Annotated in this window: 83 protein-coding genes and 1 tRNA gene; 46 read left to right on the top strand and 38 right to left on the bottom strand. The window is 71.6% G+C overall.

The window, feature by feature from the left end; genetic code table 11:
- A tRNA-Ala gene (locus tag EU555_RS26990) sits at positions 1-76 on the bottom strand.
- A gap of 109 nt (positions 77-185) precedes the next feature.
- On the opposite strand from EU555_RS26990, the gene EU555_RS26995 reads away from it, so the two are divergent.
- The 3 genes from EU555_RS26995 to EU555_RS27005 all read left to right on the top strand — a co-directional run bounded on the left by EU555_RS26995 (position 186) and on the right by EU555_RS27005 (position 1,996).
- On the top strand, positions 186-473 hold the full coding sequence (locus EU555_RS26995; RefSeq protein ID WP_135418485.1) for a YggT family protein: 288 nt from the start codon (positions 186-188) through the stop codon (positions 471-473).
- A gap of 8 nt (positions 474-481) precedes the next feature.
- A complete protein-coding gene (locus tag EU555_RS27000; RefSeq protein ID WP_135418486.1) occupies positions 482-814 on the top strand; it encodes a DUF167 family protein in 333 nt (110 codons plus the stop codon).
- A gap of 84 nt (positions 815-898) precedes the next feature.
- Positions 899-1,996: a MaoC family dehydratase gene (locus EU555_RS27005; protein WP_342636500.1), complete on the top strand. Its 1,098-nt coding sequence runs from the start codon at positions 899-901 to the stop codon at positions 1,994-1,996.
- 27 nt (positions 1,997-2,023) lie between these two features.
- Here the strand turns inward: EU555_RS27005 and mntR are convergent, their stop codons facing one another.
- Complete coding sequence (gene mntR / locus EU555_RS27010) at positions 2,024-2,473, bottom strand: manganese-binding transcriptional regulator MntR (protein ID WP_135418488.1); 450 nt, start codon at positions 2,471-2,473, stop codon at positions 2,024-2,026.
- A gap of 97 nt (positions 2,474-2,570) precedes the next feature.
- Positions 2,571-3,461 carry a LysR family transcriptional regulator gene (locus EU555_RS27015; protein ID WP_135418489.1) on the bottom strand — a complete coding sequence of 297 codons (891 nt, stop codon included), beginning with the start codon at positions 3,459-3,461 and terminating at the stop codon, positions 2,571-2,573.
- 297 nt (positions 3,462-3,758) lie between these two features.
- Between EU555_RS27015 and sdhC the strand changes: the two genes are divergently transcribed.
- The 7 genes from sdhC to EU555_RS27050 all read left to right on the top strand — a co-directional run bounded on the left by sdhC (position 3,759) and on the right by EU555_RS27050 (position 8,657).
- A complete protein-coding gene (sdhC, locus tag EU555_RS27020; RefSeq protein WP_135418490.1) occupies positions 3,759-4,178 on the top strand; it encodes a succinate dehydrogenase, cytochrome b556 subunit in 420 nt (139 codons plus the stop codon).
- Between the two features lie 13 nt (positions 4,179-4,191).
- Positions 4,192-4,605 carry a succinate dehydrogenase, hydrophobic membrane anchor protein gene (sdhD, locus tag EU555_RS27025; protein ID WP_135418491.1) on the top strand — a complete coding sequence of 138 codons (414 nt, stop codon included), beginning with the start codon at positions 4,192-4,194 and terminating at the stop codon, positions 4,603-4,605.
- A gap of 23 nt (positions 4,606-4,628) precedes the next feature.
- Positions 4,629-6,455, top strand: a complete 1,827-nt coding sequence (gene sdhA / locus EU555_RS27030; protein ID WP_135418492.1) for a succinate dehydrogenase flavoprotein subunit — start codon at positions 4,629-4,631, stop codon at positions 6,453-6,455.
- Between the two features lie 49 nt (positions 6,456-6,504).
- A complete protein-coding gene (locus tag EU555_RS27035) occupies positions 6,505-6,705 on the top strand; it encodes a hypothetical protein (protein WP_245524523.1) in 201 nt (66 codons plus the stop codon).
- 2 nt (positions 6,706-6,707) lie between these two features.
- Positions 6,708-6,941: a DUF433 domain-containing protein gene (locus EU555_RS27040; RefSeq protein ID WP_135418494.1), complete on the top strand. Its 234-nt coding sequence runs from the start codon at positions 6,708-6,710 to the stop codon at positions 6,939-6,941.
- A 119-nt stretch (positions 6,942-7,060) separates the two neighbouring features.
- Positions 7,061-7,843 carry a succinate dehydrogenase iron-sulfur subunit gene (locus tag EU555_RS27045; protein ID WP_135418495.1) on the top strand — a complete coding sequence of 261 codons (783 nt, stop codon included), beginning with the start codon at positions 7,061-7,063 and terminating at the stop codon, positions 7,841-7,843.
- A 196-nt stretch (positions 7,844-8,039) separates the two neighbouring features.
- Positions 8,040-8,657 carry an AprI/Inh family metalloprotease inhibitor gene (locus EU555_RS27050; RefSeq protein WP_135418496.1) on the top strand — a complete coding sequence of 206 codons (618 nt, stop codon included), beginning with the start codon at positions 8,040-8,042 and terminating at the stop codon, positions 8,655-8,657.
- A gap of 1 nt (position 8,658) precedes the next feature.
- Here the strand turns inward: EU555_RS27050 and EU555_RS27055 are convergent, their stop codons facing one another.
- From EU555_RS27055 to EU555_RS27070, 4 genes are all read right to left on the bottom strand, one after another.
- Positions 8,659-10,041 (bottom strand): TAXI family TRAP transporter solute-binding subunit, encoded by a 1,383-nt coding sequence (locus EU555_RS27055; protein WP_135418497.1) that lies wholly within the window; start codon positions 10,039-10,041, stop codon positions 8,659-8,661.
- 343 nt (positions 10,042-10,384) lie between these two features.
- Positions 10,385-10,876, bottom strand: a complete 492-nt coding sequence (rpsI, locus tag EU555_RS27060; RefSeq protein WP_135418498.1) for a 30S ribosomal protein S9 — start codon at positions 10,874-10,876, stop codon at positions 10,385-10,387.
- Position 10,877: 1 nt separating this feature from the next.
- Positions 10,878-11,339, bottom strand: coding sequence for a 50S ribosomal protein L13 (gene rplM / locus EU555_RS27065; RefSeq protein WP_135418499.1), 462 nt, complete (start codon positions 11,337-11,339; stop codon positions 10,878-10,880).
- 186 nt (positions 11,340-11,525) lie between these two features.
- Entirely contained in the window at positions 11,526-11,957 is a 432-nt protein-coding gene (locus tag EU555_RS27070; RefSeq protein ID WP_135418500.1) for a PaaI family thioesterase, read from the bottom strand.
- 97 nt (positions 11,958-12,054) lie between these two features.
- Here EU555_RS27070 and EU555_RS27075 point away from each other — a divergent pair, with 97 nt between their 5' ends.
- On the top strand, positions 12,055-12,840 hold the full coding sequence (locus EU555_RS27075; RefSeq protein WP_135418501.1) for an enoyl-CoA hydratase: 786 nt from the start codon (positions 12,055-12,057) through the stop codon (positions 12,838-12,840).
- Positions 12,837-13,376: a CoA-binding protein gene (locus EU555_RS27080; RefSeq protein WP_135418502.1), complete on the top strand. Its 540-nt coding sequence runs from the start codon at positions 12,837-12,839 to the stop codon at positions 13,374-13,376. Before EU555_RS27075 ends, EU555_RS27080 begins: the two co-directional genes overlap by 4 nt.
- A gap of 65 nt (positions 13,377-13,441) precedes the next feature.
- Here the strand turns inward: EU555_RS27080 and mgtE are convergent, their stop codons facing one another.
- On the bottom strand, positions 13,442-14,809 hold the full coding sequence (mgtE, locus tag EU555_RS27085; protein ID WP_135418503.1) for a magnesium transporter: 1,368 nt from the start codon (positions 14,807-14,809) through the stop codon (positions 13,442-13,444).
- 325 nt (positions 14,810-15,134) lie between these two features.
- Here mgtE and EU555_RS27090 point away from each other — a divergent pair, with 325 nt between their 5' ends.
- Positions 15,135-15,581, top strand: a complete 447-nt coding sequence (locus EU555_RS27090) for a low affinity iron permease family protein (RefSeq protein ID WP_135418504.1) — start codon at positions 15,135-15,137, stop codon at positions 15,579-15,581.
- Positions 15,582-15,588: 7 nt separating this feature from the next.
- Here EU555_RS27090 and EU555_RS27095 read toward each other — a convergent pair whose 3' ends face one another.
- Positions 15,589-16,017, bottom strand: coding sequence for a response regulator (locus EU555_RS27095; protein WP_425375159.1), 429 nt, complete (start codon positions 16,015-16,017; stop codon positions 15,589-15,591).
- A 392-nt stretch (positions 16,018-16,409) separates the two neighbouring features.
- Here EU555_RS27095 and pal point away from each other — a divergent pair, with 392 nt between their 5' ends.
- The 10 genes from pal to EU555_RS27145 all read left to right on the top strand — a co-directional run bounded on the left by pal (position 16,410) and on the right by EU555_RS27145 (position 28,815).
- The gene (pal, locus tag EU555_RS27100; RefSeq protein WP_135418505.1) at positions 16,410-16,925 is read left to right on the top strand and encodes a peptidoglycan-associated lipoprotein Pal; all 516 of its coding nucleotides are present in this window, start codon (positions 16,410-16,412) and stop codon (positions 16,923-16,925) included.
- Between the two features lie 118 nt (positions 16,926-17,043).
- Positions 17,044-18,009, top strand: coding sequence for a tol-pal system protein YbgF (ybgF, locus tag EU555_RS27105; RefSeq protein WP_135418506.1), 966 nt, complete (start codon positions 17,044-17,046; stop codon positions 18,007-18,009).
- Positions 18,006-19,163 (top strand): tRNA lysidine(34) synthetase TilS, encoded by a 1,158-nt coding sequence (gene tilS / locus EU555_RS27110; RefSeq protein WP_135418507.1) that lies wholly within the window; start codon positions 18,006-18,008, stop codon positions 19,161-19,163. Before ybgF ends, tilS begins: the two co-directional genes overlap by 4 nt.
- 146 nt (positions 19,164-19,309) lie before the next feature.
- Entirely contained in the window at positions 19,310-21,232 is a 1,923-nt protein-coding gene (ftsH, locus tag EU555_RS27115; protein ID WP_135418508.1) for an ATP-dependent zinc metalloprotease FtsH, read from the top strand.
- A 191-nt stretch (positions 21,233-21,423) separates the two neighbouring features.
- On the top strand, positions 21,424-22,767 hold the full coding sequence (glmM, locus tag EU555_RS27120; protein WP_135418558.1) for a phosphoglucosamine mutase: 1,344 nt from the start codon (positions 21,424-21,426) through the stop codon (positions 22,765-22,767).
- A gap of 274 nt (positions 22,768-23,041) precedes the next feature.
- Positions 23,042-23,971 (top strand): outer membrane protein, encoded by a 930-nt coding sequence (locus tag EU555_RS27125; protein WP_135418509.1) that lies wholly within the window; start codon positions 23,042-23,044, stop codon positions 23,969-23,971.
- A 163-nt stretch (positions 23,972-24,134) separates the two neighbouring features.
- Positions 24,135-24,974 (top strand): outer membrane protein, encoded by an 840-nt coding sequence (locus EU555_RS27130; protein ID WP_135418510.1) that lies wholly within the window; start codon positions 24,135-24,137, stop codon positions 24,972-24,974.
- A gap of 272 nt (positions 24,975-25,246) precedes the next feature.
- Positions 25,247-26,161, top strand: a complete 915-nt coding sequence (locus EU555_RS27135; RefSeq protein WP_167858670.1) for an omptin family outer membrane protease — start codon at positions 25,247-25,249, stop codon at positions 26,159-26,161.
- A 98-nt stretch (positions 26,162-26,259) separates the two neighbouring features.
- Positions 26,260-27,030, top strand: a complete 771-nt coding sequence (locus EU555_RS27140; RefSeq protein WP_135418512.1) for a glucose 1-dehydrogenase — start codon at positions 26,260-26,262, stop codon at positions 27,028-27,030.
- Positions 27,031-27,138: 108 nt separating this feature from the next.
- A complete protein-coding gene (locus tag EU555_RS27145; protein WP_135418513.1) occupies positions 27,139-28,815 on the top strand; it encodes an acyl-CoA dehydrogenase family protein in 1,677 nt (558 codons plus the stop codon).
- 84 nt (positions 28,816-28,899) lie between these two features.
- On the opposite strand, the gene EU555_RS27150 is transcribed toward EU555_RS27145, so the two are convergent.
- On the bottom strand, positions 28,900-29,079 hold the full coding sequence (locus EU555_RS27150; protein ID WP_135418514.1) for a hypothetical protein: 180 nt from the start codon (positions 29,077-29,079) through the stop codon (positions 28,900-28,902).
- Positions 29,080-29,475: 396 nt separating this feature from the next.
- On the opposite strand from EU555_RS27150, the gene EU555_RS27155 reads away from it, so the two are divergent.
- Positions 29,476-30,780, top strand: a complete 1,305-nt coding sequence (locus EU555_RS27155) for a glycosyltransferase family 4 protein (RefSeq protein ID WP_135418515.1) — start codon at positions 29,476-29,478, stop codon at positions 30,778-30,780.
- Positions 30,781-30,814: 34 nt separating this feature from the next.
- Positions 30,815-32,272: a DegQ family serine endoprotease gene (locus tag EU555_RS27160; protein WP_135418516.1), complete on the top strand. Its 1,458-nt coding sequence runs from the start codon at positions 30,815-30,817 to the stop codon at positions 32,270-32,272.
- Positions 32,273-32,434: 162 nt separating this feature from the next.
- Here the strand turns inward: EU555_RS27160 and EU555_RS27165 are convergent, their stop codons facing one another.
- The 17 genes from EU555_RS27165 to EU555_RS27245 all read right to left on the bottom strand — a co-directional run bounded on the left by EU555_RS27165 (position 32,435) and on the right by EU555_RS27245 (position 46,733).
- Positions 32,435-32,881, bottom strand: coding sequence for a hypothetical protein (locus tag EU555_RS27165; protein WP_135418517.1), 447 nt, complete (start codon positions 32,879-32,881; stop codon positions 32,435-32,437).
- Complete coding sequence (locus EU555_RS27170) at positions 32,878-33,228, bottom strand: flagellar protein FlgN (RefSeq protein WP_135418518.1); 351 nt, start codon at positions 33,226-33,228, stop codon at positions 32,878-32,880. Before EU555_RS27170 ends, EU555_RS27165 begins: the two co-directional genes overlap by 4 nt.
- Positions 33,229-33,233: 5 nt before the next feature.
- Entirely contained in the window at positions 33,234-33,707 is a 474-nt protein-coding gene (locus tag EU555_RS27175; protein WP_135418519.1) for a rod-binding protein, read from the bottom strand.
- Between the two features lie 48 nt (positions 33,708-33,755).
- Positions 33,756-34,172 carry a hypothetical protein gene (locus tag EU555_RS27180; RefSeq protein WP_135418520.1) on the bottom strand — a complete coding sequence of 139 codons (417 nt, stop codon included), beginning with the start codon at positions 34,170-34,172 and terminating at the stop codon, positions 33,756-33,758.
- Positions 34,172-34,927, bottom strand: a complete 756-nt coding sequence (gene fliR, locus EU555_RS27185; RefSeq protein ID WP_245524524.1) for a flagellar biosynthesis protein FliR — start codon at positions 34,925-34,927, stop codon at positions 34,172-34,174. Before fliR ends, EU555_RS27180 begins: the two co-directional genes overlap by 1 nt.
- Complete coding sequence (gene flhA / locus EU555_RS27190) at positions 34,924-37,011, bottom strand: flagellar biosynthesis protein FlhA (RefSeq protein WP_135418521.1); 2,088 nt, start codon at positions 37,009-37,011, stop codon at positions 34,924-34,926. Before flhA ends, fliR begins: the two co-directional genes overlap by 4 nt.
- Positions 37,012-37,082: 71 nt before the next feature.
- A complete protein-coding gene (locus EU555_RS27195; protein ID WP_109958366.1) occupies positions 37,083-37,349 on the bottom strand; it encodes a flagellar biosynthetic protein FliQ in 267 nt (88 codons plus the stop codon).
- Between the two features lie 25 nt (positions 37,350-37,374).
- The gene (gene flgD, locus EU555_RS27200; RefSeq protein ID WP_135418522.1) at positions 37,375-37,788 is read right to left on the bottom strand and encodes a flagellar hook assembly protein FlgD; all 414 of its coding nucleotides are present in this window, start codon (positions 37,786-37,788) and stop codon (positions 37,375-37,377) included.
- Complete coding sequence (gene flbT, locus EU555_RS27205; RefSeq protein WP_135418523.1) at positions 37,789-38,322, bottom strand: flagellar biosynthesis repressor FlbT; 534 nt, start codon at positions 38,320-38,322, stop codon at positions 37,789-37,791.
- Positions 38,323-38,330: 8 nt separating this feature from the next.
- Positions 38,331-38,678, bottom strand: a complete 348-nt coding sequence (flaF, locus tag EU555_RS27210) for a flagellar biosynthesis regulator FlaF (RefSeq protein WP_135418524.1) — start codon at positions 38,676-38,678, stop codon at positions 38,331-38,333.
- A gap of 71 nt (positions 38,679-38,749) precedes the next feature.
- Entirely contained in the window at positions 38,750-39,790 is a 1,041-nt protein-coding gene (locus tag EU555_RS27215) for a flagellar hook-associated family protein (protein WP_205821003.1), read from the bottom strand.
- A gap of 43 nt (positions 39,791-39,833) precedes the next feature.
- Complete coding sequence (flgK, locus tag EU555_RS27220; RefSeq protein ID WP_135418525.1) at positions 39,834-41,294, bottom strand: flagellar hook-associated protein FlgK; 1,461 nt, start codon at positions 41,292-41,294, stop codon at positions 39,834-39,836.
- 29 nt (positions 41,295-41,323) lie between these two features.
- Positions 41,324-42,598, bottom strand: coding sequence for a flagellar hook protein FlgE (locus EU555_RS27225; RefSeq protein ID WP_135418526.1), 1,275 nt, complete (start codon positions 42,596-42,598; stop codon positions 41,324-41,326).
- 148 nt (positions 42,599-42,746) lie between these two features.
- Positions 42,747-44,090, bottom strand: coding sequence for a flagellar protein export ATPase FliI (fliI, locus tag EU555_RS27230; protein WP_425375160.1), 1,344 nt, complete (start codon positions 44,088-44,090; stop codon positions 42,747-42,749).
- 1 nt (position 44,091) lies between these two features.
- Entirely contained in the window at positions 44,092-44,820 is a 729-nt protein-coding gene (gene flgF, locus EU555_RS27235; protein WP_135418527.1) for a flagellar basal-body rod protein FlgF, read from the bottom strand.
- Positions 44,821-44,827: 7 nt separating this feature from the next.
- Positions 44,828-46,054, bottom strand: a complete 1,227-nt coding sequence (locus EU555_RS27240; RefSeq protein ID WP_135418528.1) for a DUF1217 domain-containing protein — start codon at positions 46,052-46,054, stop codon at positions 44,828-44,830.
- A gap of 109 nt (positions 46,055-46,163) precedes the next feature.
- Positions 46,164-46,733, bottom strand: coding sequence for a hypothetical protein (locus EU555_RS27245; RefSeq protein WP_245524525.1), 570 nt, complete (start codon positions 46,731-46,733; stop codon positions 46,164-46,166).
- Positions 46,734-46,898: 165 nt separating this feature from the next.
- Between EU555_RS27245 and EU555_RS27250 the strand changes: the two genes are divergently transcribed.
- Positions 46,899-47,240, top strand: coding sequence for a PilZ domain-containing protein (locus tag EU555_RS27250; RefSeq protein WP_135418529.1), 342 nt, complete (start codon positions 46,899-46,901; stop codon positions 47,238-47,240).
- 93 nt (positions 47,241-47,333) lie between these two features.
- On the opposite strand, the gene EU555_RS27255 is transcribed toward EU555_RS27250, so the two are convergent.
- Complete coding sequence (locus tag EU555_RS27255; protein WP_135418563.1) at positions 47,334-48,182, bottom strand: FkbM family methyltransferase; 849 nt, start codon at positions 48,180-48,182, stop codon at positions 47,334-47,336.
- Between the two features lie 113 nt (positions 48,183-48,295).
- Complete coding sequence (locus EU555_RS27260) at positions 48,296-48,937, bottom strand: DedA family protein (protein ID WP_135418530.1); 642 nt, start codon at positions 48,935-48,937, stop codon at positions 48,296-48,298.
- A 317-nt stretch (positions 48,938-49,254) separates the two neighbouring features.
- Here EU555_RS27260 and EU555_RS27265 point away from each other — a divergent pair, with 317 nt between their 5' ends.
- From EU555_RS27265 to EU555_RS27295, 5 genes are all read left to right on the top strand, one after another.
- Positions 49,255-50,655, top strand: a complete 1,401-nt coding sequence (locus EU555_RS27265; protein WP_135418531.1) for an MdtA/MuxA family multidrug efflux RND transporter periplasmic adaptor subunit — start codon at positions 49,255-49,257, stop codon at positions 50,653-50,655.
- Between the two features lie 223 nt (positions 50,656-50,878).
- Positions 50,879-53,998, top strand: coding sequence for an MdtB/MuxB family multidrug efflux RND transporter permease subunit (locus EU555_RS27270; protein WP_135418532.1), 3,120 nt, complete (start codon positions 50,879-50,881; stop codon positions 53,996-53,998).
- 223 nt (positions 53,999-54,221) lie between these two features.
- Positions 54,222-57,509, top strand: coding sequence for an efflux RND transporter permease subunit (locus EU555_RS27280; protein ID WP_135418534.1), 3,288 nt, complete (start codon positions 54,222-54,224; stop codon positions 57,507-57,509).
- A gap of 368 nt (positions 57,510-57,877) precedes the next feature.
- Entirely contained in the window at positions 57,878-59,326 is a 1,449-nt protein-coding gene (locus EU555_RS27290) for an efflux transporter outer membrane subunit (protein WP_135418535.1), read from the top strand.
- Positions 59,327-59,484: 158 nt separating this feature from the next.
- The gene (locus tag EU555_RS27295) at positions 59,485-59,829 is read left to right on the top strand and encodes a hypothetical protein (protein ID WP_135418536.1); all 345 of its coding nucleotides are present in this window, start codon (positions 59,485-59,487) and stop codon (positions 59,827-59,829) included.
- Positions 59,830-60,228: 399 nt separating this feature from the next.
- On the opposite strand, the gene EU555_RS27300 is transcribed toward EU555_RS27295, so the two are convergent.
- The 3 genes from EU555_RS27300 to carB all read right to left on the bottom strand — a co-directional run bounded on the left by EU555_RS27300 (position 60,229) and on the right by carB (position 64,919).
- Positions 60,229-60,732, bottom strand: a complete 504-nt coding sequence (locus EU555_RS27300) for a hypothetical protein (protein ID WP_135418537.1) — start codon at positions 60,730-60,732, stop codon at positions 60,229-60,231.
- Between the two features lie 112 nt (positions 60,733-60,844).
- A complete protein-coding gene (gene greA / locus EU555_RS27305; RefSeq protein ID WP_135418538.1) occupies positions 60,845-61,321 on the bottom strand; it encodes a transcription elongation factor GreA in 477 nt (158 codons plus the stop codon).
- Positions 61,322-61,445: 124 nt separating this feature from the next.
- Positions 61,446-64,919, bottom strand: coding sequence for a carbamoyl-phosphate synthase large subunit (gene carB, locus EU555_RS27310; protein WP_135418539.1), 3,474 nt, complete (start codon positions 64,917-64,919; stop codon positions 61,446-61,448).
- Between the two features lie 149 nt (positions 64,920-65,068).
- Here carB and EU555_RS27315 point away from each other — a divergent pair, with 149 nt between their 5' ends.
- Together EU555_RS27315 and EU555_RS27320 are read left to right on the top strand one after the other, a co-directional pair.
- Positions 65,069-65,854 carry an SDR family NAD(P)-dependent oxidoreductase gene (locus EU555_RS27315; RefSeq protein ID WP_245524526.1) on the top strand — a complete coding sequence of 262 codons (786 nt, stop codon included), beginning with the start codon at positions 65,069-65,071 and terminating at the stop codon, positions 65,852-65,854.
- Positions 65,855-65,987: 133 nt separating this feature from the next.
- Positions 65,988-66,425 (top strand): GtrA family protein, encoded by a 438-nt coding sequence (locus tag EU555_RS27320; RefSeq protein ID WP_135418540.1) that lies wholly within the window; start codon positions 65,988-65,990, stop codon positions 66,423-66,425.
- A gap of 199 nt (positions 66,426-66,624) precedes the next feature.
- Here EU555_RS27320 and rplS read toward each other — a convergent pair whose 3' ends face one another.
- Entirely contained in the window at positions 66,625-67,017 is a 393-nt protein-coding gene (gene rplS / locus EU555_RS27325; protein WP_135418541.1) for a 50S ribosomal protein L19, read from the bottom strand.
- A gap of 272 nt (positions 67,018-67,289) precedes the next feature.
- Between rplS and EU555_RS27330 the strand changes: the two genes are divergently transcribed.
- Entirely contained in the window at positions 67,290-67,574 is a 285-nt protein-coding gene (locus EU555_RS27330) for a GCG_CRPN prefix-to-repeats domain-containing protein (RefSeq protein ID WP_205821004.1), read from the top strand.
- 45 nt (positions 67,575-67,619) lie between these two features.
- Here the strand turns inward: EU555_RS27330 and EU555_RS27335 are convergent, their stop codons facing one another.
- The 4 genes from EU555_RS27335 to EU555_RS27350 are packed head-to-tail and all read right to left on the bottom strand — an operon-like array spanning position 67,620 to position 71,180.
- Positions 67,620-69,317: a SpoIIE family protein phosphatase gene (locus EU555_RS27335; protein WP_205821005.1), complete on the bottom strand. Its 1,698-nt coding sequence runs from the start codon at positions 69,315-69,317 to the stop codon at positions 67,620-67,622.
- Positions 69,314-70,231, bottom strand: a complete 918-nt coding sequence (locus EU555_RS27340; RefSeq protein WP_135418542.1) for a GGDEF domain-containing protein — start codon at positions 70,229-70,231, stop codon at positions 69,314-69,316. Before EU555_RS27340 ends, EU555_RS27335 begins: the two co-directional genes overlap by 4 nt.
- Complete coding sequence (locus EU555_RS27345) at positions 70,228-70,614, bottom strand: DUF1987 domain-containing protein (protein ID WP_135418543.1); 387 nt, start codon at positions 70,612-70,614, stop codon at positions 70,228-70,230. The genes EU555_RS27340 and EU555_RS27345 overlap by 4 nt, the downstream gene beginning before the upstream one ends.
- A gap of 11 nt (positions 70,615-70,625) precedes the next feature.
- On the bottom strand, positions 70,626-71,180 hold the full coding sequence (locus EU555_RS27350) for a SiaB family protein kinase (protein ID WP_135418544.1): 555 nt from the start codon (positions 71,178-71,180) through the stop codon (positions 70,626-70,628).
- A gap of 439 nt (positions 71,181-71,619) precedes the next feature.
- Here EU555_RS27350 and EU555_RS27355 point away from each other — a divergent pair, with 439 nt between their 5' ends.
- The 12 genes from EU555_RS27355 (at position 71,620) to EU555_RS27410 (ending at position 83,020) form a co-directional block, all read left to right on the top strand.
- Positions 71,620-72,123: a universal stress protein gene (locus EU555_RS27355; protein WP_135418545.1), complete on the top strand. Its 504-nt coding sequence runs from the start codon at positions 71,620-71,622 to the stop codon at positions 72,121-72,123.
- 144 nt (positions 72,124-72,267) lie between these two features.
- The gene (locus tag EU555_RS27360) at positions 72,268-72,831 is read left to right on the top strand and encodes a NifU family protein (RefSeq protein ID WP_135418546.1); all 564 of its coding nucleotides are present in this window, start codon (positions 72,268-72,270) and stop codon (positions 72,829-72,831) included.
- Between the two features lie 247 nt (positions 72,832-73,078).
- Entirely contained in the window at positions 73,079-73,777 is a 699-nt protein-coding gene (gene tsaB / locus EU555_RS27365) for a tRNA (adenosine(37)-N6)-threonylcarbamoyltransferase complex dimerization subunit type 1 TsaB (protein WP_135418547.1), read from the top strand.
- 13 nt (positions 73,778-73,790) lie between these two features.
- Positions 73,791-74,273 carry a GNAT family N-acetyltransferase gene (locus tag EU555_RS27370; RefSeq protein ID WP_135418548.1) on the top strand — a complete coding sequence of 161 codons (483 nt, stop codon included), beginning with the start codon at positions 73,791-73,793 and terminating at the stop codon, positions 74,271-74,273.
- 156 nt (positions 74,274-74,429) lie between these two features.
- Entirely contained in the window at positions 74,430-75,329 is a 900-nt protein-coding gene (locus EU555_RS27375; protein WP_135418549.1) for a lysophospholipid acyltransferase family protein, read from the top strand.
- A 104-nt stretch (positions 75,330-75,433) separates the two neighbouring features.
- On the top strand, positions 75,434-76,780 hold the full coding sequence (miaB, locus tag EU555_RS27380; RefSeq protein WP_135418550.1) for a tRNA (N6-isopentenyl adenosine(37)-C2)-methylthiotransferase MiaB: 1,347 nt from the start codon (positions 75,434-75,436) through the stop codon (positions 76,778-76,780).
- 11 nt (positions 76,781-76,791) lie between these two features.
- Complete coding sequence (locus tag EU555_RS27385) at positions 76,792-77,922, top strand: PhoH family protein (RefSeq protein WP_135418551.1); 1,131 nt, start codon at positions 76,792-76,794, stop codon at positions 77,920-77,922.
- Positions 77,919-78,404 carry an rRNA maturation RNase YbeY gene (gene ybeY / locus EU555_RS27390; protein WP_135418552.1) on the top strand — a complete coding sequence of 162 codons (486 nt, stop codon included), beginning with the start codon at positions 77,919-77,921 and terminating at the stop codon, positions 78,402-78,404. The genes EU555_RS27385 and ybeY overlap by 4 nt, the downstream gene beginning before the upstream one ends.
- 33 nt (positions 78,405-78,437) lie before the next feature.
- The gene (locus tag EU555_RS27395) at positions 78,438-79,475 is read left to right on the top strand and encodes a hemolysin family protein (protein ID WP_135418553.1); all 1,038 of its coding nucleotides are present in this window, start codon (positions 78,438-78,440) and stop codon (positions 79,473-79,475) included.
- A 43-nt stretch (positions 79,476-79,518) separates the two neighbouring features.
- Positions 79,519-81,219: an apolipoprotein N-acyltransferase gene (gene lnt / locus EU555_RS27400; RefSeq protein ID WP_135418554.1), complete on the top strand. Its 1,701-nt coding sequence runs from the start codon at positions 79,519-79,521 to the stop codon at positions 81,217-81,219.
- Positions 81,216-81,638: a helix-turn-helix domain-containing protein gene (locus EU555_RS27405; protein WP_135418555.1), complete on the top strand. Its 423-nt coding sequence runs from the start codon at positions 81,216-81,218 to the stop codon at positions 81,636-81,638. Before lnt ends, EU555_RS27405 begins: the two co-directional genes overlap by 4 nt.
- A 161-nt stretch (positions 81,639-81,799) precedes the next feature.
- Positions 81,800-83,020, top strand: a complete 1,221-nt coding sequence (locus EU555_RS27410; protein ID WP_342636499.1) for a CynX/NimT family MFS transporter — start codon at positions 81,800-81,802, stop codon at positions 83,018-83,020.
- 43 nt (positions 83,021-83,063) lie between these two features.
- Here EU555_RS27410 and EU555_RS27415 read toward each other — a convergent pair whose 3' ends face one another.
- The gene (locus EU555_RS27415; protein WP_135418556.1) at positions 83,064-84,263 is read right to left on the bottom strand and encodes a lytic murein transglycosylase; all 1,200 of its coding nucleotides are present in this window, start codon (positions 84,261-84,263) and stop codon (positions 83,064-83,066) included.
- Positions 84,264-84,496: the final 233 nt, after the last annotated feature.

An 84,496-nucleotide genomic window follows, 5' to 3' on the forward strand; every position in this document is an offset into this window, starting at 1 on the left:
TGGTGGAGCTGAGGGGATTCGAACCCCTGACCTCCGCAGTGCGATTGCGGCGCTCTCCCATCTGAGCTACAGCCCCGTCCGAGGCGGGTGCCTTGTAGGCCGGCCCTTCTCAGCCTGTCAATTCCCTTGGTGGCCCCGCCGCGTCGCGACTGCGCGCGGGCGCCCCGGGCTCGCACGGACCCCGCATGCGCTCGCTCCTCTGGCTCATCGACAACATCATCACGCTCTACGTGTACCTGCTGATCGCCAGCGCCGTCCTGAGCTGGCTGGTGGCCTTCAACGTGGTCAACGTGCGCAACCCGATCGTGTCGCAGATCGGGGAGTTCCTGTACCGGGTGACCGAACCGGCCCTGCGGCCGATCCGGCGCATCCTGCCGAACCTCGGCGGAATCGACATCTCGCCGATCATCCTGGTCCTCGGCCTGTTCTTCCTGCGCAACCTGATGTTCGAGCTCTTCGCCAGCATGGCCTGAGCCGGGCCGTGACCGCGCCCTGGCGCGTCACCCCGGAGGGGGTCGAGGTCCGGGTGCGGGCCACCCCGCGGGGCGGGCGCGATGCCCTCGACGGCGTCGAGACCCGGGACGACGGCGCCGTCTGGCTCAAGGTGCGGGTGCGGGCAGCGCCCGAGGAGGGCGCCGCCAACGCGGCGATCCGGGACGTGCTGCGGCGCGCCCTCGGCCTGCCGGCCTCGGCGGTCACGCTCGCCACCGGCGCCACCGCCCGGGTCAAGCTGTTTCGCATCGCCGGCGACGGGCCGGCCCTGGCGCGGCGGCTCGCGGACCTGACGGCCCACGATCCCGCGGCCGGGGCTTGACCCTAGGGCGGGGCTGCCCCTCAGATCGCCGCACGACATCACCGGCCGGGAGCGGCCCTCCCGGCCGACCGAACCATCCAGAGCCTGCCGGGCGCCACCGGAGGCGCCCGGCAGGCTCTCGCACGAGAGGCGACGATGAAGACCAATCCGGGCCGTTTCTTCGAGGATTTCCGCCTCGGGGAGACCATCCGACACGCCACGCCGCGCACCGTCACCAGCGGCGACGTGGCGCTCTACACCGCGCTCTACGGCCCGCGCTTCGCGGTCCAGTCCTCCGATGCCTTCGCGGCGGCCTTCGGTTACGACCGGGCGCCGCTGGACGACCTGCTGGTCTTCCACGTGGTGTTCGGCAAGACGGTGCCGGACATCTCGCTCAACGCGGTCGCCAATCTCGGCTATGCCGAGGGGCGCTTCCTGCGGCCGGTCTACCCGGGCGAGACGCTGAATTCGGTCTCGGAGGTGATCGGCCTCAAGGAGAGCTCGAACCGGCAGACCGGCGTGGTCTATGTCCGCTCCACCGGCTACGATTCGGCGGGCGAGGCGGTGCTGAGCTACTGCCGCTGGGTGCTGGTGCGCAAGCGCGACCCGGAGGCCCGGATCGAGGCCGAGGCGGTGCCGAGCCTCGCCAAGGCGGTGGCGCCGGAGGACCTGGCCGCGGCCCTGCCGCCCTTGAAGCCGGAGGCCTACGATGCCGGCCTCGCCGGCAGCCCGCACCGCTTCGGTGACTATGCGGCGGGGGAGCGCATCGATCACGTCGACGGCATGACCGTCGAGGAGGCCGAGCACCAGATCGCCACGAGGTTGTTCCAGAACACCGCCAAGGTCCATTTCGACGGCTACGCCGCGAAGGACACCCGCTTCGGCAAGCGCCTGATCTATGGCGGCCACGTCATCTCGCTCGCCCGGGGCTTGAGCTTCAACGGCCTCGGCAACGCCTTCGCGATCGCCGGCATCAATGCCGGGCGCCATGTCGCGCCGCTGTTTGCCGGCGACACCGTCTATGCCTGGAGCGAGGTCCTGGCGGTCGCCGACCTGCCCGGGCGCAGCGACGTCGGAGCCCTGCGCCTGCGCACGGTCGCGACCAAGAACCAGCCCTGCGGCGCCCATCCGGACAAGGCCGGCGAGGGCTACGACCCGGCGGTGATCCTCGACCTCGACTACTGGGCGCTGATGCCGCGCTGATGCGGGATCAGGTTTGCTGATCCGGGATCAGGTTCTGGCGGCGGTGAAGCGCCGGAAGGCGTCGAGGGTCTCGCGGCTGACGTGGTGCTCGATGCCCTCCGCGTCGCAGCGCGCCACGTCCGGGCTGACGCCGAGCGCCAGCAGGAACGATTCGACGATCCGGTGGCGCTCCCGCGCCTCCACGGCGAGCGCCTGGCCGGCCTCGGTGAGGAAGACGCCCCGGTAGGGCCGCTGCTGCACCAGCCCGTCCTCGGCCAGGCGCTTGAGCATCTTGGCCACCGTCGGCTGGGCGACGCCGAGGCGGGCGGCGATGTCGACCTGCCGCGCCTCGCCGGCATCGCCGATCAGGTCGGCGATCAGCTCGACGTAATCCTCGACCAGCTCGAGCCGGCGCGCCTCGCGCACTTGCCGGAAGCCGGCGGAATGCGCCTCGGCGTCGACGAGAACGGGCTCGGGCGGGAGGTCGTGGTCCTGCATGGAGTTCGCTTCTGCCGCCTCGGACGATGTGGGCCGTCTTCGATCCCGCCTTCTTAGCCGAGGACGGGCCGGGTGTGCAGAGGGAGGGGCACCCGCGTCACGCCTCCGGCGCCCGCAGATGGGCGACGAAGTCCTGCGCGAAGGGGGGCAGGGCGGCGAGGTCGCGCAGGCAGATCGTCAGGTCGCGCACCGCCCACGGGTCCTCCAGCGCCACGGTGGCGATCGCCATGGTGCGGGCGGCCCGCCGCGCGGTCGTCTCCGGCACGATGCCGAGGCCGACCCGGCACTCGACCAGGCGGCAGACCGCGTCGAAGCCGCGCAATTGCACCCGCAGGCGCAGGGGCTGGCCGCTGCGCCCGGCCTTGCCGGCGAGGAAGCGGGTGAGCGCGCTCGCCCGGTCGAGCCCGACGAGGTCGTGGCCCAGCACCTCGGCGAAGGGCACCGAGTCGCGGGCGGCGAGGGGATGATCGGCCGCCACCACCAGCACGAAGCGGTCGCGGCGGAACGGATAGGTGGCGAGGCTGCCGGTCTCGACCGTGCCGGCGACGAGGCCGAGATCGGCCGCGCCCTCGGCCACGAGCCCGACGATCTCGTCCGACAACCGCTCCTCGATGTCGACGCTGACGCCCGGATGCTCCGCGAGGTAGGCCGAGAGCACCTCGGGCAGGAACTCGGTGAGCGCGTTGGTGTTCGACAGGACCCGGATCTGCCCGGCCGCCCCGCCGGCGAAGGCCGCCAGATCCCCCTGAAGCCGCTCGACCCCCGACAGAATCTGGCGCGCATGGGCGAGCAGCGTGCGCCCGGCCGGGGTCGGGGTGACGCCGAGGCGGGCCCTCGTGAGAAGGGCGGCGCCGAGCGAGGCCTCCATGCTGCGGATGCGGTGGCTCGCCGCGGCGAGGGCCAGGTTGGCGCGGTTGGCGCCGTGGGTGATCGAGCCGGCCTCGACCACGTGGCGGAACAGGCTGAGATCGACGAGATCGAAGTGCATCGGCGGCGCCTCCCGCGATCGCCCAAGGCCCGGAATCGCCCCGGCTTCCGGCGGATCGTTTCGCCGGCCGCGAAGGTAGATCGGGCGGTGGCGCCTTGACCAGGGGCGGGCTCGGCCTTCGCGGATGACGAAGCCTGGGTCAACGAGAACCGCATTGCGAACTGGACGCATTCCAGGGAGACAGAGCGGCACGTCTGTCACTCGGGCGGACCGACGGTCGCGTTGCGCTCCCGCGGCGGAGCCGGTAGGTGACCCAGTTTAGAGCCGGACCAGATCAGGGAACTCTCGAGGATCACGATGGCGGACACCGCAAGGCCCCAGAATCCCGCCGGCAGACCGGTCGTCCGACCGCTCTCGCCCCATCTCCAGATCTACCGCTGGACCTGGACCATGGCGATGTCGGTGGCCCACCGCATCACCGGGGTCGCGCTCTACGGCGGCACCGCGCTGCTGGCTCTCTGGCTGGTCGCGCTGGCCGCGGGTCCCGGCGCCTACGGCCCGGTGGCGTGGTTCTTCGGCTCGCTCCTCGGCCGGCTGATCCTGTTCGTCTACACCTGGATCCTCCTGCACCACATGCTCGGCGGCATCCGCCATCTGGTCTGGGATTTCGGCCACGGCATGGAACCCGGCACCCGCATCGCGATGGCCCGCTACACCCTGATCGGCTCGGCCGCCCTGACGGTGCTGATCTGGTTCGTCGCCCTGGTGGCCCGCTGAGAGGACGACTGAGATGGTCGACAACCGCCCTGACATCCGCCCCTCGATCCGCACCGCCCGCGCCCGCGTCAGCGGCCTGGGCGCCGCCCATCACGGCACCCGCGAGTGGTGGCTGCACCGCGTCACCGCGGTCTCGAACGTGCCCCTCGTCCTCGCCTTCGTGGTGATCGTCGCCCTGATGGCCGGCCGCCCCTACCCGGAGGCCGCCGCCCTGGTGTCGCACCCGCTGGTGGCGATCCTGCTGATCCTTGGCGTCCTCTCGGTCACCAACCACATGCGGATGGGCCTCCAGATCGTCATCGAGGACTACGTCCACGACAAGGGCCTGAAGATCGCCGCGGTGATCGCCAACACCTTCTACTGCGTCGTCGTCGCGGTCGCCTGCCTCTACGCCATCGTGCGCGTGAGCCTGCGGGCCCTCGCGTAACGCCAGCAACAGGAACACCGTCCATGGCCTCAACCGCTTCCGCCGCGCCGGCCCAGAACGGCAAGGCGTACACCATCATCGACCACACCTTCGACGTCGTCATCGTGGGCGCCGGCGGCGCGGGGCTGCGCGCCACCGTCGGGTGCTCGCAGGCCGGGCTGCGCACCGCCTGCATCACCAAGGTCTTCCCGACCCGCTCCCACACCGTCGCGGCGCAGGGCGGCATCTCGGCCTCGCTCGGCAACATGGGCCCGGACGACTGGCGCTGGCACATGTACGACACCGTGAAGGGGTCGGACTGGCTCGGCGACCAGGACGCGATCGAGTACCTGGTGCGCAACGCGCCGGCCGCGGTCTACGAGCTCGAGCACTGGGGCGTGCCGTTCTCGCGCACCGCCGAGGGCAAGATCTACCAGCGCCCGTTCGGCGGCATGACCACCGATTACGGCAAGGGCACCGCCCAGCGCACCTGCGCGGCGGCCGACCGCACCGGCCACGCCATGCTGCACACCCTCTACGGCCAGGCCGTGAAGGCGCAGACCAACTTCTTCATCGAGTACTTCGCCCTCGACCTGATCATGGACGAGGAGGGCCGCTGCCGCGGCGTGATCGCCATCGACCAGTCGACCGGCGAGATCCACCGCTTCCGCGCCGCCATGACGGTGCTGGCCACCGGTGGCTACGGCCGGGCCTACTTCTCGGCGACCTCGGCCCATACCTGCACCGGCGACGGCAACGCCATGGTGCTGCGGGCGGGCCTGGCGCTCGAGGACATGGAGTTCGTCCAGTTCCACCCGACCGGCATCTACGGCGCCGGCTGCCTCATCACCGAGGGCTCGCGCGGCGAGGGCGGCTACCTGACGAACTCCGAGGGTGAGCGCTTCATGGAGCGCTACGCCCCCTCGGCCAAGGACCTCGCCTCGCGCGACGTGGTCTCCCGCTCCATGACCATGGAGATCCGCGCCGGCCGCGGCGTCGGCAAGAACAAGGACCACATCTTCCTGCACCTCGACCACCTCGACCCGAAGATCCTGCACGAGCGCCTGCCCGGCATCTCGGAGAGCGCGAAGATCTTCGCCGGCGTCGACGTGACCAAGGAGCCGATCCCGGTCATCCCGACCGTGCACTACAACATGGGCGGCATCCCGACGAACTACCACGGCGAGGTGCTGACGCTGAAGAACGGCAACCCCGACCACGTGGTGCCGGGCCTGATGGCGATCGGCGAGGCGGCCTGCGTCTCGGTCCACGGTGCCAATCGCCTCGGCTCGAACTCGCTCATCGACCTCGTGGTGTTCGGCCGCGCCGCCGGCCTGCGCTGCGCCGAGACGGTGGAGAAGGGCGGCCGCCTGCCGGAGCTGCCGAAGGATTCCGCCGACAAGGCGCTGGGCCGCCTCGACCGCTTCCGCTACGCCAATGGCGGCACGCCGACGGCGGAGCTGCGCCTCGAGATGCAGAAGACGATGCAGAACAACTGCGCCGTGTTCCGCACCGGCGAGGTGCTGGAGGAGGGCAAGGGCCTGATCCACAAGGTCTGGGCCGGCGCCGAGGACGTGAAGGTGACCGACCGCTCGCTGGTCTGGAACACCGACCTCCTGGAAACCCTGGAATTCGACAACCTGATCGGCCAGGCGGTCGTCACCATGGAATCGGCGGCCAACCGGACCGAGTCCCGCGGCGCTCACGCTCGCGAGGACTTCCCGGACCGCGACGACAAGCAGTGGATGAAGCACACGCTTGCCTGGCTCGATCCCGATGCCCGCAAGGTCGCGATCGATTACCGGCCGGTCCACACCTACACGATGTCGAACGACATCGCGTATATCGAGCCGAAGGCCCGCGTGTACTGACGTCGGCCGACGCCGCCGCGAGGACGCGATGAGCGAGCCCGAGACCCCGATGCTGCAACTCCTGCGCCGGATCGACCAGAAGGTCGACCGGCTCGGGGAACGCGTCGACGACTTGACCGCGCGGATCGGGTCGGTGGAATCTCAGGTCGCCTCGCTCCGTGGCGACTTCGTCCGCCTCGAACACCGCCAGGACCGCTTCGACGAGCGGCCCCAGCGGATCGAGAAGCGGCTCGATCTGGTGGAGGCCTGACGGTGCCGCCGTTCCCCCGGATCACCCGCGACCCGGCCGTCATGGGCGGGAAGGCCTGCATCCGCGGCATGCGGGTGACGGTCGGGATGATCCTGGGAAATCTCGGCGAGGGGATCGGCATCGACGACCTGCTGGCAGCGTACCCTTACCTCGAGCGGGAGGACGTGCACGACGCCCTCCGCTACGCGGCTTTCCTGGCGCGGGAGCGCGAGCCCCCGCTCCTTCCGGCGGCCTAAGGCCATGGCTCTCGCGCCCATCCGGATCCGGCCCATCCCCGGACCTCTTCTCATCGTCGAAACGGGGCGGTCGCATATCCGTCCTTGCAGGTTCGACCGCACCGATCAGGCATAGACAGATGGCCCAGTTCAACCTCCCCAAAGGCTCCCAGTACACCGAGGGCAAGACCTGGCCGAAGCCGGCCGGCGCCAAGAACCTGCAGGAGTTCCGGATCTACCGCTGGAACCAGGATGACGGCGCCAACCCGCGGATCGACACCTACTACGTCGACCGCGACGATTGCGGCCCGATGGTCCTCGACGCCCTTCTCTGGATCAAGAACAAGGTCGACGCGACCCTGACCTTCCGGCGCTCGTGCCGCGAGGGCATCTGCGGCTCCTGCGCCATGAACATCATGGGGCAGAACACGCTCGCCTGCACGCTCGGCATCGACGACTGCCAGTCGGGCCAGATCAAGATCTATCCGCTGCCGCACATGCCGGTGCTGAAGGATCTGGTGCCGGACCTGACCTCGTTCTTCGCCCAGCATGCGGCGATCGAGCCCTGGCTGCAGACCGAGACGCCCTCGCCCGAGAAGGAGTGGCGCCAGACGCCCGAGGACCGCGCGCGGCTCGACGGGCTCTACGAGTGCATCCTGTGCGCCTGCTGCACCACGTCGTGCCCGAGCTACTGGTGGAACGGCGACCGCTTCCTCGGCCCGGCGGCCCTGCTCCAGGCCTATCGCTGGCTGATCGACAGCCGCGACGAGAATACCGGCGAGCGCCTCGACGGGCTGCACGACCCGTTCCGGCTCTACCGCTGCCACACCATCATGAACTGCGCCAACACCTGCCCGAAGGGCCTGAACCCGGCCAAGGCCATCGCCGAGATCAAGAAGATGATGGTGGCGCGCGAGGTCTGATCCTCTTCCAGAACCGCTCCGGTGCGGCCGACTGGGTCCTGTCGGCCACACCCTTTCGAAAAGGCGCCTGCGGGCGCCTTTGTCGTTGGGGAAACCTCTGCACGCGCCTTTGCGGGATCGTATTTCCCGCCGACGAACGATCTCCGGAACGTATGGCCGTCGCCGGCCCAGTCAGGACTCCTCGCAGGACCCCTCGATGTCGCGTCAGATCCTCTGCACCGTCGCCGCCCTGGCCCTCGCCGCGAGCGCCGGCGCCTGCTCCTCGTCGCGCTTCGACACCGGCGCCCTCGGGGCCCCGGCGCGCCCCGCGCCCCGCGCCGCCCGGCCGCTGCCGCCCGAGGAGCCGGATCTCGGCCCCGGCCTGTCCTCCGGCCCCGTGACCTCGGCGCCGCTCGCGCCGCCCCCGGGCGCCGCCGCCGCCCCCGGACCGGTCGTCGCCAACCCGTCCGGCCCGATCATGGCGGAGGCGAGCCCCCCGCCGGTGCAGCAGCAGGCCGCGATCGCGCCGCCCGCTCCTCCGGTGGTAGCGGGCGGCGGGCGCTCGGCCGTCGTCGGCGGCTGGACCGCCAAGGACGCCACCGGCGCGAGCTGCCGGGTGAACCTCGCGAGCACGCCGGCCCTCGACCTCTACAAGGCCTCGTCCACCGGCTGCGCCAACAAGGATCTCGCCAAGGTCACCGCCTGGGATTTCCGCGACGGCGAGGTCTACCTCTACCAGCCCGGCGGCACGGTCGCGGCGCGCCTGCGCCCGGCGGGCGGCGCCATGGACGGCGCCCTGTCGAAGTCCGGCGCGCCGCTGGCGATGGTGCGGTAAGCTACTCCGCGGCGCTGAGCCGGAACGCCTGGCGGCGCGGCGGTTCCGCCTCGCCGCCGATCCGGCGGCAATCCGCGATGGTGGAGCGCGCCGTCTCGATCGCGATCATCACCGCCGCCATGGTGCGGGTGTCGGTCTCGCGCTCGCGGGTGTAGCGCACCACGTCGGCGGCGAGCGCATCGACCTCGCCGGTCAGCGCGTCGAGGCCGGCGGCGTCCGCCCGGCGCGCCTCGGCCAGGATCTCGAGCAGCCGGTCCATCACCACGTCGATCCGCTCGCGCCGCAGGCGCCGCAGGCGCTGGCGCAGCCAGGCCAGCGCAGAGCCGAAGCCGCCGCCGAGCACCGCCAGCAGGTAGACCCAGTCGCCGTAGCGATCGATGAAGCCCTGCTGCTCGCGCTCGAAATAGTCGATGGCCCCGGGATGGATCGGCAGCCGCGCGCTCGTCGCCTCGGCGGTGGTCTCGTAGGCCGGCGCCGCGATGTAGTCCGCCGCCGGCGTCGCGTCCGAGAGGCGCGAGCGCAATTCGAACAGGTGCTGGGTGACGTCGGCCGCCACGGTGCGGCTCATCGAGGCCTTCGCCATCAGCCGGTAGGAGGCCCCGACGGTCTTCACCTCCTCCGCCGGCACCTTCGGGCTGCCGCCGAACAGGCCGGCCGGCACCGTCACCGCCTGGAGCCGGGGCAGGCGCTCGATGATCGCCGGCCCGTCCTCGACGCCGACGAAGTCGACCTTGCGGGTCCGGCTCGCCGCCTGGACGATGCCGACGAGGCGCAACGCCGTCGGCGCGGCGGGCGCGATCACCGCCACCATCGCGTCGATGCGCTTCTGCGCGAAGGCCTCGGCGAGGCCGTCCTCGTCCACCGCCACCAGGCGGACCTGGCCGGCGGGCACCGGGCCGGAGCCGCCGCCCTCCTGCAGGGTGAGGCCGTAATAGGCCATCAGGCTCTTGAGCAGCCACAGATCCGCGTCCCGGTGCGCCACGATGCCGAGGCGCTTGCGGGCGAGGCCCGGAAAGCTCGTGATGCCAGACGGCGCCGGCGAGGCGATCAGCATCGCCTGGTCGCGCAGGATCGCGAGCGTCAGGCCGTTCGCCGGCAGGTCGACGTCCGGCCGCACCACCGCGAGGTCGGCCTTCCCCTGCTCCAACGCCTTGGCGCTCTCGCGCACGTCGTCGAAGGGCAGGATCTTGAGCCGCACCCCCTTCTGGGCGCTCTTCAGCGCCTCCGCATAGGCGCGGATCAGCGCCGGCTCGGTCCCGTCCCGCGGCGCCACCGCGATGGTGAGGGTGGTTGCCTGCAGCACGTAGAGCGCGACCGCCGCCGCGACGGTCAGCACCAGGCTGGTGACCAGGAAGATGCGCTCGGGCCGGAACGCTGTCGTCATCGCGCGGACACGCACTCCCCAGAGAGGCACGGACTCGAGCGAGGCCTGGCGGCCCCTACGAGAGGCAACGGGGGGAGGGCGGCGCCGGTTGCGTGGCCCGCATGTCGCAGGGAAACCGGGACCGATCCGGCGTCGACGGCGATCCGTCGGGGCGCGGAGCCTCGGCCTCGTGGCCGGCCCGGCGCCGCTCGAACGCGGATCGTCCTCGCCTCGCGGGAGCCGCCCTGACGCCCCCATGCCATCGCAGCGAGCCGGAACCGCCGAGCCGGGCCAGTCTCACAAGCAAAGAGGGCGGGCCCTCGCGGACCCGCCCTCTTCTTCTCGCCATGACCGGAAGGTCGCCTTAGCGCTTCGAGAACTGGAAGCTGCGGCGGGCCTTCTTGCGGCCGTACTTCTTGCGCTCGACCACGCGCGGGTCGCGGGTCAGGAAGCCCTCGCGCTTCAGCGGGCTGCGCAGCTCGGGCTCGTAGTAGGTCAGGGCCTTCGACAGGCCGTGGCGCACCGCGCCGGCCTGGCCGGAGAGGCCGCCGCCGGCCACCGTGACGACGATGTCGTACTGGTCGACGCGGTTGGCGACCTGGAGCGGCTGCTGCAGGATCATGCGCAGCACCGGGCGGGCGAAGTAGGTGTCGACCGGGCGGTCGTTCACCGTGATCTTGCCGGCGCCGGGCTTGATCCAGACGCGGGCGATCGCATCCTTGCGCTTGCCGGTGGCGTAGGCGCGACCGAGGGAGTCCAGCTTCTGGACGTGGACCGGGGCCTCGTTCTCGCCCTGGGCGAGGTTCTGGGCCTTGTTGGCCTGGCCGAGATCGGCGAGGGACTGAAGGGTCGCCATCTTACGCGCTCACGTTCTTGCGGTTGAGAGCGGCGACGTCGAGCGTCTCCGGCTGCTGGGCGGTGTGGGGATGCTCGTTGCCCTTGTAGACCCGGAGGTTGCCCAGGATCTGCCGGAAGAGCGGGCCGCGCGGCAGCATGCGCTCCACGGCCTTCTCGACGACGCGCTCGGGGAAGCGGCCCTCGAGGATGAACTTGGCCGAGCGCTCCTTGATGCCGCCCGGGTAGCCAGTGTGGTGGTAGTACACCTTCTGGTTATATTTGCGGCCGGTGAACTTCACCTTCTCCGCGTTGATGACGATGACGTTATCGCCGCAATCGACGTGGGGCGTGTACTGGGGCTTGTGCTTGCCCCGCAGACGCATCGCGACGATCGACGCCAGGCGGCCGACCACGAGGCCCTCCGCGTCGATGATCACCCACTTCTTGTCGACGTCGGCGGGCTTCAGCGAAAAGGTCTTCATCGCGGATAGGTCCCGGAAGTCTTTGACGAAAAAAACAGGACGCCGCCGCGGTCAGGGATGAGCGCGCGGCGGCGATGGCCGGCTGAGTAACCGAGGACGCCGCCCGCGTCAAGCGATACGGGAATTCCCAGGAGCCGAAAAAGCGTGTTTTTCGAGCGGCTTCGGCATAGCGGTACTGTGATACCGCTAGCGCGGCGGGATCGCGTATGTGCCGGTGGCGTGGCAGACGAGGTCGTCCTGGCCGAGGCTGCGGATCAGCACCTCGCCCACGGCCAGCGAGCGACCGAGCTTGAGCAGGCGCGCCTCGGCGAGGAGATCGGCCTGCATGGGCTTCCTCATGAAGTTGAACGACAGGTTGGTGGTGACGGCGAGCGCCACCGGGCCGATCTGGGCCAGGATCGCGACGTAGAGCGCCACGTCGGCGAGCCCCATCATGGCGGGCCCCGAGATCGTGCCGCCGGGGCGCAGGTGGCGCTCGTGGTAGGGCAGGCGCATCACGGCGGACATCGGCCCGACGCTCTCGACCACCGGCCCCGGCCCGCCGTGATGGATCTGCGGGAAGACCTCGTCGAGGAAGGCCGCGACCGCGTCGCGGTCCATCATCAGGGCAGGGGGCATGCAGGGGACGTTTCCGGTTGTGGTTGTGCACGATCTTGCAGCACGGCCCCCGGCACCGGACAATAGGCCATCCGTTCCGTCCTCCTTACGAGACCGCATGTCCGACCCCGCACTCCTCCTTCGGCACGACCGCGACGGCGTCGCGACCCTGACCCTCAACCGGCCGCGGGCCCGCAACGCCCTGTCGCACGCCCTCCTCACCGCCCTGTCGGACGCGTTCGCGCGGCTGGCTGACGATACGAGCGTGCGCGCCGTGGTGCTGGCCGCCGAGGGGCCGGCCTTCTGCGCCGGCCACGACCTGAAGGAGATGACCGCCTACCGCCAGGACCCCGACCGGGGCGCGGCGCGGTTCGCCGCGCTGTTCGACCTCTGCTCGTCGGTGATGATGGCCATCCCCGCCCTGCCGCAGCCGGTGATCGCGGCGGTGGAGGGGATCGCGACGGCGGCCGGCTGCCAGCTCGTCGCCTCCTGCGACCTCGCGGTGGCGGGGGAGGAGGCCCGCTTCGCCACGCCCGGGGTGCAGATCGGCCTGTTCTGCTCGACCCCGATGGTGGCGCTCTCGCGCAACCTCTCGCGCAAGGCCGCGATGGCGATGCTGCTCACCGCCGAGATGGCGGAGCCCGGCGAGGCGAAGGATCTCGGCCTCGTCAACCGCGTCGTGCCCGCCGGCACGGCGCGCGACGCGGCGCAGGCGATGGCCGCCGGCATCGCGGCCCGTAGCGCCTATACGGTGCGGGTCGGCAAGCGCGCCTTCTACGAGCAGCTGGAGATGCCGTTGGCAGAGGCCTACGCCCATGCCGGCCGGGTGATGACCGAGAACATGCTGGCCCGCGCCGCCGAGGACGGCATCGCGGCCTTCCTCGACCGGAAGGCGGCCCGATGAGCGTCGATCCCGCCGCCCACGACCGCTACGACGACGAGGCCCTGCGGGCGATCCTGCGCCGCGTCCGCTCGATCGCCCTCGTCGGTGCCTCCGCCAACCCGGCCCGGCCGAGCTGGATCGTCACCAAGTACCTCCTCGAGCGCGGCTACCAGGTGATTCCGGTCAATCCGGGGCTGGCGGGGGGTGAGATCCTGGGCCGGCCGGTGGTGGCGCGGCTCGCCGACCTCGCGCAGCCCGTCGACATGGTCGAGATCTTCCGCAACTCCGAGGCGGCCGGACCGCTGGTCGACGAGGCGCTCGCCCTCGACCCGCTGCCTCAGGTGATCTGGATGCAGCTCGGGGTGCGCAACGACGACGGCGCGGCGCGGGCCGAGGCGCGGGGCGTCACCGTGGTGATGAACCGCTGCCCGAAGATCGAGTACGGCCGCCTCTCGGGCGAGATCGGCTGGACGGGCGTGAATTCCCGCATCCTCAGCGCCAAGCGGCCGAAGCTCGCCGCGAAGGGGTTCCAGAAGCTGACGATCGAGGAGCGGTGAGGGGCGTTACGTCAATAGGCCCAACCGCGACATCAGGATGAGGTCGCGGGTGGGAGGCGCTCCGCCTACAACAGCGTCCCCCTCAGGATCACCAGCGCCACCGTGAAGTAGATCACCAGCCCCGACACGTCGACGAGGGTGGCCACGAACGGCGCCGAGGCGGTGGCGGGGTCGAAGCCGACGCGCTGGAGGATGAAGGGCAGCATCGAGCCGGTGAGCGAGCCGAACAGCACGATCCCGACGAGCGCCGTGCCGACGGTGGCGGCGACCAGGAACCAGTGCTCGCCGTAATCGTAGAAGCCGAGCTTCTGCCACACCACGATCCGCGCCACGCCGATCGTGCCAAGGATCGCCCCGAGCGTCAGGCCGGCCGGAATCTCGCGCAAGGCGACCCGCCACCAGTCGGACAGGCGCACCTGGTGGAGCGCCAGCGCGCGGATCAGCAGCGAGGTCGCCTGCGAGCCCGAATTGCCCCCCGAGCTCATGATCAGCGGGATGAACAGGGTCAGCACCAGGGCCTTCTCGAGCTCGCCCTCGAAGCCCTGCATCGCGCTCGCCGTCAGCATCTCGGACAGGAACAGCACGCAGAGCCAGCCGGCGCGCTTGCGGATCATGGTGAGGAAGTCGATCGACATGTAGGGCTCGTCGAGCGCCTCCATGCCGCCGAAGCGCTGCACCTCCTCGGTCTGCTTCTGGATCATCGCATCGATCACGTCGTCGACCGTGACGATGCCGACGACATGGTTGGTGGCATCGACGACCGGGATCGCCAGGAGGTCGTATTTCGAGATCAGGCGCGCCGCCTCGTTGCGGCTGGCATCGGCCGAGACCACCACCGGGCGGCGGTTGGGTGCCACCGACAGGATGTTGTCCTGCGGGTTGCCGGAGATCAGCCGGCGCAGCGGCACCGCCTTGGCGAGCGCCCCGGTGCGCGGATCGAGCACGAAGATCGAGTAGACGGTCTCGCGGGTGCGCTCGACCTTGCGGATGTAGTCGAGGGTGAGCCCGACCGTCCAGGTCGTCGGCACGGAGACGAACTCGGTCGTCATGATCGAGCCGACGCTCTCCTCCGGGTAGGCGATCAGCGTGTCGACGGCGCCGCGGGTCTCGGCGTCGAGGCGGGTGCGCAGGTCGGAGCGCCCCGGCTCCTCGATCTCCCGGAACACGTCGGTGACCCGGTCGGCCGACATGCCCGACAGGAAGGACGCGACGCGGTCGCGCGGCAGCATCTCGATGATGTCGGGCGCGCAGTGGAGCTCGGGCTGGTCCAGCACCTCGACGGCGCGGTCGTGCGGGAGGCTCAGCAGGATGGCGGCGGCCACCTCCGGCGCCTCCCGGTTCAGGGCCTCGACGATGTCGGGGGCGCTCTCCTCGGCGAGGCGGGCGGCGAGGGAGGCGGGCTCGACGGGGGCGTCGATCACGGTGTCGATCATGGCTCACCTTCTCGGGCGTCTGGCGTCGGCCGGCCGTCCCCGGCCGGTCGCGGCGAGCCGCTGGAGGGCGAGCGCGCGGGACCTCAGGCCGGAGACGGCGAGAGCGGTCGACTGTGACTGTCGCTCGGCATGGGGTTGCGGTTGTCCGGATGTGCTTGCGGCGAAGGCGCCGCGGGCGGATCGTCACTGCGCCGCGCCCGAAGCGTCGTCAAGAGGGGAACCCTCGGGGCGAGGAAGGAATTCGTAAGCGGACGCTCGTCCGCCCGGAGCCCCTTGGAAACGTTGCGGAAATCTTCGGCGAGTCCGGGCCGCCGCGGGAGCCACGATGGCCACCACACGCCTTCGCACCTTCTCGGACTTCGCCGCCTCGGTCGCCCGGGCGGCGGGCCGTCCGGCCACCTTCGCGGCGAGCCTGCTGCTGATCGTGGTCTGGGCGCTGACGGGCCCGCTGTTCCACTACTCGGATACCTGGCAGCTCATCATCAACACCGGCACCACGATCGTGACGTTCCTGATGGTGTTCCTGATCCAGAACACCCAGAACCGCGACGGCGCGGCGATCCAGGCCAAGCTCGACGAGCTGATCCGGGCGAGCGCGGCCCAGAACGCCTATATCGGCATCGAGCACCTGACCGAGGAGGAACTCGACGTCCTGCGCGCCCGCTGCGAGGCGCGGGCGAAGGATTTCCGCCTCAGCGAGGTCGTGGAGGCCGCCGAGGCGACCGCCAACGCCAAGGCCGCGGCGGCGGCACGGGCGGCGACGGGCGCGTGACGTCGCCTTACGCGCAGAGCTGGCGCGACGCCTCGATCTCGTTCGCCATCATCCGGGCGAGCCGCAGGATGTCGGCGATCACGAAGGGCTTGGTCACGAAGATGCTGCCGGGCACCGCCGGGTGGTTCAGGTTGGCGGTGGTCGAGGAGTAGATCACCGGCCGGTGCGGCTGGATCTGCCGGTAGGCCTCGGCCACGCCCCAGCCGTCGACGAGGCCCGGGAGCCGGATGTCGGTGAGGAGCCAGTCGATCCGCGGGCCGTGCTCGCGCAGCAGGGTGAGCGCCGCCTCGCCGCTCGACGCGGTCAGCGTCTCGACCCCGTGCTGCTCGCACAGGGTCACCAGCAGCTCGAGCAGCATGTAGCTGTCCTCGACGATCAGCACGCAGGGCTTGGTGCCGCTCTGAGGCATCCGGGACGGGAGGTGTGGGGCGGGCATCGCGAGGTGGTCTCGATCATCGATCGGGTGACGGTCGGGCCTTTCGGTTAACGAAACGTCAACCTTGGCGGGCGACGCCTCGCTTCGGGCGATTCCAGCATGTTGCACCGCGGCAACACGCGAGAGCGATGGTGCTCCGCTCGGATGCGGCGCCGCAGCGTAGCCGTATTCTTCCTGTGTCTGCCCCTTGCCCGGTCGCCCTGCCGGGGATGGCCGGGGCGGGCCTGATGCGGGGCCGCGATGGGCCGTCAAGGTTGACGGAACCTTCGCTTAACCGGCCGGGCGTACGGACGATCGCATATCGTCTCTCGAGGGGTGTCGCCCGGGCTCTTGTGCGGCTCGCGGCGTCGCCGAGGGCGGTCCCCTGAAGCCGCCATGAGGAGTTCTGGTCGATGCCGCTGCCGCTCGCGCCCCTGCGCGCGCTCAAGATCACCGCCGCCCTCTCGCTCGCCCTGTCGATGGCGGCCTGCGCGAGCAACAACGACCTGGCGGACGCCTCCGCGGCCTACGGGGCCGGCGGCCGCGGCGCCGCGGCGCCGGGCAGCGCCCAGGACTTCGTGGTCAATGTCGGCGACCGGGTGTTCTTCGAGACCGACTCGACCGACCTGACCCCGAATGCCGTCGCGACCCTGGACAAGCAGGCCCAGTGGCTGTCGCGCTATTCGCGCTATACGTTCCTGATCGAGGGCCACGCCGACGAGCGCGGCACCCGCGAGTACAACTACTCGCTCGGCGCCCGCCGCTTCCAGGCGGTGCGCGACTACCTGATCTCGAAGGGCATCGCGGCAAGCCGCATGCGCACCGTGTCCTACGGCAAGGAGCGCCCGGTCGCGGTCTGCAACGACATCTCGTGCTGGTCGCAGAACCGCCGCGCCGTCACGGTGCTGGACGGCGGCGCCGGCTCCTGACCGGCCGGACGACGCGGGGCGGCGCCCGCCGCCCCTTTTGCCGGGAACCGCGGCATCTGCTAACCCGCGCTCCCGACAGCGGACCCGCCGCCTGACCCGAGCCGTGATGCGCCCCGCCATGCTTCGCCGCCTGCTCCTCGCCCCCGTTCTCGCCGTCTCCGGGCTGGCCCTCGCCGCCGCGTTCCCCGCCGCGGCCCAGGACGCGGCCGAGTTCGTGGTGCGCCTCAACCGGCTGGAGAACCAGTCGCGCCAGATGGCGGGCCAGATCGAGTCGCTCCAGTACGAGAACCGCCAGCTCAAGGAGCAGCTGCGCAAGTTCCAGGAAGACGTCGAGTACCGCTTCCAGGAAGGGAAGGGCGGGCAGCGCCCGGCGGCCGCGACCCCGCCGCCCAAGCCCCAGAAGCGCGGCGACGCCTTCGACCCGTCCCAGAACCCGGGCGCGCCGGGGGCACCTCAGCATCTGGGAGCAGCCCAGAATCTCGGCTCCGCGACCCCGCCGCAGGGACCCCGGGCGGCGGCCGCGCCCGCGACCCCGAGCGCCACCGCGGCGCTCGCGCCGCCCCGTGCCGCGATCGACGACGAGACGCCCGAATACGGCGAGCCCGTCGACCTGCGCCCGCCGTCCAACCCGGCTGCCGCTCCGCCGCCGGCCCCGGCGCCGCGGCCTTCCGCCAGCGTCGCCGCCACCGGCAGCGGCGACGCGAAGGCGGATTACGAGGCGGCCTACGCCTACGTGCTGCAGCGTCAGTACGAGCAGGCCGAGATGAGCCTGCGCCAGTTCATCCAGTCGCATCCCCGCGACGCCCTGGTGCCGGATGCGACCTACTGGCTCGGCGAGAGCTACCTGCAGCGCAACCGCACCCGCGAGGCGGCCGAGCAGTTCCTAAAGGTGTCGACCGACTACGCCCGCTCGCGCAAGGCGCCGGACGCGATGCTGAAGCTGGGCGCCTCGCTCAACGCGCTCGGCGCCCGCGAGCAGGCCTGCGCCACCCTGGCCGAGCTGGAGCGCAAGTTCCCCCAGGCCTCGGCGAGCGTGAGGCAGGGCGTCGACCGGGAGCAGAAGCGCGCGCGCTGCGCCGCGTGAGCGACCCGGGCGGGCCCGCGCGGTTCGACCGAACCGGCCGGGACGCGCCGGCCGATTCGACCGGACCGATCGGCCCGGCCGAGGGCGCCGCCCTGCTCGGGCCCTGGATCGGGCCGGGCGCCCGGCACGCAAGCGCGATCCTGGCGGTGTCCGGCGGGCCCGACTCGACCGCCCTGATGGGCTGCGCGGCACTCCTTCCCCGCGGCGTTCCGCTCGTCGTCGCGACCGTCGATCACGGCCTGCGGCCCGGCTCGGCGGCGGAAGCCGATTCGGTGGCCGGCCTCGCCGCCCGCCTGGGGCTGTCCCACCGCACCCTCGCCTGGACCGGACCGAAGCCGGCGGCGCGCCTCCAGGAGGCGGCGCGGGCGGCACGCTACCGCCTGCTCGCGGAGCTCGCCCGGGAGGTCGGCGCCGGCCTCGTCCTCACCGCCCACACCCTCGACGACCAGGCCGAGACCGTGCTGATGCGGCTCTGCGCCGGCTCCGGCCCCGCCGGCCTCGCCGGCATGGCGCCGTCCCGCGCCCTCGACGGGCTCACCCTGGGCAGGCCGTTCCTGAGCGTGCCGAAGGCACGGCTGGTCGCGACCTGCGAGGCGCGCGGCTGGCCGTTCCTGCGCGATCCCTCGAACACCGATCCGCGCTTCGGCCGCGCCCGCCTGCGCGGCCTGCTGCCGCTCCTCGCCGCGGAGGGGTTGACCGCCCCCCGCCTCGCGCGGCTCGCCGGGCGTCTGCGCCGCGACGAGGCCGCCCTGGCGGCGGCGGCCGAGACGGCCCTGCGGGATCTCCTGCGCGAATCGGGCGGGGAGGGGCGTCTCGTCCTCGACGGCCCAGGCCTGGCGGCGCTGCCGGAGGCAATGGTCCTGCGGGTCGTGGGCCTCGCCGCCGCGGCGGTGCTGCGCACCGCACCGGTGCTGCGCACCGCGCCGGAGCATCGCGGCGCGGACCTGCTGCCCGACGCGGCGGTCTATCCGCCGCGCCTCGAACGGCTGGAGCGGGTCGTCCTCGGCAAGGTTCTGCCGGCCCTGCGGGACGGCGCGCCCTGCAGGCGCACGGTCGCGGGCGTGCTCCTCGCGGCCGGGCGCGGCCGGCTGACCGTCACGCCCGAGCCGCCGCGGCGCGCGGGCAGACCCCGCGGCGGCCCCGGCACGGGATGACGTTTCGGCGAGGCGGCCGGTGCGCGGCGCCGCAGGCGCGGGCGATTACTTGGCAAGCCTCCGGCGGGTGCCTACATTGCGATCCGAGTGCCGGTGCCCATCCCAGCACGCCCGCAGCGCCGCGCTCCTCAGGGATTGACTCTTCGATGAACCCCAATTTCCGCAATTTCGCCCTGTGGGTCGTCATCTTCCTGCTGGTGCTGGCCCTGGTGACCCTGTTCCAGAACCCGGGTCACCGCTCGGGCGGCGGGGAGATCGCCTACAGCCAGCTCCTGAACGACGCCGAGGCGGGCCGCATCCAGAGCGTGGTCATCTCCGGGCAGGAGGTGAGCGGCACCTACACGAGCGGCGGCACGTTCACGACCTACGCGCCCAACGATCCCTCGCTGGTGACGAAGCTCCAGGGCAAGGGCGTGACCATCACGGCCCGGCCGCCCTCCGACAACACCCCGTGGTTCATCGCGCTGCTCGTCAACTGGCTGCCGATCCTGGTGTTCATCGGGGCCTGGATCTTCCTGTCGCGCCAGATGCAGTCCGGCGCCGGACGGGCGATGGGCTTCGGCAAGTCCAAGGCGAAGCTCCTGACCGAGGCTCACGGCCGCGTCACCTTCGAGGACGTGGCGGGCGTCGACGAGGCCAAGGAGGACCTGCAGGAGATCGTCGAGTTCCTGCGCGACCCGCAGAAGTTCCAGCGCCTCGGCGGCCGCATTCCCCGCGGCGTGCTGCTGGTCGGCCCCCCCGGTACCGGCAAGACGCTCATCGCCCGCGCCGTCGCGGGCGAGGCCAACGTGCCGTTCTTCACCATCTCGGGCTCGGACTTCGTCGAGATGTTCGTCGGCGTCGGCGCCAGCCGCGTCCGCGACATGTTCGACCAGGCGAAGAAGAACGCCCCCTGCATCATCTTCATCGACGAGATCGACGCCGTCGGCCGCCACCGCGGCGCGGGCTTGGGGGGCGGCAACGACGAGCGCGAGCAGACCCTCAACCAGCTCCTCGTCGAGATGGACGGCTTCGAGGCCAACGAGGGCATCATCATCATCGCGGCGACCAACCGCCCCGACGTGCTCGACCCGGCGCTCCTGCGCCCGGGCCGCTTCGACCGCCAGATCATCGTGCCGAACCCCGACGTGATCGGCCGCGAGCGCATCCTGCGCGTCCACGTCCGCAAGGTGCCGCTCTCGCCCGACGTCGACCTGAAGGTGATCGCCCGCGGCACCCCCGGCTTCTCGGGCGCCGACCTGATGAACCTCGTCAACGAGGCGGCCCTGCTGGCGGCCCGCCGCGGCAAGCGCATCGTCACGATGCACGAGTTCGAGGACGCCAAGGACAAGGTGATGATGGGCGCCGAGCGGCGCACCCTCGTCATGACCGAGGACGAGAAGCGGCTCACCGCCTATCACGAGGGCGGCCACGCCATCGTGGCCTTCAACGTCCCGGCGACCGATCCCGTCCACAAGGCGACGATCATCCCGCGCGGCCGGGCGCTGGGCATGGTCATGCAGCTGCCCGAGCGCGACAAGCTGTCGATGTCGTTCGAGCAGATGACCTCGCGCCTCGCCATCATGATGGGCGGCCGCGTCGCCGAGGAGATGATCTTCGGCCACGACAAGGTCACGTCGGGCGCCCAGTCGGACATCGAGCAGGCGACCCGTCTCGCCCGCATGATGGTGACCCGCTGGGGTTTCTCGCCCGAGCTCGGCACCGTGGCCTACGGTGAGAACAACGACGAGGTCTTCCTCGGCATGCAGGTCAACCGGCAGCAGAACGTGTCGGAGGCCACCGCCCAGAAGATCGACGCCGAGGTCCGCCGCCTGGTCGAGGCCGGCCTGCAGGATGCCCGCCGCATCCTCGACGAGCGCCGCGACGACCTCGAGGCCCTGGCCCGCGGCCTCCTCGAATACGAGACCCTGTCGGGCGACGAGATCCGCGACCTGATCAACGGGAAGCCTCCGGTGCGCGACGCGGGCGACTACCCGACGAGCCCGACCCGTGGATCGCCGGTTCCCTCCGCCGGCCGCGGCCGGCCGCGGGAGAACGACGGCGGCTACGAGCCCCAGCCGCAGGCCTGAGAGCGGACACGACCGGATGTCGGCGCGAGGGGGCGGCGGGAGGGATCCCGCCGCCCCTTCCGCGTTGCCGGCAAGCCTCAAAATAACCCAGACTGCGTGGGACCGCGTCCGGGGGACCGCGGCACCGGCCTTGCGCCGCGCCGCCCGCCGGCGGGCGCGATGGCCCGGAACGGGACAGGGAGATGACAGCCGTGCGCAAGTATTTCGGGACCGACGGCATCCGGGGCCGGGCGAACGGCGTGATCACGCCGGAACTCGCGCTCAAGGTGGGACAGGCCGCCGGGCTCGTGTTCCAGCGCGGGGAGCACCGCCACCGCGTCGTGATCGGCAAGGACACCCGCCTGTCGGGCTACATGATCGAGACCGCGATGGTGGCGGGCTTCACCTCGGTGGGCATGGACGTGCTGCTGCTCGGCCCGATGCCGACGCCGGCCGTCGCGATGCTGACCCGCTCGATGCGGGCCGATATCGGGGTGATGATCTCGGCCTCGCACAACCCGTTCGAGGATAACGGCATCAAGATCTTCGGCCCCGACGGCTTCAAGCTCTCCGACGAGGTCGAGCGCGAGATCGAGCGCCTGATCGACGCCGACCTGCAGAAGAAGCTCGCCGGATCCGGCGATCTCGGCCGGGCCAAGCGCATCGAGAGCGTGCACGCCCGCTACATCGAGTTCGCCAAGCGCACCCTGCCGCGCAATCTCACCCTCGACGGCCTGCGGGTGGTGGTCGACTGCGCCAACGGCGCCGCCTACCGGGTGGCCCCCGAGACCCTGTGGGAGCTCGGCGCCGAGGTGATCGCCATCGGCACCGAGCCGGACGGCTTCAACATCAACCGCGACGTCGGCTCGACGGCGCCGGAGGCCCTGGTCAGCAAGGTGCGCGAACTGCGCGCCGATATCGGCATCGCGCTGGACGGCGACGCCGACCGGGTGCTCGTCGTCGACGAGAAGGGCCACCGGGTCGACGGCGACCAGCTGATGGCGGTGGTCGCCCGCTCCTGGCAGGAGGATGCGCGCCTCTCGAAGAACGGCATCGTCGCCACCATCATGTCGAATCTCGGCCTCGAGCGCTATCTCGGGGGCCTCGGCCTCGGCATGGTCCGCACCGCCGTGGGCGACCGCTACGTGCTGGAGCACATGCGCGAGCACGGCTACAACCTCGGCGGCGAGCAATCCGGCCACATCATCATGTCGGACTACGCCACCACCGGCGACGGGCTGGTGGCGGCGCTCCAGCTCCTCTCGGTGGTGCAGCGCCAGCAGCGCCCGGTGAGCGAGGTCTGCCACTGCTTCGACCCGCTGCCCCAGGTGCTCAAGAATGTGCGCTACGGCGTCGGCGGCGAGCCCCTGCGCCAGGATGCGGTGGTGACCGCCATCGAGGGCGCGCGCCAGCGCCTCGGCGAGGGCGGGCGCCTCGTCATCCGGCCATCGGGCACCGAGCCGGTGATCCGGGTGATGGCCGAGGGCGACGACCGCGACCTCGTGGTGCGGGTGGTCGACGACGTGGTCGAGGCCCTGCGCAAGGTCGCGGCCTGAGGCCGGGCAGCCGCGTGACCGATCGGGCGGGCCGGAGAGAAGGGGTCCGCCCGGCCCGCGGCACGGCCTTGGCGCGCGGCGCATACCGATCCACCCGCAGGACTGACCCGACCGCCCACCGTGTCTAGGCGGGTGCAACCTGCGTCCGATGCAACACTTTCTCAGCCCTAACGCTTAACGTTAAGCGTCAGTTTACCGAACGCGGCGACAGTCGTGACGTCTTCCGGATCGGCCGCCTCACGTCCTCGGCGGCCCGTCGCAACAGGGAACCGTCATGGGCCGCAGCACGCCACTCGCGCTCGCGCGCATCGTCACGCTCGCGGCGAGCGTGGTCGCGCCGGGCCTCGTCCACGCCGCCGATCTCCTGCCGCCGCCGCCCCCGCCGCTGCCGCCCCCGCCGGTCGATTTCGCGGGCGGCTGGTACCTGCGCGGCGACGTCGGGGCGAGCATCTACAACACCCCGAAAGTGTCGACCGTGCCGGATCCGGACCCGGTGCACTATTACAACAGCGACCTCGGCGGCGGCGGCTTCGCCGGAGCGGGCGTCGGCTACCAGTTCAATTCGTGGTTCCGCGCCGACGTGACCGGCGAGTACCGCTTCTCGAGCGGCTTCCACACCAACGACCGGGTCAGTTCCAAGGCCGATTACTACAACGCCGACGGCCTGCGCACGGTCGCCGCCACCCAGCTCGACGAGTCGACCAACGGCAACTACTCGGCCGGGGTGGTGCTGGTGAACGGCTACGTCGAGAAGGAGCTGTGGGGCGGTCTCGGCGTCTTCGCCGGCGCCGGCGTCGGCGCGGCCTTCAACCGCTTCTCCGGCCTGTCCGAGGTCAGCATCAACGCCACCAAGGTGAGCTACCCGGACAACGCCGATCATCCCGGCCAGACGTTCGGCGGGACCAGCGGCGGCACCTACAAGAACCGCATCCGCACCAACTTCGCCTGGGCGCTGCATGCCGGTCTGTCCTACGCCGTCACGCCGAACCTGAAGCTCGAACTCGCCTACCGCTACCTCAACCTCGGCGAGGGCGCGACCGGGGTGCTGAACTGCTTCTGCGGCCAGACCTACCAGCCGTTCAAGGTCAAGGACATCGAGGCCCACGACGTCAAGCTCGGCATGCGCTGGATGTTCGGCGCGCCGGTCCTGGCCTCCTACGAGCCGCCGCCGCCCCCGATGGCGCCGCTGGTGCGTAAGTACTGAGACGCGCGTCACGCATCTCCGACGCTCGCGGCGTCGGAGGCCCGTTAGGGTTAAATGCGCGCTAACCTTCTGACATCATTTTTATTTATCGGGCCCCTGGGCCCGCCACCCGTCGCGTAGCACGCCCCGGCCGAGGAGCCGATGGGGCAGGAAAGGGCGCCCCATGGCACGGTTCGGTCACTGCTTCCCGGTCGCGGCCCTCGGGCTCGGCCTGCTCGGCGCGCCCGCCCTCGCCGCCGACCTGCTCCCCCCGCCGCCCCCGCCGCCGCCGCCCGCCGCGCCGGTGCAGATCGGCGGCGGCTGGTACCTGCGCGGCGACTACACGGCGAGCGACTTCCGCCACCCGAAGGACGACACCCTGCCGGGCACCGAGGGCGCCAAGCTGGTCGGCTTCCGCATGAGCGACACCGACGGCTACGGCGGTGGCGTCGGCTATCGCTTCAACAGCTTCCTGCGGGCCGACGTCACCATCGACGGGCGCACCCGCAGCCGTTTCCGCGATTATTCCTCGCGCACCAACTTCGTCGAGGGCTACAACACCGAGGCCGGCAAGATCGACATCCTCACCGGCCTGTTCAACGTCTATGTCGATCTCGGCACCTGGTGGGGCTTCACGCCCTATGTCGGAGCCGGCGTCGGCATGGCGAGCAAGCGCTTCCGCGATGCCTGGACCGGCACGACCTGCTTCACCACCGCCTGCGGCAGCGGCGTCGACGGCACCTACCGGATCGGCGCACAGGGCTTCGACGCCCGCGCCAACCACACAGCGGTCGGGCTCGCCTGGGCGGCGATGGCGGGCATCTCCTACGAGATCGGCGCCGGCGTAAGCATCGACGCCAGCTACCGCTACCTCGAGGTCGGCAAGGCCCGCTCCGGCTTCGACGCCTATCAGCAGAACACCCGCATCAAGGACATCGCCGCCAACGAGTTCCGGGTCGGCCTGCGCTGGGCCTTCGGCAACGGCCTCGCGCTGCCGGGACTGGGCGGGGACGGGCCGTACTGACGCGGTACGCCTGACCGGCAGGGGACGCCTCGCGCGAGCCCGCGTTCCGGCGACGTCCCGCGGACAGGGTGCGAGACGACAAGGTCCCGACGCGATCGACCCGGCGCAGCCTTGCGCCGGGTTTTTGCTTGCCGCCCGGGCGTCGTCCTGGAAACCAAATATTAGTGTAAACAACCTATTTCAAAAGTCGTACCCGGCCCGTGTCACTGAGGCCGGTCGATGAGGCCGAGATGCGTGCCGTACTGTTTGGTCTTTGTGCCGGTCTGACACTCGTGCAAGGTGTCGAGGCGGCCGACCTCTTCGCCGAGAATGCGGCCGAGCTGCTGCGCACCGATACCTTCTCGGGAGAGGTCTTCACCGGCTACCTGCACAGCCGGGTGCGGGAATACGTGAAGGACCCGGATACCGGCGCGCGGGTCAGCCAGCTCAACTGGAACACCCACGCCGCGGTCGTCGGCGGGCGGGTCGCCTTCCAGCCCCTCGACTGGCTCGCCTTCCGCGTCCGCGGCTGGGCCGCCGTGGCGTCCGGGGCCGACATGCGGGACTTCGACTGGCTCTACGGCTATGGCGGCCAGGACACCTGGTCGCACTACTCCCACAGCCCGAACACCCGGACGCCGAAGGCGTGGCAGGTCGACGTGAGCGCAGCCGCGACCTTCTACGACGAAGACGACCTGAAGGTGTACGCCATCGCCGGATACCGGGCGCTCACCTTGAAATCGAACGCGCGCGGCGGATCGTACGTCTACTCGAACCAGGCGTTCCGCGACACGATCGGGAGCTTTCCCGGCGACACGCTCGGGATCGCCTATCAGCAATGGTGGCAGACACCGTATCTCGGCGTCGGCGGCTCCTACGCGTTCGACGACTGGAGCGTGTCCGCCGAGCTGATCGGCAGCCCCTTCGCCATCGGCTACGACAAGGATCATCACAACCTGCGGAGCCTGGTGTTCAAGGAGGATTTCGGGACGACCGGGATGTACGGCGCCAACGCGTCGTTCGAGTACCGCTTCAGCCCGCTCCTCTCGGCCGTGGGCCGGCTGGAATACCAGCGCTACATGGAGGCCTACGGCAGCACGCGCATCTATTCGGGCGCGACCGGCACCGTCACCACCATCCCGGCCCCGTCGGGCGGCGGCAGCGCCGACACGCTGCTCCTCTCGGTCGGCATCAAGGCGAGGCTCTGAGGCCGTCCCGTCCGACCGCCTCATCGGCTGGCGCAATCCGGCGGGTCCGGCTAGCGTCGCACCAAGCCGTGCGACAAGCGGCGGGGAGGGACGACGTCATGCAGCGTCTGGCCGGCAAGGTCGCCCTGGTCACGGGCGGGGCGCGGGGAATCGGGCTCGCGATCGCGCGGCGCTTCGCCCGGGAGGGCGCGGCGGCGGTGATCCTCGCCGACATCGACGTGGCCGAGGCCGAGCGCGTCGCGCCGGAGAACCCGGCCTTCCATCCATGCGCCCTCGACGTGACCCGGGACGAGGACTGGGCCCAGGCGGTCGACCGCACGGTGGCGCGCCACGGCGGCCTCGACGTCCTCGTCAACAATGCCGGCATCGCGGTGGTGGGCACGATCGAGTCCGTCACCCTCGCGGAGTGGCGCCGCGTCCAGGACATCAACGTCGACGGCACGTTCCTGGGCTGCCGCCACGCCGTCCGGGCGATGAAGCCGCCGGCGGGCCGCGGCGGGGCGATCATCAATCTCTCGTCGGTCTCCGGCATCGTCGGCGGGCACAACCTCGCGGCCTACAACGCCTCGAAGGGGGCGGTGCGGCTCCTCACCAAGTCGGTCGCCCTGCACTGCGCCCGCCAGAAATACGGCGTGCGCTGCAACTCGATCCATCCGGGCTTCACCGAGACCGACATGCTGCGCGATCTGGCCAGCGGCAGCCGCTACAGCCCGGAGGAGCTGGCTGAGCGCCTGCGCGCCGCCGTGCCTCTCGGGCGCAACGCCGCCGCCGACGAGATCGCGGGGCTCGCCGCCTACCTCGCCTCCGACGAGGCCGGCTTCGTCACCGGGGCCGAGATGGTGATCGACGGCGGCGTCACGGCGCAATAATCCCCGCTCGCCAAAAAGTCGGATCCCAGCGGCAGGGTGGCCCCTCTACAGGTTGCCGTTTCGCGGCTATTTGTATGCGCCGCAGCAAGATCGACGGAGACCTGACCGATGTCCGCCCAGGCCGCCCCCGCCCCGACCGACCTCGTCACCCTCGCGCAGGAGGCGGGCCTTTCCGCGAAGGCGCTCGCCGCGGATGCCGCCCGCCGGGTGCGGGCCGGCCTCATCGGGGCCGACGGCAAGCTCTCGCCGGAGCGGCTCGAGAGCGAGCAGCACGCCGCCCACGGGCTGGCCTGGCTCTCGACCTACGCCGAGGCGATCACCCAGCTCGGCGCCTACGCGGCCCATCTCGCCGGCCAGGGTCGCCTGGGGGAGACCGAGACGCTCCTCGTGCGCATCGGCCTCGGCGAGTACCTGGAGCAGATCTTCGGCGGCATCCCGATGAGCCAGGGCGAGATGGTGCGCCCGACCTCCTCCCTCGGCCTGAAGGCCCAGGAGGTGGCGCGCCACCGCTCCGACGCCGTCGAGACGCTGATCGCCGAGGGCAACACCGCCCAGAACCGCGCCGCCCTGGTGCGGCTGATCCGCGACGGCCAGGGCTCCGCCACGATCGGCGAGACCGGCCTCGACGAGGACATGGAGGCGATCCGCACCGAGATGCGCCGCTTCGGCCAGGCCGAGGTCGCGCCCCACGCCCACGAATGGCACCAGCAGAACGCCTACATCCCGCTCGAGGTCATCGCCCAGATGGCCGAGCTCGGCGTGTTCGGGCTCACCATCCCGGAGGAATACGGCGGCATGGGCCTGCCGAAGATCTCGATGTGCGTGGTCTCGGAGGAGTTGTCGCGGGCCTATATCGGCGTCGGCTCGCTCGGCACCCGCTCGGAGATCGCCGCGGAACTCATCCTCGGCGGCGGCACCGAAGAGCAGAAGCAGCGATTCCTCCCCAGGATCGCCTCGGGCGAGGTCCTGCCGACCGCCGTCTTCACCGAGCCGAATACCGGCTCGGACCTCGCGTCGCTCCGCACCAAGGCGGTGAAGGAGGGCGACACCTGGCGGATCACCGGCAACAAGACCTGGATCACCCACCCGGTCCGGGCCGACCTGATGACCGTGCTGGTGCGCACCAAGCCCGAGGAGCCGGGCCACAAGGGCCTGTCGCTGCTGCTCGGCGAGAAGCCGCGGGGCACGGACGAGGATCCCTTCCCGGTCGAGGGCCTGTCGGGCGGCGAGATCGAGGTGCTCGGCTATCGCGGCATGAAGGAGTACGAGCTCGCCTTCGACGGGTTCGCGGTGCCGGAGGCCAACCTGCTGGGCGGCGTCGAGGGCAAGGGCTTCGCCCAGCTGATGCAGACCTTCGAATCGGCCCGCATCCAGACCGCGGCCCGCGCCGTCGGCGTCGCCCAGTCGGCCCTCGATGTCGGCCTGCGCTACGCCGAGGAGCGGGTGCAGTTCGGCAAGCCGCTGGTCTCCTTCCCGCGGGTCGCCGACAAGCTCGCCATGATGGCGGTGGAGATCACCATCGCCCGCCAGCTCACCTACTTCGCGGCCCACCAGAAGGACGCGGGCAAGCGCTGCGACCTCGAGGCCGGCATGGCGAAGCTGCTCGCCGCCCGCGTCGCCTGGGCGGCGGCCGACAACGCCCTGCAGATCCACGGCGGCAACGGCTTCGCCCTCGAATACCCGGTGAGCCGCCTCCTCTGCGACGCCCGCATCCTGTCGATCTTCGAGGGCGCGGCCGAGATCCAGGCCCAGGTCATCGCCCGGCGGCTGCTCGAGGTGCAGTGAGCCGCGGGGACGCCGAAGCCCGTTGACGAGAACGGCGCGCGGGTCGCCCCGCGCGCCGTTCTCGTGCGATCGATCGTGCCTTGGTTATTTGGTGATCTTCACCGAGACCGGATCGCTCGACGGAAAGGTCTCTTCCAGGCCCTCGTCGAGACGCTCGCTCAGCTTGCCCTGCTTGTTCTCGTGGAGCGCCTTGTCGTTCGGCTGGGCGCTGTCCTGGCGAAAGCCGGGCTTGTCCTGGCTCGGGGTCTTGCTGTCGTTGGCCATCAGGCTCTCCTCGTCGCGGCGATCCCCGTTCGGGGACGGTCTGCCCGGCTAACGCGCGGGCCCCGAGCCTGTTGCGTGCGCCAGGTGCTTAACGGGACGGTGGCGCCTCGTCGGGTAGGGTCGACCGCTGAGGCAGGATCGTCCGGGGGCAGGATATGGCGCATCTCCCCTCTCCCGTGTGGGAGAGGGGCCGGGGGTGAGGGTGACACGGTTCCGAGTGAAGCTCAGACCGTCGTGCTGGCAGCGGGACACTCGGAGCCAGTCTCAGGACCGTGTCACCCTCACGTGCGATCTTCGATCGCCATACCCCTCTCCCACACGGGAGAGGGGATCCCGCGCCTCTTCTTTCGCTCTTAGCTCCCGGACTGCCCTGCCGCCGACCGAAAGGGCCCGCCGATGCACGTCGCCATCCTGACGAACTTCGCCACGCCGAAAGGCGGCGCCGAGAAGGTCGCGATCGAATCCGCCCGCGGCCTCGCCGAGCGCGGCGTCGCCGTCACGCTCGTCCACGGGGTCGACGGGCCGGCCGACCCGATGCTCGACCATCCCGGCATCCGCCGGGTGGGCTTGAGCCTCACCGACGTGTGGGAGCGGCCGGCCTGGCGCGGTGCGGTCGAGGGGATCTGGAACCGCGAGGCGGGGCGGCGTCTGGAGGCTGCCCTGGCGGCCCTGCCGGACAAGCCCGACGTGCTGCACCTGCATCAGTGGACGCGCGCGCTCTCGCCGGCGATCTTTCCGGTTCTGGCGCGCAGCGGCCTTCCGGTGGCGATCACGCTGCACGATTACTTCCTGCTTTGCCCGAACGGCGTCTATTACCGCTTCGACAGGGCCGAGCCCTGCACCCTGCGCCCGTTCTCGCCACGCTGCCTTGCGGCATCGTGCGATCCGCAATCGCGGGTCCACAAGGCGGTGCGGGTGGCGCGATACTTCGCGCAATGGACGGCGCTCGCGCGCAACTTCGACCGGCTGTTGGCCGATCGCGCCCGCGTCTCCGATAGCAGCATCGATCCTCGGCCGATCGACATCGTCCACGTCTCCGATGGCAGCCGCGCGCGGGTCGAACGGTTCGTCAGAGGCGTGTCCTTCCTCCGTCACCATCGGATCGACAACCCGGTCCGGGTCGCGCACGCTGCCCCGGCCGATCCGGCCTCCGGCGATGCCGTCGCCTTCGTCGGCCGCTTCACCCGCGAGAAGGGCGCCGACCTCGTGGCGCAGGCGGCCCACCAGGCCGGCTTGCCGTCGCTGTTCATCGGCGACGGGCCGCTCGCCGACGACTTGCGCGCCGTACCGGGAGCCGAGGTGCTCGGCTGGCGTGCGCCGTCCGAGGTCGAGGCGCTGCTGCGCCGCCGGGCCCGCGCCGTGGTCGCACCCGCGCGCTGGCTCGAGACCGGCCCGCTGACGATCTACGAGGCGCTGGCCGCCGGCATCCCGGCGGTGGCCTCCGACCGGGCGGGCGCGGGCGAGAAAATCCGCCACGGCGAGACCGGGTTCCTCGCTGCACCCGAGGCCGGAGCGCTCGCCGCGATCTTCTCCCGGCTCAAGGACGACGCCCTGGTGCGAGACCTCGGCAAGGCCGCCCATGCCCGCTACTGGGAGGCCCCGATGACCCTCGACGCCCATGCCGCGGCGCTGTGTGCCCTCTATGCCGGCATGACGGGTGCGGCCGAGGCGCCATCTTTTCAGCGCAGTGCTGTCATGTGAGAGAGGGCGTCCACACCAAGGAGCCGATTTGCCGATGCGCCGCCCGACGACCTCCCTGCTGCTCGCCGCGCTCCTTGTCGGGGTCGCCCATTCGGCGACCGCGCAGGCCCCGTCGGCGCCGCCCTTCCGCGCCCTGCAGGACAACCGCGCCGTGCCCGAATCGAAGGCGCAGGTGCAGCTCTCCTTCGCGCCGCTGGTCAAGCGCGCGGCGCCCTCCGTGGTCAACGTCTACGGCACCCATGTCGAGAAGCGCGCCGCCAACCGCGGCGCGATGGACGAGTTCCTGCGCCGCTTCTTCGGGGATGCCGGCCCGAACCTGCCGCAGGAGCGGGCGCAGCGGTCCCTCGGCTCGGGGGTGATCGTCGACGCCTCCGGGCTCATCGTCACCAACAACCACGTCATCGAGAACATGAACGAGGTGAAGGTGGCGCTGAACGACCGGCGCGAGTTCGAGGCGCAGATCCTGCTGCGCGACCCCCGCACCGACCTCGCCATTCTCAAGATCAAGAGCCCGAACGGCGGTCTCACGGCGATGGAGATCGGCGATTCGGAAGGCTTGCAGGTCGGCGACTTCGTGATCGCCATCGGCAATCCGTTCGGCGTCGGCCAGACGGTGACTCAAGGGATCGTCTCGGCGCTCGCCCGCACCCAGGTCGGCTCGGCCGACTACCAGTTCTTCATCCAGACCGACGCGGCGATCAACCCGGGCAATTCGGGCGGCGCGCTCGTCGACCTCAATGGCGGCCTCGTCGGCATCAACACCGCGATCTACTCGCAGTCGGGCGGCAGCCACGGCATCGGCTTCGCCATTCCCGCCAGCATGGTCAAGGCGGTGGTCGAGACCGCCAAGGGCGGCGCCCGCACCGTGCGCCGGCCCTGGCTCGGCGCGCGCCTCCAGCACGTGACGCCGGACATCGCCGACAGCGTTGGCCTCGACCACCCGACCGGCGTGCTGGTCGCCTCGATGCAGCCCAAGAGCCCGGCCGAGGAAGCGGGCCTCAAGCGCGGCGACGTGATCCTGGCGGTGGACGGCCAGACCGTCGACGACCCCGAAGCCTTCGGCTACCGCTTCGCGCTGAAGGGCATCAAGGGCGAGACCAAGCTGACGGTGCTGCGTGGCGCGACCCGCACGACGCTGCCGGTGCGCCTGGGGCCCGCGCCGGAGACCCGCCCGCGCGACGCGCTGAAAGTGAAGACCCGCTCGCCCTTCCTCGGCGCCACCGCGGTCAACCTGTCGCCGGCCGTGGCGGAGGAGCTGCAACTCGACCTGCCGGCGCAGGCGCAAGCCGACGGCGTGATCATCGCCGAGGTCGAGGGCGGCACCATCGCCAACCGGGTCGGCCTGCAGAAGGGCGACGTCGTGGTGGCGGTGAACGGCGCACCGGTGGGCTCGACCAAGGATCTCGAGCGCGTCACCCGGAATACCGCCCCGACATGGGAAGTCACGATCAACCGCGGCGGTCAGCAGCTGACCTCGGTCTTCGGGGGGTAGGAGCGGTCGCGGGGCCCGCAGGATTCAGGCTCGTCCATTGTCGCGAGCCCAGGGTCATCCCGTCCTCGGCGTCATCCCGGGCTCCGCCGCGCGGCCCCGGGATGACGCTGTGAGGTTGGGAAACAGAGCGGGAATGCTGCTTCGACCATGGGACCGCGCGACCTACGACCGCACCTCGCGCTTCGCCACGAAGTTGATCTCGTCCACCAGCACGTCCTTGACGACGTCGCCGCCCAGCCGCTCGTTCACCTTCGCCCGCACCTCGGCCAAGCGCTTGGTGATGTCGTATTTCGCCAGTTTGCGGAAATCGAGGGCAGGATCCGCGTAGATCTGGCGGAAGGCCTCGTCGACCACGAAGGCGTTCGGCGGCACCGGCAGGGTGTGCATCAGCTTGGCGTCGGCGGTGAAGACCAGCACGGCGATGACGTAGCCCTGGACCTTGCCGTCGGCGATCATCGGGATGTTGATCGGGGCGAGCTTCTGGTACTGCAGCCCTTCGAGATAGGGCTCGGTCGTCTTGGTGAAGAGGCCGCCGCCGAAGGTCACCGCGCCGTAGCAGGACGCGATGGTGACGGCGCAGATCCACAGGCCGGTGATCAGGATCTTCATGACCGCAGGCTCGTCCGTGCGGAGTGGATGCTGGCCGAGTAGGTGCCGTCGGACTCGGCGGCGAGCGCCGCCTGGGCCAGGGTGTCGTCGATCTCCTCCAGCGCCCGCAGGTGCAGGGCCACGACCTCCTGGTTGCGGGCGAGCTTGTCGCGCAGGCGTGCGAGGTGGATGCCGAGGGTCGCGTCGAGGCTGGCGGGGTCGAGGCCGCGGGTGAGGCGGGTGAGCTCCAGCAGCCCCTGGCTCTTGCGGCGGTTGAGGCCGTCGAGGTCGACAGGCAGGCGGGCCTCCAGCGCCTCGGTCTCCTCCTCGATCAAGGCTTCGAGGCGCTTGACGCAGGCGAGCAGCATGACCGTTAGACCTTCGCCGCGGGATTCGCGGCCTCCGCCGGCGCGGCGGCGGGGGGGGCCGGGTGGGCGGCGTTCAGCATCTTGGCGATGCCGAGGCCGCCGGCCTTGGCGATCTGGGTGCCGATCTGCTCGGCCAGCATCGACTTCCAGATGCCGCCGGCATTGCCCTTGCCGTACACGGTCTCGGACTTTTCCGGCATCATCGCCTCGACGAATTGCTGCAGCACCAGCCCCTCGAACTTCTTGTAGGGGTCGCTGCCGGCCCCGGTGAGGGCGGTCTGGTTCTGCAGGCCGGTGAGGGAGCCGCGGGCATCGAGCGGCATGTGGGTCGAGAGGCCGACGTCGCGCGCCGCGTCCGCGAAGGCCGTGGCGGCGGGACTGCCGGGCTGCGAGAGCTTGGCGGCGGCCTCCTGGTAGCGCGCCGGATCGGCGGCCCGGGCCACGTCGAGCACGATGTCGGAGGGCGGGGAGATGCTCATCGGCAGATCCGGCAGTCTGAAGGTGAACGAAGCCTTAGCGCGCCTGGCTTACGGGAGGCTTGCGTCGCGGCGCCCGAGCCGGGCCGCGAGCCCGTCGAGGCGCTCCAGATCCTCGCGCTTGTCCGTCTCGCGGCGATGATCGTCGGCGCGGCGCTCGGACAGGGCCTCGGCGCGCTTCCGGGCGAGCCCGCGCTCGCGCACGGCTTGCGCCTGGGCGGCGGCCTCGGCCTCGATCGCGGTAGCCTCGGCCGCCAGCCCGCGCAGGCGCTTGGCCGTCGCTTCGAGGAGCATCGGGCCGTGATCGGACGAGGCCAGAGCCGCCAGCAGCCGCGCCCGGTCGGCCTCGAGCGCCGCCGCGCGCTCGCGGGTCGCCGCGAGCGCGATCTCGGCCGCGCGCCGCATCTGCTCCTGCACGCTGACGAGGCGCCTGGCGCGCTTCAGCCGGTCGCCGGTGCTCGAGGCCATCAGCCGCGCCGCAGCCAGGAGGCGTAGCCGAGGAGGAACTGCGTCATGAACTCGCCCGCCAGGTAGTAGAGCATGAGGAGGCCGCCGAACATCACGAAGGGCGTGGCGACGAAGTAGACGGGAATCGTCGGCGTGAGCTTGTTGACGAAGCCCGCCGCCAGGTTGACCAGGATCGCGTAGATCACGAACGGGGCGGTGATGCGCAATCCCAGCATGAAGGCCGCGGCGACCTGGTCGACGATCCGGGCCAGCATCGCCTGGGAGCCGACGCCCTCGCCGGGCGGGATCCGGGCGTAGGACTCGACGAGGCCGGAAAACAGCTCCCAGTGCAGGTCGGCGGCGAACAGGATCGCGGTGGCGGCGAGCAGGATCAGCCCCTCGACCGCCGGCACCGGGTCGGCGCCCTCGACCGGCGAGCCCGGCATGCCGCCGAAGCCGACCATCGTCGAGGTCGCGTTCATCACCGTCTCGAGGACCAGGATGAAGATCCGGCCGAGGAAGCCGATCATCAGCCCGGTCAGGGTCTCGCTGGCGATCCAGGCGAGCGTCTGGGTCGGGGCCTGGCCGGCGAGCCGCGGCTCGAAGAGCGGGACGATCAGGGGGGCGATGGCGAGCGAGACGGCGCCGGCGATCAGGAGCCGTACCTGCTGCGGCACCCGCGGGCTGGAGAAGCCCGGCACGACGAGGAGGCAGCCGCCGACCCGGCAGAAGATCAGGAAGACGGCCAGGAAGCTGTCGGGACCCAACCCCCTCACGAGATCGTCCCCAAGGACTTGATCTCGACGCCGCGGGCGATCTCGAGATGCGAGAGCACCGGCAGGGTCGGAAAGATGCGCTCGATGATCATCCGCACGTAGGGCCGGGCGTCCGGCGCGGTGACGAGGGCGAAGCCGTGCACCTCGCGCATCCGGGCGCGGATCGCCTCGGAGGCCTCGGTGCCGAACTGCTCGACGAGGCGCGGGTCGATGTCGAACTCCACCACCTCGCCCTTGGCGTCGCGCTTCAGGCTCTGGTGGAACGACAGGTCCCAGCTGGCCCCGAGGCGCAGCACGCTGAGCACGCCGTTCTCGGCGAGGTCGCCGCAGATCTGCGGCGCCATGCGCATCCGCACGTGCTCGGCGATCTGCTCGGCCCGGCGCGCATGCGGGGTGATCTCGGCCACCGCCTCCAGGATCAGGTGCAGGTTGCGGATCGAGACCCGCTCGGCGAGCAGCAGCTTCAGCACCGCCTGGAGGCCCGAGTAAGAAATCTGCGACGGGCAGATCTCGTCGAGCAGGCGCTTGTACTCGGGGTCGAGGCGGTCGAGCAGGCCCCGCATGTCCTTGTAGGAGAGGAATTGCGGCAGGTTGTTGCGGATCACCTCGGAGAGATGGGTGAGCAGCACCGAGGCGCCGTCGATCGGCTCGAAGCCGCCGCGGCGGACCTCGCCGGCGTAGGAATCCATCACCCAGAGCGCCTTCAGGCCGAAGGCGGGCTCGCGCACCTCGTCGCTCGGCACGTCGGGCTTGGGCCCGTCGCCCACCACCACCAGCATCTCGCCCGGGCGGATCTCCTGGGCGGCCGCGACGGTGCCGTGGATCAGGATCTGGTAGCTCTTGGGCGGCAGCGCGAGGTTGTCCGAGACCTTGATGTCCGGCACCACGAAGCCGTACTGGCGGGCGAACTTGCGCCGCATCTTGGCGACCCGGTGGCCGAGCTCGGCCTGGGAGGCCTGGATCTGCGAGGCGGCCTGGCGGCCGAGGCAGAGCTCGATCTCCGGGGTCTTGAGCGAGTCCTTGACCGAATCCTTGTCCTTCGCCTCGGCCTCCTTCACGGCCGCCTCGGCCCTGGCCTTCGCGTCGGCCGCGGCGGCCCGGGCCTTGAGGCGCCGCGGGATCGTGCGGGCGACGAAGAACAGGAGCCCGCTCAAGCCCACGAAGGGCAGGAAGGGCAGTCCCGGCACGAGCGCGAACACCCCCATCATCGCCGCCGCGACGAGCAGCGCCCGCGGATAGGCGCCGAGCTGGCCGATCACCGCCTGCTCGGCGGTGCCCCGGGTGCCGCCCTTCGAGACGAGGAGGCCGGCGGCGAGCGAGACGATGAGCGCCGGGATCTGCGACACCAGGCCGTCGCCGACGGACAGCTTGGTGAAGATGTCGGCGGCGGTCGAGAGCGGCAGGCCGTGCCGCGTCGTGCCGATGATGATGCCGCCGAAGACGTTGACCGCGATGATGATGAGCGAGGCCACCGCCTCGCCGCGCACGAACTTGGAGGCGCCGTCCATCGAGCCGAAGAAGGCGCTCTCCTCCTCCAGTTCGCGGCGCCGGCGCTGCGCCTCCTTGTCGTCGATGAGCCCCGCATTGAGATCGGCGTCGATCGCCATCTGCTTGCCGGGGATCGCGTCGAGGGTGAAGCGGGCGCCGACCTCGGCGATGCGGGTCGCGCCCTTGGTGATGACCAGGAAGTTGACCGTGATCAGGATCAGGAACACCACGATCCCGATCACGAAGTCGCCGCTCATCACGAACTGCGAGAAGCCCTGGATGACGTGGCCGGCGGCATCCACGCCCTTCTGGCCGTTGGCCAGGATCAGCCGCGTCGTCGCGATGCCGAGCGCCAGGCGCAGGAGCGTGGCGATCAGCAGCACGGTCGGGAAGGCGGAGAACTCGAGGGGCTTCTGGATCCAGAGCGCCACCATCAGGATCAGCACCGACAGGGCGATCGAGAAGGCGAGCCCGACATCGATGAGCACGGCCGGCACCGGCAGGAACAGCACCGCCAAGATCGCCACGATGCCGGCCGCGAAGCCGAAATCCCGCCGCGACTTGCGCTCGATTGCCAGCGCCGCGCCCACCGCCATGACGTCACCACCCTCCGCGAACGCTCACCGGGGAGGATGTGCCACCGCTAGCTTGCGCGGGGGTTGGGGCGTCAGAACCCCGTCGCGATCCGCCCGTAGGCGGCCTCCGCGAAGGCGTGGATCTGCCCGCCCACGAAGGTGCCGGTGACGAGCAGCACCAGCAGGATCACCACGATCTTCGGCACGAAGGTCAGGGTGACCTCCTGGATCTGGGTGAGCGCCTGCAGGAGCGCCACCGCGATGCCGACCAGCATCGCGGCGCCGACCGCCGGACCGGCGGCGACGATCACTGTCCAGATCGCGGCGCGGACGAGTTCGAGGGCGTCGACCTCGTTCATGCGAGTCTCCGAGGGAGCGGGCGCGCTACTGTATCACGACCCCGGAGGTGAGCAGCACGTCGGTGCCGCTCGTGAGCCGCGCCACCGCGCCGTCGCTCGTCACCTTCACCGACTTGACGGTCCCGGTCACGGTGCCGTCCGCCGAGGTGAGGGTGCGGCCGATGACCGAGTCGGCCTGCTCGAGGAAGCTCGAGGAGAGCAGCGAATCGAGCTTCTGGTTGGTCTTCGTCGCCTGCTCGACCTGCGAGAAGGTGGCGAGCTCGCTGACATACTCCGTCGAGTCCATCGGCTTCGTCGGGTCCTGGTTCTTGAGCTGCGCCATCAGGAGCGTCAGGAACGTGTCGGCGTTCATCGAGGCGGCGACGGAGCTGCCGGCCTTGGCGGCGGTGGCGGTCGCGGAACTGCCCGCGGTGGCGCCGGTGATGCTGTCGACGGTCATTCAGGCCTCCGGGTCGAGGGCGGTCAGGGATGAGGGGACGGGCCGCCGGCTCTTGGCCACGGGCCGACCGGTCGCGCGCTCCCGCGCCCGCTCGGCCCCGTGGGTGCGCCGGCCGAGGGCGGCGAGCGCCGGCACCGGCGCGGCCGGCATCGGGGCGCCCGCCATCAGGGCGGCCTCGAGCGGATAGAGCCCGCGGATCAGCTTCAGGGCCTCGAACAGGCGGCCGGCCTCGACGAGGGCGTGGGCGGCGGCGAGGCCCTCGTGCAGCTCCACCTCGCCGGTGGTCGCCAGCAGCCCGGACCGGAGGCCGTCGTACAGCGCCCGCGCCGCCCCGGCCTGGCCGGGATCGATCAGCATCGTCTGGGCCGCGAAGTAGAGCTGGCGCAGGGGCGTCGTCGCGTCCTCGGCCTGGAGCACGTGGCTCTCGAGCAGGAAGGTCGCGTCGTTGAGAAGCTCGATCGCCACCTTGCGGTCGACCCTCAGCACGGCGCCGTTGATGTAGATCCGCTCCCCGGCTCGCAGCGAGAGACGCATGGCGCGGCTCACCGCAGCCCGTCGCGGATCGAGGTGTTCACCTCGATCAGGGCGGCGAGGCTGCGCTCGGGGGAGCGCAGCACCTCGCCGGCCTCCTGCATGGTCCAGGCGCCGATCGACACGAGGTCGTCGCGCAAGGCGGGCGGCAGCGCGTTGTCGGGCCCCAGCAGGTCGGCGATCAGGACGTTCCAGAGATCCTGCACGAAGCCGACCGCCGCGGTGCGCTCCGGCCCTTCGAGGCCGCGGGCCTCCACGTCGCGCAGGAGGTCAAGCGCCCGGTCGAAGGCCGCGCGCTCGCGCTCGCGGCCAATCTCCGGGGCGTCCTCCAGGATCTCGGAATAGGAAAAGCGGTACATCGAGCCGATGCCTCGTCGGTCTGGTGTCTGCGCGTGTCGGGGTCGTGGCGCGATGCGCCCTCGGCCGGACGTCACGCGACGTATTTCAGGAGCGTCAGTTCCTGGAGCTGCGCGGTCAGCGAGTAGGACATCTGGAGCTGGGTCGTCGCGGCGTTCACCCGGGTCTTGGCCTCGGCCGGATCGACCGCTTCGAGGCGGGAGATCTCCTTGGTGATGAGGTTTGCTTGCGCATCGAGCCGGGTGTTGGCGTCGGTGATCCGGGACTGGCTGCGGCCGAGATCGGCCTGGAGCGAGACCAGCCCGGCGCTGGCCTTGCTCAGGAGGCCCATCACCCGGTCCGAGACCACCGCCTGCGCATCGCCCGAGAGGCCGGCGAGGCCGAGCCCCGCCACCACGGCGGCCTGGGCGAGCTGGCGGAACGGCGTCGCATCGGCGGTGACCGAGGTCGTGACGCTCTCGCTCAGCGAGATCCGGCTGGTCACCGGTGCGACGGAGGCCTGCGACCAGGCGGTGCCCCAGTTCGGGTCGGCGAACTGGGCCGCGAGCGTGCCGTCGAGGAAGCCCTGCACCTGCGACGCCGTCAGGGTGGCGGTCCGGGGGTCGTCGGGCGGGAAGCCGAAGGCGGTCTGGAAGGCCGAGGCTGCGGCGCTCCTGGCCGCCGCCGCCGCTCCGCCCCGGATCGGGTTCGTGCCGGTATTGGTCCCGCCGAACAGCGCCTGCCCGGCGCTCGTGCTGTTGAGGAGCCCGGTCAGCGACGCCAAGGCGTCGTCGGCCGAGGCCGCCATCGCGGCGATGCGCTTGTCGGCCGGGAGCCCGGTCAGGGTGGCAAGCGTCGCGTCGGCCGATTTCTGCATCTGCTGCAGCGCATTCTGGCTCGCGGCGAGGCGCAGGGCGGTCAGGCCGTTGCCGTCCTTCAGGGCGGCGATCTCCGCCGCGCTCTGGCGCAGGGTGAGGCTGCGGCTGACCTGGCCGCCGAGCGCCAGGCCGGTATCGGCGTGGCGCCCATCGGCGATCTCCTGGCTGGCCTTGGCGATCTCGGCCTGGAGCCGCGCGGCGCCGCTGCGGGACGCGTTCCACAGGCTGAGGCTGGAGATGTAGCTCGTGGTCATCATGGCTGGCGGGGCTCTGTCTCTGGGTGGCCGTTCCCGAATCGCCTCACCGGACCGCGTCCAGGAGGGTCTTGAGGAGGGCGTCCACCATGGTCAGGATCTTGGCCGAGGCGGTGTAGGAGCGTTCGAGCTGCAGGGTCAGGGCGGTCTCGTCGTCGCCGTTGACCCCGACGGCGTTCGACAGGGCGTCGCCGGCCCGGGCGAGCAGCGTCTTCTGGTAATCCGCGCCGCTCGAGGCGGCCTTGCGGGTCGCCTCGAGCCAGCCGGCGGAATCCGCCGCGAAGCCCGAGAGCGTCGCGGTCTCCCTGAGCGACGGGCCCGGGTCGAAGCTGCGCGCCGCGCCGAGCCGGCCGGTCAGGTCGCGCAGGCGGTCGGCATAGCCCGTGCCCGCGGTCGGGTTCGTCCGGTAGGCGCTGCCGTTCATGCCGCCGTCGCGCAGGGTCGCGACGTCGCCGCCCGCCTGCGGATCAACCGCGGCGTTGAGGGCGATGCGGCCGGCAAGCCCGAGGGAAGAGGCCGGCAGGGCGTTGCCGGCATCGGCCGTGAACAGGCCGGCGGCCGGGCCGCGGTAGAGCGGGTCGGCGGGGCTGCGCTGATCCGCCTCCTGGAAGGTGTCGATCAGGGCCCCGGCGATGGCGTCGAGCTGGTTCTCGTAGGCGATTGCGGTCTCGTCCCGGAGGGTGGCGAGACCGGCGAGGCGCCCGCCCGTGATCCGCATCGGCGAGGAGGCTCCGGTGACCGGCACGCCGTCGACCGTGACGGCCCCGCCCTGCGTGCCGGCGGCGTAGGCCGCCGTCGGGGTGAAGCCCACCGTCCGGGCGCCGCGGTCGTAGAGCGCCACGCCGCTGTCGGTGGTGATCGCCATGTCGCCGCCGGGGCGGTCGACGACCGTGATGCCGATCTCCTCGGAGAGCTGCGACAGGATGCGGTCGCGGTCGTCGAGGCTGTCGCTGACGTCCTGGCCGCTCGCGGTCCCCCGCATCACCGCCCGGTTGGCGCGCTCGAATTGGCCGAGCAGGTCGTTGATCCGGGCGACCGAGTCCGCCATCGCCTGGTCGGCCTGCGCGCGCACGTCGTGCACGGTGTCGGCCGCGCCGTTGAGGCTGGCGGCGAGGTCGCGGGCGCTCTCGACCGCGGCCCGGGCGAGGGCGGTGTCGTCCGGGCGGTTGGCGGCGGAGAGGAGCGCCGCGTTGAAGGCGCCGAGCCGGGCGGCCGGCGAGCCGGCCTCGGCGGTGTCGCCCACCGTCCGCGACAGGCTCGTGAGGCCGTCGAGCAGGGCCTGGCTCCCCGCCGAGGCGGAGGCGGCCGAGAGCTTGCGGGCGAACAGGGCGGCATCGCTCGCCCGCGCCACCACCACCGTGACGCCGCCGCCGCTCACCACGGTGGCGATCTTGCGCGAGTAGCCCGGATCGTTCGCCCCCGCGGTGTTGCGGGCGGAGGCGGCGATCTGGCTCGACGTGGCGAGCAATGCCGAGCGCGCGGTGTTGAGCGCGAGCGAGAGACCCATCTGTCAGCTCCCGGTGGCCGTCGTCGGGGCTACCGCTTCAGGTTCATCAGGGTGTCGAGCATCTCGTTGCCGGTCATGAACACCTTGGAATTGGCGGTGTAGACCGTCTGCGACTCGATCATCGAGGTGAGTTCGGTGCTGACGTCGACGTTCGACTGCTCGAGCGCGCCGGCCTTGAGCGTGCCGCGGCCGTTCTGGCTGGCGAAGCCGACCTGGATGTCGCCGGAATCGACGCTCACCCGGAAGACGTTGCCGGAGCGCGGCTCGAGGTTGTCCGGGCTCTCCACCGTGGCCAGCGGCACCTTGAAGGCCGCCATCCGGGTGCCGTCCGCGAAGGTGGCGTAGACGGTGCCGTCGCTGCCGAATTCCGAGCCGGTCACCGCCGCCGGCGCCGCGCCGTCGGCCTGGCCCTGCAGCCCGTAGCTTCCGGCGAGCTGCGTCAGGCCGGAGATGTCGATCGTCATCGGGTTGCCGTTGCCGCCCGGGACGGTGAGGCCGATCGACTTCGGCCCCGTATAGGCCACCGGCGGGCCGGCGACCTGGGTGCCGGCGATCCTGCCGTTGGCATCGAAGCCGACCGTGGTGCTGGCGAGCGCGGTGCCGGCCGGCAGGGTCGGGGTGGTGCCGGCGGGGGTGGGGTTGGCGGCGGCGTCGTAGATCGACATCGTCCAGGTGCCGCCGGTGTTCTTCGCCAGGTAGACGTCGAGGGTCTGGGCCTTGCCGAGCCGGTCGTAGGTCACGAGCGAGTACTTCTTGGCGTACTGGCCGGCGGGCGTCGTCGTGCCGTCGAGCGGCAGGTTGCCCGAGAGGGCGCCCTCGGCGGTGGGCTGGGCCCGGGCGCTCACCGACGACAGGTTGATCGGCACCATGTCGGTGACGCTGTTGAGCGTCGGGTTCGGGTCGCCGTTGAGCAGGCTGTAGCCCATCAGGGTCATGCCGGCGGCGTTGGTGAAGTTGCCCGTCACCCCGTCGACCACGAAGTTGCCGGCCCGGGTCAGGTAGGGCGCGTTGGTGGCATCCTTGACCACGAAGAAGCCGTTGCCGTCGATGGCGATGTCGGACTTCGAGGTGGTGGAGGCGATGTTGCCGCCCTCCGTCACCGCGCGGCGCACGACCGTCCCGACCGAGCCGGAATTGTAGTTGCCGCTCGCGCTCTCGGCGATCAGCAGCGAGGAGAACTCCGTCGAGCTGCGCTTGTAGCCCGTGGTGCCGGAATTCTGGATGTTTTCCGCCACCGTCGAGATGCGGTTCGACTGGGCGTTCATGCCCGAGACACCGGTGCGGAGCACGCCGATGAGACTCATTGCGGGACCTCGTTCGTCAGAATGCTTGAGTTGGACGCGGACAGGACAGGAACAGCGATGGTGACGCTCGGGGCGGAATAAACCCGACCAGGCTTGCGCGGGGCTTGGACGGGAGGGTCCGGGGAGCGGGCAGGGGGGATCATCCGGTTCAGCCCCGCAGGCTCTGGGCGAGTTCGAGGAAGGCGTCCCGGCTCGGCGGCTGCCCGGGATCCTGGCGCAGGGCGTCGTAGATCCGCGGCACCAGCCCGATGGCCTGGTCGAGCTCGGCATCGCTGCCGGCCCGGTAGCCGCCCATCAGGCGCAGGTCCCGGGTCTCCTCGAAGCGGGCCATCATCGCCCGGAGCTTGCGGATCAGGTCGCGCTGCTCGGGCGTCCAGACCTCGGTGGCGAGCCGCGAGATCGACCCGAGCAGGTCGACCGCCGGGTAGCGGCCCTGCTCGGCGATCGCCCGGTCGAGGACGACGTGGCCGTCGAGGGTGCCGCGGATCGAGTCGGCGACCGGGTCGTTGTGGTCGTCGCCGTCGACCAGCACCGAGAACACGCCCGTGATGCTGCCGCGGCCCTCGAGGCCGGGGCCCGCCCGCTCGAGCAGGCGCGGCAGGTCGGAGAAGACGCTCGGCGGGTAGCCGCGGGCCACCGCCGGCTCGCCGGCCGCCAGCGCCACGTCGCGGGCGGCATGGGCGTAGCGCGTCACCGAATCGACGATCAGCAGCACCGATTCGCCGCGGTCGCGAAACGCCTCGGCCACGGCGAGGGCCACCTTCGGCGCCTGGCGACGCATCATCGGGCTCTCGTCGCCGGTGGAGACCACCACCACGGCGCGCCCGCGGCTCGGGGCGAGCGGGCCTTCGAGGAACTCGCGCACCTCGCGCCCGCGCTCGCCGACGAGCGCCACCACGACGCTGTCGAAGCCCTCCGCCCCCGCCAGCATGGCAAGCAGCGTCGACTTGCCGACGCCCGATCCCGCGAAGACGCCGATGCGCTGCCCGGCGCAGAGCGGGGTGAACAGGTCGAGCACCCGCACCCCGGTGCGCAACGGCGCCCGCACCCGGGCCCGGCCGAGGGCCGCCGGCGGGTCGGCGTCGAGGGGGGCGGCGCGCTCGCCGGGGGTGAGCGGCGGCCCGCCATCGGCCGGGCGCCCGAGGGCGTCGATGACGCGGCCCTTCCAGCTCGGGTCCGGCCGCAGCTCCGCCGGCCCCAGGCGATGGACCAGCGTGCCGATCCCGGCCTCAACCCGGCTCTCGTAGGTCTTGAGCGTGGCGCCCTCGGCGTCGATCCGGACGATCTCGCCGACCTGGCTCCGCCCGGTCCCCGCGATGGCCATCCGGTCGCCGAGGCGCACGAAGGGCGCGACGCCGCCGATGCGGCAGGCGCTCGCGGTGACCTCGCGGATCGGCCCGCCGATCCGCACCAGGGCCCCGTCCTGCCGCGCCGCCGCCACGGCCTCGGTCAGGCGCGCGATCGGATCCGGCGCCATCTCCCGGCCCGTCATCTCACGATCCTTGCGGCGAGAGCGACTTCACGGCGCTCTGGAGCGAGGATTCGGCCTCCTGGCTCGCCGCGGCGGCGCTCTCGAAGGCGCGCTGGATCGTGATGAGCTTCGTCATCTCCATGATCGGGTTGACGTTCGAGCCCTCGACGTAGCCCTGGACCACGCCGATGCCGGTGAAGTCCTGCACGGGCCTGGCCGGCAGGCTCGGCGTCACGGCGTTGCCGGGCGCGCGGGCAAGCGTCGCCTTCTTGTCGAGGGTGAATACGCCTAACGCCCCGACCTGGTTGGTGCCCTGGTAGATGCTGCCGTCGCGCGCGATGGTCGGCGGGCCGGCCTGCGGGTCGAGGAGGAGGGGCGAGCCGCCCGGATCGAGGACTGCCTGCCCGGTGAGGGTGCGCAGCTGACCCGTCGCGTCCATCGTCAGGCGGCCGTCGCGGGTATAGGCCGGCCCGGACGTGCCGGCGATCCCGAGCCAGGCATCGCCCTGGATCGCGACGTCGAGGGGGGAATCGGTCTTGGCGATCGGGCCGGAGGCCCGCGTCAGGTAGGTGTCGCCCGAGTTCACGAAGGCCACCGCCCCCTTGGTCGCCTGGGCGAGCAGGGCCGAGAACTTCGTCTCCTCGGCGCGGAAGCCCGCCGTCGCCATGTTGGCGACGTTGTTGGCGGTGGTGGTCAGGCGCTTGTCGAGAGCGACCTGGGCCGAGAGGTTGACGTAGAGGCTGTTCTGCATCGCCGCCTCATGCCGCGTCGTTGCTGAACAGCGCCAGGATCGGGTCCGAGGCGGTGTTGTTCTGCGCGTCCCAGATCGCCGCGAAGCGCCGGGCGAAGGCCTCGACCTTGGCCGGGTCCTGGAAGCTCGCGAAATCGACCTTGCTGCCGATGAAGCTGGCGCGCTGCGCCAGGGCCTCGCTGGTGGTGGCGCCGCTCGTCGCGGGCAGGCCCAGCACCGTGTTGACGACCTGGGTCAGGGCGGTGTCGCCCAGGACGTCGTAGCCGCTGTTGAGCGTCGGGGCCTTGCGGGCGAAGTAGAGGGCGAGGCGGACGCCGGTATCCTCGGCGCCGGCATCCGATTCGAGGCTCTGCTGGAGATAGGCGTCGACCACGGCCTTGACGTTGACGTCGGGCGCGACGTCCGTCCCGTTGCCGATGTCGACGGCGGTCTGGCCGGGATCGGACAGGAGGGCGTTGCTCACCGTCAGCGTGCGGGTCTTGCCGCCGGCGAGGGTGACGGTGTCGGCGTTCGCGCCGTCGCCGCCGGCCTCGCCGTCGAGGCCGAGATCGGTGTAGCCGGTCGTTTCGAAGGACAGGCGGCCCTGCATGGTGACGCTGACCTCCACCTTGCCCATCAGACCGCCGGCGCCCGACGCCGCGATCTGGGCGTTGATCGCCGTGGCGATCTCGGCCTGGGTCACCTTGGCGAGGTCCGCGACCCTGCCGGCGAGGCTCGCCTTGTTGAGGACGATGGTGGCCGTCTTCGTCGTGGTCGCGTCGACCTGGGACGCGATCACGAAGCGCGCCTCGTTGGTGCCGCTGAAGTCGGTGGCCTCCGCGAGCGCTCCGGTGAGCGAGAGCTGCGCGCTGCCCGGCAGGGCATAGCCGCCGGCGGTGAGCGTCGGGTCGGTGCCGGTCGCGCTGGCCGCTTGCGAGAAGTCGAAGGCCTTCGCGAAGGCGACGTAGCGGTCATCCGCCAGGCGGTTGGCGAAGGCGGTGGAGTCGGCCGTGCCCTCGGTCAGGACCTTGCGCATGAACGCCTTGGCGTAGGTCATGTCCTCGAGGCCGAAGGCCTTCATGGCGTAGGCGTAGAGCCGCTGGTCGGCCATGAGGTCGTCGACCGACTTCACCTTGCCGATATTGGCCTGGTAGTAGGCCGTCTCGCGGGCCACGACCGCCTCGGCGCCCTTGCGCTGCAGCGAGGTCGCGAGGTTCCGCGACAGGAGCACGTAGCTCGTCAGGGTGCTGGTCACGGATCGATCTCCGGCCGGTCGGCGCGGTGGGTCGGGGCAGCCGGCGGCCGCCCACGGACGGGTCTCCGCTCTAGGCGGCCACCCTTGCTCGAGGCTTGCCGCATCGCGCTCACAGCGGGGTCGGCCCGATGATGGTCTCGGTGGTGATGACGATCCATCCGGCGCCGGTGCTGCGGATCGACAGCACCCGGCCGGCCCCCGGCAGGGTGGAGCCGACCCCGACCTCGTGCAGGCCGTCGCGGCCCTCGACGAGGGCCTGGCCGGCGGAGGCGCGCCGCAGGGCGAAGCCCGAGGGCGGCGTCGCCGGGCGCACCGGAAGGCCCTCGGCGGAGGCCGGCGCGGGCGCGGGCGGCGCCTCCGGCAGCGAGCCGGTGATCAGGGGATCGAGCTCGGCCTCGGGGGCCCGGTCGTCGGCGGGCGCGCGGCCCTGCGCGACGGTCCGCTTCCAGGCGAAGGGGCCGGCGGACGCCGGCAGCACTGCCCGCACGTCGTAGGGCCGCGCCGGCTGGGACAGGGTGTAGCCGGCAAAGCCCGTCGCCGTGAGCGCCAGCAGGATCGCGGCCCCGAACACGCCGCGCTCGGCCGCGGCCTCCCGGGCCCGGCGGCGGGTGATCAGGCCCGCGACCGGGCTCTCCGGGGGAAGGGAGGGGCGCTTCGTCGTGGCCGGATTTGCGGGCATGGCCGGGATCGGTCGGAACGTGGATGGCTAACGAGGCATGAAGGATCAGGCTTGACGGACGGTTAACGCGACCCGAGAGGCGCCCGCGAGGAGCGGCCGGGCGTTCCGCCGGCCCGGGAAATGCCGTAAGCGTTGCGCGACGGGCGCCAGGGGGCGGGGCAACGCATGACCGATCTGAGGCAGGCCGACGGCGCCGGGGACGGGGAGGGGCGCGAGCACGAGGCCGCCGGTCCGATCCCCCGCGCGGGCCGGCGGCTGCGCGTCGTCCAGCAGGGACGGATCGTGCTCGGCCCCGACCGCCTCGTGTCGTGCCAGGTCCTGGACGTCTCGGCGGGGGGCGCGCGGCTGCGCCTGCCGGCCCGCGTGACGCTGCCGGACGCGTTCACGCTCGTCATCGCGGCCCACGACCTGCGCACCGTCGCGGCGCGCCTGCGCTGGCGCCGGGGCGACTTCGCCGGGGTGACCTTCGGGACGGTGGGATCGCCGCCGGATCAGGCGCGAGCCTGAGCCGATCGCCCTCGGCCGGAGCCGGCAAGGGCGGCGAGGCTCACGACGAGCCGTCCGCCTGCCCGCACGGCCAGGCCTGGCCGTGAACCGCGTTCACCCCTCCCGCTCGAAGATCAGGTTCAGGCGGGTCTTGGCGGTGCGGCGGTAGCCGTGGCGGGTGAGGAGGGCGGTGAGGTCGGTCTGCCACAGGTCGGTGCCGTCCTCGACGATGAGGAGGGCCGGGTGGAGCGAGCGCGGCGCCTGGCGCAGGAACGGCTCGAGGATCAGGTCCTCGGCGCCCTCCACGTCGAGCTTGACCGCGTCGATCCGGGTCAGGCCCTCGCCGCGCACGAGATCGAGGAGCGAGACCGCCGGCACCCGGATCGCCGCGCCCTCGTTGGTGCCCACGACCTTGAGGCTCGACTCGCCGCGGTTGCGGGGATCGACGAACAGGGTCATCTCCCCGGCCTTGTCGGCCACCGCGCAGGCCACCGCCTTGACGGTGCCGAACGGGTTCTGGGCGATGTTGAAGGCGAGCCTGTCGAACACGTCCGGCTGCGGCTCGACCGCCAGGATCCGGGCGCCGGGGCCGGCCTGCGCCGCCACGAACAGCGCGTAGGCGCCGACATTCGCCCCGATGTCGAGGAAGACGCAGTCCGGCCGCGCCCGGCCGGCCAGGACCTTCTCGACCAGGATCCTGCGCTCGGCCGGGTCGAAGAACTGCGGGGTGAAGAGCACCTTCTTCTCGCAGTTGTTGTTGTAGGGGTGCAGGCGCATCCGCGCCCCGTAGCGCTCGACGTCGAGGGGCCGGCCGCGCAGCATCTGGATGGCGCAGCGGCGCAGGAGCAGGGCGAGGCGCCGCGCCCGCCAGTTCTCGTCGGGCAGGCGCTCGGTGCGCGAGACGATCCAGCGCACGAGCCCGGCGGGCGCGTAGGTGCCGAAGGGATGGAGAGTCTGTGTCATCATGCCGGTTCGAAGCCGCAGGCCGCCGCGGCCGTCCCGCGCGGGCGCGGGGCGGGTGGGAATCTCGTGGCGCGCCTCATGCCACCCCGGCGGGCGGGCGGCAACGGGCGGCCTCAGGCGAGGGGACCCGGGATCGCCTGCTCGGCCTCGTGGGTCAGCCGCGCCTCGTGCCGGCGCACGAACAGCCACAGGGCGATCCCGCCGAACACCACGATGGCGAGGAGCCCGAGCCCGATCGGCCCGACGACGTGCTCGATCGAGCGGCCGCACAGATAGGCGCCGAAGCCCATCAGCGAGGCCCAGGCGAGGCCGCCGGCGGCGTTGAACAGGAAGAAGCGGCGGGCGTCGAACTGGTTCACTCCCGCGAGCAGCGCCGCATAGGCCCGCAGCATCGCGGTGAAGCGGCCGAAGAACACGATCTTGCCGCCGTGGCGGCGAAACAGGTACTGGCCGAGCTTGAGCCGGCGATGGTCGAGGGCGATCTTGCCCCCGTGCTTGAGGAGCAGCGGCATGCCCCAGCGCCGGCCGACCCAGTAGCCGAGATTGTCGCCGATGATCGCCGCCGCCGCGGCCGCCAGCACCACGAGGCCGATGCGCAGCTGGCCGGTCGAGCCGGCATAGACGGCGGCCGAGATCAGCGCGGTCTCGCCGGGCATCGGCACGCCGGCGCTCTCGAGGGTGATCACCAGGAAGATCGCCCAGTAACCGTAATGCGAGATCAGGTCGGCGACCGGCAGGTCGTGGAGGAAATGCATGCGGGGTCCGCGGACAGTCGACGCCCGGCGGCGCCGTGTCGCGCCCGGGTGTCCTGAGAGGTGTCCTGAGATAAGGGATCCGATCGTGGCTCTTCCAGGGCAACGCTCGGGTGGCGTTCAGCAATCGTGAGGCAACATCGTCGTCGCACTGGCGACGCATTGCCGTGCGGAATGGCCGGGGTGGCGCCGGGGGGACGGCCACTGGCGGCGGCGTATCGGGGCGATGGGCCGCAGGCGCCATCCGCGCTGACGGTACGACATGTATGGGCGTCGCGGGGGCGCGAGGTCGGTTTTCTAAGTCCGGGTTGTCCAGGTCGATGAACGAATTGTCTCCCATCCGGACCGACGACGCGGTCGAGACGCCGCGCCGCCGGCGCGGCCGCGGCCCGGTCTGGCTCATCCTGCTGCTGGCGCTCGCCGCCGGCGGCATCTGGGCCTACCGCACCTACCTCCCCGACGGGTTCAGGAAGCCCGAGACGCAGCAGGCCAGCACCGGCCGCCGGGGCGGCGGGCGCCGCGGCGGCGGGGGTGAGGGGCCGCAGGCGGTCGGCGTCGCCGCCGTCCAGAAGGGCGACATGCCGGTGGTGCTCTCCGGCCTCGGCACCGTGACGCCGCTCGCCACCGTGACGGTGCGCTCGCAGGTGAGCGGCTACCTCACCCAGATCGGCTTTCGCGAGGGCCAGACCGTCAAGGCCGGCGACTTCCTGGCCCAGATCGACGTGCGGCCCTACGAGGCTTTGCTCGCCCAGTACCAGGGCCAGCTCCTGCGCGACCAGGCGCTGCTGCAGAACGCGCGCCTCGACCTCGCCCGATACCAGACGCTCAACCGGCAGGACTCGATCTCGAAGCAGAACGTCGACACCCAGGCCGCCACGGTCAAGCAGTACGAGGGCGTCGTCGCCTCCGACCAGGCGCAGATCGACCAGCAGAAGCTCAACATCAGCTACGGCCGCATCACCGCCCCGGTCGAGGGCCGGGTGGGCCTGCGCCAGCTCGACCAGGGCAACTACGTCACCGCCGCGTCGACCAGCATCGTGGTGGTGACGCAGCTCCACCCGATCTCGGTGCTGTTCACCCTGCCCGAGACCGTGCTGACGCGGGTGATGGACCGGCTGCGCGCCGGCGCCACCCTGCCGGTGCGGGTCTTCGACCGCTCGGACACCACCGAGATCGCCCGCGGCACCCTCGACACCGTCGACAACCAGATCGACGTCACCACCGGCACGGTGAAGCTGCGCGCCCTGTTCCCGAACAAGGACGACCGGCTCTTCCCCAACCAGTTCGTCAACGCCCGCCTCGACGTCGACACCGTGCGCGACGCGGCGCTGGTGCCGGCCGCCGCCGTGCTGCGCGGCACGCCCGGCACCTACGTCTACCTGATGACCGGCGACGACAAGGTCGCGGTGCGCCCGATCGAGATCGGCGAGAGCGACGGCGTGCGCACCGTTGTGACGAAGGGTCTCGCGGTCGGCGACCGGGTGGTGGTCGACGGGACCGACCGGCTGAAGGACGGGGCGCAGGTGCGCGTCACCGGCGGGCGGCCCGAGAAGGCGGCCGGGCCGGAGGCGGAGGCGAAGCCGGCAGCGCCGGCGGACGGGGAGGGCGCGGCGGCCCAGCCGCGGCCGGAGGGCCAGCGGCAGGAGGGGCAACGCCAGGATGGCCAGCGTCCCGAGGGCGAGCGCCCGCATCGCCGCCGCCAGCAGAGCCAGAACCCGTGACCATGACGAGGCGCACCGGCCATAACCCTCCCCCCTCTGCGGGGGAGGGTGCCCCACGGAGTGGGGCGGGAGAGGGGAACCACGCTTCCGGAGAGGTCGCGCGCGTCATGAAGGACGCCACATCCGGCACCGTCGCGCTGCCCCTCTCCCGGCCTGCTCCGCTGGCCACCCTCCCCCGCAGAAGGGGGAGGGTTGAGCGTGCGCGTCTCACGAGGGCCGCCCGATGAACCCCTCCCGCCTGTTCATCCTGCGCCCGGTCGCCACCACGCTCCTGATGCTGGCGATCCTGCTCACGGGCATGATCTCCTACTTCAACCTGCCGCTCTCGGCGCTGCCCTCGGTCGACTACCCGACGATCCAGGTGCAGACCTTCTATCCGGGCGCGAGCCCCGAGGTGATGACCTCGGCGGTGACGGCGCCGCTCGAGCGGCAGTTCGGGCAGCTCGCCAACCTCAACCAGATGACGTCGCAGTCGTCCGCCGGCGCCTCCGTCATCACGCTCCAGTTCAGCCTCGACCTCGGGATCGACATCGCCACGCAGGAGGTCCAGGCCGCGATCAACGCCGCCGGCAACCTCCTGCCGAGCGACCTGCCGGCGCCGCCGGTCTACGCCAAGGTCAACCCGGCCGACGCGCCGATCCTGACGCTCGCGCTCACCTCCAAGACCCTGGCGCTGACGCAGGTCCGCGACCTCGCCGAGACGCGGCTCGCCCAGAAGATCAGCCAGGTCTCCGGCGTCGGCCTCGTCTCGATGGCGGGCGGGCAGCGGCCGGCGGTGCGGGTGCGGTTCAACGCCTCGGCGCTCGCCGCCTACGGCCTCAACATCGACGACCTGCGCACCACCATCAACAACCTGAACGTCAACACCCCGAAGGGCTCGATCGACGGGCCGACCCAGTCCTTCACCATCAACGCCAACGACCAGATCCGCGATCCGGCCTCCTATCGCGACGCGGTGATCGCCTACCGCAACGGCGCGCCGGTGCGGCTCTCGGCGGTGGCCGAGGTGGTGGAGGGGGCCGAGAACACCCAGCTCGGCGCCTGGATGGACACCACGCCGGCGGTGATCCTCAACATCCAGCGCCAGCCCGGCGCCAACGTCATCGCGGTGGTCGACCGGATCAAGGCGCTGCTGCCCCAGCTCCAGGCGACGTTGCCGGCGGCGATCCAGGTGACCCCGCTCACCGACCGCACGGTGACGATCCGGGCCTCGGTCGAGGACGTGCAGTTCGAGCTGCTGCTCGCCATCGCCCTCGTGGTGCTGGTGATCTTCCTGTTCCTGCGCTCGCTGCCCGCCACCCTGATCCCGAGCCTGTCGGTACCGCTCTCGCTCGTCGGCGCGCTCGCGGTCATGGACCTGTGGGGCTTCTCCCTCGACAACCTGTCGCTGATGGCGCTCACCATCGCGACCGGCTTCGTCGTCGACGACGCCATCGTGGTGATCGAGAACATCGCCCGCCACGTCGAGGAGGGCGACAGCCCGATGGAGGCGGCGCTCAAGGGCTCGCGCGAGATCGGCTTCACCATCATCTCGCTCACCGTCTCGCTGCTCGCGGTGCTGATCCCGCTCCTGTTCATGGGCGAGGTGGTCGGCCGGCTCTTCCACGAATTCGCCATCACCCTCGCCGCCACGATCGTGATCTCCGGCATCGTCTCCCTGACGCTGGTGCCGATGCTCTGCGCGCGCCTGCTGCGGCACCAGCCGCCCCAGGCCCGCGCCGCCGGGCGGATCGCCAGCGCCGGGCGCCGGCTGATGGAGGGCAGCATCGCGTTCTACGGCCGGACGTTGCGCGGCGTGCTGGCCTGGCAGGGCCTGACGCTGCTCGTGGCCCTCGGCACGCTCGCTCTCACGGTCTACCTCTACGTCGTGATCCCGAAGGGCTTCTTCCCGGTCCAGGACACCGGGCTCATCCAGGGCATCACCCAGGCCGACCAGACGGTCTCCTACAGCGCCATGGCCGAGCGCCAGCAGCGCCTGGCGGAAGAAGTCCTGAAGGACCCGGACGTGGTCAGCCTGTCGTCCTTCATCGGCGTCGACGGCCAGAACGTGACGCTCAATTCCGGCCGCTTCCTCATCAACCTGCGCCCGCGCGAGGAGCGGGCGGAGAACGCGAGCGCGATCATCCGGCGCATCAACGCCCGGGTCGCGAACGTGCCGGGCATCGCGCTGTTCATGCAGCCGGTGCAGGACCTCACCATCGACACGGCGGTGAGCGCCACCCAGTACCAGTTCATCCTGGAGAACCCGGATCTCGCCGCCTTCGACACCTGGGTGCCGCGGCTCGTCGAGCGCCTGAAGCAGATCCCCGACCTCGCGGACGTCGCGAGCGACCGGCAGGCGAGCGGGCTCGCCGCCTACGTCACCATCGACCGGGCCACGGCCGGGCGCTACGGCATCACCCCGGCCTCGGTCGACAACGCGCTCTACGACGCCTTCGGCCAGCGCATCATCTCGACGATCTTCACCCAGTCGAACCAGTACCGGGTGATCCTGGAGGCCGATCCCGACCTGCACCGGACGCTCGAATCGCTGTCGCGGATCTACCTGCCGTCCTCCACCGCCACCAACGGCCAGGTGCCGCTCACCGCGATCGCGCAGGTGAGCGAGCGCCGCGCGCCGCTCCTCATCAGCCATCTCGGCCAGTTCCCGGCGACCACGATCTCGTTCAACCTCGCGCCCGGCGCCTCCCTCGGGCCGGCGGTGGCGGCGATCAGGGCGGCGGAACAAGAGCTCGGCATGCCCGACAGCTTCCGGCTGATCTTCCAGGGCTCGGCGCTCGCCTTCCAGGCCTCGCTCGACAACACCCTGTTCCTGGTGCTCGCCGCCATCGTCACGGTCTACATCGTGCTGGGCGTCCTCTACGAGAGCTTCGTCCACCCGATCACGATCCTGTCGACCCTGCCCTCGGCCGGCATCGGGGCGCTCGCCGGCCTGATGCTGTTTGACCACGACCTCGACATCATCGGCATCATCGGCATCGTGCTGCTGATCGGCATCGTGAAGAAGAACGCGATCATGATGATCGACTTCGCGCTCCAGGCCGAGCGCGAGGAGGGCATGACCCCGCGGGACGCGATCTACGAGGCCTGCATCCTGCGCTTCCGCCCGATCATGATGACGACCTTCGCGGCGCTCTTCGCGGCGGTGCCGCTGATCCTCGGGACCGGCACCGGCTCGGAGCTGCGCCAGCCCCTCGGCATCTCGATCGCCGGCGGGCTGATCGTGAGCCAGGTGCTGACACTGTACACCACGCCGGTGATCTACCTCGCCTTCGACCGCCTGGGCCGGTGGTTCTCCGGCCGGCGCCGGAGCGGGCTGGCGCCCGGGGAGGCGGTGCCGTGAGAAACGCGACGCCTGAGCGCATGAACCCTCCCCCCTCTGCGGGGGAGGGTGCCCCGCGAAGCGGGGCGGGAGAGGGGCAGCGCGACGGTGCCGGATGTGGCGCCTGTCATGACGACGTCGACCTCTCAGGAAGCGTGGTTCCCCTCTCCCGGCCTGCTTCGCAGGCCACCCTCCCCCGCAGAGGGGGGAGGGTTCAGGGCGGCGCCCCCGGGGCCCACCACCCGTGAACCTCTCCGCCCCCTTCATCCTGCGCCCGGTCGCCACCACGCTGCTTACCCTCGGCGTGCTGCTGGCCGGCCTGTTCGCCTTCGTGCGGCTGCCGGTGGCCCCGCTGCCGCAGATCGACTTCCCGACCATCCTGGTCCAGGCGCAGATGCCCGGCGCCAGCCCCGACACCATGGCGACGACGGTGGCCGCGCCCCTGGAGCGGCGCCTCGGCCAGATCGCCGATGTCGACCAGATGACCTCGACGAGCTCGGTCGGGCAGACCCGGATCGTGCTGCAATTCGGGCTCGACCGGGACATCAACGGCGGCGCCCGCGACGTGCAGGCGGCGATCAACGCGGCCCGGGCCGACCTGCCGACGGCACTCCGCCAGAATCCCACCTACCGCAAGTTCAACCCGGCCGACGCGCCGATCCTGATCCTCGGCCTCACTTCGAAGACCCTGAGCCCCGGCACGCTCTACGATTCCGCCGCCACGGTGCTGGCCCAGAAGCTGTCGCAGTTGGAGGGCATCGGCAACGTCGATATCGGCGGCTCGTCGCTGCCGGCGGTGCGGGTCGAGCTCGACCCGCACGCCCTGTTCAACTACGGCATCGGCCTCGAGGGCATCCGCGCTGCGCTCGCCAGCGCCAACGCCAACTCGCCCAAAGGCGCGATCGAGGCCGGCGAGCGGCGCTACCAGCTCTACGCCAACGACCAGGGCCGCAAGGCCGCCGATTACCAGGACATCGTGGTGGCCTACCGCAACGGCGCCGGCGTGCGCCTGCGCGACGTCGGCCAGGTCGTCGACGGCGTCGAGGACCGGCGCAACCTCGGCCTCGTCAACGGCCAGCGCGGCGTGCTCTTGATCGTCTACAAGCAGCCCGGCGGCAACGTCGTCGAGACGATCGACCGGCTGAAGGAGGCGCTGCCGCAGCTCAAGGCGGCGCTGCCGGGCGACACCGAGCTCGTCGTCACCGGCGACCGCTCGCTCACCATCCGGGCGTCCCTCGCGGAGGCCGAGCGCACGCTGATCATCTCGGTCGGCCTCGTCATCCTCGTCGTCTTCGCCTTCCTGCGCTCCGCCCGCGCCACGCTGATCCCGGCGGTGGCGGTGCCGATCTCCCTCGTCGGCACCTTCGCGGCGATGTGGCTGTGCGACTACAGCATCGACAACATCTCGCTGATGGCGCTCATCATCGCGGCGGGCTTCGTGGTCGACGACGCGATCGTGGTCCTGGAGAACATCCAGCGCCACATCGAGGACGGGCGCTCGCGGGTCGAGGCGGCGCTCCTCGGCGCCCGCGAGGTCGGGTTCACGGTGCTGTCGATGAGCCTGTCGCTCATCGCGGTCTTCCTGCCGATCCTGCTCGCCGGCGGCATCATCGGGCGCTTCTTCCAGGAATTCGCCGTCGTCCTGTCGCTGGCGATCCTGATCTCGCTCGTCGTCTCGCTCACCACGACGCCGATGATGTGCGCCCGCTTCCTCAAGCCCGAGGTCCACGGCGCCCGGCCGGGCCCGGTGGCGCGGATCCTGGAGGGGGCGTTCACGGGCCTCCTGTCGGGCTACCGCGTCACTCTCGACTGGGCCTTGCGCCACGGCGTGACCGTGATGCTGGTCCTGCTCGCGGCGGTGGTGCTCAACGTCTATCTCTACGTCATCGTGCCGAAGGGGTTCTTCCCCCAGCAGGACAGCGGCCAGATGATCGGCGGCATCCAGGCCGACCAGCGCATCTCGTTCCAGGCGATGAGCGCCAAGCTCCGCCGCGCCGCCGCGATCGTGCAGGCGGATCCGGCGGTGGAGAGCGTCGTCGGCTTCACCGGCGGGCGCGGCACCAACTCGGCCAACGTGTTCGTCGGCCTCAAGCCGCTGGGGCAGCGCGACCCGATCAGCGACGTGATGACCCGCCTGCGGCCGAAACTCTCGGGGATCCCGGGGGCCCGGCTCTACCTCTTCCCGCGCCAGGACTTCATGGTCGGCGGGCGCCAGAGCTTCTCGCAGTACCAGTACACCCTCCAGGGCGACACTAGCGAGGAGCTCTACGCCTGGACCCCGAAGCTCCTGGAAGCGATGCAGAAGGACCCGACCTTCACCGACGTCACCTCCGACCAGCAGCAGGGTGGGCTGGAGACGCGCCTCGTCATCGACCGTCCGACCGCCTTCCGCTACGGCCTGACCCCGGACCAGATCGACAACACCCTCTACGACGCCTTCGGCCAGCGCCAGGTCTCGACGATCTACAACCCGTTGAACCAGTACCACGTCGTGATGGAGATCGCGCCGCGCTACCTCGACAATCCCGAGACCCTGAAGCTCATCTACGTCTCGACCTCGGGCGCGCGGGCGCGGGGCTCGGCCACCACCAATGCGGTCGCCGGCACGGTCGCGAGCGCCGCCACCGCCACGACCGACGCCAGCACGGCGGCGGCCGCGGTCGCGACCGACTCGGCCCGCAACGCCGCCACCAACTCGATCGCCTCGGCCGGGCGGTCCAGCGCCTCGTCGAGCGCGGCGGTCAGCAGCGCCAAGGAGACGATGGTGCCGCTCTCGGCCTTCGCCAGCTTCGAGGCCGGCTCGACCCCGGTCCAGGTCAGCCACCAGGGCCTGTTCGTGGCGACCACGCTCTCCTTCAACCTGGCGCCCGGCAAGAGCCTGAGCGACGCGACCGCCGCGATCGATGCCCATATGCGCGACCTGCGGATGCCGGCGACGATCCACGGCGAGTTCGCGGGCGCGGCGAAGAGCTTCCAGACCTCGTCCTCGCGCCAGCCGCTCCTGATCCTGGCGGCCCTGCTCGCCGTCTACGGCGTGCTCGGCATCCTGTACGAGAGCTGGGTCCACCCGCTCACCATCCTGTCGACCCTGCCCTCCGCCGGCATCGGGGCGATCCTGGCCCTGATGATGGCGGGCGAGGAGTTCGGGGTGATCGCGCTGATCGCGGTGATCCTGCTCATCGGCATCGTGAAGAAGAACGCGATCATGATGATCGACTTCGCGCTCGACGCCGAGCGCACGCGCTCCTTGAGCCCGCGGGAGTCGATCCGCGAGGCCTGCCTCTTGCGCTTCCGCCCGATCATGATGACAACCCTGGCCGCGCTGCTCGGCGCGCTGCCGCTGATTCTCGACGGCGGCGAGGGCTCGGAGCTGCGCCGTCCCCTCGGCATCGCCATCGTGGGCGGCCTCATCGTGAGTCAGGTCCTGACCCTCTACACCACCCCCGTCGTCTACCTGTACCTCGACCGGTTCCGGCTCTGGGTCGGGCGCCGCCGCGGGGGCTCCGCCACCCAGGCGCTGCCGGCCGAATGACACTCTCTGACAATCGAACCGTGGTGGATGCGCGCGTGCCGCTGAGCCTCATCTCCGTGGGTTCATGGTTTCCCGCATCAGGTTGCGCGCATCCCCTCTCCCCGCGGGCGGGGAGAGGGTTTCGCCCCCCTTGTCGGGGGCGAAACGAGGCGGCGCATCGATCCCGTCGGGATCGACCCGAAGGTGAGGGGGTGTTTCCGGAGGAGCCACATCTGGCGCTAGCCCCTCACCCTCGCTCCGGCTTTGCCTGCGCTTCCTTCACCCCCGACAAGGGGGGTGAAGGCCTCTCCCCGCCCGCGGGGAGAGGCGAAGTCCCGCGCCTTGTCCGGCAGCGCGGAGCCGCGCCGCTCCGCCTCGCCGCCTCGGCGATGCTCCCCCTCTTCCTCGCCGGCTGCCTCGTCGGCCCCGACTATTCCCGTCCCACCGTCGAGACGCCGCCCGCCTTCAAGGAGGGCGGCGCGCGGCCGATGCCGCCGCGCAACTGGCGGCCGGTGCGGCCGCGCGACGAGGCGGACCGCGGCGACTGGTGGCGGGTCTTCCGCGATCCGACCCTCGACCGGCTGATCCGCCTGATCGACGTCGACAACCAGAACCTGCGCGCCTCCGTCGCCGCCTACCGGCAGGCCCGCGCCCTGGTGCAGGAGGCCCGCGCCCAGCTCTTCCCGACCGCCCTCGGCGCGCCCTCGATCAGCCGGTCGAGCACCGGCGGGGTCGAGCGCACCACCCTGACGCTCCAGGGCAACGCGACCTGGGAGCTCGACCTGTTCGGGCGCATCCGCCGCCTGATCGAGAGCGACGCCGCCGCCGCGCAGGCCAGCGCCGCCGACCTCGCGGCGGTGCGCCTCGCCAACCAGACGCAGCTCGCCAGCGCCTACTACCAGCTGCGCTACCAGGAATCGCTCCAGAGCCTGCTCGAGCGCACCGCCCGGGCCTACCAGCGCTCGCTGGAGATCACCCAGAACCAGTACAATGCCGGCGTCGCCGCCCGCTCCGACGTCATCACGGCCCAGACCCAGCTCCAGACCACCCAGGCCAACGCCATCGCGGTCGGGCTGCAGCGGGCGAACCTGGAGCACGCCATCGCGACGCTGATCGGCCGCCCGCCCTCCGAGCTGTCGCTCGCCCGCGGCAGCCTGCCGGCGCGCCCGCCGAGCGTCCCGGTGAGCCTGCCCTCCGACCTCCTGGAGCGCCGCCCCGACATCGCGGCGGCCGAGCGCACCGTGCAATCCCAGAGCGCCCAGATCGGCGTCGCCGTGGCGGCGTTCTTCCCGACCGTCACCCTGTCGGCGAATGGCGGCATCGGGGGCGATCCGGCGCGCAACTTCTTCTCCGCCGCGAACTCGTTCTGGTCGGTGGCGGCCTCCGGCAGCCAGGTGCTGTTCGACGGCGGCGCCCGCACCGCCGCCCTCCAGGCCGTCGAGGCGGCCTACGACGCCGCCGTCGCCAACTATCGCCAGACGGTGCTCACCGCCTTCCAAGAGGTCGAGAACGGGCTCGCCGGCCAGCGCATCCTCGCCCGTCAGCAGGCGGCGCAGGAACTGGCGGTACAGTCCTCCCGCCGGGCGGTCGAGATCGCGCTCAACGAGTACCGGGCCGGCACCCAGAACTACACCACCGTCGTCACCGCCCAGGCGCTGGAGCTCAACAACGAGGTCACGGAGTTGCAGGTCCGGCTCAACCGCTTCACCAACGCGGTGTCGCTGATCGGCGCGATCGGCGGCGGCTGGGACACGCGCAGCCTGCCGAGCGGCGAGGAGCTGAAAGCTTTCAAGCCCCTGCCGATCGACCTCGGCCAGGCGCCGCGGGTGGATGAGTGAGGGCGCGCGGGGCAACTCGTCCGCGGCTCTGGTTATCCCGGCCAGTCGCCTTGCCGTAATGCGACGCTTATACTTGGCCGTGACGTGTAATCAGGAACGGCCGAAGCCGAACGGAGTTGATCTCGACCTGTCTGCCACCTGAGCTGAAAGGGCGATCGATGGGCTTCGTGCTTTTCCTGATCCTCGCATGCGGGCTCCCCGGGCTGATGCTGCTGTCCATCCGACGGCAAGTGCCGGACCGGGCATGGGCGGGATTCGCGAGGACGCCTGCGCATCACGCCCCGCCCGTCGAGCCCGGTGGGCGGCACCCGGGTTACGTCGGCGGCGCCACGGATGACGGGTCCAGCGCGCGACGGCCGAACGACGACCTGTCCCGACAAGGCGCGGACATCGAACACGGTCTGACCAGGAACGATGGTCCTGTTGCCGGAAAGGACCCGGCGACAGGCGGTGTCATTCCCGACGGCAATGCCCCCGACTATGCCCGTGGCACCGATCGGTGAGGGAATGGACCCTCGCGTGGCTCCGTCCTGAACGGCCCGGACTTGGCCCCCGGACTTGGCCCATGCACCGCACCGGCGGTCGCGAAGCGAGAAATGCCGAGGCTGCTCGACCGGGTCTTCCCCGCCATCATGAGGCCGGTTCCTGACCATGCCTGTGCCGGGATTGGCGCAGGGCAAGCTGATGCCGGCTGACGATGCGCGCGTGAGACGAGTGGGTCTCTGCCCCGAGCAGCGCGTTGCAGGGATGAGCTGATTGGACGTGATCCTTGCGACACCGCGGGCGCTGTCGGCGAGGCCTCGATGAGCCCGATGGTAGGCCCACCGTCAGGCAGGGTCGCCACGAGGCACAAGCCCCGGACAGGACTCACATTGTCCTGCCGTCACGGCCTCGGTCGAACCTCACTCCAGCCCCAGCCCGCGCCGCAGCCACGCCGCGTAGTGCTCGGCGATGTAGGTGACGCGCCGGCGCTCCGAGGCCGGGTCGTACCAGGCCCCGCCCGAGCTGGCTTTGGTCGCGGAGAGCTGGGGATGGCGCAGCAGCACCGTGCCGCGCCGGTCGACCACCAGGGCCTCGCCCTCGAGGTAGTCGGTGTTGGTGGCGTTGCCGCCGCCGAAGCGGGTCTCGCTGCCGGCATAGGGATTGAGCGAGATTCCGGTCACCCGCACCACCAGGGTCGGGCCGGGGCCGCCGACCCGGTCGGCGAAGGACCGGGCGAGCGCCGCCTGCAACTCGCCCCGCACCCCCTCCGCGTAGGGACCGAGTCCGCGGGCAAGGAGCGGCCGGACATCGACCTGGATGGCGGAGAAGCGCGTCGCCGGCGACAGGGCGGCGTCCTGCGCGCTCGCCGGCAGGGCGGCCGCCGTCACGGCGGCCGCGACCAGGGATCTGAACCAGCGCAGCATCCGCGTCATCTCCCGGGCACCCGAAGGGGCACCTCGCGACTGCCGAGATAGCCCCGGCACGCCGTTGCGGCAACGCTTCCGCGGCGATCCGCCGGACGCATCGTCGACGCGCTCAGACGCCGAACTGGATGCCGACGATCTCGTAGGACTTGCCGCCGCCCGGGGTGACGACCTCGACGGTGTCGCCGACGCCCTTGCCGATCAGCGCGCGGGCGATCGGCGAGGTGATCGAGACGCGGCCGGCGCGCACGTCGGCCTCCGGCTCGCCGACGATCTGGTAGGTCTTCTCCTCCTCGGTGTCCTCGTCGATCAGCTTGACGGTGGCGCCGAACTTGATCTTCGTCCCGGAGAGCTTCGCGACGTCGATGACCTCGGCCCGGGAGATCAGGCTCTCGAGCTCCAGCACCCGGCCCTCGTTGAGGGACTGCGCCTCCTTGGCAGCGTGGTACTCGGCATTCTCCGACAGGTCGCCGAGCGCGCGGGCCTCCGCGATCGCCTGGATGATCCGCGGGCGCTCCTCCTGCTGGCGGCGCTTCAGCTCCGCCTCGAGATCCGCGAATCCCCGTACCGTGATCGGAACCTTGTCCATCGTCGTCGTCTCGCGTCACAAATAATCGGCCCGGCGAGAGGGCTGCACTCTCGACCGGGCCTGTTTCCGATTGTCTCCCGCGGGTGCGAGAGGATGAGGTGAGGTCTACCCGCGACCGAACGTACTAGGCCGCGAAATATTCCTGCAGGGCCCGCACCTCGAGATCGTCCTCGAGATAGGCCTTGATCCCCTCCGCCGCCGCCATGGCTCCGGCGAGAGTGGTGTAGTACGGCACTTTATGCAAGAGGGCGGCCCGGCGCAGAGAGCGGGAGTCCGACAGGGCGCCGGCGCCCTCCGTGGTGTTGAACACCAGGTGGATGTCGCCGTTCTTGATCGCGTCGACCACGTGCGGCCGGCCTTCCAGCACCTTGTTGATGCGGGCCGCCGGGACGCCGTTCTCGACGAGGTAGCGCTGCGTGCCGGTGGTCGCCACCACCGCGAAGCCGACCTCGGCGAGGAGCTTGATCGCCGGCAGGATGCGGGCCTTGTCGTCGTCGCGCACCGAGACGAAGACCGTCCCGCTGCGCGGCACCTGGGTGCCGGAGCCGAGCTGGCTCTTGGCGAAGGCGACGCCGAAGCCGCGGTCGAGGCCGATGACCTCGCCGGTCGAGCGCATCTCCGGCCCGAGAAGCACGTCGACCCCGGGGAAGCGGGCGAAGGGGAAGACCGCCTCCTTGACGGCGATGTGGGCCAAGGTCTTGGGCTTGAGGCCGAACGAGGCGAGGGGCTCGCCGGCCATGATCCGGGCGGCGATCTTGGCGATGGGCTCGCCGATCACCTTGGCGACGAACGGCACCGTGCGCGAGGCGCGCGGGTTGACCTCCAGCACGTAGATCTCGCCGTCCTTGATCGCGTACTGCACGTTCATCAGGCCGCCGACTTCGAGGGCCAACGCCAGGCCGCGGGTCTGGCGCTCCAGTTCGGCGATGGTCTCAGGGGACAGCGAGCGCGGCGGCAGCGAGCAGGCCGAGTCGCCGGAGTGGATGCCCGCCTCCTCGATGTGCTCCATGATGCCGGCGATGAACACATCCTTCCCGTCCGAGACAGCGTCGACGTCGACCTCGATCGCATCCGACAGGTAGCGGTCGAACAGGAGCGGGTTCTTGCCCAGCACCGTGTTGATCTGGCCGGTCTTGTCGTTGGGGTAGCGCGCCTTGACGTCCGACGGGATCAGGCTCGGCAGGGTGTCGAGCAGGTAGTCGGCGAACTGGGTCTCGTCGCGGATGATCGCCATCGCGCGCCCGCCGAGCACGTAGGAGGGCCGTACCACGAAGGGCAGGCCGAGATCGGCGGCGATCAGCCGGCTCTGCTCGACCGAGTAGGCGATGCCGTTCTTGGGCTGCTTGAGGTGCAGCTTGTCGAGCAGGCGCTTGAAGCGGTCGCGGTCCTCGGCGAGGTCGATCGCGTCCGGCGAGGTGCCGAGGATCGGCACGCCGGCCTCCTCAAGCGCCCGGGCGAGCTTCAGCGGGGTCTGGCCGCCGAACTGCACGATGACGCCGTGCAGCGTGCCGGCCTGCCGCTCGGTCTCGATGATCTCGAGCACGTCCTCGGCGGTCAGCGGCTCGAAGTAGAGCCGGTCCGAGGTGTCGTAGTCGGTCGAGACCGTCTCCGGGTTGCAGTTGACCATGATGGTCTCGTAGCCGGCATCCGACAGCGCGAAGCAGGCGTGGCAGCAGCAATAGTCGAACTCGATGCCCTGGCCGATCCGGTTCGGGCCGCCGCCGAGGATGATCACCTTCTTCTCGCCCGAGGGCTCGGCCTCGTCCGCCACCGCGCCGGCGAAGGGCGCGACGTAGGTCGAGTACATGTAGGCGGTCGGCGACTTGAACTCCGCCGCGCAGGTGTCGATGCGCTTGAAGACCGGGCGCACCGCGAGCGCCCGGCGGGCGGCGCGCACCGCGCCCTCGTCGGTCCCGGCGAGCACCGCGAGGCGCGCGTCGGAGAATCCCGCCGCCTTGAGCTGGCGGAAGGCGCCGGCGGTCTTCGGCAGGCCGAAGCGCTTCACCTTGGTCTCGAGGTCGATGATGCCCTGGAGCTGCTCCAGGAACCACGGGTCGATCCTGCACGAGGCGTGGACCTCCTCGTGGCTGACGCCGAGGCGCAGCGCCTGCGCCACCTTGAGCAGCCGGTCCGGGGTCGGCGTGCCGATCGCCGCCTTGATGGCGTTGCGGTCGTCGCCCTTGCCGAGGCCCTCGATCTCGATGTCGTCGAGGCCGGTCAAGCCGGTCTCGAGGGAGCGCAGGGCCTTCTGGAGCGACTCCGCAAAGGTGCGGCCGATCGCCATCGCCTCGCCGACCGACTTCATGGCGGTGGTCAGGGTCGGCTCGGCACCCGGGAACTTCTCGAAGGCGAAGCGCGGGATCTTGGTGACGACGTAGTCGATCGTCGGCTCGAACGAGGCCGGGGTGGCCCCGCCGGTGATGTCGTTGGCGATCTCGTCGAGGGTGTAGCCGACCGCAAGCTTGGCCGCGACCTTGGCGATCGGGAAGCCGGTCGCCTTCGAGGCGAGCGCCGAGGAGCGCGAGACGCGCGGGTTCATCTCGATCACGATCATCCGGCCGGTGGCCGGGTCGATGGCGAACTGCACGTTCGAGCCGCCGGTCTCGACGCCGATCTCGCGCAGGACCGCGAGCGAGGCGTCGCGCATGCGCTGGTATTCCTTGTCGGTCAGCGTCAGGGCCGGCGCGACGGTGATCGAGTCGCCGGTATGCACCCCCATCGGGTCGACGTTCTCGATCGAGCAGACGATGATGCAGTTGTCCGCACGATCGCGGACGACCTCCATCTCGTACTCCTTCCAGCCGAGCACCGATTCCTCGATCAGGACCTCGTTGGTCGGCGAGGCGTCGATACCGCGCTCGACGATGTCGAGGAACTCCTCGCGGTTGTAGGCGATGCCGCCGCCCGTGCCGCCCAGCGTGAACGAGGGCCGGATGATCGCCGGCAGGCCGACCTCGGCCAGCGCCACCAGCGCCTGGCCGATCGCGTGCTCGCCGTAGCGCTTGCGCCGGTCGTTCTCGCCCGAGGCCCACTTGCGCTCGAAGGCGGCGAGCGCGCTCCTGCGGGCGGCGGGATCGCTCTCGGCGGCCTCGATGCGGGCCACCTCGGCGAGGTACTTCTCCCGGTCGGCCTTCTTGACCGCGGAGGCGTTGGCGAGCGCCGATTTCGGCGTCTCGAGCCCGATCTTGGTCATCGCGTCGCGGAAGAGGCTGCGATCCTCCGCCTTGTCGATCGCCTCCGCGGTGGCGCCGATCATCTGGACGCCGAACTTCTCCAGCACGCCCATGCGCTTGAGCGAGAGGGCGCAGTTCAGCGCGGTCTGGCCGCCCATGGTCGGGAGCAGCGCGTCGGGCCGCTCCTTCTCGATGATGCGGGCGACGATCTCCGGGGTGATCGGCTCGACGTAGGTGGCGTCGGCGAGATCCGGATCGGTCATGATCGTCGCCGGATTCGAGTTGACCAGGATGATCCGGTAGCCTTCCTCGCGCAGGGCCTTGCAGGCCTGCGTTCCGGAATAGTCGAACTCGCATGCCTGCCCGATGACGATCGGGCCCGCGCCGATGATGAGGATGGAGGAGAGATCGGTGCGCTTGGGCATCGGACGCTTCAGACTCGTGCGGCGCGCTGCCCCGTCCCTCGGCCCCGTCTCGGGGCCCGGGAAGGCGTCGAGGCGGGGGCGGAACGTCCGGGAGCGGCGGGGATTGCGTTGGGCGCCCTTAGCATAGGCGTGCAGATCAGGGGAAGGGTGTGGCCGGGAGCGTGAACACCGGGGGAGATGCGCGCTGGACGCTGGTCACCGGCGCGTCGAGCGGAATCGGGGCCGAGATCGCCCGCGCCTTCGCGGGCCACGGCCGGCCGCTGGTGCTGAGCGCCCGGCGCACGGAGCGGCTCGAGGCGCTGGCGGCGGAGCTGGCGGTCCCGGTCGCGGTGGTGCCGGCCGACCTCGCGGCGCCGGGCGGCGCCGAGGGCCTGATCGCCGCCGTCGCGGCGAAGGGCATCGTCCTGCACACCCTCGTCAACAATGCCGGCTTCGGCCTGCGCGGCCGCTTCGCTGCCCTGCCGGCCCGCGACCAGGCCGAGATGGTGGCGGTCAACGTCACGGCGCCGACGATCCTCTGCCGCCTGGTGCTGCCCGGCCTGATCGCCCGGCGCGCGGGCGGCATCCTCAACGTCGCCTCGGTGGTGGGCTACCTCCCCGGGCCGAACATGGCCGCCTACTACGCCAGCAAGGCCTACCTGCTGTCGCTCTCGGAAGCCCTCTACGAGGAAGCCCGGCCCCACGGGGTCACCGTCACGGCGATCTGTCCCGGCGCCACCGCGACGGAGTTCTCGGCGCGGGCCGATGTCGGCGGCACCAAGCGCGTCACCGGCACCGTGATGACGCCGGGAGCGGTCGCGCGCGCCGCGGTCGCCGGCCACCTCGCCGGCCGGGCGGTGGTGATCCCGGGGGCGGCGAACCGGGCGGCTGTGCTCGGTGCGCGCCTGATGCCGCGCTGGCTCAGCCGAAAGGTGGCGGCTCGCCTGCAGGGATGATCCCGACTTCGCCGGTTTCAGGTCATCTTCGGTTCAGTGCCGGGCGCTAGACCAGAGCGGGGCGGCACGGGCCGCCGGGCTTCTTCCGGGTTGCGTCGTGGCGAGCGAACCGAATTCGAAACCCCGCGCGACGATGCGCGGCGACGCCCTCGCGGCCCTGGCCCGGCAATTCGTGTCGTATCTCGGGGTAGGACTCGCGGCGCTCGCGGTCCATTACGGGGTGCTGATCGGCCTCGTCGAGACCGGCCGGGCCGATTCGGTGCGGGCGGCGCTCGCCGGCTACCTCGCCGGAGCGATCGTTTCCTACGGCCTCAACCGCCGCCTCACCTTCGGCAGCGCACGCCCCCATGCCGAGGCGACCTGGCGCTTCGGCGTCGTGGCGGCGATCGGCTTCGGGCTCACCTGGCTGATCATGGCCGCCCTCACGCGCGGGCTCGGCCTGCCCTACCTCGCCGCCCAGGTGCTGGCGACGGGGGCGGTGGTGGTGTGGAATTTCCTCGGCCACCGGGTCTGGACCTTCGCGACGCGGCCGGCGGCGATGCTGCGGGAGGGGGCGTCGGGGGTGCGGTGAGGCCGGAGCCTCGTGGGACGGTCTCGGCACCGCACACAGTCAGCTCAAGGTTTCCCCCCTCTCGGCGTCACCCCGGGGCCGCGCAGCGGAACCCAGAATGCCAGCAACAATCATCGACTCCCGTCGTCCGGACGCGAAAAGGCCGCCTCGACCCGTCGGGGAGGCGGCCTCTTCGATCTTCTCGGATTGAGGGAAACCCTTACTCCGCGGCGGCGGGCTTCTTGCCCTTCTCGGCGCCGCGCTCGGCGCGCTCGGCGATGCGGGCCGACTTGCCGCGGCGATCGCGCAGGTAATACAGCTTGGCGCGGCGGACCTTGCCGCGGCGGCTCACCTTGATCGAGTCGATCAGCGGCGAGTAGATCGGGAAGACGCGCTCGACGCCCTCGCCGTAGGAGATCTTGCGGACGGTGAAGCTCTCGTTGATGCCGCCGCCGGAGCGGGCGATCACCACGCCCTCGTAGGCCTGGACGCGGGTGCGCTCGCCTTCCTTCACCTTGACGTTCACGATCACCGTGTCGCCGGGCTCGAAGTCGGGGATCGTCTTGCCGAGCTGGGCGATCTGCTCCTGCTCGAGCTGCTGGATGATGTTCATGTCAAACTCCTGCCGTCGCCGCCGCGCCCCGGGATGGGATCCGGCGTCAGGATTTCGGCGTCCTGTTGTGAGTTGCCGGCTCCTTACAGGAACGCTTGCGGCTTGTCGACACGGTCGGCCGTGACTTTTCAGCCACGCGCCGGCTCGATTTGACGCAGCGGCAGGGATTCGCGGAACCGGTCCAGGCGGTCGGGGTTGGGCGGCTCGGAGGGGCGCCTGCCGGCGCGCCCCCGGGACCAAGCGGTCCCGCACCAGACGGAGGACCAACCGCCATGCTGACGCGCTGGACGATCGCCGGCCTTGCCGCCCTTGCCTTCGGCGGCCTCGCCGCGCCCGCGAGCGCCGCCCCGGCCGGACCGGGCCTCGCCGGCCTGCTCGCCCCCGAGGCGCCGGTGACGCAGGTCGCCGAGGGCTGCGGCCCCGGCTTCGCCCGCGGGCCCTACGGCCGCTGCCGGCCGATCTACGGCCGCCGCTTCTACGGCCCGCCGCCCGGCTACGGCCGCCGCTGCTTCATCCGCCCGACGCCGTATGGGCCGCGCCGGATCTGCCGTTTCTGAGCGGCTGCCCCTGAGACCGGGGCGGGGACCAAAGCCCCGTCCCGCTCACCGGCCCCGCGGCCGGAAGGCCACGAGCGTCATGTCGTCCCGCCGCGGCTCCGGCCCGCGATGGGCGGCGAGCGCCGCCTCCAGGGCCGCGACCTGCCCGTCGAGGGGCAGGTCGCGGTGCCGGTCGAGGATCGCGGCCACGCCCTTGTGCCCGAGGAGCCGCCGGGACGCGCCGCCCATCTGGTCGCTGACGCCGTCCGTCATCAGGAAGAAGGTCTGCCCGTCGGAGAGCGGGAGGATGGTGGCGGCGAGCGCCTCCTCCCGCCCGGTGCGCCGGTAGCCGAGGCCGTGGCGCCGGCCCTTGATCCGCGTGACCTCGGTCTCCGTCACGACCGTGAGGGCGAGTCCGGCGCCGGCGAAGTGCAGGCTGCGGGTCGCTCGGTCGAGGATGCAGACGCCGCAATCGAATCCGTCATCCGATCCGGCGGACCCGCCCGTCCCCGGTCCCGGCCCGTCCTGTCCCTTCGTCTCCTGGCGCAGCCGCGCCCGCACCACGCCGTCGAGGGCGGCCAGGATCGCGTCGGGCCGGCGCAGGCCCTGGTCGTGCAGGATCCGGTCGAGGGCCGTCGCCACGATCAGGGTCAGGAAGGCGCCGGGCACGCCGTGGCCGGTGCAGTCCGCCACCACCACCACGCTGAGGCCGTCGATCTCCTCGATCCAGAAATAGTCGCCGCCGACGACGTGCAGCGGCTCCCAGAGCACCGCGGCCTCGAGCCCGGCTCCCCGGAGGGCTTGCGGTCCCGGCAGCACCGCCTGCTGGATGCGGCGGGCGTAGCCCAGGCTCTCCATCACCAGGCCGTTCGCCTCCGCCAGCCGAGCATGGGTACGCTCGAGCTCGGCGAGCAGGTGGCGGGCCTCGTCGCCGCTGCGCAGGCCCTCGACCATCCGGTTGAAGGCCTGCGAGATGTCGGCGATCTCCCGGCTCGGCCGCCGGCTCCCGGCGAGGTCGACGGTGACCCAGTCCTTGCGCTCGACGCGGCCCATGGCCGACAGAAGCCGCGCCAGGGGCGCCAGAACGTGGCGCCGGACCGCGAGCCGCAAGGTGAGCCCGAAGGCCAGCATCAGCGCCAGGCTGGCGGCGAGCACCATCACGAACTGCTTCTCGGCATTGGCCCGCAGGGCCTCGGCCGACAGGACCAGGGTCAGGCTTCCGGCGGGCTGGGCGGCCGGGCCGGCCTCGATCTCCGCCGCGACCTGGATGCGCTCGAAGCTGCGGCCCCGGGGCTCGTCGCCGAGGCGCCCGACCACCGCGCCGGCGGCGTCGCGCAGCACCGCGGAGCGGAAGGCCGGGTCGAGGGCGAGGGCCTGGAGCTGCGGGCCATGGGCATGGGTCCAGCCCGGCCGGGCGAGGGCGCGGGCCGTCATGTCCGCCATCATCTGCGCGCGCTCGCCGTAGAGGCGGATCTGGTCGGCGTAGTTGACCCAGGCGATCACCACCTGGGTCGCCAGCACCACCGCGGCGATCACCGGGAAGAGGCGCAGGAACAGCGCATGGGCGAGGCCGTCGAGGTTGCGGCCGCGGGCGGCGCCCCGCAGGGCGCCCGGGCGCATCGTGTCGGCGCCGCCATCCTGGGTCGTCGGCACCTCGGTGAAGCCGAGATCGGCGAGCGTGTCGCCCCGGCGCAGGGGGCCGGCGCCGCGCAGGGATCCGCCGCGGCGGGAGAGCGGGGCCGGCGCCAGGCTCTCGCCGCTCAAGGCGCGCTCCCGGTGCCGGCGGGCGCCCGGTGCACGCGGTTGCGGCCGCCGCGCTTGGCGGCGTAGAGCGCCGCGTCGGCCCGGCGCATCGCCGCCTCCAGGCTCTCCTCCGGCTCGGCCGCCGCCAGCCCGATGCTGACCGTGATGCCGATCGGCCCGGCCTCGGTGCCGACCGGGCTTCCCGCCACGGCGGCGCGGATGCGCTCGGCGATCATCGCACCGTCCTCGGGTCCGGTCTCGACCAGGAGCACGGCGAATTCCTCGCCCCCGAGCCGCCCGACGGCGTCGAGGGGGCGCAGGGCCCGGCGGCAGGCGGCCACGAAGGCGACCAGCGCCGCGTCGCCGGCGGCGTGGCCGTGGCTGTCGTTGACGAGCTTGAACCGGTCGATGTCGAGCATCAGGAGGCAGGCCGGCCGGTCGCTCCGGCGCGGCCAGTCCCGGGCGCAGACCTCGAGGAAGCGCCGGCGGGCGAGCGCCCCGGTCAGCGGGTCGGTGTCGGCGAGGCGCCGCAGCTCCGCCTCCAGGCGGGCGCTGGTCTCGATCTCGCCCGAGAGGGCGGCGTTGAGCGATTGCAGGTCGCGCTGCTGCTCGGCGAGGCGCTTGTTGGCCTTCTGCAGGTCGGCCTGCATGCGGTCGCTCAGGCGCACCAGCCGGCGCTGCTCGCGGTAGCCGCGGCGATAGGCCTCCGCCAGCACCTTCACGCCGTCCGCTACCGCGGCGAGCTGGGTCAGCATGATCTCGGTCCGGTCGAGGACGGCCTCCTCGTTGTCGAACAGGCTGAACACGTTGCCGGCGCCCGTGTGGCCGGCACCTCTGCGCCCCTCGCCGGCCTTGGGCCCGTGCGCGCCCTCGCGCTCCCCGGGAGGCTCGCCATCCGTCACCGCCGCGCGCTCCGGGGCTGCCCTCGTCGTCATGCCGCCGTCTCCTGGACCATCTCGAACCGGGCATGCGAGAAGTCGGCGGCGAAATCCTCGCCGGCCTCCGCGATGGTGTCGTCGCCTTCCGCGTAGAGCCAGCGGATCGTCACCGGGCGGCCCTCCTGGGCGGCGTCCTCCAGGGGCATGAACAGGTTCATCAAGGCCTTGGCGCTCGACGAGTTGAAGTAGGAGAGGGCCACGTCGAAGGTCAGCGGCGTCGCCCCGTCCTCCAGGTAGGCGCGCAGGGACCGGAGCAGCGGGCCGTAGAAGGCGGCGGCGTCCTCGGGGTAGGATTCGCCGCGCAGGAGCAGGTGCCCGGCGGCGAAGTCGAAATCGACCAGCGGCGAGCGGCTGGTGGCGGGGATCTGGATCCGGTCCATCGTCGCGCGCCTCAGATGAAGGCCTTGAGGCAGAAGAAGCAGCGGTCGTCGCCGCGCGCCTGGAAGTCGTACTCGACCGGGGCGCTGGCGCGCCGGGCGATCTCGATCAGCCCGATGCTGCCGCCGAGGCTGCCCTCGTCGGCGGGCTGGCGCAGCCGCTCGCGGTAGTACTTCCTGAGCTCGTCGCCCGACAGGCCGGCGATGTGGTCGAGCCGGGCCCGCAAGCCCGTGACGTGCTCGCCCGGCACCTCGTTGCCGCAGGCCACGAAGAAGCGCCCGCCCTCGACCCCGACCACGATCAGGCCGGCGCTCACCAGGCCGCCCGCCGGGCTGCCGGGCGGCACCAGCTTGTCGGCGGAGTAGCGGATGATGTTCTGCGCCTGCTCGACGAAGACCGAGAAGACGCGCTTCGACACCGCGGCGTCGGTGGCGCCCTGCTGCATCCGCAGCTTCAGGACCTCGCCGAGGGAGAACAGGACGTTCTCCGAGAGGTCGCCGCCGAACGACAGGATGATCCCGTTGCGCCGGGACGCCTCGTGGAACGCCATGAAGTCCGTTGCGAGCACCGATCTCTCCCGCCTGGGGCCCGCGCTTGGGGCAAGGCCGGCCTCGGGTCTGTCCATCCGAGCCGCCCGAGGTCGTGGCCCGGACGGCATGATAGGATGCCGGGCCTCACCAGACTGTTACTCCTTCGAAAAACAGAAGTCCCTCGCCGATGTGAGGAAAAATTCGCCCGCTCGTCGTGGACAGACGATTTGTCATCCGAAGCATGCTCAAAATCTCTGCGACATGCTTCTTGATTGTGCAGCGACCATCATTTTCGCCACCTGTGTTCGTTCTTGGACAATGGGTCCCGGCTGCAGGAGAGCGCGCCGGCGAATCGGCCGGTCGCGCGAGATCCCGGTGATTCGCCCGGGCGGATCCGCAGGGTTCCCGCGCCGGACGCCCCTTGCGGGCGGCGGATCGGGCGGGCAGCATCCGCCGGGCGGCGGAGCGCGTCCGGGCATGGTCGAGATCAAGCGGCGGCGGTCCTTCGAGGCCGGGCATCGGCTCAAGTTCATGGTGCTCGTCGACGAGACGCCGGAATGCGACCGCGCGGTGCATTTCGCGGTGCGCCGGGCGGCGCGGCTCGGCGCCCGGGTGGTGATGCTGGCGGTGGCCGAGCCGCCCGAGACGATGGAGTGGCTCGGCGTCGGCGACGCGATGCGGGCCGAGGCCGAGGCCGAGACGCAGGTGCGCCTGGAGACCCTCGCGGCGGCGGCGCGCCAGGCCGCCGGGGTCGATCCGGAGCTCGTGGTGCGCACCGGCGAGCGCGCCGACGCGATCCTGCGCCTGATCGAGGAGGACGAGGACATCGCCTTCCTGGTGCTCGGCGCCGCCACCGGCAGCGACGGGCCGGGCCCCCTCGTCTCCTCGATCGCCGGACGCGCCGCAGGCAGCTTCCCGGTGCCGGTGGTGATCGTGCCGGGCGCCCTGAGCGAGGCGGAGATCACGGCGCTCGCCGGTTGACGCGAGAGCGACATCCGGGATGCGGCCTCCATTGAGCTTTGGCGCGTTCGGGTCCACATCTCACCCCGGGCGCGCCCGCCTGCACGGGCGCGCCGTTCCCGGCCGGCCCTTGAACCGGCGCAGAGAACCTGTCGAGGATCACCGATGTTCATCCAGACCGAAGCCACGCCGAACCCCGCCACCCTGAAGTTCCTGCCCGGCAAGGTCGTGCTGCCCGACGGCACCTTCGAGGCGCGGGACGAAGGCGCCGCCGCGCGCTCCCCGCTCGCCCGCGCGCTGTTCGGGGTGCAGGGCGTCTCGGGCGTCTATCTCGGCCACGACTTCATCTCGGTGACCAAGGCCGAGGGCGAGCCCGGCTGGCCGCAGGTCAAGCCCGCGGTGCTCGGCGCCATCATGGAGCACTTCATGTCGGGCGCCCCGGTCCTCGAGGCCGGCCACGCCCCCGAGGAGCCGGCGGAGGAGTTCTACGAGGAGGCCGACGCCGACACCGTCGCGACGATCAAGGACCTGCTCGAGACCCGGGTGCGCCCCGCGGTGGCGGGCGACGGCGGCGACATCACCTTCCGGGGTTTTCGCGATGGCGTCGTGTTCCTGGAGATGAAGGGCGCCTGCTCGGGCTGCCCGTCCTCCACCGCCACCCTGCGCCAGGGCGTGCAGAACCTCTTCCGCCACTTCCTGCCGGACGTGCGCGAGGTCCAGGCCGTCTGACGACCGCTCGCAGCCGTCCGAGCGATCCCCTGACCGCCCCGAAAGGTTTCCTCGCCGGCGCGGGATGATCTAAAGGCTGAATCGAACCGGGCCGCCCTGCACCTGCGGGGCGGTCCGTCTTGTGTTAACCTGTCCGTGCCAGGCTGGGAGAGTAGCGGCAGGCCGAGATGCGGCCCGGCGCGGCCGGCGGCACGGACCCGGCCGCGGCGACGAATCCGCGGACGCGAGAGGGCGGAGCCTGACGGCAGTGCGTATCCTGGCCATCGACACGGCGCTCGAGCGCTGCGCGGCCTGCATCATGGCGGACGACGCGCCCGAGCCCCTGGCCCAGGAGAGCATGGACCTGTCGCGCGGCCACGCCGAGGCGCTCCTGCCCCTCGTCGAGCGGGTGGTGGCCCGGGTCGAGGGCGGGTTCGAGAGCCTGGACCGGGTCGCCGTCACGGTCGGCCCCGGCAGCTATACCGGCCTGCGGGTCGGCCTCTCCGCCGCCCGCGCGGTGGGGCTGGCCTGCGGCATCCCGGTCGTCGGCGTCACCACCCTGTCGGCGCTGCTGGCGCCGCTGCTCGCCGCCGACGAGGATTTCCTCGGCCAGGGCTATCTCCTCGCCGCCGCGATCGATGCCCGCCACGGCCACGTCTATTTCCAGGCCCTGAGCCAGGACGGCGGCATCGCGGTGCCGCCGGTGCTGCTGCCGCTGCCGGAGGCGGTGCGGCTCCTCGGCGGGGGCCCCGCGGCGCTCGCGGGCTCCGCCGCCCCGGCGGTCGCCGCGGCGGCCGCCCCCCAGGGCCTGCGCGCCGTGGTGCCGGAGGGGCATATCGCCCCGCAGATCGCCTGGGTGGCCTCCCTCGGCCTCGTCGCCGACCCGGCCCACGCCCTTGCCCGCCCTCTCTACCTGCGCGGGCCGGACGCCCAGCCGCAGGACCACGCGCGGCTCGCCCGCCGCTGACGGAGCCTCCCCGATGAAGTGGATGCCGTTCCGCTCCCCCCCCGTCGCCCACGTCGCGCCGCTGACCTCGGCCGACCGGGCCGGCGAGCTCGCGGCGCTCCACGCCACCGCCTTCGCGCGGCCCTGGGAGGCGGACGAGTTCGAGCGCATGCTGTGCGAGCGCGGCCACGCCGCCCACGCCCTGATGATCGGCTCGCTTCTCGGCGGCTTCGTGCTCTCGCGCCAGGTGCTCGACGAGGCCGAGATCCTGACCATCGTGCTCGGGCCCGCCTCCCGCGGCGCCGGCCTGAGCCGCCAGCTGCTCTCGGCCCACCTCGCGGCGCTCGCGGCCCAGGGCGTGCGCCGGGTCCATCTCGAGGTCGACGACGGCAACGCCCCGGCGCTCGCCCTCTACCGCCGCCACGGCTTTTCCGAGACCGGCCGGCGGGCGAGCTACTACGCGCGGCCGGACGGCAGCCGCGCCAACGCGATCATGATGCAGGCAGCCGTGGGGTGAGGCGCCGGCGCAAGGCGCGTCGCGGTCCGGCGCCGCCCGGCCTCGCGCTGGCGCCCTGACGCGGTGGACGGCCCCGGCCGGACTTGTTATGCGGCGTCAGGAGCGCGGCCGGGCCGCGCGGCCCGCAATTTCGAGCCCACGCCCGCCGTCCGAACCATGACGCACCTCGTCGCCGGCCTGCGGCTCCTCGTCTACGCCCTGACCTTCGCGCTCCTCGCCGGGCCGCACTGGCTCGCCCTGAAGCTCGGGCGCGGCTCCGCCGCCGGCCGCGCGCCGGTCTGGCTGCATCGGGTCTTCCTGCGCCTGTTCAAGGTGCGGGTCACCGTCCGGGGCGTCCCGCCGGGCGAAGGGGAGGCGGCGCTCGTCCTCGCCAACCACATCTCCTGGCTCGACATCCCGGTCCTCGGCGCCGTCCGGCCGCTCTCCTTCGTGGCGAAGTCCGAGATCGCCGGCTGGCCGGTGATCGGCACGCTCGCCCGGCTCCAGCGCACGGTCTTCATCGACCGGGCGCGCAAGCGCCACACCGCCGTGGTCAATACCGAGATGAGCCGGCGCCTGCGCGACGGGGAGCTGATCGTGCTGTTCGCGGAGGGCACGACCGGCGACGGCAACCGGCTCCTGCCGTTCCGCACCTCCCTCGTCGGCGCCGCCCGCGCCGCGATCACCGAGGGCGGGCTCGACCGGGTGCGGCTGCAGCCGCTCTGCATCGCCTATATACGCCGGCACGGCCTGCCGCTGACCCGGGCCGAGCGCCCGGACATCGCCTGGTACGGCGACATGGAGCTGGCGCCGAGCGTGATGACCTTCCTCGAGCGCGGGCCGATCGACGTCGTGGTGACCTGGGGCGAGCCGATCGTCTTCGCGGCCGGAACCGACCGCAAGGCCGCGACGGCGCTGGCCGAGGCGTCGGTGCGCCGGGCCCTGCAGGAGGCGGTGACCGGCCGCCCGCCGGCCCCCGCCCCGGACGTCCATGCGCCGGAGGAGACCGCGCCCGAGGCGGAGGCGCGGCCCGCCGCCCCGGCGCCGGCTATTCTCATTCCGGCCGCGACGGCCTAAATGAAGAGGCCCGTCCGCGGGCGGGCGGCAGCCCGCCGCGCCGGCGGGCAGCGGCCCGTCGCCGGACGGGCGGTCTCCGATCATCTCCGCACAGGGCCGGTTCGTTGAAGAAAGCGTTCGTCAAATCCTACGGCTGCCAGATGAACGTCTACGACGCGTCGCGCATGGTCGACCTGCTCGGCCGCGAGGGCTTCGTCGAGACCGGCGCCGTGGAGGAGGCCGACGTCGTCGTCCTCAACACCTGCCACATCCGCGAGAAGGCGGCGGAGAAGGTCTATTCCGAGCTCGGCCGCCTGCGGGTTCTGAAGGGCGAGCGGGCGGAGGCCGGCCATGACACCACGGTGGTGGTGGCGGGCTGCGTCGCGCAGGCCGAGGGCCGCGAGATCCTCAACCGCGCGCCGGGCGTCGACGTGGTGGTGGGGCCGCAGAGCTATCACCGCCTGCCGCAGCTGCTCGCCGCCTCCAAGGACGGGCGCGTCGTCGACACCGATTTCCCGGTCGAGGACAAGTTCGACCACCTCCCGGCGCGCCGCACCCCGGGCGTCTCGGCCTTCCTCACCGTGCAGGAGGGCTGCGACAAGTTCTGCGCCTTCTGCGTCGTGCCCTATACCCGCGGCGCCGAGGTCTCGCGGTCGGTCGAGAAGATCGTGGCGGAAGCCGAGCGCCTGGCTCAGGCCGGCGCCCGCGAGCTGACGCTGATCGGCCAGAACGTCAATGCCTTCCACGGCGCCGGCCCGGACGGGCGCGACTGGAGCCTGGGAGAGCTCCTGCATCGCGTCGCCGCGGTGCCGGGCATCGTTCGCCTGCGCTACACCACCAGCCACCCGCGCGACATGGACGAGGCGCTGATCGCGGCCCATCGCGACCTGCCGGCCCTGATGCCCTACCTGCACCTGCCGGTGCAGTCGGGCTCGGACCGGATCCTCCACGCGATGAACCGGAAGCACGACGCCGACACCTACCGGCGCCTGATCGACCGGGTGCGGGCGGCGCGGCCCGACATCGCGCTGTCCTCCGACTTCATCGTCGGCTTCCCGGGCGAGTCTGAGGCCGACCACGCCGAGACGTTGCGGCTGATCGCCGATATCGGCTTTGCCAGCGCCTTCTCGTTCAAGTACAGCCCGCGCCCCGGCACCCCGGCGGCGGAGAGCGCGGACGCGGTGCCGGAGGCGGTCAAGAGCGAGAGGCTCGCCGAGCTGCAGGCGCTGCTCGAGCGCCAGCGCCAGGACTTCAACCATGCCACGGTCGGGCGCGAGGTGCCGGTGCTGATCGAGAAGGCCGGGCGCCATCCGGGCCAGGTCGCCGGCAAGTCGCCCTACCTTCAGGCGGTGCAGATCGAGGCGGACGTCGCGACGATCGGCTCGGTCGTGCCGGTGCGGATCACCCGCGCGGGCTCGAACAGCCTGTTCGGCGAGGCGGTCGGGGCGGCGGTTCCGTCCGTGGCGGCGTGAGGAACGACAGGATGCCACCAGGAGAGGCCCGCGGGCCGAGAGGGCGCGAGCCCACGCGTGAGCCCGCGCGCGAGATCGCCCCGCGGGCGGTCGCGGGCCTGAGCGAGGCGGCCGAGGTCGCGCTCACCTTCGACGACAACCGCCTGGCGAGCCTGGTCTTCGGCCAGTACGACCAGAACGTCGCCCATCTCGAGCGGCGCCTCGGCATCGTGGCGACCGCGCTCGGCAACCACGTCGTGGTCAAGGGCCCGCCCGATTCGACCGAGCGGGCGCGCCGGGTGCTGGAATTGCTCTACGCCCGCGTCCGCGACGGGGGAGGGACGCCGCTCACCCTCGGCGACGTCGACGGGGTGATCCAGGAATCGTCGCTCCAGGGCAACCTCTTCTCGCAGGCCGAGGCGCCGGCGAACGGCGAGCGGCCGTCCTTCGACCAGATCGCGACCCGCCGCCGCGGCGCCGTCAGGGCCCGCAACGCGGCGCAGGACGCCTACATCAAGGCTTTGCGCGCCCACGAGCTCGTCTTCGCGGAAGGTCCCGCCGGCACCGGCAAGACCTGGCTCGCCGTCGGCCACGCCGTCTCGCTCCTCGAGCAGGGCCATGCCGAGCGGCTGATCCTGTCGCGCCCGGCGGTCGAGGCCGGCGAGCGCCTCGGCTTCCTGCCCGGCGACATGCGCGAGAAGGTCGATCCGTATCTCCGACCGATCTACGACGCCCTCTACGACTTCATGGAGGCGCGCCACGTCGACCGCGGCCTGCAGACCGGCATGATCGAGATCGCGCCGCTCGCCTTCATGCGCGGGCGCACGCTCACCAACGCCGTCGTGCTCCTCGACGAGGCGCAGAACACCACCTCGATGCAGATGAAGATGTTCCTGACGCGGCTCGGCGAGAACTCGCGCATGATCATCACCGGCGATCCGAGCCAGATCGACCTGCCGCCGGGCCAGAAATCCGGCCTCGTCGAGGCGGTGCGGATCCTCGACGGCGTCGAGGGCATCGGGCGCGTCACCTTCCGGGACGTCGACGTGGTGCGCCACGACCTCGTGCGCCGGATCGTCACGGCCTACGAGGCGGACGCACAGGAGAACCGTGACGAGCCGCCCCAGCGCCCGACTCCGTCCCGCCGCGGGCCGCTGCCGTGAACGAGGTCAACGAGATCGATGTCGCGATCGAGGATCCGCGCTGGGAGGGCGTCGCGCCCGACCTCGAGGCCTTCGTGGCACGGGCCGTCGAGGCGGCGCTCGCGATCGTTCCGCCCGGCGGACCGATCGAGATCAGCGTCGTGCTGACCGACGATCCCGCCGTCCAGGAGCTGAACCGCGCCTGGCGCGGCAAGGACAAGCCCACCAACGTGCTGTCGTTTCCCAACGAGCAGCCCCATGGCGGCGGCCCGCGCCCGCTCGGCGACGTGGTTCTTGCCTATGACACACTCCTGCGCGAGAGTGGGGAGCAGTCCAAGCCCCTCGGCCACCATCTCGCTCACCTCGTGGTTCATGGCACGCTGCACCTCCTCGGTCACGACCACGAGCTCGGCGACGCCGAGGCCGACGCCATGGAGGCGTTGGAGGTCGCGGCCCTGCGGCGCCTCGGCGTGCCGGACCCGTACGGCGAGACGGCCGGGTGAGCCGCCGACGCCACCACCCCAGACGCGAGAGACATGAGCAACGATCGAAGTCGCAGCGCCGCCGCGACCGCGCAGGCGATCCCGGAGGACGACAGTCCGGGGCGCGAACCCTGGTATGATCGCCTCCTCAACATCTTCCACCTGAAGCCGCGCGACGCCCAGCGCGACGGCCTCTCGGACGCCCTCGCCGAGGTGCAGAACGGCGACCATCCGGTCTCGCCGGTCGAGCAGGCGATGCTCAAGAACGTGCTGAGCCTCCACCGGGTGCGGGTCGACGACGTGATGATCCCCCGGGCCGACGTCGTGGCGGTGTCGATCGACACCGCGCTCGGCGACCTGCTCAAGGTCTTCCGCTCCGCCGGCCATTCCCGCCTGCCGGTCTACGGCGAGAGCCTCGACGACCCGCGCGGCATGGTCCACATCCGCGACTTCGTCGACTACATGGCGAGCCGGGCCGAGGCCGGCGGCGACCGCCTGCCCGACCTCGCCGAGGTGGACCTCACGGCGACGCTCGCCACCACCCGCATCCTGCGCCCGGTCCTGTTCGTGCCGCCCTCGATGCCGGCGATCGACCTGCTCGCCCGGATGCAGGCGAGCCGCACCCACATGGCCCTCGTCATCGACGAGTACGGCGGCACCGACGGCCTGATCTCGATCGAGGACCTGATCGAGGTCGTGGTCGGCGACATCGAGGACGAGCACGACGTCGCCGAGGGCCACCGCGTCCTCAAGGTCGACGGCGAGAGCGAGATCTTCGTCGCCGACGCCCGCGCCAGCCTCGACGACGTCGCCGAGGCGACCGGCGTCGACCTCGTGGCGGCGGTCGGGGAGGCGGCCGAGGAGGTCGATACGCTCGGCGGCCTGATCGTCACCATCGCGGGCCGGGTGCCGGCGCGGGGCGAGGTCATCGCGGTGCCGGGCGACTTCGAGGTCGAGGTGCTGGACGCCGATCCGCGGCGGATCAAGCGCCTGCGCATGCATCGCGGGCTCGCCCGGCTCGAAGGGCCGGAGACGCCGCTCGCCCTTCCGCCCCCCGACAGCGAGGCCGTGCGGGCCGATTCCGCCGCCTGACCTGTGATTCGCGGCGCTCGCGCGCCGCCCCGCGAGCCCGCCCATGCACGACACTCGAACCAGCGGGGCGGCGCTCGCCGCTCCGGCAGCGTCCTTCGGCCTCGCGCCGCTGGCCCACCGCGTCGCCCTCACCGCAGGCTGGACCAGGCTGGCCCTGGCCTGGCTCGCCGGGGCCTGCGGGGCGCTCAGCATGCCACCCTTCGGGTTCCTGCCGGCGCTCTGCGCCGCCCTGGTGCCGGCGGTCTGGCTCCTCGACGGGGCCGCCACCGCCTCCTCGCGCCTCGGCCGGCGGGCCGGCACCGCCCTCGCCGCCGGCCTGATCGGCTGGGCCTGGGGCTTCGGCTACCTCACGGCCGGCCTGTGGTGGCTCGGCGCCGCCTTCCTGGTCGAGGCCGACCAGTTCGCCTACCTGATGCCGCTCGGCGTGCTCGGCCTGCCGGCCATCCTCGGGCTGTTCTACGGCTTCGGGTTCGCCGTCGCCCGTCTGCTCTGGTCGCCGGGTCCCGGCCGCATCGCCGCCCTGGCCTTCGGGATCGGCGCCGCCGAGTGGCTGCGCGGCCACCTGTTCACGGGCTTTCCGTGGAACGCCCTCGGCATGGCGCTCGGCCAGAACCTCTGGCTGATGCAGGCCGCCGCGGTGGTCGGTCTCCACGGCCTGACCGTGGTGGCGGTGCTGGCTTGCGCCGCCCCCGCCACCCTCGCCGATGCGGGTGGCGCGAGGCGGCGGCTCGGGCCCCTGCTCGCCGCGCTCGTCGTCCTCGCGGGCCTCGGGGCGGGGGGAGCCCTGCGGGTCCCGGCGGGGCCGGTGCCGGAGGTGCCCGGCGTGCGGCTGCGCCTCGTCCAGGCCAACATCCCGCAGGACGCCCGCTTCAACCCACGCAACCGCGAGGGGATCCTCGAGCGCTACCTGGGCCTGAGCGACAGCGCCACCGCGCCGGACAGGAGCGGGCTCCAGGAAGTCACCCACCTGATCTGGCCGGAATCCTCGTTTCCGTTCCTGATCCAGCGCGATCCCCAGGCGCTGCGGCGGATCGGCTCCGCCCTGCCGCCCGGCACGGTGCTGGTCACCGGCGCGGCACGGGCCGACGAGCCGCTGCCGGGCGAGCGCCTGCGATTCTACAACTCGATTCTGATGATCGGGCAGGACGGCCTCGTCGGCGGGCGCTACGACAAGCTCCATCTCGTGCCTTTCGGCGAGTACCTGCCGGGGCCGGTCGATCAACTGCTGCGGACGCTCGGCCTCAAGCAGTTCGTGGCGGTACCGGGGGGCTTCACCCCGGGCGAGGGGCAGGAGCGGCCCCCGCTCACCGTGCCGGGCCTGCCGCCGGTGGCGCCCTCGATCTGCTACGAGGCGATCTTCCCGGGGGCCGTGGCGTCGCGCCGGGAGCGTCCGGGCCTCCTCCTCAACGTCACCAACGACGGCTGGTTCGGCGACACGCCGGGCCCACGTCAGCACTTCGCCCAGGCGCGATTGCGGGCGGTGGAGGAAGGTAGTCCTCTGGTGCGGGCCGCCAACACCGGCATCAGCGCGGTCGTTGACCCGTACGGCCGGGTGACCGGCATGTTGTCCGTCGGCACCGAGGGCGTGCTCGACCGCAATTTGCCAAAGAACCTTAGGGAAAGCACGCCGTACGTACGATTCGGCGATGTTTTTTTCATCGTCATGCTTCTAGGGTGCGGGCTGCTGTCCCTCGGCGCGCGCCTTCGCCGCGCGCCGTCCCCGCCCCGCGGAGCGTCGATGTGAAGAAGGCACCGGATCCGGTTGATCGTCATGTCGGGCACCGCGTGCGCGTCCGACGGCTTCTCGTCGGCGTGAGCCAGGAGAAGCTCGGGGACGCCCTCGGCGTGACGTTCCAGCAGATCCAGAAATACGAGAAGGGGACGAACCGGATCAGCGCCAGCCGGCTGCGCCAGATCGCCGACATGCTGGGCGTCCCGGTGAGCTTCTTCTACGAGGGGGCGCCGCGCCAGGACGGCACGCGCAGCGACGATCTCCCGGTCGAGCCCGCCTCCGACACCGCCGCCCTCGACGTGTTCTGGACCAGCCAGGACCTGCAGCTCGTGCGCGCCTTCCAGCGCATCAACGACAACCAGCTGCGCCGCCGGATCATCAGCCTGGTCGAGGCGATCGGTGCCGCCAACCCGGTCGACGGCGCCGGGTGACCGCCTGCCGCCTTGCGGGGTTGCAGCATTCTCGGTCCTCACACCCGCCGCATGGCGGTATGACGCCCTCCGAACGCGCGTGACGCGACGAACCCGCGCGACGCGCGACGGGATCGCGCGGAGCGCGACGAACTCGCGCGAAGCGCGACAGGGAGGGATTGGTGCGGACCATCGAACGGGAGACGGATGCCGGAGCCGCGCGACCGGGGAGGGCGGAGCCGGGCTTCCATCCCGTCCTGATCGGCCTCGGGCTGATGCTGGTCGCCTTCAATCTCAGGCCGGCCCTGTCGAGCGTCGGCCCGCTCCTGCCGGGAATCCGGGCGGAGACCGGGCTGTCGGGCGCGCTCGCGGGCGCCCTCGTCACCTTGCCGGTCCTGTGTCTCGGGGTGTTCGGCCGTCTCGCGCCCGTGCTGGTGCGGCGCCTCGGGCCCGACGCGGGCGTGCTGGCGGGCCTCGTGATGCTGGCCCTCGGCCTCGGCCTGCGCGGGCTCGGCGGGGTGCCGCCGCTGTTCCTCGGCTCGGTGGTCGCCGCCGCGGCGATCGGGATCGTCGGGGTGATCCTGCCCGGCATCGTCAAGCGCGACTTTCCCGACCAGGCCGGGCTGATGACCGGCCTCTACACCGCCCTCCTGTGCCTGGGTGCCGCCGCCGGAGCGGGCTTCACGGTGCCTGTGCGCAACGCCCTCGGGCTCGGCTGGGAGGGCGCCCTGATGCTGTGGGCGGCGCCGGCCCTCGTCGCGGTCGCGGCCTGGCTGCCCTTCGTGCGCGGGCGCCCGCTGCCGTCCGGCGCCGGCACGCGCCCGAGCGGCCGGCTGTGGCGCGACCCGCTGGCCTGGCAGGTCACCGCCTTCATGGGCCTGCAATCGTCGCTCGCCTACATCGTGTTCGGCTGGCTGCCCGCCGCCCTGGCCGACCGGGGCTTCGACATCGTGGCGGCCGGCCTCGTCGCCTCGGTCTCGGCGCTGGCGCAGGGCGTCCTCGCCCTGGTGGTGCCCACGCTGGCGGCGCGCCGGCCGGACCAGCGGCCCTGGGTGGTGCTGGTCACCGGCCTGCCGCTCGTCGGCTTCACCGGGCTGCTGCTCGGGCCGGTGGGACTGGCCTGGGGCTTCGCGCTCCTGCTCGGCCTCGGCCTCGGCGGCTGCTTCGGCCTTGCCCTGACGCTGATCGTCCTGCGGGCCGGCGATCCCCGCGCCGCGGCCGAGCTCTCCGCCATGGCGCAGGGGGTCGGCTATTGCGGGGCCGCCCTCGGTCCGTTCCTGGTCGGGCTTGTGCACGAATGGAGCGGCGGCTGGATCGTGCCGGCGGCGCTCTATGCCGGAATCTGCCTCGCGGCGGCGAGCTTCGGCCTGCTCGCCGCCCGCAACCGGACGGTGCGGACCTGATCCGCCGGGCCCTCGCCGCGGAGCGGGCGAGGGCGGACCGCCGTCAGTTGCTGCGCAGCAGGGCTTCCAGCACCTTGCCGCCGGGCCGGCCGGTCTGCGGCATGCCGAGGCGGCGCTCGATGTCCTTGATCGCCTCGCGGGTCTTGGCGCCGACCCGGCCGTCCGGCTCGCCGACGTCGTAGCCGCGGGCGGCGAGCGCGCTCTGCAGGCTGCGGCGCTCGGCCCGCGACAGCGGCGGGTCGTCGGTCGGCCAGGCGGTCTGGACGCCGCCCTTGCCGCGCAGGCGGTCGGACAGCACCGCGATGGCGAGGCCGTAGGACTCGGCGGCGTTGTAGGAATAGATCGCGTCGAAGTTCCTGGTCACCAGGAAGGCCGGCCCGTTCGCGCCGGCCGGCGCCAGGATGCCGACCGGCCCCTCGCCCGAGAGCGGCCGCCCGTCGATCCGGGTCACCCCGAGGGAGGCCCAGTGCGCCACCGGCTTCTTGTTCTTGCGCCCGGCCGCCGACACGTTGAAGCCGGAGGGCAGCCGCACCTCGTAGCCCCAGGGCTGGCCGTTGTGCCACTTGGCGGCGCGCAGGAAGTTGGCGGTGGAGCCGACCGCGTCCGGCACCGAATCGACCACGTCGCGCCGCCCGTCGCCGTCGAGGTCGACGGCGAGGCGGTGATAGGTGGTCGGCATGAACTGGGTCTGCCCGAAGGCGCCGGCCCAGGACCCGGTCAGGCGCTCGGGCGCGATGTCGCCCCGGTCGATGATCTTGAGGGTGGCGATCAATTCGCCCTTGAAGAAGTCGCGCCGCCGCGTGCCGCCGCAGGCGAGCGTGGCCAGCGACTGCACCAGCGGCATCTTGCCGAGGTTCTTGCCGAAATTCGACTCGACGCCCCACACGGCCGCGATCGTGTAGCGGTCGACGCCGTAGCGTGCCTCGGCCTGGGCGAGGGCGTTCCCGTGTTGCCGCATGGCGGCGCGGCCGTCCTCGACCCGCTCGTCGTCGACGAGGGCGGCCATGTAGTCCCAGATCGGCGTCTTGAACTCGGGCTGGGCCTGGGACAGCTCGATCACCTTGTCGTCGAAGCTGATCCCGGCCGTGGCGGCCTGGAACGCCGCCGGCGACACGCCGGCCGCCGCCGCCTCCTGGCCGATGCCGGCGAGGCAGGAGCGGAAATCCGCCAGCGCCGCCTGCGGCAGGCCGATCCCGGCGAGGCAGAGCAGGGTGGCGGCCTGAAGGGTCGCGCGCGGCGTCATGTGCAGAGGTCTCTCCCGTTTGCCCGATCCTGAGCCCCGAATGGGGCGTCATCAGGGTTAAGAAAGTCCTGATGGAATCGGGGACGGGCGGACGCTTCGCCGCGGCGAAGCGCCCGCAGGCACCGGGGGATGATGGGTCGCCGGTGGCCGTGTCACAGCCTGTTTGACGTGTCTGGACAATTTTTCCCACCCTCGACCTCATCCTGAGGTGTCAGTCGATTGAAGATCGACTG

Origin of the sequence: Methylobacterium nonmethylotrophicum, assembly GCF_004745635.1 — a bacterium.
Classification (GTDB): Bacteria; Pseudomonadota; Alphaproteobacteria; order Rhizobiales; family Beijerinckiaceae; genus Methylobacterium; species Methylobacterium nonmethylotrophicum.

What these genes read in the sequence shown, in the direction of transcription:
- EU555_RS26995 (WP_135418485.1), top strand. Translation starts at nt 186, where the DNA reads ATGCGCTCGCTCCTCTGGCTCATCGACAACATCATCACGCTCTACGTG.
- mntR (WP_135418488.1), bottom strand. Translation starts at nt 2,473, where the DNA reads ATGCAGGACCACGACCTCCCGCCCGAGCCCGTTCTCGTCGACGCCGAG.
- EU555_RS27015 (WP_135418489.1), bottom strand. Translation starts at nt 3,461, where the DNA reads ATGCACTTCGATCTCGTCGATCTCAGCCTGTTCCGCCACGTGGTCGAG.
- sdhC (WP_135418490.1), top strand. Translation starts at nt 3,759, where the DNA reads ATGGCGGACACCGCAAGGCCCCAGAATCCCGCCGGCAGACCGGTCGTC.
- sdhD (WP_135418491.1), top strand. Translation starts at nt 4,192, where the DNA reads ATGGTCGACAACCGCCCTGACATCCGCCCCTCGATCCGCACCGCCCGC.
- sdhA (WP_135418492.1), top strand. Translation starts at nt 4,629, where the DNA reads ATGGCCTCAACCGCTTCCGCCGCGCCGGCCCAGAACGGCAAGGCGTAC.
- EU555_RS27035 (WP_245524523.1), top strand. Translation starts at nt 6,505, where the DNA reads ATGCTGCAACTCCTGCGCCGGATCGACCAGAAGGTCGACCGGCTCGGG.
- EU555_RS27045 (WP_135418495.1), top strand. Translation starts at nt 7,061, where the DNA reads ATGGCCCAGTTCAACCTCCCCAAAGGCTCCCAGTACACCGAGGGCAAG.
- EU555_RS27050 (WP_135418496.1), top strand. Translation starts at nt 8,040, where the DNA reads ATGTCGCGTCAGATCCTCTGCACCGTCGCCGCCCTGGCCCTCGCCGCG.
- EU555_RS27055 (WP_135418497.1), bottom strand. Translation starts at nt 10,041, where the DNA reads ATGACGACAGCGTTCCGGCCCGAGCGCATCTTCCTGGTCACCAGCCTG.
- rpsI (WP_135418498.1), bottom strand. Translation starts at nt 10,876, where the DNA reads ATGGCGACCCTTCAGTCCCTCGCCGATCTCGGCCAGGCCAACAAGGCC.
- rplM (WP_135418499.1), bottom strand. Translation starts at nt 11,339, where the DNA reads ATGAAGACCTTTTCGCTGAAGCCCGCCGACGTCGACAAGAAGTGGGTG.
- EU555_RS27070 (WP_135418500.1), bottom strand. Translation starts at nt 11,957, where the DNA reads ATGCCCCCTGCCCTGATGATGGACCGCGACGCGGTCGCGGCCTTCCTC.
- EU555_RS27075 (WP_135418501.1), top strand. Translation starts at nt 12,055, where the DNA reads ATGTCCGACCCCGCACTCCTCCTTCGGCACGACCGCGACGGCGTCGCG.
- EU555_RS27080 (WP_135418502.1), top strand. Translation starts at nt 12,837, where the DNA reads ATGAGCGTCGATCCCGCCGCCCACGACCGCTACGACGACGAGGCCCTG.
- mgtE (WP_135418503.1), bottom strand. Translation starts at nt 14,809, where the DNA reads ATGATCGACACCGTGATCGACGCCCCCGTCGAGCCCGCCTCCCTCGCC.
- EU555_RS27090 (WP_135418504.1), top strand. Translation starts at nt 15,135, where the DNA reads ATGGCCACCACACGCCTTCGCACCTTCTCGGACTTCGCCGCCTCGGTC.
- EU555_RS27095 (WP_425375159.1), bottom strand. Translation starts at nt 16,017, where the DNA reads ATGCCCGCCCCACACCTCCCGTCCCGGATGCCTCAGAGCGGCACCAAG.
- pal (WP_135418505.1), top strand. Translation starts at nt 16,410, where the DNA reads ATGCCGCTGCCGCTCGCGCCCCTGCGCGCGCTCAAGATCACCGCCGCC.
- ybgF (WP_135418506.1), top strand. Translation starts at nt 17,044, where the DNA reads ATGCTTCGCCGCCTGCTCCTCGCCCCCGTTCTCGCCGTCTCCGGGCTG.
- ftsH (WP_135418508.1), top strand. Translation starts at nt 19,310, where the DNA reads ATGAACCCCAATTTCCGCAATTTCGCCCTGTGGGTCGTCATCTTCCTG.
- EU555_RS27125 (WP_135418509.1), top strand. Translation starts at nt 23,042, where the DNA reads ATGGGCCGCAGCACGCCACTCGCGCTCGCGCGCATCGTCACGCTCGCG.
- EU555_RS27130 (WP_135418510.1), top strand. Translation starts at nt 24,135, where the DNA reads ATGGCACGGTTCGGTCACTGCTTCCCGGTCGCGGCCCTCGGGCTCGGC.
- EU555_RS27140 (WP_135418512.1), top strand. Translation starts at nt 26,260, where the DNA reads ATGCAGCGTCTGGCCGGCAAGGTCGCCCTGGTCACGGGCGGGGCGCGG.
- EU555_RS27145 (WP_135418513.1), top strand. Translation starts at nt 27,139, where the DNA reads ATGTCCGCCCAGGCCGCCCCCGCCCCGACCGACCTCGTCACCCTCGCG.
- EU555_RS27150 (WP_135418514.1), bottom strand. Translation starts at nt 29,079, where the DNA reads ATGGCCAACGACAGCAAGACCCCGAGCCAGGACAAGCCCGGCTTTCGC.
- EU555_RS27155 (WP_135418515.1), top strand. Translation starts at nt 29,476, where the DNA reads ATGCACGTCGCCATCCTGACGAACTTCGCCACGCCGAAAGGCGGCGCC.
- EU555_RS27160 (WP_135418516.1), top strand. Translation starts at nt 30,815, where the DNA reads ATGCGCCGCCCGACGACCTCCCTGCTGCTCGCCGCGCTCCTTGTCGGG.
- EU555_RS27165 (WP_135418517.1), bottom strand. Translation starts at nt 32,881, where the DNA reads ATGAAGATCCTGATCACCGGCCTGTGGATCTGCGCCGTCACCATCGCG.
- EU555_RS27170 (WP_135418518.1), bottom strand. Translation starts at nt 33,228, where the DNA reads ATGCTGCTCGCCTGCGTCAAGCGCCTCGAAGCCTTGATCGAGGAGGAG.
- EU555_RS27175 (WP_135418519.1), bottom strand. Translation starts at nt 33,707, where the DNA reads ATGAGCATCTCCCCGCCCTCCGACATCGTGCTCGACGTGGCCCGGGCC.
- EU555_RS27180 (WP_135418520.1), bottom strand. Translation starts at nt 34,172, where the DNA reads ATGGCCTCGAGCACCGGCGACCGGCTGAAGCGCGCCAGGCGCCTCGTC.
- flhA (WP_135418521.1), bottom strand. Translation starts at nt 37,011, where the DNA reads ATGGCGGTGGGCGCGGCGCTGGCAATCGAGCGCAAGTCGCGGCGGGAT.
- EU555_RS27195 (WP_109958366.1), bottom strand. Translation starts at nt 37,349, where the DNA reads ATGAACGAGGTCGACGCCCTCGAACTCGTCCGCGCCGCGATCTGGACA.
- flgD (WP_135418522.1), bottom strand. Translation starts at nt 37,788, where the DNA reads ATGACCGTCGACAGCATCACCGGCGCCACCGCGGGCAGTTCCGCGACC.
- flbT (WP_135418523.1), bottom strand. Translation starts at nt 38,322, where the DNA reads ATGCGTCTCTCGCTGCGAGCCGGGGAGCGGATCTACATCAACGGCGCC.
- flaF (WP_135418524.1), bottom strand. Translation starts at nt 38,678, where the DNA reads ATGTACCGCTTTTCCTATTCCGAGATCCTGGAGGACGCCCCGGAGATT.
- EU555_RS27215 (WP_205821003.1), bottom strand. Translation starts at nt 39,790, where the DNA reads ATGATGACCACGAGCTACATCTCCAGCCTCAGCCTGTGGAACGCGTCC.
- flgK (WP_135418525.1), bottom strand. Translation starts at nt 41,294, where the DNA reads ATGGGTCTCTCGCTCGCGCTCAACACCGCGCGCTCGGCATTGCTCGCC.
- EU555_RS27225 (WP_135418526.1), bottom strand. Translation starts at nt 42,598, where the DNA reads ATGAGTCTCATCGGCGTGCTCCGCACCGGTGTCTCGGGCATGAACGCC.
- fliI (WP_425375160.1), bottom strand. Translation starts at nt 44,090, where the DNA reads ATGACGGGCCGGGAGATGGCGCCGGATCCGATCGCGCGCCTGACCGAG.
- flgF (WP_135418527.1), bottom strand. Translation starts at nt 44,820, where the DNA reads ATGCAGAACAGCCTCTACGTCAACCTCTCGGCCCAGGTCGCTCTCGAC.
- EU555_RS27245 (WP_245524525.1), bottom strand. Translation starts at nt 46,733, where the DNA reads ATGCCCGCAAATCCGGCCACGACGAAGCGCCCCTCCCTTCCCCCGGAG.
- EU555_RS27250 (WP_135418529.1), top strand. Translation starts at nt 46,899, where the DNA reads ATGACCGATCTGAGGCAGGCCGACGGCGCCGGGGACGGGGAGGGGCGC.
- EU555_RS27255 (WP_135418563.1), bottom strand. Translation starts at nt 48,182, where the DNA reads ATGACACAGACTCTCCATCCCTTCGGCACCTACGCGCCCGCCGGGCTC.
- EU555_RS27260 (WP_135418530.1), bottom strand. Translation starts at nt 48,937, where the DNA reads ATGCATTTCCTCCACGACCTGCCGGTCGCCGACCTGATCTCGCATTAC.
- EU555_RS27265 (WP_135418531.1), top strand. Translation starts at nt 49,255, where the DNA reads ATGAACGAATTGTCTCCCATCCGGACCGACGACGCGGTCGAGACGCCG.
- EU555_RS27270 (WP_135418532.1), top strand. Translation starts at nt 50,879, where the DNA reads ATGAACCCCTCCCGCCTGTTCATCCTGCGCCCGGTCGCCACCACGCTC.
- EU555_RS27290 (WP_135418535.1), top strand. Translation starts at nt 57,878, where the DNA reads ATGCTCCCCCTCTTCCTCGCCGGCTGCCTCGTCGGCCCCGACTATTCC.
- EU555_RS27295 (WP_135418536.1), top strand. Translation starts at nt 59,485, where the DNA reads ATGGGCTTCGTGCTTTTCCTGATCCTCGCATGCGGGCTCCCCGGGCTG.
- EU555_RS27300 (WP_135418537.1), bottom strand. Translation starts at nt 60,732, where the DNA reads ATGCTGCGCTGGTTCAGATCCCTGGTCGCGGCCGCCGTGACGGCGGCC.
- greA (WP_135418538.1), bottom strand. Translation starts at nt 61,321, where the DNA reads ATGGACAAGGTTCCGATCACGGTACGGGGATTCGCGGATCTCGAGGCG.
- carB (WP_135418539.1), bottom strand. Translation starts at nt 64,919, where the DNA reads ATGCCCAAGCGCACCGATCTCTCCTCCATCCTCATCATCGGCGCGGGC.
- EU555_RS27320 (WP_135418540.1), top strand. Translation starts at nt 65,988, where the DNA reads ATGCGCGGCGACGCCCTCGCGGCCCTGGCCCGGCAATTCGTGTCGTAT.
- rplS (WP_135418541.1), bottom strand. Translation starts at nt 67,017, where the DNA reads ATGAACATCATCCAGCAGCTCGAGCAGGAGCAGATCGCCCAGCTCGGC.
- EU555_RS27330 (WP_205821004.1), top strand. Translation starts at nt 67,290, where the DNA reads ATGCTGACGCGCTGGACGATCGCCGGCCTTGCCGCCCTTGCCTTCGGC.
- EU555_RS27340 (WP_135418542.1), bottom strand. Translation starts at nt 70,231, where the DNA reads ATGACGACGAGGGCAGCCCCGGAGCGCGCGGCGGTGACGGATGGCGAG.
- EU555_RS27345 (WP_135418543.1), bottom strand. Translation starts at nt 70,614, where the DNA reads ATGGACCGGATCCAGATCCCCGCCACCAGCCGCTCGCCGCTGGTCGAT.
- EU555_RS27355 (WP_135418545.1), top strand. Translation starts at nt 71,620, where the DNA reads ATGGTCGAGATCAAGCGGCGGCGGTCCTTCGAGGCCGGGCATCGGCTC.
- EU555_RS27360 (WP_135418546.1), top strand. Translation starts at nt 72,268, where the DNA reads ATGTTCATCCAGACCGAAGCCACGCCGAACCCCGCCACCCTGAAGTTC.
- EU555_RS27370 (WP_135418548.1), top strand. Translation starts at nt 73,791, where the DNA reads ATGAAGTGGATGCCGTTCCGCTCCCCCCCCGTCGCCCACGTCGCGCCG.
- EU555_RS27375 (WP_135418549.1), top strand. Translation starts at nt 74,430, where the DNA reads ATGACGCACCTCGTCGCCGGCCTGCGGCTCCTCGTCTACGCCCTGACC.
- EU555_RS27385 (WP_135418551.1), top strand. Translation starts at nt 76,792, where the DNA reads ATGCCACCAGGAGAGGCCCGCGGGCCGAGAGGGCGCGAGCCCACGCGT.
- EU555_RS27395 (WP_135418553.1), top strand. Translation starts at nt 78,438, where the DNA reads ATGAGCAACGATCGAAGTCGCAGCGCCGCCGCGACCGCGCAGGCGATC.
- lnt (WP_135418554.1), top strand. Translation starts at nt 79,519, where the DNA reads ATGCACGACACTCGAACCAGCGGGGCGGCGCTCGCCGCTCCGGCAGCG.
- EU555_RS27415 (WP_135418556.1), bottom strand. Translation starts at nt 84,263, where the DNA reads ATGACGCCGCGCGCGACCCTTCAGGCCGCCACCCTGCTCTGCCTCGCC.